The 115,343-nt window shown below is 66.4% G+C and carries 90 protein-coding genes, 2 tRNA genes, 1 other RNA gene, 3 pseudogenes and 1 other annotated feature (1 of these 97 running past the window's edge); of the genes and pseudogenes, 62 read left to right on the forward strand and 34 right to left on the reverse strand.

Annotated elements, in window-relative coordinates; genetic code table 11:
- The first annotated feature begins 259 nt into the window (after positions 1–259).
- Positions 260–622, forward strand: coding sequence for a DUF4870 family protein (locus tag A7W11_RS02475; RefSeq protein WP_066407405.1), 363 nt, complete (start codon positions 260–262; stop codon positions 620–622).
- A gap of 171 nt (positions 623–793) precedes the next feature.
- Here the strand turns inward: A7W11_RS02475 and A7W11_RS02480 are convergent, their stop codons facing one another.
- A complete protein-coding gene (locus A7W11_RS02480) occupies positions 794–1,072 on the reverse strand; it encodes an SWIB/MDM2 domain-containing protein (RefSeq protein ID WP_066123589.1) in 279 nt (92 codons plus the stop codon).
- A gap of 149 nt (positions 1,073–1,221) precedes the next feature.
- On the opposite strand from A7W11_RS02480, the gene A7W11_RS02485 reads away from it, so the two are divergent.
- Positions 1,222–2,415, forward strand: coding sequence for a M20 aminoacylase family protein (locus A7W11_RS02485; RefSeq protein WP_066407407.1), 1,194 nt, complete (start codon positions 1,222–1,224; stop codon positions 2,413–2,415).
- A 10-nt stretch (positions 2,416–2,425) separates the two neighbouring features.
- A complete protein-coding gene (gene pyrC / locus A7W11_RS02490; RefSeq protein ID WP_156522974.1) occupies positions 2,426–3,499 on the forward strand; it encodes a dihydroorotase in 1,074 nt (357 codons plus the stop codon).
- 233 nt (positions 3,500–3,732) lie between these two features.
- Here pyrC and A7W11_RS02495 read toward each other — a convergent pair whose 3' ends face one another.
- Both A7W11_RS02495 and A7W11_RS02500 read right to left on the reverse strand, forming a co-directional pair.
- The gene (locus A7W11_RS02495; protein ID WP_066407413.1) at positions 3,733–5,571 is read right to left on the reverse strand and encodes an ATP-binding cassette domain-containing protein; all 1,839 of its coding nucleotides are present in this window, start codon (positions 5,569–5,571) and stop codon (positions 3,733–3,735) included.
- Between the two features lie 169 nt (positions 5,572–5,740).
- Positions 5,741–7,138, reverse strand: a complete 1,398-nt coding sequence (locus A7W11_RS02500; protein WP_066407415.1) for a cytochrome-c peroxidase — start codon at positions 7,136–7,138, stop codon at positions 5,741–5,743.
- A gap of 267 nt (positions 7,139–7,405) precedes the next feature.
- On the opposite strand from A7W11_RS02500, the gene acpA reads away from it, so the two are divergent.
- The 17 genes from acpA (at position 7,406) to lpxC (ending at position 28,368) form a co-directional block, all read left to right on the forward strand.
- Positions 7,406–9,106, forward strand: coding sequence for an acid phosphatase (gene acpA, locus A7W11_RS02505; protein WP_066408524.1), 1,701 nt, complete (start codon positions 7,406–7,408; stop codon positions 9,104–9,106).
- A gap of 81 nt (positions 9,107–9,187) precedes the next feature.
- An RNA gene (gene rnpB / locus A7W11_RS02510) (RNase P RNA component class A) lies at positions 9,188–9,609 on the forward strand.
- Between the two features lie 304 nt (positions 9,610–9,913).
- Positions 9,914–10,342, forward strand: coding sequence for a division/cell wall cluster transcriptional repressor MraZ (gene mraZ, locus A7W11_RS02515; RefSeq protein ID WP_066407423.1), 429 nt, complete (start codon positions 9,914–9,916; stop codon positions 10,340–10,342).
- 8 nt (positions 10,343–10,350) lie between these two features.
- Positions 10,351–11,430: a 16S rRNA (cytosine(1402)-N(4))-methyltransferase RsmH gene (rsmH, locus tag A7W11_RS02520; protein WP_066407426.1), complete on the forward strand. Its 1,080-nt coding sequence runs from the start codon at positions 10,351–10,353 to the stop codon at positions 11,428–11,430.
- Positions 11,430–11,726, forward strand: a complete 297-nt coding sequence (gene ftsL / locus A7W11_RS02525; protein WP_066407429.1) for a cell division protein FtsL — start codon at positions 11,430–11,432, stop codon at positions 11,724–11,726. The genes rsmH and ftsL overlap by 1 nt, the downstream gene beginning before the upstream one ends.
- On the forward strand, positions 11,723–13,471 hold the full coding sequence (locus tag A7W11_RS02530) for a peptidoglycan D,D-transpeptidase FtsI family protein (protein WP_066407432.1): 1,749 nt from the start codon (positions 11,723–11,725) through the stop codon (positions 13,469–13,471). The genes ftsL and A7W11_RS02530 overlap by 4 nt, the downstream gene beginning before the upstream one ends.
- Positions 13,468–16,308 (forward strand): bifunctional UDP-N-acetylmuramoyl-L-alanyl-D-glutamate--2,6-diaminopimelate ligase MurE/UDP-N-acetylmuramoyl-tripeptide--D-alanyl-D-alanine ligase MurF, encoded by a 2,841-nt coding sequence (gene murF / locus A7W11_RS02535; protein WP_082887045.1) that lies wholly within the window; start codon positions 13,468–13,470, stop codon positions 16,306–16,308. The genes A7W11_RS02530 and murF overlap by 4 nt, the downstream gene beginning before the upstream one ends.
- Positions 16,298–17,467 carry a phospho-N-acetylmuramoyl-pentapeptide-transferase gene (gene mraY / locus A7W11_RS02540; protein WP_066407436.1) on the forward strand — a complete coding sequence of 390 codons (1,170 nt, stop codon included), beginning with the start codon at positions 16,298–16,300 and terminating at the stop codon, positions 17,465–17,467. Before murF ends, mraY begins: the two co-directional genes overlap by 11 nt.
- Positions 17,464–18,993 carry a UDP-N-acetylmuramoyl-L-alanine--D-glutamate ligase gene (gene murD / locus A7W11_RS02545; protein WP_066407438.1) on the forward strand — a complete coding sequence of 510 codons (1,530 nt, stop codon included), beginning with the start codon at positions 17,464–17,466 and terminating at the stop codon, positions 18,991–18,993. Before mraY ends, murD begins: the two co-directional genes overlap by 4 nt.
- Entirely contained in the window at positions 18,990–20,183 is a 1,194-nt protein-coding gene (gene ftsW / locus A7W11_RS02550; protein ID WP_066407441.1) for a putative lipid II flippase FtsW, read from the forward strand. Before murD ends, ftsW begins: the two co-directional genes overlap by 4 nt.
- Positions 20,180–21,259 carry an undecaprenyldiphospho-muramoylpentapeptide beta-N-acetylglucosaminyltransferase gene (gene murG, locus A7W11_RS02555; RefSeq protein ID WP_066407444.1) on the forward strand — a complete coding sequence of 360 codons (1,080 nt, stop codon included), beginning with the start codon at positions 20,180–20,182 and terminating at the stop codon, positions 21,257–21,259. The genes ftsW and murG overlap by 4 nt, the downstream gene beginning before the upstream one ends.
- Before the next feature lie 154 nt (positions 21,260–21,413).
- Positions 21,414–22,823 carry a UDP-N-acetylmuramate--L-alanine ligase gene (gene murC / locus A7W11_RS02560; RefSeq protein WP_066407447.1) on the forward strand — a complete coding sequence of 470 codons (1,410 nt, stop codon included), beginning with the start codon at positions 21,414–21,416 and terminating at the stop codon, positions 22,821–22,823.
- Positions 22,820–23,779: a D-alanine--D-alanine ligase gene (locus tag A7W11_RS02565; protein WP_066407450.1), complete on the forward strand. Its 960-nt coding sequence runs from the start codon at positions 22,820–22,822 to the stop codon at positions 23,777–23,779. Before murC ends, A7W11_RS02565 begins: the two co-directional genes overlap by 4 nt.
- Positions 23,780–23,790: 11 nt before the next feature.
- Entirely contained in the window at positions 23,791–24,603 is an 813-nt protein-coding gene (locus tag A7W11_RS02570) for a cell division protein FtsQ/DivIB (protein WP_066407453.1), read from the forward strand.
- A gap of 4 nt (positions 24,604–24,607) precedes the next feature.
- Positions 24,608–25,834, forward strand: coding sequence for a cell division protein FtsA (ftsA, locus tag A7W11_RS02575; protein ID WP_066123541.1), 1,227 nt, complete (start codon positions 24,608–24,610; stop codon positions 25,832–25,834).
- 174 nt (positions 25,835–26,008) lie between these two features.
- Positions 26,009–27,202, forward strand: a complete 1,194-nt coding sequence (gene ftsZ, locus A7W11_RS02580; protein WP_066407456.1) for a cell division protein FtsZ — start codon at positions 26,009–26,011, stop codon at positions 27,200–27,202.
- A gap of 242 nt (positions 27,203–27,444) precedes the next feature.
- Positions 27,445–28,368: a UDP-3-O-acyl-N-acetylglucosamine deacetylase gene (lpxC, locus tag A7W11_RS02585; protein WP_066407459.1), complete on the forward strand. Its 924-nt coding sequence runs from the start codon at positions 27,445–27,447 to the stop codon at positions 28,366–28,368.
- Positions 28,369–28,473: 105 nt separating this feature from the next.
- On the opposite strand, the gene A7W11_RS02590 is transcribed toward lpxC, so the two are convergent.
- Positions 28,474–28,965 carry a flagellar hook-length control protein FliK gene (locus A7W11_RS02590; protein ID WP_066407461.1) on the reverse strand — a complete coding sequence of 164 codons (492 nt, stop codon included), beginning with the start codon at positions 28,963–28,965 and terminating at the stop codon, positions 28,474–28,476.
- A gap of 42 nt (positions 28,966–29,007) precedes the next feature.
- On the opposite strand from A7W11_RS02590, the gene A7W11_RS02595 reads away from it, so the two are divergent.
- From A7W11_RS02595 to A7W11_RS02605, 3 genes are all read left to right on the forward strand, one after another.
- Positions 29,008–30,012, forward strand: coding sequence for a M23 family metallopeptidase (locus A7W11_RS02595; RefSeq protein ID WP_066408530.1), 1,005 nt, complete (start codon positions 29,008–29,010; stop codon positions 30,010–30,012).
- Positions 30,013–30,194: 182 nt separating this feature from the next.
- Entirely contained in the window at positions 30,195–32,942 is a 2,748-nt protein-coding gene (secA, locus tag A7W11_RS02600; RefSeq protein ID WP_066407463.1) for a preprotein translocase subunit SecA, read from the forward strand.
- Positions 32,943–32,959: 17 nt separating this feature from the next.
- A complete protein-coding gene (locus A7W11_RS02605) occupies positions 32,960–33,679 on the forward strand; it encodes a VOC family protein (RefSeq protein ID WP_066407465.1) in 720 nt (239 codons plus the stop codon).
- A gap of 1 nt (position 33,680) precedes the next feature.
- Here the strand turns inward: A7W11_RS02605 and A7W11_RS02610 are convergent, their stop codons facing one another.
- The gene (locus tag A7W11_RS02610; RefSeq protein WP_066407468.1) at positions 33,681–34,208 is read right to left on the reverse strand and encodes a cysteine dioxygenase family protein; all 528 of its coding nucleotides are present in this window, start codon (positions 34,206–34,208) and stop codon (positions 33,681–33,683) included.
- Between the two features lie 352 nt (positions 34,209–34,560).
- Between A7W11_RS02610 and A7W11_RS02615 the strand changes: the two genes are divergently transcribed.
- Both A7W11_RS02615 and A7W11_RS02620 read left to right on the forward strand, forming a co-directional pair.
- Positions 34,561–35,019 (forward strand): Lrp/AsnC family transcriptional regulator, encoded by a 459-nt coding sequence (locus tag A7W11_RS02615; RefSeq protein WP_066407470.1) that lies wholly within the window; start codon positions 34,561–34,563, stop codon positions 35,017–35,019.
- A gap of 159 nt (positions 35,020–35,178) precedes the next feature.
- Positions 35,179–35,799 carry a gamma-glutamylcyclotransferase gene (locus A7W11_RS02620; protein ID WP_066407473.1) on the forward strand — a complete coding sequence of 207 codons (621 nt, stop codon included), beginning with the start codon at positions 35,179–35,181 and terminating at the stop codon, positions 35,797–35,799.
- An 88-nt stretch (positions 35,800–35,887) separates the two neighbouring features.
- On the opposite strand, the gene mgtE is transcribed toward A7W11_RS02620, so the two are convergent.
- From mgtE to A7W11_RS02635, 3 genes are all read right to left on the reverse strand, one after another.
- Positions 35,888–37,357: a magnesium transporter gene (gene mgtE / locus A7W11_RS02625; protein WP_066407478.1), complete on the reverse strand. Its 1,470-nt coding sequence runs from the start codon at positions 37,355–37,357 to the stop codon at positions 35,888–35,890.
- 10 nt (positions 37,358–37,367) lie between these two features.
- Positions 37,368–37,778: an acyl-CoA thioesterase gene (locus A7W11_RS02630; RefSeq protein ID WP_066123511.1), complete on the reverse strand. Its 411-nt coding sequence runs from the start codon at positions 37,776–37,778 to the stop codon at positions 37,368–37,370.
- Positions 37,779–37,900: 122 nt separating this feature from the next.
- On the reverse strand, positions 37,901–38,950 hold the full coding sequence (locus tag A7W11_RS02635) for a YeiH family protein (RefSeq protein ID WP_066407489.1): 1,050 nt from the start codon (positions 38,948–38,950) through the stop codon (positions 37,901–37,903).
- A gap of 127 nt (positions 38,951–39,077) precedes the next feature.
- Here A7W11_RS02635 and A7W11_RS02640 point away from each other — a divergent pair, with 127 nt between their 5' ends.
- Positions 39,078–39,968: a LysR family transcriptional regulator gene (locus A7W11_RS02640; RefSeq protein ID WP_066407492.1), complete on the forward strand. Its 891-nt coding sequence runs from the start codon at positions 39,078–39,080 to the stop codon at positions 39,966–39,968.
- 96 nt (positions 39,969–40,064) lie between these two features.
- Here A7W11_RS02640 and A7W11_RS02645 read toward each other — a convergent pair whose 3' ends face one another.
- Positions 40,065–41,264: a M20 aminoacylase family protein gene (locus A7W11_RS02645; protein WP_066407495.1), complete on the reverse strand. Its 1,200-nt coding sequence runs from the start codon at positions 41,262–41,264 to the stop codon at positions 40,065–40,067.
- A gap of 75 nt (positions 41,265–41,339) precedes the next feature.
- Here A7W11_RS02645 and A7W11_RS02650 point away from each other — a divergent pair, with 75 nt between their 5' ends.
- The gene (locus A7W11_RS02650; RefSeq protein WP_066407503.1) at positions 41,340–43,034 is read left to right on the forward strand and encodes an AMP-binding protein; all 1,695 of its coding nucleotides are present in this window, start codon (positions 41,340–41,342) and stop codon (positions 43,032–43,034) included.
- A gap of 52 nt (positions 43,035–43,086) precedes the next feature.
- On the opposite strand, the gene A7W11_RS02655 is transcribed toward A7W11_RS02650, so the two are convergent.
- Positions 43,087–43,977: an inositol monophosphatase family protein gene (locus tag A7W11_RS02655; protein ID WP_066407507.1), complete on the reverse strand. Its 891-nt coding sequence runs from the start codon at positions 43,975–43,977 to the stop codon at positions 43,087–43,089.
- Positions 43,978–44,125: 148 nt separating this feature from the next.
- On the opposite strand from A7W11_RS02655, the gene mnmC reads away from it, so the two are divergent.
- From mnmC to A7W11_RS02690, 7 genes are all read left to right on the forward strand, one after another.
- Complete coding sequence (mnmC, locus tag A7W11_RS02660; protein ID WP_066407515.1) at positions 44,126–45,991, forward strand: bifunctional tRNA (5-methylaminomethyl-2-thiouridine)(34)-methyltransferase MnmC2/FAD-dependent 5-carboxymethylaminomethyl-2-thiouridine(34) oxidoreductase MnmC1; 1,866 nt, start codon at positions 44,126–44,128, stop codon at positions 45,989–45,991.
- Between the two features lie 214 nt (positions 45,992–46,205).
- Positions 46,206–48,431: a glycoside hydrolase family 31 protein gene (locus A7W11_RS02665; protein ID WP_066407519.1), complete on the forward strand. Its 2,226-nt coding sequence runs from the start codon at positions 46,206–46,208 to the stop codon at positions 48,429–48,431.
- 270 nt (positions 48,432–48,701) lie between these two features.
- Positions 48,702–49,790, forward strand: a complete 1,089-nt coding sequence (locus tag A7W11_RS02670; protein WP_066407522.1) for a methionine ABC transporter ATP-binding protein — start codon at positions 48,702–48,704, stop codon at positions 49,788–49,790.
- Positions 49,791–49,857: 67 nt separating this feature from the next.
- Entirely contained in the window at positions 49,858–50,511 is a 654-nt protein-coding gene (locus A7W11_RS02675) for a methionine ABC transporter permease (protein ID WP_066407525.1), read from the forward strand.
- Between the two features lie 38 nt (positions 50,512–50,549).
- Entirely contained in the window at positions 50,550–51,347 is a 798-nt protein-coding gene (locus A7W11_RS02680) for a MetQ/NlpA family ABC transporter substrate-binding protein (RefSeq protein ID WP_066407527.1), read from the forward strand.
- Positions 51,348–51,437: 90 nt separating this feature from the next.
- A tRNA-Lys gene (locus A7W11_RS02685) sits at positions 51,438–51,513 on the forward strand.
- Between the two features lie 74 nt (positions 51,514–51,587).
- Positions 51,588–52,064: a DUF1090 domain-containing protein gene (locus A7W11_RS02690; protein ID WP_082887046.1), complete on the forward strand. Its 477-nt coding sequence runs from the start codon at positions 51,588–51,590 to the stop codon at positions 52,062–52,064.
- A 21-nt stretch (positions 52,065–52,085) separates the two neighbouring features.
- Here A7W11_RS02690 and A7W11_RS02695 read toward each other — a convergent pair whose 3' ends face one another.
- Positions 52,086–52,391: a hypothetical protein gene (locus tag A7W11_RS02695; protein WP_066407537.1), complete on the reverse strand. Its 306-nt coding sequence runs from the start codon at positions 52,389–52,391 to the stop codon at positions 52,086–52,088.
- Between the two features lie 163 nt (positions 52,392–52,554).
- Between A7W11_RS02695 and A7W11_RS02700 the strand changes: the two genes are divergently transcribed.
- A complete protein-coding gene (locus tag A7W11_RS02700) occupies positions 52,555–52,821 on the forward strand; it encodes a DUF883 family protein (RefSeq protein WP_066407540.1) in 267 nt (88 codons plus the stop codon).
- 119 nt (positions 52,822–52,940) lie between these two features.
- On the opposite strand, the gene A7W11_RS02705 is transcribed toward A7W11_RS02700, so the two are convergent.
- The 9 genes from A7W11_RS02705 to A7W11_RS02745 form a co-directional block, all read right to left on the reverse strand.
- A complete protein-coding gene (locus A7W11_RS02705; RefSeq protein WP_066407542.1) occupies positions 52,941–55,181 on the reverse strand; it encodes a phosphocholine-specific phospholipase C in 2,241 nt (746 codons plus the stop codon).
- A gap of 445 nt (positions 55,182–55,626) precedes the next feature.
- Positions 55,627–56,421, reverse strand: coding sequence for a transporter substrate-binding domain-containing protein (locus A7W11_RS02710; RefSeq protein ID WP_066123472.1), 795 nt, complete (start codon positions 56,419–56,421; stop codon positions 55,627–55,629).
- A gap of 46 nt (positions 56,422–56,467) precedes the next feature.
- Positions 56,468–57,196 carry an amino acid ABC transporter ATP-binding protein gene (locus A7W11_RS02715; RefSeq protein ID WP_066407544.1) on the reverse strand — a complete coding sequence of 243 codons (729 nt, stop codon included), beginning with the start codon at positions 57,194–57,196 and terminating at the stop codon, positions 56,468–56,470.
- Positions 57,180–57,833 (reverse strand): amino acid ABC transporter permease, encoded by a 654-nt coding sequence (locus A7W11_RS02720; protein ID WP_066407548.1) that lies wholly within the window; start codon positions 57,831–57,833, stop codon positions 57,180–57,182. The genes A7W11_RS02715 and A7W11_RS02720 overlap by 17 nt, the downstream gene beginning before the upstream one ends.
- The gene (locus A7W11_RS02725) at positions 57,830–58,597 is read right to left on the reverse strand and encodes an amino acid ABC transporter permease (RefSeq protein ID WP_066123466.1); all 768 of its coding nucleotides are present in this window, start codon (positions 58,595–58,597) and stop codon (positions 57,830–57,832) included. The genes A7W11_RS02720 and A7W11_RS02725 overlap by 4 nt, the downstream gene beginning before the upstream one ends.
- Before the next feature lie 63 nt (positions 58,598–58,660).
- Positions 58,661–59,488 carry an NAD-dependent epimerase/dehydratase family protein gene (locus tag A7W11_RS02730; RefSeq protein WP_066407552.1) on the reverse strand — a complete coding sequence of 276 codons (828 nt, stop codon included), beginning with the start codon at positions 59,486–59,488 and terminating at the stop codon, positions 58,661–58,663.
- Between the two features lie 347 nt (positions 59,489–59,835).
- Complete coding sequence (locus tag A7W11_RS02735) at positions 59,836–60,519, reverse strand: class I SAM-dependent methyltransferase (protein WP_066407556.1); 684 nt, start codon at positions 60,517–60,519, stop codon at positions 59,836–59,838.
- 160 nt (positions 60,520–60,679) lie between these two features.
- The gene (locus A7W11_RS02740; RefSeq protein ID WP_156522975.1) at positions 60,680–60,949 is read right to left on the reverse strand and encodes a hypothetical protein; all 270 of its coding nucleotides are present in this window, start codon (positions 60,947–60,949) and stop codon (positions 60,680–60,682) included.
- 91 nt (positions 60,950–61,040) lie between these two features.
- Entirely contained in the window at positions 61,041–61,709 is a 669-nt protein-coding gene (locus A7W11_RS02745) for a hypothetical protein (protein WP_156522976.1), read from the reverse strand.
- Between the two features lie 285 nt (positions 61,710–61,994).
- On the opposite strand from A7W11_RS02745, the gene A7W11_RS02750 reads away from it, so the two are divergent.
- On the forward strand, positions 61,995–62,783 hold the full coding sequence (locus A7W11_RS02750) for a FecR family protein (RefSeq protein ID WP_082887047.1): 789 nt from the start codon (positions 61,995–61,997) through the stop codon (positions 62,781–62,783).
- Positions 62,784–62,796: 13 nt separating this feature from the next.
- Here the strand turns inward: A7W11_RS02750 and A7W11_RS02755 are convergent, their stop codons facing one another.
- Both A7W11_RS02755 and A7W11_RS02760 read right to left on the reverse strand, forming a co-directional pair.
- Entirely contained in the window at positions 62,797–63,231 is a 435-nt protein-coding gene (locus A7W11_RS02755) for a RidA family protein (RefSeq protein WP_066407568.1), read from the reverse strand.
- Positions 63,232–63,332: 101 nt separating this feature from the next.
- On the reverse strand, positions 63,333–63,782 hold the full coding sequence (locus A7W11_RS02760; protein ID WP_066407575.1) for a YkgJ family cysteine cluster protein: 450 nt from the start codon (positions 63,780–63,782) through the stop codon (positions 63,333–63,335).
- A gap of 163 nt (positions 63,783–63,945) precedes the next feature.
- Here A7W11_RS02760 and A7W11_RS02765 point away from each other — a divergent pair, with 163 nt between their 5' ends.
- The 3 genes from A7W11_RS02765 to A7W11_RS02775 all read left to right on the forward strand — a co-directional run bounded on the left by A7W11_RS02765 (position 63,946) and on the right by A7W11_RS02775 (position 67,255).
- Entirely contained in the window at positions 63,946–64,557 is a 612-nt protein-coding gene (locus A7W11_RS02765) for a DNA-3-methyladenine glycosylase I (protein ID WP_066407577.1), read from the forward strand.
- A 162-nt stretch (positions 64,558–64,719) separates the two neighbouring features.
- Entirely contained in the window at positions 64,720–67,032 is a 2,313-nt protein-coding gene (locus tag A7W11_RS02770) for an AsmA family protein (RefSeq protein ID WP_066407579.1), read from the forward strand.
- Between the two features lie 147 nt (positions 67,033–67,179).
- Positions 67,180–67,255 (forward strand) — tRNA-Lys (locus A7W11_RS02775).
- Positions 67,256–67,278: 23 nt separating this feature from the next.
- Here the strand turns inward: A7W11_RS02775 and A7W11_RS28960 are convergent.
- Positions 67,279–67,441: pseudogene (locus A7W11_RS28960) on the reverse strand (tyrosine-type recombinase/integrase); the annotation flags it as partial.
- Positions 67,442–67,494: 53 nt separating this feature from the next.
- On the opposite strand from A7W11_RS28960, the pseudogene A7W11_RS02785 reads away from it, so the two are divergent.
- Together A7W11_RS02785 and A7W11_RS27865 are read left to right on the forward strand one after the other, a co-directional pair.
- Positions 67,495–68,737 (forward strand): annotated as a pseudogene (locus A7W11_RS02785) (IS3 family transposase).
- Positions 67,782–67,899: a sequence feature (AL1L pseudoknot), on the forward strand. Its footprint overlaps the pseudogene before it by 118 nt.
- Before the next feature lie 200 nt (positions 68,738–68,937).
- Positions 68,938–70,089 carry a phospholipase D family protein gene (locus A7W11_RS27865; RefSeq protein ID WP_156522977.1) on the forward strand — a complete coding sequence of 384 codons (1,152 nt, stop codon included), beginning with the start codon at positions 68,938–68,940 and terminating at the stop codon, positions 70,087–70,089.
- Here A7W11_RS27865 and A7W11_RS27240 read toward each other — a convergent pair.
- Complete coding sequence (locus A7W11_RS27240; RefSeq protein ID WP_082887048.1) at positions 70,079–71,491, reverse strand: DNA adenine methylase; 1,413 nt, start codon at positions 71,489–71,491, stop codon at positions 70,079–70,081. The two genes, A7W11_RS27865 and A7W11_RS27240, sit on opposite strands and share 11 nt — an antisense overlap.
- Positions 71,492–71,531: 40 nt before the next feature.
- Between A7W11_RS27240 and A7W11_RS02795 the strand changes: the two genes are divergently transcribed.
- The gene (locus tag A7W11_RS02795) at positions 71,532–72,737 is read left to right on the forward strand and encodes a site-specific DNA-methyltransferase (RefSeq protein ID WP_218188566.1); all 1,206 of its coding nucleotides are present in this window, start codon (positions 71,532–71,534) and stop codon (positions 72,735–72,737) included.
- A 756-nt stretch (positions 72,738–73,493) separates the two neighbouring features.
- On the opposite strand, the pseudogene A7W11_RS02800 reads toward A7W11_RS02795, so the two are convergent.
- Positions 73,494–74,218, reverse strand: a pseudogene (locus A7W11_RS02800) (aldolase).
- An 819-nt stretch (positions 74,219–75,037) separates the two neighbouring features.
- On the opposite strand from A7W11_RS02800, the gene A7W11_RS02805 reads away from it, so the two are divergent.
- The 11 genes from A7W11_RS02805 to A7W11_RS02855 all read left to right on the forward strand — a co-directional run bounded on the left by A7W11_RS02805 (position 75,038) and on the right by A7W11_RS02855 (position 91,901).
- Positions 75,038–77,518 carry a hypothetical protein gene (locus A7W11_RS02805; RefSeq protein ID WP_066407582.1) on the forward strand — a complete coding sequence of 827 codons (2,481 nt, stop codon included), beginning with the start codon at positions 75,038–75,040 and terminating at the stop codon, positions 77,516–77,518.
- Positions 77,515–79,572 carry a glycosyltransferase gene (locus tag A7W11_RS02810; RefSeq protein ID WP_066407585.1) on the forward strand — a complete coding sequence of 686 codons (2,058 nt, stop codon included), beginning with the start codon at positions 77,515–77,517 and terminating at the stop codon, positions 79,570–79,572. Before A7W11_RS02805 ends, A7W11_RS02810 begins: the two co-directional genes overlap by 4 nt.
- A 49-nt stretch (positions 79,573–79,621) precedes the next feature.
- Complete coding sequence (locus tag A7W11_RS02815; RefSeq protein WP_066407594.1) at positions 79,622–80,779, forward strand: polysaccharide biosynthesis/export family protein; 1,158 nt, start codon at positions 79,622–79,624, stop codon at positions 80,777–80,779.
- 8 nt (positions 80,780–80,787) lie between these two features.
- A complete protein-coding gene (locus A7W11_RS02820) occupies positions 80,788–82,128 on the forward strand; it encodes an ABC transporter permease (protein ID WP_066407597.1) in 1,341 nt (446 codons plus the stop codon).
- A gap of 9 nt (positions 82,129–82,137) precedes the next feature.
- Positions 82,138–82,851 (forward strand): P-loop NTPase family protein, encoded by a 714-nt coding sequence (locus A7W11_RS02825; protein WP_066407599.1) that lies wholly within the window; start codon positions 82,138–82,140, stop codon positions 82,849–82,851.
- Positions 82,838–84,004: a sugar ABC transporter gene (locus tag A7W11_RS02830; protein WP_235816786.1), complete on the forward strand. Its 1,167-nt coding sequence runs from the start codon at positions 82,838–82,840 to the stop codon at positions 84,002–84,004. Before A7W11_RS02825 ends, A7W11_RS02830 begins: the two co-directional genes overlap by 14 nt.
- Positions 83,997–85,889: a tetratricopeptide repeat protein gene (locus tag A7W11_RS02835; protein WP_066407601.1), complete on the forward strand. Its 1,893-nt coding sequence runs from the start codon at positions 83,997–83,999 to the stop codon at positions 85,887–85,889. Before A7W11_RS02830 ends, A7W11_RS02835 begins: the two co-directional genes overlap by 8 nt.
- A 13-nt stretch (positions 85,890–85,902) precedes the next feature.
- On the forward strand, positions 85,903–87,147 hold the full coding sequence (locus tag A7W11_RS02840; protein ID WP_082887049.1) for a pectate lyase family protein: 1,245 nt from the start codon (positions 85,903–85,905) through the stop codon (positions 87,145–87,147).
- 608 nt (positions 87,148–87,755) lie between these two features.
- Complete coding sequence (locus tag A7W11_RS02845; protein ID WP_066407610.1) at positions 87,756–90,149, forward strand: catalase; 2,394 nt, start codon at positions 87,756–87,758, stop codon at positions 90,147–90,149.
- A 172-nt stretch (positions 90,150–90,321) separates the two neighbouring features.
- The gene (locus A7W11_RS02850; protein WP_066407616.1) at positions 90,322–90,579 is read left to right on the forward strand and encodes a helix-turn-helix domain-containing protein; all 258 of its coding nucleotides are present in this window, start codon (positions 90,322–90,324) and stop codon (positions 90,577–90,579) included.
- 26 nt (positions 90,580–90,605) lie between these two features.
- Entirely contained in the window at positions 90,606–91,901 is a 1,296-nt protein-coding gene (locus A7W11_RS02855; protein WP_066407625.1) for a type II toxin-antitoxin system HipA family toxin, read from the forward strand.
- 18 nt (positions 91,902–91,919) lie between these two features.
- Here A7W11_RS02855 and A7W11_RS02860 read toward each other — a convergent pair whose 3' ends face one another.
- Positions 91,920–93,182 (reverse strand): MFS transporter, encoded by a 1,263-nt coding sequence (locus A7W11_RS02860; RefSeq protein WP_066407627.1) that lies wholly within the window; start codon positions 93,180–93,182, stop codon positions 91,920–91,922.
- Positions 93,183–93,417: 235 nt separating this feature from the next.
- On the opposite strand from A7W11_RS02860, the gene A7W11_RS02865 reads away from it, so the two are divergent.
- A complete protein-coding gene (locus A7W11_RS02865; RefSeq protein ID WP_066407628.1) occupies positions 93,418–94,170 on the forward strand; it encodes an IclR family transcriptional regulator in 753 nt (250 codons plus the stop codon).
- Between the two features lie 48 nt (positions 94,171–94,218).
- Here the strand turns inward: A7W11_RS02865 and A7W11_RS02870 are convergent, their stop codons facing one another.
- The 5 genes from A7W11_RS02870 to A7W11_RS02890 are packed head-to-tail and all read right to left on the reverse strand — an operon-like array spanning position 94,219 to position 99,228.
- Complete coding sequence (locus tag A7W11_RS02870; RefSeq protein ID WP_066407630.1) at positions 94,219–95,721, reverse strand: class I adenylate-forming enzyme family protein; 1,503 nt, start codon at positions 95,719–95,721, stop codon at positions 94,219–94,221.
- Positions 95,722–95,732: 11 nt separating this feature from the next.
- Positions 95,733–96,467 carry a CoA-transferase subunit beta gene (locus A7W11_RS02875; RefSeq protein WP_066407631.1) on the reverse strand — a complete coding sequence of 245 codons (735 nt, stop codon included), beginning with the start codon at positions 96,465–96,467 and terminating at the stop codon, positions 95,733–95,735.
- A complete protein-coding gene (locus tag A7W11_RS02880) occupies positions 96,460–97,293 on the reverse strand; it encodes a CoA transferase subunit A (protein WP_066407633.1) in 834 nt (277 codons plus the stop codon). Before A7W11_RS02880 ends, A7W11_RS02875 begins: the two co-directional genes overlap by 8 nt.
- 46 nt (positions 97,294–97,339) lie before the next feature.
- On the reverse strand, positions 97,340–98,059 hold the full coding sequence (locus A7W11_RS02885; protein ID WP_066407639.1) for an enoyl-CoA hydratase/isomerase family protein: 720 nt from the start codon (positions 98,057–98,059) through the stop codon (positions 97,340–97,342).
- Positions 98,056–99,228: a CaiB/BaiF CoA transferase family protein gene (locus A7W11_RS02890; protein WP_066407649.1), complete on the reverse strand. Its 1,173-nt coding sequence runs from the start codon at positions 99,226–99,228 to the stop codon at positions 98,056–98,058. Before A7W11_RS02890 ends, A7W11_RS02885 begins: the two co-directional genes overlap by 4 nt.
- Positions 99,229–99,428: 200 nt before the next feature.
- Between A7W11_RS02890 and A7W11_RS02895 the strand changes: the two genes are divergently transcribed.
- From A7W11_RS02895 to A7W11_RS02920, 6 genes are all read left to right on the forward strand, one after another.
- Positions 99,429–100,391 (forward strand): Bug family tripartite tricarboxylate transporter substrate binding protein, encoded by a 963-nt coding sequence (locus tag A7W11_RS02895; RefSeq protein ID WP_066407652.1) that lies wholly within the window; start codon positions 99,429–99,431, stop codon positions 100,389–100,391.
- A 36-nt stretch (positions 100,392–100,427) separates the two neighbouring features.
- Positions 100,428–101,966, forward strand: a complete 1,539-nt coding sequence (locus A7W11_RS02900; RefSeq protein WP_066407655.1) for an FAD/NAD(P)-binding protein — start codon at positions 100,428–100,430, stop codon at positions 101,964–101,966.
- Between the two features lie 358 nt (positions 101,967–102,324).
- A complete protein-coding gene (pgaA, locus tag A7W11_RS02905) occupies positions 102,325–104,838 on the forward strand; it encodes a poly-beta-1,6 N-acetyl-D-glucosamine export porin PgaA (RefSeq protein ID WP_162270240.1) in 2,514 nt (837 codons plus the stop codon).
- Between the two features lie 15 nt (positions 104,839–104,853).
- The gene (gene pgaB / locus A7W11_RS02910) at positions 104,854–106,950 is read left to right on the forward strand and encodes a poly-beta-1,6-N-acetyl-D-glucosamine N-deacetylase PgaB (RefSeq protein ID WP_066407669.1); all 2,097 of its coding nucleotides are present in this window, start codon (positions 104,854–104,856) and stop codon (positions 106,948–106,950) included.
- Positions 106,947–108,215 carry a poly-beta-1,6-N-acetyl-D-glucosamine synthase gene (gene pgaC / locus A7W11_RS02915; protein WP_066407672.1) on the forward strand — a complete coding sequence of 423 codons (1,269 nt, stop codon included), beginning with the start codon at positions 106,947–106,949 and terminating at the stop codon, positions 108,213–108,215. The genes pgaB and pgaC overlap by 4 nt, the downstream gene beginning before the upstream one ends.
- Positions 108,208–108,708, forward strand: a complete 501-nt coding sequence (locus tag A7W11_RS02920; protein ID WP_066407676.1) for a hypothetical protein — start codon at positions 108,208–108,210, stop codon at positions 108,706–108,708. Before pgaC ends, A7W11_RS02920 begins: the two co-directional genes overlap by 8 nt.
- A gap of 24 nt (positions 108,709–108,732) precedes the next feature.
- On the opposite strand, the gene A7W11_RS02925 is transcribed toward A7W11_RS02920, so the two are convergent.
- A complete protein-coding gene (locus tag A7W11_RS02925; RefSeq protein WP_156522979.1) occupies positions 108,733–110,331 on the reverse strand; it encodes a hypothetical protein in 1,599 nt (532 codons plus the stop codon).
- Positions 110,332–110,544: 213 nt separating this feature from the next.
- On the opposite strand from A7W11_RS02925, the gene A7W11_RS02930 reads away from it, so the two are divergent.
- Positions 110,545–111,573, forward strand: coding sequence for an adenosine deaminase (locus A7W11_RS02930; protein WP_066407680.1), 1,029 nt, complete (start codon positions 110,545–110,547; stop codon positions 111,571–111,573).
- A gap of 202 nt (positions 111,574–111,775) precedes the next feature.
- On the opposite strand, the gene A7W11_RS02935 is transcribed toward A7W11_RS02930, so the two are convergent.
- Both A7W11_RS02935 and A7W11_RS02940 read right to left on the reverse strand, forming a co-directional pair.
- Positions 111,776–112,870, reverse strand: coding sequence for a porin (locus tag A7W11_RS02935; RefSeq protein WP_066407683.1), 1,095 nt, complete (start codon positions 112,868–112,870; stop codon positions 111,776–111,778).
- Positions 112,871–113,252: 382 nt separating this feature from the next.
- Positions 113,253–114,341, reverse strand: coding sequence for a porin (locus A7W11_RS02940; RefSeq protein ID WP_066407685.1), 1,089 nt, complete (start codon positions 114,339–114,341; stop codon positions 113,253–113,255).
- A gap of 631 nt (positions 114,342–114,972) precedes the next feature.
- On the opposite strand from A7W11_RS02940, the gene A7W11_RS02945 reads away from it, so the two are divergent.
- Positions 114,973–115,343: the 5' portion of a PaaI family thioesterase gene (locus A7W11_RS02945; protein WP_066407687.1), read on the forward strand. It continues 103 nt past the right edge of the window; the window shows 371 of its 474 coding nt (coding positions 1–371); its start codon is at positions 114,973–114,975; its stop codon lies off the right edge, out of view.

The following is a 115,343-nucleotide window of genomic DNA, read 5'->3' on the forward strand; positions in this document are numbered from 1 at the left end:
TTATCCCCAAAACCCCGTAGACACAACGTCTGCGGGGTTTTGCTTTGGACGCTCGAAAAAAGCGCAAGAGAACTGCTTTCATCCATCAAGGCAGAGGCGATCCCCGGGCAGGATGGCTGCCAGGAAGGCCTCCTTTCTCGTCTGTCAATCGGGGTCTTGCAGCATAGGCTGGCAAGCAGCATCGGCATGCAACAGAAGGGGTCGGAAGCGCTCTATTGTGCGGTAAGATTGCCCTAACTTATTCGATGGAGCAGCGATCGTGACCGATCCCCAGATCCCCTCGGCAACCTCGCCGGACCTGCGCACCCTGACGCACGTGGCCTATGGCCTGTTCGCGTTTTCGCTGCTGACGGCGGGGATCTTCGGCGTGGCGGCCATTGCCGCCATCGTGCTGATCTACGTCAAGCGTTCGGACGCGGCCGGTACCATGTATGCCGCGCATTTCGACTGGTTGTTGCGCACCTTCTGGTGGTCCGTACTGTGGCTGGCCATCAGCTTCGTAACCACCGTGATCTTCATCGGCTACATCGGTTTCCCGATCGTGTTCGTCTGGGCCGTGTACCGCCTGATCAAAGGCTGGCTGGCGCTGTTGGAAGGCCGCACGCCCAACGCCTACGCCTGAACGGCGAACACCCACACCCTAACGGCCGGTCTGCGTTTTACGCGAACCGGCCGTTAGTCACGCGCGTGGCGTGCGGGGCAGAGGGGAGAGAGAAGGGGGGAGGCGAACCCGCGCGCGTCGGCGGGAGTCGCGATCAAGGCAGGGACGTACGCCGTACGCCCTCGGCCTTGCTTACTTCAGGTGAGCGTTGACCAGCTTGGTCAGTTCGAACATCGTGACCTGGTCTTTGCCGAAGATGGGGCGCAGCTTGGCGTCGGCGTTGATGTTGCGCTTGTTGCTGGCATCTTGCAGGTTGTGTTGCTTGATGTAATCCCAGATCTTCTTGGTGACCTCGGTACGCGGCACGGCGGCGTCGCCAATGACCGCAGCCAGTTCGGGGCTGGGAGTCAGCGGCTTCATGAACGCGGCGTTGGGCTTGCGTGCAGTCGCGGTTTTGGAGGTGGTGGCCATGTTGCGGCTCTCCTTCTCTGGTGGTTGGAAAAAGTGTCCTTGCGGGCCGCAGCATAACGTGTCTCTCCTCTAAAGACAAAGCCATTTATCCTCTGTAGCAACTAAAATAGCCGGTGTCTTTCCTGCATTGCGGTATCCTGTAACTTCCCATGCATGCACGCTCACCCCTCGAGTCGATCCGGCTCTTCCACGACGAACTGACCGCGCTGCGGCGCGATCTGCATGCGCATCCCGAGCTCGGATTCGAAGAAGTGCGCACCTCGGGCATCGTGGCGGGCTCGCTCGAGGCGCTTGGCATCGAGGTGCACCGCGGCATCGGCAAGACCGGCGTGGTTGGCGTCATCCGCGGCAAGCGCTGCGACAGCGGTCGCATGATCGGCCTGCGCGCCGACATGGATGCGCTGCCCATGACGGAAGACAACAGCTTTGCCCACAAATCCAGCAAGCCCGGCCTGATGCATGGCTGTGGCCATGACGGTCACACCGCCGTGCTGATCGGCGCGGCGCGCTACCTGGCGCAGACCCGCAACTTCGACGGTACGGCCGTGCTGATCTTCCAGCCGGCCGAAGAAGGCCGGGGCGGCGCCAAGGCCATGCTCGACGACGGCCTGTTCGATACTTTTCCCTGTGACGCCATCTACGCGCTGCACAACTGGCCGGGCTTGCGCCCGGGCACCATCGGCATCAATCCCGGGCCGATGATGGCCGCGGCGGATCGTTTCGAGATCACCATCGAGGGCCGCGGCGGCCATGGCGCGCATCCGTATCAGACCATCGATCCGGTCACGGTGGCCGGACACCTGATCACGGCGCTGCAGACCATTGTCTCGCGCAATGTGAATCCGCTGGACTCGGCGGTGGTGTCCATCGGGTCGCTGCAAGCCGGCCACCCTGGCGCCATGAGCGTCATCCCGCGCGAAGCCAGGCTGGTGGGCACGGTTCGCTCGTTCCGCAAGTCCGTGCAGGAGATGATCGAGACGCGCATGCGCGAGCTGGCCACGTCCATCTCGGCCGCGTTCGGCGCCACCGCCCAGCTCCACTATGAACGCCTGTATCCGGCCACCTTGAACACGCCTCAGCACGCTCACCTGGTGGCGGACATCGCCACCGAGATGATTGGCAAGGAAAACGTGGTGCGCGACCTGACGCCGTCCATGGGTTCCGAGGATTTCTCTTTCATGCTGCAGGCCAAACCAGGCGCCTATTTCCGCCTGGGCCAAGGTGGCGCCGAATCCGGCTGCCTGCTGCACAACTCGAATTTCGATTTCAACGACGCCGTGATTCCGCTGGGTAGCGCCATGTTCTGCGCCCTGGCCGAACGCGGCATGCCCCTGGCCGATTGAGCCCTCCGTCATGTCCGTTTCCGCTGCTGTTTCTTCCCTGACGCTGGTCCGTCCCGACGACTGGCACCTGCACCTGCGCGATGGCGCAGCGCTCGAGGCCGTCGTGGCCGATACGGCGCGCCAGTTCGCGCGCGCCATCATCATGCCGAACCTGAAGCCGCCGGTCACCACGACCGCGCAGGCGCAGGCCTATCGCGAGCGTATCGACGCGGCGCTGCGCAAGGCGGGCATCGGCGCCGATGTCTTCAATCCGTTGATGACGCTGTACCTGACCGACAACACGCCCGCCGACGAGATCGTGCGCGCGCATGAGTCGGGCCAGGTCTACGCGGTGAAGCTGTATCCCGCCGGCGCCACGACCAATTCCGATGCGGGCGTGACCGATCTGCTGGGCAAGTGCGCGCCGGCGCTGCAAGCGTTGGAGCGCTGTGGCATGCCGTTGCTGGTGCATGGTGAAGTAACCGACCCGGGTATCGACGTGTTCGACCGCGAGGCCGTCTTCGTCGAGCGCGTCATGCAGCCGCTGCGCCGCGCGTTCCCCGGCTTGAAAGTGGTATTCGAGCACATCACCACCAAGGAAGGCGCGCATTATGTGCGCGATGCCGACGGCCCCATTGCAGCCACCATCACGCCGCAGCATCTGCTGTACAACCGCAACGCCATCTTCCAGGGCGGCGTGCGGCCGCACTGGTACTGCCTGCCCATTCTCAAGCGCGAGACGCATCGCCTGGCGTTGATCGAGGCCGCCACCAGTGGCAACCCGCGCTTCTTCCTGGGCACGGACAGCGCACCGCATGCCCGCCACCTCAAAGAGCATGCCTGTGGCTGCGCCGGATGCTATAGCGCGCTGCATGCCATGGAGCTGTACGCCACGGCGTTCGACATGGTCGGCGCCATCGACAAGCTGGAAGGCTTCGCCAGCTTCCACGGTCCCGATTTCTACGGCCTGCCGCGCAACACCGGCACGCTGACGCTGGAACGCGCCGAATACCAGATTCCCCAGGAACTGCCGTTCGGCGAGACCTCGCTGGTGCCGCTGGCGGCTGGCGAAACCTTGCCGTGGCGCATGGCGGTCGCTGGCTGAAGCCGCCGGGTTCAAGCGGCGGGCGGGTGCGCCGCTGTTCCATGAATCGCGCGTTCAGGTTTGGCTCCTGAAGGCAGTACCGGAGGCCGTCCGCTGGGGCGGCCTTTTTGCATTTCGTTCGTGCTTACAAGGACAGAAGACGGGCCTGCGTGTGCAGTCCCTCTTCACGAGTGCTCAGGGAGCCTGGCCAATGACTCCAGGGTGTCGAGGCGCCGGAGTTTTTTCAACGAGTCTCAGGCGCCCGTACGACGCGCCTCCAGGCTTTCCCAGCGCTCGAACTTCTCTTCCAGTTCGGATTCCAGGCGCGCCTGCTCTTCGCCCAGGCGCGCGGCCAGGGCCGGGTCTTCGTGATAGACCTTGCCGTCGGCCAGTTGGGCGGCGATGGCGGCCTGGCGGGCCTCGTTGGCGGCGATGGCGTCGGGCAGTCCGTCCAGTTCGCGCTCTTCCCAGCTGGACAGGCGCTTGGCGGCCTTGGCGGGCGCGGGCGCTGCCGCGGTGGCGGGTTTCTCGGCGCTGGCCGGTTGCACGGCGGCTTCCGGGGCCGATACGGGGGCCAGGACGGGAGCCGGCGCAGCGGGCCGCTGGGCCAGCCATTCATCGTAGCCGCCGACGTAGTCGCGCCATTTTCCGTTGCCCTCGCTGGCGATGGTCTGCGTGACCACGTTGTCGAGGAAGGCGCGATCGTGGCTGACCAGCAGCACCGTGCCGGTATAGTCCTGCAGCAGCTCTTCGAGCAGTTCGAGGGTTTCGATGTCCAGGTCGTTGGTGGGCTCGTCCAGCACCAGCACGTTGGCCGGGCGGGCGAACAGGCGGGCCAGCAGCAGACGCGCGCGCTCGCCGCCGGACAGGCTGCTGACCGGCGAGCCCGCGCGCGCGGGCGAGAACAGGAAGTCGCCCAGGTAGCTCATCACGTGCTTGCGCTGGCCGCCGATCTCGATCCATTCGCTGCCGGGGTTGATCACCTCGGCCAGCGTGGCGTTCTCGTCGAGCTGGCTGCGCATCTGGTCGAAGTAGGCCACCGAGACGTTGGTGCCCATCTTGACGGTGCCGGTGTCGGGCGCCAGTTCACCCAGGATGAGCTTGAGCAGCGTCGTCTTGCCGGCGCCGTTGGGGCCGATCAGGCCGATGCGGTCGCCGCGCAGCACGGTGGTGGAGTAGCCGTCGACTACGGTGCGGTCGGCGAACGACTTGCCGACGTTGTCCAGTTCGGCCACCAGCTTGCCCGAGCGTCCGCCTTCGGCCACGGCCAGGGTGACGTCGCCCACGCGTTCACGGCGTTCGCTGCGCTCGACGCGCAGGCGCTCCAGGCGGCGTACGCGCCCTTCGTTGCGGGTGCGGCGGGCTTCGACGCCTTTGCGGATCCAGACTTCTTCCTGCGCCAGCAGCTTGTCGAAGCGGGCGTTTTCGAGGCGTTCGGCTTCCAGGAACTGGGCCTTGCGGACCTGCCATTCGCTGAAGTTGCCGGGGAAACTGAGCAGTTTGCCGCGATCGAGTTCGACGATGCGGGTGGCGACAGCGTCGAGAAAGCGCCGGTCGTGGGTGATGAACAGCACGGCGAAGTTACCGTCGCGCAGCATGCCTTCCAGCCACGAGATGCCTTCGAAATCCAGGTGGTTGGTGGGCTCGTCCAGCATCAGCAGGTCGGGCTGGTCCGCCAGCGCGCGGACCAGGGCCAGGCGCTTGCGGGTGCCGCCGGACAGGCCCGAGGCCGGGGCGTCGGGATCCAGGCCCAGCTTTTCGATGAGGGCGCGCACGCGGGCAGGCCGCTGCCAATCTTCGGAGTCGAGGTCGATCTCGCCGAACACCGCGTCGTACAGGGTGCCGCTTTCATCCAGCTCGGGTTCCTGTGTGACGACGGCGACTTTAAGGCCGCTGGTGCGCGAGACGGTGCCGTCGTCGGGCTCGGCCTCGCCGGACAGGATGCGCAGCAGCGAGGACTTGCCGGCGCCGTTGCGGCCGATCAGGCCGATGCGTTCGCCCTGCTGGATGGACAGGTCGGTGTGGTCGAGCAACGCATGGTGGCCGAAGGCCAGTTGCAGGTCGGTGAGGGCGATGAGGGAAGAGGCGGCCATGTAGGGCGATCTGCTGCGGAAATCGGAAGAGATCCGTATTTTCGCAGGAAGGGCGGATTGATGCGCGGACGGTGTCCGCCGGCATGCGAGGGCGCCCAAAACAAATGCGCCAGGCCCGTTCCGGGTCTGGCGCATCGAGGTGATCACGGGGGCAGTGAGCGTTGTACTGTCAGTGCGCGACTGCGCTGGCCTGCTTGGCGGCGACGGCCGTCTTGTCGTCAGCGGCGGCCTGGGTGGGATCGCTCTCGGGCTTGTAGCCATCGGTCAGCGTGTTCAGGAAGGCGATCACGTCGTCGATCTCATCCGGGCTCAGCGCGGGCGCATCGCCGGGCTTGCCGCCGAAGGGCGGGTCCATGTTGAGGTTCTCGCGGTACTGCTTGGGCAGGTCGTTGTATTGATCGATGCTGCCGTCGGCGCGGCGCGGATAGATCTTCTCGGGCTGCACGTCGCGCAGCACGTAGAAGTTCAGCACTTCCTTCAACGAGTGGTAGACGCCGTTGTGGAAGAAGCTCTTGCGCGTGGCCACGTTGCGCAGCGAGGGCGAGCGGAACAGGCCGCAGTACTCGGGGTGATGCTTGTAGTCGGTGCGGTAGGGGCCGCACAGGCCCAGGTCGTAGTAGCTCTTGTCGTGCGTGGCGGGAATCGCGGGATTGCGCGGCACGCCCAGCGCGATCAGGCCGTAGTCGTTGAACACGGGCAGGGTCGCGGGCAGCGAGAAGCGGTGGCAACTGGCGCAATTGCCCTTGTCCTCGGCGATGAACAGGCGCAGGCCTTTCTCCTCCTGGGCGCTCAGTTTGGCGCGGCCCAGGCGGAACGCGTCGTACTTGCTGGTGTAGGGAAAGAACTCCTCGGGCGTCTGTTCGTAGAACTCGAAGATCTGCAGCACGGCGTTCATGGCCGTGGTGGTGTTGTCGAACACTTTGGCACCGTACAGGCCACGGATTTTGTCAGCGTAGGGCGCCTTGCTGATGCGTGCGATCAGATCGGCCGGATCTGTGTTGGCCATCTCGGCCGGATTGAACAGCGGGATGCGCGCCTGCTCGCTGCCGCGGTTGACGCGGCCATCCCAGGTCAGGCCGCCGGTGGGGCCGGCATCGAGGCTGTCATCGCCTTCTTCTTCCGAGTCATGGAAGTGCTCGACGAACATCGGCACTTGATGGATGTACGTCAAGGACGGCACGTTGCGCGTGCCAGCTTCGTTCAGCTTGCCACCGCCCAACTGCACTGAAAGGTCGTTGGAAGGCGAGAAGTGATTCTTCGGATCGTGGCATGACGCGCAAGCCTGCTTGCCCGACGCGGACAGGCGCGGGTCCAGGAACATTTCGCGGCCGATCGCACGGATGGCCAGCACGCGTTCGTGGTGCGCGGCACGCTCGGGCGATGTCTTCAGGTCACGCGGCGCAGGCTGGGCCTGCGTGGCTTCGGAGGCGGGCTGGGCGGCAAGCGCGTCGCCGTTGAACAGTGCGCTGGATGCGCTGATTGCACAGATCGCGAAGAGCGTGGCAGACAGGGGACGCGTGTTGCGGCGGCCAAAAAAAACGGCGCGCCGCGAAGAGAATCGGAGCATGGATCGGGCGAACGGATTTGTAGAAGAACGCTCGCAGGATAGAGCGCGGATGTGTCGGAGATTTAGCAACTTGCTGACGTGCAGGTGAATCACGGAAAACGCACGAAACCCCTATAAATAAGGGGTTTGTCAGATTCAGTGCGCCGTCAGTGCGTGGTCACGAACTTCACATGCGAGCGCTGCATCATGCGCGGCGATACGGCATTTGCCGGATGAAGCGAGAGGAAAAAAACCGTGAACAATCGATCAAAGCTGGTGTGGCCCGCGATGGCCATTGCCGTTGCCGGCGGCCTGTACGGCTGTAATGGCGATCACAACGACGACCAGGCCGACAACAGCGGCGACACCACGACCCCGCCGGTCGTGTCGCAGGAAGAGCTGGTCAATAAGGCGGTTGCCGACGTGCAGAACGTCGTCGTGATCTTTGCCGAGAACCGCAGCTTCGACAACCTGTACAGCGAGTTCCCCGGCCAGTTGGATCCCCTGTCCGGCGCGACCTATGAAAAGCAGAAAGACCGTGACGGCACCGTGCTGGCCACGCTGCCGCAGGTGTGGGGTGGCCTGACCACCGCCGCGTCGACGCAGTTCGTCGCCGGCCTGCCGACCGTCACGCAGGCCGACACCGACGGCATGGCCAACGCGCCGTTCTCGATCAACGAGGAATACAGCGTGGGCCTGAACGCGGTGACCCACGACTTGTGGCACCAGTTCTATCAGAACCAGATGCAGATCAACGGCGGCAAAAACGACATGTTCGCGGCCTGGGCCGACTCGGGCGGCATGGTCATGGGCCATTTCAGCGGCACGGAAGAAAAGACGTTGCCCCTGTGGGCCGTGGCGCAGAAGTACACGCTGGCCGACCGCTTTTTCCAGGGTGCGTTCGGCGGCTCGTTCCTGAACCACCAGTACCTGATCGCCTCGGCGCCGTTGAAGGTCGACGCCACGCTGGCGCGCTTCACGCCGCAGGTCGCGCAATTGACCGATGGCGACCAGGGCCACAACCTGGCGCTGGCCACCGGCCACGAAAGCGATTCGGCCCTGACCAATGCCGCCAGTGCCGTCCTGGCCACGCCGTACGCCGCGCTGACGCCCGATGGCTACGCCGTCAACACGATGCAGCCCCCGTACCAGCCCAGCGGCGTCGCGCCGCTGGCCGGCGCCACGGGCGACGACCTGCTGCTGGCCAACAATACGGTCAACAACGTGCCCACGCCGCAGACGGGCCCGAACATCGGTGATTACCTGACCACGGCCGGCATCGACTGGGCCTGGTACGCCGGCGGCTACGGCTACATCCAGGGCCGCACGCTGCCTCCGGCTGCCTACGCGGGCAACGACGGCAACGGCCTGAACGCCGCGACCGGTACGCCGAACGTGAACTACCAGTTCCATCACCAGCCCTTCAACTACTTCACGCGCTTCGATCCGACGACCGACGCCGGCCAGGCCGAGCGCGCCAAGCATTTGAAGGACGGCGGCCTGGAAGCCAGCCAGTTCATGGCCGACATCGATTCGGGCAAGCTGCCCGCCGTAACGTTCTACAAGCCGGAAGGCAACCTGAATGAACACTCGGGCTATGCCGACGTGCTGCGCGGCGACCAGAACATCGCCAACATCATCTCGCACCTGGAAAAGAGCCCGCAGTGGGGCCACATGCTGGTGGTGGTGACGTACGACGAAAACGGCGGCATCTGGGACCACGTCGCGCCGCCCAAGGGCGACCGCTTCGGCCCGGGCTCGCGCATTCCGGCCCTGGTCATCGGCCCGAACGTGAAGAAGGGTTTCGTCGACCACACCTACAACGACACCACGTCGATCCTGCGTTTCATCACCCGCCGCTGGAGCCTGCCGGTCCTGCCGGGCCTGAAGACGCGCAATGACGGCTACGCCTCCAACGGCGTGACCATCGGCGACCTGTCGGAAACGCTGATCACCGACACGACGGCTACCGCGACCGCCAGCAACTAAGCTGCCTGCCGCCATCGCGGGCCCCAGCCGTCGTCCAGACGGCGGGGCCCGTTGTTCTTTGTCGAGTAAAATGCCGCTCGCAGGACAGATCGGGCAATCGCGGGGCGTCTTCGGGCGTCTCGAGGAAGGTCCGGACTCCATAGGGCAGGATAGCGGCTAACGGCCGTCCGGATGCTGGCGGGGCTTGCCCCGCCTTGTTCATTCGAGGAATAGGGCCACAGAGACGAGTCTGCGGCGCGGGCGTGCTTCGGTACGCACAGGCACGGCCATCTCCGTGCCTCGTCCACCGGCAACGGCGGGCGGCGCGGCAGGGTGAAACGCGGCAACCTCTATCCGGAGCAACATCAAATAGGCATGCGTACGGTCTTCGGACCGGGAAGGGCGGCTCCGTTCGAGCATGCGGGTAGGTGGCTACAGCCGTCCAGCAATGGCCGGCGCAGAGGAATGATTGCCCGCCGGGGTCACCCGGCGTACAGAATCCGGCCTATAGATCTGTCCTGCTCTGAATGCAGGAGCCCACGCCTTGTGGCGAGGGTTGTTACCCATATGTAACCGGAAGTTCAAAAGTATGTTGGCGGGCCGTAACACGCTGTCCCAGCGCACTATTTCCGGCGCTTTCTGATGAAAGACATTGAGTTGTATCAACAACCCCCTGATTTTTCAGGGGGTTTTTTTATGGGGTCTTATGGCGGTTGCCCTAAGTCCTTGGTTTGATTGAAAAAATTGCAACCGCTCGCTTGACCGGGTTTGCCCATTACCGTAGAGTGGGAAAAAGTAGGATTTTGTGCAACTAAGTGGGGCGGATGGGTGTTCCAGGGAAGCAGCGCGCTGACGATGGATGCCAAGGGGCGGATCTCGATTCCGACCCGGCATCGTGACGCGCTCGCGGTTCAGGCTGACGGCTGCCTGACACTGACCCGGCACCCCGATGGCTGTCTGCTGATGTATCCGCGGCCCGAGTGGGAGAAGAAGCGCGAGCAGATCGCCGGCTTCCCCATGTCTGCCCGGGGTCTGCAGCGCTTGCTGTTGGGTAACGCCCAGGATGTGGAGATCGACGGCTCCGGCCGGGTCCTCGTCGCCCCCGAACTGCGCAACGCCGCCGGTATGACGCGAGATGTGATGCTGCTTGGCATGGGCACGCACTTCGAGCTGTGGGATGCCGCTTCCCTGGCCCGCCGTGAAGAGGCGGACCTGGCTCAGGGGATGCCGGACGTGTTGAACCAGTTTTCTTTCTGAAATTTTCTATGAACCTCGAGCATCGGCCCGTACTGCTGGCGCCGACGGTGGACGCGTTGGTGTTGCCGCGATTCGGCAACAAGCGCGCGGACCGGTCGGGCGCCGCGGACGACGCCGAACCGCAGCAGCGGGTGCAGCGCGGCATCTATGTCGATGGCACCTTCGGCCGCGGCGGTCACAGCCGCGAGCTGCTGTCCCGGCTCGGGCCCGAGGCGAGGCTGGTGGTGTTCGACAAGGACCCGCAAGCCATTGCCGTGGCGCATGAGCTGGCCGCGGCGGATAGCCGGGTGACGGTCGTCCATAACGGCTTCGTCACCGTGGCGCAGGAATTGGAAGCATTGGGCATCGGCCGGATCGATGGCCTGATGATGGATCTTGGTGTGTCGTCGCCTCAGATCGACGACGCCGAACGAGGTTTCTCGTTCATGCGGGAAGGCCCGCTGGACATGCGGATGGATACCACCCGCGGTCCGACGGCCGCGGAATGGCTGGCGCAAGCCAGCGTGGATGAAATGCGGGAGGTCATTGCGGATTATGGCGAAGAACGGTTTGCTTTTCAGGTTGCAAAGGCGATTGCTGCTCGCCGCGCAACACGGCCGCTGTGCACCACGCTCGAGCTTGCCGAGTGCGTCGCCAGCGCCGTCCGCACGCGCGAAAAGGGGCAGCATCCGGCCACACGCACCTTTCAGGCTCTACGGATTTACCTCAATCGGGAACTCGAGGAACTCGCTGGCGCCCTCGCGTCAGCTCTAGGTCTGCTCGCCCCTGGGGGGAGGTTGGCTGTGATCAGCTTTCATTCGCTCGAAGACCGCATGGTCAAGCAGTGCATCGCGGCGGCCGCCCGGCCTGCGGCGGCGTACTCGCGCCTGCCCCTGCGTGAAAGCGAACTTCCCCAACCCATTCTGAAGTCGCTGGGCCGCGTGCTGGCCGACGACGAGGAAGTCGCCGGCAACCCGCGTGCGCGCTCCGCCGTGCTGCGCGTGGCCGAGCGCACCGCCGAGCCGCTGCCCCCGGGCGGCGGCGATTTCGTTCCGCCGGTGCCTGGCGCGCAGGCGCGCCGTCCGGCCGGCAAGCGGAGGGCGAACTGATGGCCCGCTTGAGCCTGATCGTGGCCGCGTTGCTGATGCTCGCATCGGTGTCGCTGGTCACGGCCCGTTATCAGTCGCGCCAGCTCTTCATCGAGCTGGGCCGCGACCAGGCGCAGGCTCGCGATCTGGACACCGACTGGCGCCGCCTGCAGCTCGAGCGCGCCGAGCTGGCCCGCAATGCGCGGGTCGACCAGGCCGCCCGCGGCGACCTGAAGATGATCCCCATCGTGCCTGATCGCACGATCTACCTGAACCAGGCTCCCATCGCGCAGCCCACAGTCGGAGGTGCGCAATGAAGCGCATGCCTTTCTTCGACAATCCCGTGCTGCGCGGCCAGTTGCCCATGTGGCGCGCGCGCCTGGTGCTGATCCTGCTGTTCGGCGGTTTCGTCGTGCTGGCGGGCCGGGCATTGTTCCTGCAAGGGCTGTCCACCGAATTCCTGCAGCAGCAGGGCGAGCGCCGCTACGAGCGCACCCTGACGCTGTCGGCCACGCGCGGCAAGATCCTGGACCGCAATGGCGTGGTGCTGGCCTCCAGCGTGCCCGCACGCGCCATCTGGGCCATTCCCGAAGACGCCAAGCAGGCCGACAATGCCCAACTGGCGGCGTTGGCCAACCTGCTGGGCATGCCGCTGCCCGACCTGCGCCGCCGCCTGGCCGACGAAGACCGCAACTTCGTCTACCTGAAGCGCCAGGTGCCGATGGAAGTGGCCGACAAGATCAAGCAGTTGAGCCTGCCGGGCATCCATCAGCAGCCCGAGTCGCTGCGCTATTACCCCGAAGGCGAAGTGACGGCGCACGTGGTCGGCTTCAACAACGTCGAGGACAAGGGCCAGGAAGGCGTCGAGCTGGCTTTCAACGATCTGTTGTCCGGCCGTGCCGGCAGCCGCCGCGTCATCAAGGACCGCCTGGGCCGCGTGATCGAGGACGTGCAGGCGGTGACCATGCCCGTCGACGGCCGCGACCTGCGCCTGTCGATCGACACGCGCGTGCAGTACCTGCTCTATAAAGAACTGCAGGACGCCATGCAGAAGCATGAAGCGCGTGCGGCGACGGCGGTGGTGCTGGACGTGCAGACCGGCGAGATCCTGGCCATGGCCAGCTTGCCGACGTTCGATCCGAACCGCCGCGACACCTTCCAGATATCGCAGCTGCGCAACCAGGCGATCACCGACACCTTCGAGCCCGGCTCGATCATGAAGCCGTTCACCGCCGCGCTGGCGCTGGATCTGGGCCGCATCACGCCCAGCACCCTGTTCGAGACGGGCAACGGCCGCTTCCAGTACCAGGGCAGCACCATCACCGACGTCAGCCGCCACAACGGCACGCTGAACGTGGCCGGCATCCTGCTGCGCTCCAGCAACATCGGCATGACCATGATCTCGGAGCGCCTGGAAGCGCGCGAGATGTGGAACCGCTTCACGGAACTGGGCCTGGGTCAGGCGCCGCAACTGGGATTCCCGGGGGCCGCGCCGGGCCGCCTGCGTCCCTGGGAGCGCTGGCGCCTGATCGAAAAGGCCACGATGGCCTACGGCTACGGCCTGTCGGTGTCGCTGCTGCAGGTGGCGCGCGCCTATACCGTATTCGCCCGCGACGGCGACATGGTGTCGCTGACGCTGGTCAAGCGCGACAGCGATCCCACCAGCGTGCGCGTGTATCCGCCCAAGATCGCCCAGATGGTGCGCGGCATGCTGGAAGGGGCGGCGGGTCCCGATGGCGCCAAGGCGGCCATGGTGCAGGGCTACCGCGTGGCCGGCAAGAGCGGCACGGCGCGCAAGATCGTGGACGGCAAGTACAGCACGCAACGCTATCGCAGCTCGTTCGTGGGCTTCGCGCCGGTGTCCAATCCCAAGATCGTGGTGGCCGTGTCCATCGACGAGCCCAAGGTGGGCGGTTATTACGGCGGCGCCATTGCCGCGCCGGTGTTCTCGCGCGTGGTCAGCGGTTCGTTGCGCCTGATGGGCGTGCAGCCCGACGCGCCGTTCGAGTCGACCATCGTCGCGGGTAACCCGTCGGCCGGCGCTCCGGAAGTGGGTCGATGAACATGCGCGCCGCCACCCCGCCCAACATGCTGGCCGACTGCACGCAAGTGCTGGAATGGCTGCGCACGCACGCCGCGGCGGGCGCCGACATGCACCTGGATTCGCGCCAGTTGAAGACCGGCGACGTCTTCGTGGCCTGCGCTGGCCAGCGTTCCGACGGCCGCCTGTATGTGGATCAGGCGCTGGCGCAAGGCGCCGGCGCGGTGTTGTACGAGGCCGAGGGCGCACCGCAGGTGCCTGCCGGCGGTCCGGTGCTGGCGGTGCGCGGCCTGCGCGCGATGCTGGGCGAACTGGCCGACCAGTGGTACGGCCAGCCGTCGGCGGCGCTGACCGTGGTGGCCGTCACCGGCACCAACGGCAAGACGTCCACGGTGCAATGGCTCGCGGGCGCATTGACGCGCCTGCAGCGGCCGTGCGGCGCCATCGGCACGCTGGGGGCGCAATTGCCCGATGGCCGCGAGCTCGGCGGTGTGCTGACGACTCCTGACGTGCTCTCCGTGCATCGCACGCTGGCGGCCATGCGGGCCGCGGGTGCGGCCGCGGTGGCGCTGGAAGCCTCGTCGATCGGCCTGGAGCAGGGCCGTCTGGACGGTGTGCGCATCGCGGTGGCGGGGTATTCGAACCTGACGCGCGATCACCTTGATTACCACGGCACGATGGAACAGTACGAAGCGGCCAAGGCCCTGCTGTTCCGGCGTGCCGAATTGAATGGCGCCGTCATCAATGCCGGCGACGCGGCCGGACGGCGCATGCTGGCCAGCCTGCCCGCCGGCGTGGCGCTGTCGTACTCGCTGGGCGGCGAACCGGCCGACATCCAGGCCCGCGACCTGCGGGTCACGGCGCATGGCCAGGTGTTCACGCTGGTCTCGCGTGGCGCCGAGGCGCAGATCGTCTCGCGCCTGCTGGGCGTGCACAACATCGCCAACCTGCTGCTGGTGGCCGGCATGCTCCAGAAGCTGGGCTATGCGCTGTCCGACATCGCACGGGAACTGGCTGCCGCGCAGCCGGTGGACGGCCGCCTGCAGGCGGTGACGCCGCTGTCGCTGCGCAACGTGAATCCCGCGGCGCGCGGCCCGCTGGTCGTGGTCGATTACTCCCATACGCCGGACGCGCTGGAGCGCGCGCTGGCCGCGCTGCGGCCCGTGGCGCAGGCGCGCGGCGGACGCCTGGCGTGCGTGTTCGGCTGCGGCGGCGAGCGTGATCCGGGCAAGCGTCCCGAGATGGGCCGCATCGCGGCCGAGCATGCCGACCGCGTGCTGGTCACCAGCGACAATCCGCGCGGCGAGCCGCCGCAGGCGATCATCGAACAGATCCTGGCCGGCATGCCGCGCAGCGCGCGCGCCAGCGTGCAGGCCGATCGTGCCTTGGCCATCATGCACGAGATCTGGCGCAGCGCGCCCGAGGACGTCGTGCTGCTGGCGGGCAAGGGCCACGAGACCTACCAGGAAGTCGCCGGCGCCAAGCTGCCGTTCGACGACCGCGAGTGGGCGCGCCTGGCGCTGCTGCTGCCGCAGGTGCCCACGCTGTCCACCGACACGCGCCGTATCGGCGCCGACGAACTGTTCCTGGCGCTGTCCGGCGACAACTTCGATGGCCACGACTACCTGTCGCAGGCCCAGGCCGGCGGCGCCTGCGCCGCGGTGGTGGCGCATCGTGTCGAGGCTTGCAGCCTGCCGCAACTGGTGCTGGGCGATACCCGCCTGGCGCTGGGCCGCATCGGCGCCGCCTGGCGTGCGCGTTTTGCGCTGCCGCTGGTGGCCGTGACCGGCAGCAACGGCAAGACGACCACCAAGGAAATGATCTCCGCCATCCTGGCGGGCTGGCAGGGCGAGGCGCACCGCCTGGCCACGGCTGGCAATTTCAACAACGACATCGGCGTGCCGCTGACGTTGCTGCGGCTGCGGCCCGAGCACCGCGCCGCCGTACTCGAACTGGGCATGAACCATCCCGGCGAGATCGCCTATCTGGCGGCGCTGGCCGCGCCCAGCGTGGCGCTGGTCACCAACGCGCAGCGCGAGCACCAGGAATTCATGCACACGGTCGAGGCCGTGGCGCGCGAGAACGGCGCGGCCCTGGCGGCGCTGCCCGCCGATGGCGTGGCCGTGTATCCGGGCGACGAGCCCTACGCGCCCATCTGGGACGCGCTGGCCGGTCCGCGCCGCGTGCTGCGTTTCGGCCTGGAACCGGGCCTGGAAGTCTATGCCGAGCAGATCGAATCCGACGTCACCGGTACGCGTTGCCGCGTAGTGACGCCGGCGGGCTGCGCGCCGCTGGACTTGCCCGTGCCGGGCACGCACAACCTGCGCAACGCGCTGGCGGCCATTGCCTGCGGCCTGGCCGCGGGCGCGCCGCTGGACGTGGCCCTGCGGGCGCTGTCGGGTTTCAGCGCGGTGGCCGGACGCATGCAGCGCAAGCCCATGGCCGACGGCACGCTGCTGATCGACGATACGTACAACGCCAATCCCGATTCGGTGCGCGCGGCCATCGACGTGCTGGCGCAACTGCCCGGCCCGCGCGCACTGGCGCTGGGCGACATGGGCGAAGTGGGCGACAACGGCCCGGCGATGCACCAGGAAGTGGGCGCCTATGCGCGCGAGCGCGGCATCGAGCAACTGGTGACGCTGGGCGAGGCCAGCAAGCTGGCCGCGCAGGTATTCGGCTCGGGGGCGCAGGCCTGCGAGTCCGTGGAAGAAGTGGTGGCGGCGCTGCGCAAGGCGGCGCCCGCCAGTGTGTTGGTGAAGGGTTCGCGTTTCATGCGCATGGAGCGGGTAGTGCAGGGTTTTTCTTCCAATAACAACAACACGCCCTCAGGCGCAGGAGACCGGCATGCTGCTTGAGATCGCCCGTTGGCTGTCGGATGACGTCCGCGTCATCGGGGTATTCGAATACATCACCCTGCGCGCCCTGCTGGCTTGCGCCACCGCGCTGATCATCGGCCTGGTGGCCGGTCCGCGCGTGATCCGCAAGCTGACCGAACTGAAGATCGGCCAGGCCGTCCGTTCGTACGGTCCCCAGACCCATCTGGTCAAGACCGGCACGCCCACCATGGGCGGCGCGCTGATCCTGATCTCCATCGCCATCAGCACGCTGTTCTGGGCCGACTGGACCAACCGCTTCGTGTGGGTGGTGCTGCTGGTCACTTTCGGCTTCGGCTGGATCGGCTGGATGGACGACTACAAGAAGGTGGTGCACCGCGATCCCGAAGGCATGCCGGCACGCCAGAAGTTCTTCTGGCAGGCCACCATCGGCATGATCGCTGCCGTGTACCTGGCCTTCGCCGTGTCCGCGCCGGCCAATGCCGAGCTGTGGCCGTTGTTCAAGGCCTGGGTGTCCAGCGGCTTCATCATGCCGCTGCCGACCCGCGCCGACCTGATCGTGCCGTTCTTCAAAAGCGTGAGCTATCCGCTGGGCGTGCTGGGCTTCGTGGGCCTGACCTGGGCCGTGATCGTGGGCACCAGCAACGCGGTGAACCTGACCGACGGCCTGGACGGCCTGGCCATCATGCCGACCGTCATGGTGGGCGCGGCGCTGGGCATCTTCGCCTACGTGGTGGGCCGCGTCGATTATTCGAAGTATCTGCTGTTCCCCTACATTCCCGGCGCGTCCGAGCTGATGGTGCTGTGCGCGGCCATCGGCGGGGCCGGGCTGGCCTTCCTGTGGTTCAACGCCTACCCGGCGCAGGTGTTCATGGGTGACGTCGGCGCGCTGGCGCTGGGCGGCGCGCTGGGCACCATCGCCGTGATCGTGCGCCAGGAAATCGTGCTGTTCATCATGGGCGGCGTGTTCGTGGTCGAGACGCTGTCGGTCATGGTGCAGGTCACCTGGTTCAAGTACACCAAGCGCCGCTATGGCGAGGGCAGGCGCATCTTCCGGATGGCGCCGCTGCACCACCACTTCGAAGTGGGCGGCTGGAAAGAAACGCAGGTGGTGGTCCGCTTCTGGATCATCACCATGATGCTGGTGCTGATTGGTCTGTCCACCCTGAAACTGCGATGAGCGAGATCGACGCAACCTCCCCTGCCGCCCGTACCCTGATCCTCGGATTGGGCGAGACGGGTGCGGCTGCCGCGCGCTGGTGCGCCCGGCAGGGGGCGTCGCTGCGCGTGGCGGATACGCGGGCCGAACCCGCGGGTATCGAAGCGCTGAAGCAGTCGCTTGAACAGGCCGACGTGCAATACCGCCTGGGCTGCGGCAATGCGTTCGACGCTGATCTGCTGGACGGCGTTGACCAGGTCGTGCTCAGCCCCGGCCTGGCGCCGGGCCAGGCGCCTGCGCTGGACCTGCTGACCGAAGCCGCCGTGCGCGGCATCGACGTCATCGGCGAGATCGAACTGTTCGCGCGCGCCCTGGCCGGCCTGGCCGAGACGCGCGAGTATCGGCCGCGCGTGCTGGCCATCACCGGTACCAACGGCAAGACCACGGTGACCGCGATGACGCGCCAACTGGTCGAGGCCTGCGGCCTGACCGCGCGCGCCGCGGGCAACATCAGCCCCGCCGCGCTGACCGCGCTGATGGATGCGCTGGACAGCGACGACCTGCCGCAGGTGTGGGTGCTGGAACTGTCGAGCTTCCAGCTGGAAACCACGCGCACGCTGTCGGCCGACGCCGCGGTGGTGCTGAACGTGACGCAAGACCACCTGGATTGGCACGGCGGCATGGAGGCCTACGCTCAATCCAAGGCGCGCCTGTTGACGATGGCCCGTATCGCCATCGTCAACCGCGACGATCCGCTGACGGTGCGCATGGTCGAGACGCTGAAGGCCGAGCGCGTGCGCAGCTTCGGCCGCGACGTGCCCGAAATGGTGGGCGACATGGGCCTGGAGCAGGGCCATGGCGTGGCCTGGCTGGCCGCCAGCGAACCCAACGACTTCTACGAACCGGCTCCCACGACCACGCGCCGCAAGAAAGATGCGCCGCCGCCCGTCCGTCCGGCGGGCCGCCTGAGCCGTCTGATGCCGGTGGATGCGCTGCGCATCCGCGGCCTGCACAATGCGATGAATGCTCTGGCCGCCATGCAACTGGCGCGCACGCTGGATCTGGGCTGGGGTCCGATGTTGCGGGCGCTGCGCGACTACGCGGGCGAGCCGCACCGCGCGGCCTTCGTGCGCAGCATCGGCGGCGTGGACTACATCAATGACAGCAAGGGCACCAACGTGGGCGCCACCGTGGCTGCCCTGGAAGGCCTGGGCCAGCAGGCCGTGCTGATCGCCGGCGGCGTGGGCAAGGGCCAGGATTTCTCGCCGCTGGTGCCGGTGGTGTCGCGCCATGCGCGCGCGGTGGTGCTGATCGGCGCCGACGCCGACGCCATCGGCCAGGCGCTGGCATCCACCGGTGTGACGTTGCAGCGCGCCGATGGCATGCGCGCCGCCGTACGCGCCGCGGCCGACCTGGCGCAGCCCGGCGATGCCGTGCTGCTGTCGCCCGCGTGCGCCAGCTTCGACATGTTCCGCAACTATCCGCATCGCGGCGAGGTGTTCGCCGGCGAGGTCGCGGAACTGGCGATGGATCGGGGAGAGGTATGAGCCTATTTGCCGACCTGACCGCCAGCGTCAACGCCGTTCCGCCCGGCCGCACCCGCATGCGCAATTGCGACATGGCCCTGATCGTGGCCGCGTCGACGCTGCTGCTGCTGGGCCTGCTGATGGTCTATTCGGCATCCATCGGCCTGGCCGACGGTCCGCGCTATGCCTCGTACGGCCGCTACTACTTCATCCTGCGCCACGGCATTTTCATGGCCATCGGCGTAGTGGCCGCGCTGGTCGTGCTGACGATCCCGGTGCGGGTGTGGCAGCGCATGGCCGTGCCGCTGTTCATGGTGTCGATTCTGCTGCTGGCCGCCGTGCTGGTGCCGGGCATCGGGCGCGAGGTCAACGGCGCCCACCGCTGGATTCCGCTGGGTCCGATCAACTTCCAGCCCTCCGAACTGATGAAGCTCGCGGCGGTGGTGTATGCCGCCGACTACACGGTCCGCAAGCAGGAGCACATGCAGGCCTTCGCCCGTGGCTTCCTGCCGATGGCGGCCGCGCTGGGCGGCGTCGGCATGCTGCTGCTGCTCGAGCCCGACCTGGGCGCCTTCATGGTGATCGTGGCGATCGCCATCGGTATCCTGTTCCTGGGCGGCATCAACGGCAAGTACTTCAGCAGTCTGCTGGCCGTGCTGCTGGGCATGTTCCTGATGCTGATCTGGCTGTCGCCGTGGCGCCGCGCCCGTCTGTTCGCCTATCTGGATCCCTGGAACGAAGCCAACGCCTATGGCAGCGCCTATCAGTTGTCGCATTCGCTCATCGCCCTGGGGCGTGGCGAGTGGCTGGGCGTGGGCCTGGGCGCCAGCGTCGAGAAACTGCATTACCTGCCCGAAGCGCATACCGACTTCCTGATGGCGGTGGTGGGCGAGGAACTGGGTTTCGCCGGCGTGATGCTGGTGATCTGCCTGTTCGCGGTCGTGGTGCAACGCGGCTTCGACATCGGTCGCCAGGCCATCGCCATGGAACGTACCTTCGCGGGCCTGGTCGCCAACGGCGTCGCCATGTGGTTCGGCGTGCAGGCCTTCATCAACATGGGCGTGTGCCTGGGGCTGCTGCCCACCAAGGGCCTGACGCTGCCGCTGATGAGCTACGGCGGTTCGGGCATCGTGATGAACCTGTGCGCGCTGGGCCTGCTGGTGCGCGTGGACATCGAGAACCGGGTCATGATGCGCGGGGGCAGGGTATGAACGCCCCGGCAAAGACCATCCTGATCATGGCCGGGGGCACCGGCGGGCACATCATGCCCGGCCTGGCCGTGGCCGACGTGCTGCGCCAGCGCGGCTGGCGCGTGATGTGGCTGGGCAACCCCGAGAAAATGGAAGGCCGCCTGGTGCCGGCGCGCGGGTTCGACCTGGTGCCGCTGCGCTTCGCGGGCCTGCGTGGCCGTGGCGCGGGCGCGATGCTGCGTCTGCCGTTCCTCTTGGCCAGCGCACTGGGCCAGGCCTGGAGCCGCCTGTCCGCCGTGCGTCCCGACGTGGTGCTGGGCATGGGCGGCTACGTCGCCTTCCCGGGCGGCGTCGTGGCCGCGCTGCGCGGCATGCCGCTGGTGGTGCATGAACAGAATGCCGTGGCCGGCACCGCCAACCGCTGGCTGGCGCGTCTGGCGCGCCGCGTGCTCAGCGGCTTCCCTGGCGTGCTGCCGAATGGCGATGCGCTGGGCAATCCCGTGCGCGCCGACCTGTGCGCCTTGTCCGGACCCGCGCAGCGGTATGCCGGCCGCACCGGCCCGCTGCGTCTGCTGGTGGTGGGCGGCAGCCTGGGGGCGCAAGCCCTGAACGAAGCCCTGCCGCGCGCGCTGGCGATGCTGCCTGAAGGGCAGCGTCCGCAGGTGGTGCACCAGGCGGGCGAGCAACATATCCAGGCATTGGCGCAAGCCTATGCCGATGCCGGTGTGCGGGCCGATTGCCGCGCCTTCATCGAGGACATGGCGGGCGCCATGGGCGAGGCCGACCTGATGGTGTGCCGCGCGGGCGCCATGACGGTGTCCGAGGTGGCGGCAGCCGGCGTTGCGGCGCTGTTCGTGCCGTTTCCGCACGCCATCGACGACCACCAAACCGCGAATGCGCGCTTCCTGGCCGACGGCCAGGCCGCCTGGTTGCAGCCCCAGCCGGGCCTGACGCCCGAATGGCTGGCGCAGTGGCTGGGCCAGCGCACCCGCGAAGAACTCCAGGCCGTGGCCGAACGGGCGCGCACGCATGCGCGTCCGCAGGCCGCGGCCGATATCGCCGACATTTGCGAACAAGCAGCGAGGCAAAAAAAATGACCCCCACGCTCACTATGTTCGCTGCCCCCCGAGGGGGCGCCAGCCTCCTCCGGGCGGCCGAGCGGAGGCTATGGGTTGCCCCCAGGCTCACTGCGTTCGCTGCCCCCCGAGGGGGCATCAGCCTCCTCCGGGCGGCCGAGCGGAGGCTGAAATAATGAAACACCGCATTCAACACATCCATTTCGTAGGCGTAGGCGGCTCGGGCATGAGCGGCATCGCCGAAGTGCTGCTGAACCTGGGTTACCAGGTCAGCGGTTCCGACCTGAACGACTCCGCCGTCACGCGCCGCCTGGCCAGCCTGGGCATGCACGTGGCCATCGGCCATGACGCGGCCAACGTGGCCGACGCCGACGCCATCGTCACCTCCACCGCCGTGGCCGGCGACAACCCCGAAGTGATCGCGGCCCGCGCCGCGCGCATTCCGGTGGTGCCGCGCGCCGTGATGCTGGCCGAGCTGATGCGCCTGAAGCGCGGCATCGCCGTGGCCGGCACGCACGGCAAGACCACCACGACCAGCCTGGTGGCCAGCGTGCTGGCCGCAGGCGGCATGGATCCCACCTTCGTGATCGGCGGCCGCCTGAACTCGGCCGGCGCCAATGCGCAACTGGGGCAGGGCGAGTACATCGTGGTCGAGGCCGATGAGTCCGACGCGTCGTTCCTGAACCTGCTGCCGGTGATGGCGATCGTCACCAATATCGACGCCGACCACATGGACACCTATGGCCATGACGTCGCGCGCCTGAAGAGCGCCTTCATCGAATTCAGCCAGCGCCTGCCGTTCTACGGCAGCGCCGTGCTGTGCGTGGACGACGCCAACGTGCGCGAGATCATGCCGTTCGTGTCGCGTCCCATCACCACCTACGGCCTGAGTCCCGAGGCGCAGGTGCGCGCCCTGGACGTGCGGGCGGACGGCACGCGCATGCATTTCCGCGTGCAGCGCCAGGACCGCGACCAGGTCCAGTTGGCCGAACTGAACATCACGCTGAATCTGCCGGGCCTGCACAATGTGCGCAACGCCCTGGCCGCCATCGCGGTCGCCACCGAACTGGGCGTGTCCGATACCGCCATCGCCGAAGCCCTGGCCGCCTTCAAGGGCGTGGGACGCCGCTTCACGCAATGGGGCGAGATCGACGTGCCCACCGAGCATGGCGGCGGCACGTTCACACTGATCGACGACTACGGCCACCATCCCGTCGAGATGGCCGCCACGCTGGCCGCCGCGCGCGGCGCGTGGCCCGAGCGACGCATCGTGCTGGCCTTCCAGCCGCACCGCTATACCCGTACCCGCGACTGCTTCGAAGACTTTGTGCGCGTGCTGGGCACCGCCGATGGCGTGCTGCTGACCGAGGTGTACTCGGCCGGCGAGGCGCCGCTGGTGGCCGCCGACGGCCGCGCGCTGACCCGCGCGCTGCGCGTGGCCGGCAAGGTCGAACCCGTGTTCGTGGAAGACGTGAAGGAACTGCCGCAGGCCGTGAAGGCTTTCGTGCGCGACGGCGACGTGGTCATCGTGATGGGCGCCGGCACCATCAGCCGCGTGCCGGCTCAGTTGGGGGGCAAATCATGAGCATTGATCCCAAGTCCTTCGGCAAGGTCGGCGTGCTGTACGGCGGCCGCTCCGCGGAACGCGAAGTCTCGCTGATGTCCGGTACAGGCGTGCACGAGGCCCTGTTGTCGGCCGGCGTGGATGCTCACCTGTTCGACACCGGCGAATGCAGCCTGGCCGAACTGGCCCAGGCGGGCTTCGACCGCGTCTTCATCGCGCTGCACGGCCGTTACGGCGAAGATGGCACGATCCAGGGCGCGCTGGAGTTGCTGGAAATTCCGTACACGGGCAGCGGCCCGATGGCTTCCGCCCTGGCCATGGACAAGATCATGACCAAGCGCGTGTGGGAGCAGCATGGCCTGCCCACGCCGGCGTTCGAGGTGCTGGATGCCACCACCGACCTGCGCCTGGTGCCGGACCGCCTGCAACTGCCGCTGATCCTGAAGCCGCCGCACGAGGGGTCCTCGGTGGGTATCACCAAGGTCGTCGGGTATTCGGACATGAAGTCCGCCTATGCCGAGGCCGCGCGCCTGGACAGCACGGTGCTGGCAGAAGCCTTCATCACCGGCCGGGAAATGACGGTGGCGGTGCTGGGCAGCGGTTCGGAAGCGCGTGCGCTGCCCGTGATCGAGATCGCGGCGCCGGGCGGCAACTACGACTTCGAGCACAAGTACTACTCGGACGAAACCCAGTACTTCTGCCCCGCGGACGTGCCGGCCGAGCTTGCCCAGCGGATGGGCGAGCTGGCGGTGCAGGCCTATCGCGTGCTGGGCTGCGAAGGCTGGGGCCGCGCCGACTTCATGCTGGACCGCCAGGGCAAGCCCTGGCTGCTGGAAATGAACACATCTCCGGGCATGACCAGCCATTCGCTGGTGCCCATGGCCGCGCGGGCGGTAGGCATGAGCTATGCCGACCTGTGCGTGACGATTCTGGCCGGCGCCACCTGCAAGGTGCGCAGCCCGGCTCGCAAGAACTGACAGGAAGCTCTGTGTGGAACGACGCTCGCACCATCAACCTGATCGCCAACACGCTGGCCGTGCTGGCGGTTGCGGTCATGCTCGCCTGCGGCGTGGCATGGGTGGCGCAACGGCCCTACTTCACGCTGGCGGCCATCGAGCTCGAGCCCATGCCGGACAGCGAGCTGCATTACGTATCGCCGGGCTCGGTGCGGGCGTCGATCGCCGGCCGTTTCCGGGGCAACTTCTTCACGATGGATCTGGACGAGGCCCGCGAGGTGTTCGAGTCGGTGCCCTGGGTGCGGCATGCCACCATCCGGCGCATCTGGCCGAACACGCTGCGCGTGCGCATCGAGGAACAGCAGCCGCTGGCGCTGTGGAACGAGAACCAGATGATCAACACCTGGGGCGAGGCGTTCACGGCGAACACGGGCGAGCTGGACGACGACGCGGACCTGCCGCAGTTCTCCGGCCCGGAGGGCAGCCAGGAACTGGTGGTGCAGCGCTACGCCGAGCTGGCGCGCTGGTTCGCGCCGCTGGACCTGCGCGTGAAAGAGCTGGAACTGAGCCCGCGCTATGCGTGGCGCGCCAAGCTGTCCAACGACCTGCTGCTGGACCTGGGACGCGATCCGGCAGCCGACGCGCCGGACCCGCTGGGCCTGCCCGGCGCGCTGCCGTTCGCTGCCCGCATTCAACGATTCGTGCAGGCCTGGCCCGCCGTGGCCACGCGCCTGGAAGGCCGCACGGTGACGCAGGCGGACCTGCGCTATCCGAACGGCTTCGCGCTGGCGCTGGCGCCGCTGCCCGAATCGCAACCTCATACGAAACCACCCAAGAAACGATAACGCCATGACTCGTGACATCAAGGACCTCATCGTCGCGCTCGACATCGGCACCAGCAAGGTGGTCGCGGTCGTCGCCGAAATTCTGCCGGAAGGCCGATTCGAAGTGCTCGGCCTGGGCCAGCACGAATCGCGCGGCATGCGAAAGGGCGTGGTCGTCAACATCGAGACCACCGTCAACTCCATCCAGCGCGCGCTGGAGGAAGCCGAGCTGATGGCCGACTGCAAGATCCGCGACGTCTACACCGGCATCGCGGGCAGCCACATCCGCAGCTTCAACTCCAGCGGCATGGTGGCGGTCAAGGACAAGGAAGTCACCGCCACCGACGTGGCGCGCGTGATCGAGACGGCCAAGGCCGTCAACATCCCGACCGACCAGCAGGTGCTGCACGTGCTGACGCAGGAATTCATCGTCGACGGCCAGGAAGACATCCGCGAGCCCATCGGCATGAGCGGCCTGCGCCTGGAAGTGCGCGTGCACATCGTCACCGGCGCCGTCAGCGCCGCGCAGAACATCGTCAAGTGCGTGCGCCGCTGCGGCCTGGAAGTGCAGGACCTGATCCTGCAGCCGCTGGCCTCCAGCCTGGCCTGCCTGACCTCCGACGAGAAGGAACTGGGCGTGGTGCTGGTCGACATCGGCGGCGGCACGACCGACGTGGCGATCTTCACGGGCGGCGCGATCCGCCATACCGCGGTGATCCCGATTGCCGGCGACCAGATCACCAACGACATCGCGGCCATGCTGCGCACGCCGACGCCCGACGCCGAAGAGATCAAGCTGCGCTACGGCGTGGCCAAGCAGGTGCTGGCGCGCCCCGAAGAGGCCGTCGAAGTGCCCGGCCTGGGCGACCGAGGCCCGCGCCAGGTCAAGCGCCAGGCGCTGGGCGCCGTGATCGAGCCGCGGGTCGAGGAATTGTTCGGCCTGGTGCAGCAGGTGGTGCGTGATTCGGGCTACGAGGATCTGCTGGCGTCCGGCGTGGTGCTGACGGGCGGCACCGCCCAGATGCCCGGCATGATCGAGCTGGCCGAGGACGTCTTCCTGAAGCCGGTGCGCGTGGCCGTGCCCGAGTACGAAGGCAGCCTGGCCGACGTGATGCGCAACCCGCGCTTCTCCACCGTGATGGGCCTGCTGCAGGAGGCGCGCATGCAGCGCCTGCGCGGCCGCAAGGTGGCGGCGCAGACCGGCAACTTCAAGTCGCTGCTGCAGCGCATGAAGGAATGGTTCATGAATTAGGGAAACGGTAGGCCTTGCGGCCCACCGGAGGCCTGCCTACGAAGGCAGGCCCGAAGGAGGCGCTTCAAACCGGTAGCGGACAACCCGGTCGGCTTCTGCTTTGAGGCGATTCACAAAAAAAGGCAGTAATCGGGAATTTTGTGATTTGCAATTCTGACTTGTGAGGGAGTCATCATGATGAATTTCGAGATGCTTGAGACCAATACCAAAGGGACCGTGATAAAGGTCGTTGGTGTCGGAGGCGCCGGCGGCAATGCCGTGGCGCACATGATTCGCAGCGGCGTGAGCGGCGTGGATTTCATCTGCGCCAACACCGATGCGCAGGCACTGGCCGCGACCAACGCGCCCGTGCAGATCCGTCTGGGCCGCACCGGCCTGGGCGCCGGCGCCAAGCCCGAGCAGGGCCGCGCCGCCGCCGAGACGGCGCGCGAAGAGATCCGTTCGGCCCTGAACGGCGCTCACATGGTGTTCATCACTGCCGGCATGGGCGGCGGTACGGGGACGGGCGCCGGTCCCGTGGTCGCGGAAGTGGCCAAGGAACTGGGCATCCTGACGGTGGGCGTGGTCACCAAGCCCTTCACGTTCGAAGGCAACAAGCGCCTGAAGATGGCCGAGGACGGCATCAACGAACTGGGCAAGCACGTCCATTCGCTGATCGTCGTGCTGAACGAGAACCTGTACGAACTGATGGACGAGGACGCGACGCAGGAAGACTGCTTCAAGTCCGCCGACGACATCCTGCACAACGCTTGCGCGGGCATCGCCGAAATCATCAATGTCGAAGGCAACGTCAACGTCGACTTCGAAGACGTCAAGACGATCATGGGCGAGCAGGGGCAGGCCATGATGGGCACGGCGACCGCTTCGGGCGCCGACCGCGCCCGCGTGGCCGCCGAAAAGGCCATCGCTTGCCCGCTGCTGGAAGGCGTGGATCTGAACGGCGCGCGCGGCGTGCTGGTCAACATCACCGCCAGCCGCTCGCTGAAGATGCGCGAAACGCGCGAAATCATGGAAACGATCCGCAGCTACGCTTCGGACGACGCCACCGTGATCTTCGGCACCGCCTATGACGAAACGATGGGCGAATCGCTGCGCGTGACCGTGGTCGCCACGGGCCTGGGCCGCGCCGTCGCTCGTCCGCAACTGGTCCAGAGCACCGAAGAAGCCCTGCGCACCGGCACGGACAACCTGCCGCTGGCAGGCATGATGGCCGCGGCCGGCCAGCAAGGCGGCGACTACCGCAACCTGGACATGCCTTCGGTCATGCGCAACCCGCGCAGCCAGGCGTCGGCCCAGGTGCGCGCGCTGGAAAGCTCGGGCATGGATCACTTCGACATCCCGGCTTTCCTGCGCAAGCAGGCTGACTGATCCGGCTCCCCGCCGAGGCCCTTCCGGGCTAAAGTAGTACCTCCCTCAGCTCCGGTCCGCCTTCCCGAGGCGGGCCGGGCGCGGAGCTGCCAGAAAAATAAAACAGGGCCGCATCACTCGCTGAAACCATTTCGTCGTATTACAGACAAATGGCAGGGGTGGTTCTCCCGGGTTACAATGTTTGTCTCTTGCTGGCTACCCTGCTGCATTGCGGGAAGCGAGCCTAGTTGATCTCATAAGACATGTTCCGACAGCGCAGCATCCAGAATCTCGTTCGCACGACCGGTGTGGGCGTCCACTCGGGTCGCCGGGTCGAGCTCACCCTGCGTCCTGCCGAAGCCAATACCGGCATCGTGTTCCACCGCGTCGACCTGCCCCAGGTGGTCGACCTTCCGGCACGTGCGGATGCGGTCGGCGATACGCGCATGGCCTCGGTGCTGCAGCAAGGCAACGTGCGTGTCTCCACGGTCGAGCACCTGATGTCGGCGCTGGCCGGCCTGGGCATCGACAACCTGCATATCGACCTCACCGCCGAAGAAGTCCCGATCATGGACGGCAGCGCCGCCACGTTCGTGTACCTGCTGCGCTCGGCGGGCATCGTCGAACAGAACGCGCCCAAGCGCTTCATCCGGGTGTTGAAGCCCGTCGAGATCCGCGAAGGCGAGGGCCGCACCGAGAAGTGGGCCCGCCTGGAGCCGCACGAAGGCTACTCGCTGGCGTTCTCCATCGATTTCCGCCATCCCGCGATCGATTCCACGGCAAACTTCGCCGAAATCGACTTCGCCACGCATTCCTACGTGCGCGAGATCGCCCGTGCCCGTACCTTCGGCTTCGTCAACGAAGTCGAGGCGCTGCGCTCCATGGGTCTGGCCCGTGGCGGCAGCCTGGACAACGCCATCGTCATGGACGAATACCGCGTTCTCAACAGCGACGGCCTTCGCTACGACGACGAATTCGTCAAGCACAAGATCCTGGATGCCATCGGCGACCTGTACCTGCTGGGCAAGCCGCTGGTGGCGCGTTACGTGGCCTCCAAATCGGGCCACGGCCTGAACAACCAGCTGGCGCGCGCGCTGCTGGCCCAGCAAGACGCCTGGGAACTGGTCAGCTACGAATCGCAGGCCGACGCGCCGCAGGCGTTCCGCCACGAGTGGCAACTGGCCTGACGCCGGTCGGCGCGGGCTTGCATTGATCCTGGCGCGGTGTTCCGCGCCATTCCTTTCGTACGCGGCATGGCAAAAGGCCCGGTACTTCCGTCATGGGCCGCCGCGCTATTTTTCCTTATGATGCCGCAGCAGGCGGGCGATGGCGTCGGCCAGCGGCCCGGGGCGCACGGTCTGTCCCAGTTGTTCGAAAGCGTCCAGCGCGGACGACGCCAGCGGCTGTGCCAGCTTGGGCGGGCGGGGCGCTTTTGCACCAGGACGGGGCATGCCGGCTTGAACCTTCACGTTTATTTCGTTAAGGTTCCAGCCTTGTGCGGACAGTGTCTGCGCGATGCGCGGCGCCAGCTGACGCAGCTTGGCGGCATGCGCCGGGCCGGGAACGGCCAGGTACAGGCGCTGGCTTTCCAGCTTGGCGACCACGCACACCGCGCCCAGGCCGGGCGGCAGGATCGCCGCCACGGCATGCTGGATCTGTAGGTGCACGCGCGCCGTGGCCAGTACGCCAGCGCCGCGGGTGTCCGAACCCAGCCAGCCCAGGGCGGTTTCGCCAGAGCGGCGGCTGGGCCGGGAACGCGAAGGGGGTGAGGCAGGTCTGACCATGCCGGCTCGAATTACAGGATACAAACCTTGAAGATCGTGATTATGCACGCCCGGGGCGAACACAACGGGCATCTCATCCTGGAAGGCGTCCGTCTGGCCGCCATCCTGGGCGTGCTGCTGGTCGCCGCGGCGGTCTTCGGGGCTTCCCTGCAACGCTATCTGGCGCAGTCCACGGTCACCTCCAGCGGCATGCCCGACTATGCCGGCACGCCGCATCCCGAGCGCGAAGCGGCGTTCCTGCGCGACACCGTCAACATGCTGGCCGCCAAGGTCGGCACCCTGCAGGCCCGTCTGGCCAGCATCGACGGCATGGGCAAGCGCGTGGCCGAAGTGGCCGGCGTGGCGTATACCGATCCCGAACTGGCCCTGGCGTCCACGATTCCCGCCCACGCCCAGGCCTCCGAGGTCATGGACGAACTGTTCACCGACCGCCAGCCGCCCAATGTCGAATCGGCCGAGGCGCTGGGCCGCCAACTGGACGAACTGCAGGAGCGCATGACGCAGCAGTCCGACACGTTGCGCATGCTGGACGTGGCGCTTACCCGCCGCTCGGCCGACCAGGCCCGCCTGCCGACCACGTCGCCGGTCGTCGATTTTCCCTATCTCAGCTCCTCCTATGGCTGGCGCACCGATCCCTTCACCGGGCGCTACGCGATGCACGAGGGCCTGGATTTCGCCGCGCCCACCGGCACGCCCATCCTGGCCGCGGCCGGGGGGGTCGTGCTCGAAGCCGGTTTCCGGCAGGGCTACGGCAACATGGTCGAGATCGACCATGGCGATGGCCTCGTCACCCGTTACGCCCATGCCTCCAGCCTGACGGTGAAGCAGGGCGATCTGGTCGAACGCGGCCAGGAAGTGGCCCGCGTCGGTTCCACCGGCCGATCCACCGGCTCGCATCTGCACTTCGAGGTGCGGCTGGCCGGCCAACCCCTCGATCCGCGCCTGTTCCTGGGCGCACCCCGCACGGTCCCGCCGGCCGTCGCACAGGCCACCGCCTCCGGTTCGGCCTCGTCCACCGCCCCGCCTGCCACGCCCGTCGCGCGCTGAGGCGCGTACGGCCCACACGGCCGTTCCTGGGCTGGTTTGTTGCAGGTCATCAACACCCAGGTGCGTTACACTCGATCGTTTCCCGGCGGGGTCCGTCCCGCTCAACCGCACGCTCATACAAGACATGAGGCGTCGGCCAGTGCCCCTTGGCGCGGCCGCCGTCCGTGCCGACGACGACAAGCATGGTTTCTCTGCTCAAAAAACTCATAGGCAGCCGCAACGACCGGCTGCTCAAGCAGTACCGCAAGCTGGTCAACCAGATCAACGGCCTGGAGCCGAAGATCTCTGCTCTCTCCGACGAAGAACTCGCCGCCAAGACGCAGGAGTTCCGTAACCGCGTCCAGCAGGGTTCGTCGCTGGATGACCTGCTGCCCGAGGCCTTCGCCGTGGTGCGCGAGGCGGGCAAGCGCGTGTTCGGCATGCGCCACTTCGACGTCCAGCTGCTGGGCGGCATCGCGCTGCACAACGGCAAGATCGCCGAAATGCGCACGGGCGAAGGCAAGACGCTGATGGCCACGCTGCCCGTGTACCTGAACGCGCTGTCCGGCCGCGGCGTGCACGTGGTCACGGTCAACGACTACCTGGCCCGCCGCGACGCCGAAAGCATGGGCCGCCTGTACGGCTTCCTGGGCCTGACCACCGGGGTGGTCGTGCCGCAGCAGGCCAACGAAGAGAAGATCGCGGCCTACAAGGCCGACATCACCTACGGCACCAACAACGAGTTCGGTTTCGACTACCTGCGCGACAACATGGAGTACCGCGCGGAAGACCGCCGCCAGCGCGGCCTGTCGTACGCCATCGTCGACGAAGTCGACTCGATCCTGATCGACGAGGCCCGTACCCCGCTGATCATCTCGGGCCAGGCGGAAGACCATACCGAGCTGTACGTCCGCATGAACACGGTGCCGCCGCTGCTGACGCGCATGGCATCCGAGCCCAAGCCGCACGAGCCCGAACCGGAAGGCGACTACTGGGTCGACGAGAAGAGCCAGCAGGTGCACATGTCCGAAGCCGGGCACGTGCACGCCGAGGAAATCCTGTCGCGCGTGGGCCTGCTGCCCCCGGGCGAGTCGCTGTACGATCCGCGCCACATCGCGCTGATGCACCACATGATGGTGGCCCTGCGCGCCCACACGCTGTTCTTCCGCGACCAGCAGTACGTGGTGCAGGACGGCGAAGTCATCATCGTCGACGAATTCACCGGCCGCCTGATGGTGGGCCGCCGCTGGTCCGACGGCCTGCACCAGGCCGTGGAAGCCAAGGAAGGCGCGCGCATCCAGCACGAGAACCAGACGCTGGCGTCGATCACCTTCCAGAACTACTTCCGCATGTACGACAAGCTGTCGGGCATGACGGGTACGGCCGACACCGAAGCCTACGAATTCCAGGAAATCTACAGCCTGGAAACGATGCTGATCCCGACCAACCGTCCCATGATCCGCAAGGATCAGAACGACCAGGTCTTCAAGACGGCGCAAGAAAAATACAACGCCATCCTCGAAGACATCCGCGATTGCCATCAGCGCGGCCAGCCCGTGCTGGTGGGCACCACCAGCATCGAGAACTCGGAACTGCTGGCCGGCCTGCTGAACAAGGCGCGCCTGCCGCACGAAGTGCTGAACGCCAAGCAGCATGCCCGCGAAGCCGAGATCGTGGCCGAGGCCGGCAAGCCTGGCCACATCACCATCGCCACCAACATGGCGGGCCGCGGCACCGACATCGTGCTGGGCGGCAGCGTCGACAAGCAGGTGGCGCTGATCCGCGCCGATGAGTCGCTGTCCGAAGCCGAGCGCGAAGCCCGCATCGCCAAAGTGCGCGCCGACTGGAAGCCGCTGAACGAGCAGGTCAAGGCCGCTGGCGGCCTGCGCATCATCGGCACCGAACGCCACGAATCGCGCCGTATCGACAACCAGTTGCGTGGCCGTGCCGGCCGCCAGGGCGATCCGGGATCCTCGCGCTTCTACCTGTCGCTGGAAGACTCGCTGATGCGCATCTTCGCGGGTGACCGCGTGCGCGGCATCATGGAGCGCCTGAAGCTGCCCGAGGGCGAGCCCATCGAGGCGGGCATGGTGACGCGCTCCATCGAGACCGCGCAGCGCAAGGTCGAAGGCCGCAACTTCGACATCCGCAAGCAACTGCTCGAGTACGACGACGTCTCGAACGACCAGCGCAAGGTGCTGTACAGCCAGCGCAACGACGTGCTCGAAGCATCGACCATCGGCTCCACGGTCGAAAGCCTGATCGACGGCGCGGCGACCGAACTGTTCCGCGCCTTCATCCCGGCCGAATCGGTCGAGGAGCAATGGGACGTGGCCGGCCTGCAGCAGGCGCTGGCAGGCGACTGGAATCTCGAGCTGCCGCTGCTGGACATGGTCGAGCAGGAACCCAACCTGACCGACGAGGAATTGCTGGAGCGCGTGATCGAAGCCGCACGCGCCGCATATGCCGGCAAGGTTGCGCTGGTGGGCCCCGAATCCTGGGGCCAGTTCGAACGTTCGATCATGCTGCAGTCGATCGACACGCATTGGCGTGAACACCTCTCGTCGCTGGATTACCTGCGCCAGGGCATCCATCTGCGCGGCTATGCGCAGAAGAACCCCAAGCAGGAATACAAGCGCGAGGCCTTCGAGCTGTTCTCGGGCATGCTCGACCGTATCCGGACCGACGTCGTCCGCGTGCTGATGACCGTGCGGGTGCAGTCGCCCGAACAGGTCGAGCAGGCGGCCGAAGCCGAGCCGTCGCACATGCAGAACGTGCAGTACCACCACTCCGACTACGACGAGGCGCTGGCCAACGCCAACGCTGCTGCGCCCGCTGCTGCGCTCGCTGCTGCGCCCGCACGCAACGTCGTGCCGAAGGTGGGACGCAACGATCCGTGCCCTTGCGGCAGCGGCAAGAAGTACAAGCAGTGCCACGGTCAACTGACCTGATAGACGGAGACGCCGCCATGCTGCACGCCGTGGGACGAACCGAGTTCGATCATGCCGTCATCATGGTGCGTGATCGCCTGCAGGAACTGGCGCCGCACTACGAGCGCCAAGGTTTCCTGCTCAGCGAGACCTCGGTGCACAACCTGGGATCCTGCAACCGGCTGATCGCGCTGGAGGGCACCTACGTCGAGCTGCTGGGCTGGCCCCCCGGCGCGCCGCCCGCCCGCAAGGAAATCGCCGACTCGCCGTTCGGGCTCGAAGCCCTGGTGTTCCGCACCTACGATGCCGAGGCCACGTATCAGCGGTTGCTGGCGGCGGGCCTCGCCGTCAATCCGGTCCAGGAGCTCACGCGGCCGGCCCAGCTCGATGGCGAAATCGTGCAGGCGCGGTTCCATACCGTGCGGTTCGCGCAGCAGCCGATTCCCGGCATCCGCATGTATTTCTGCCGGCATCTCACGCCCGAGTGCGTATGGGTGCCATCCCTGATGGACCACCCCAACGGCGCGCAGGCCATCCATCGCATCGATGCCCGCGCGGCGCAGGCCGAACAAGTGGCCAGGCAACTGGCCCGTGTGGTGGACGTGCCGACGGAGCCGGTCGCCGGGGGCTGGGATCTGCAACTGGGCAATCTCAAGCTGCACGTGGCGCAGGACGATGCCGCTCTCACGCCGGCGTTGTCCACGCTGACGCTGGCCAACCGCAGCGGCGCGCACTACACGCTGGATACCGGGCTGTAAGTCAGGCGGTTTGCACCAGGTGGTTCACGCCGCTGGCGATGTCCGCCTCGGCCACGCCATAGATATGCAGGGATATCGCGACCGCGTCGCTGGCGTTGCCCAGGCGATGGATCTGTTGCAGGCCGGGTGAGGCCGTGACGATATCGCCTGCGTGGCGTACCGCCTGGCCGCAGGCCTCGGCCTGCTGGCTGGCGGGATCCCAACGGTAATGCGTTTCCGACAGTTCGCCTTGCAGCACGCGATAGGTGCACCAGGTCTTGTGGCCGTGCACGGGGCTGAATTGCCCGGGGCGCCAGATCAGATACACGATGGTGAAGCTGCCGTGCAGGTCGGCATAGGCCACATGGCGCGTGTAGCGTTCCGGACAGCCCTGGCGCAACGCGTCGGGCAGGCCGGCCAGCGCGTCTTCGCCGGCGTCCGCCACGCTGGCGTTCAGCTCGTGCAGCAGCGACTGCGCAGCTTTGCGCTGGGCGGACTCGACCGAGGCGCACAGGGCTTGCAACGGGGCGGGAGTGGCGGACAAGGGCATGGAAGAAGTCGAAAGCAGTGGTGGCGCAACGCCGCCGGATGCCTCTCATGCTATGCCCCCAAGGCGGGAATGGCTTTGCGTAATCCGGGGCGATGCGGCCCGGGATTGGAAAAAATTTCCTCTTCCGGCCTTCTGCGGCGTTTTTGGCCCGCGGAACGTGTTTGAATCACGCCAATTACGTGCCGGCAGGCGCGGATTGACCCGGCATGGCGCGGCAGCGGTCGGCCAAAGTGCGGTGGACGCGGATTCATGGAAAGGGCAAGATGACGCCCGCACGGACCGCAGTCATGCGGCAGGGCCGTCGCCGCCATTCCGCCAGCGCATACCGGGCGTTGCCTTTCAAGGAAAAACTGTGGACCAGACGGATCTAAAAATACTCAGGCTGCTGCAGAAGGACGCCACCTGCTCGGTCGCGGACATCGCCGAGCAGGTGAATCTCTCCGTCACGCCGTGCTGGCGCCGTATCCAGAAGCTGAAGGACGACGGTGTCATCGCCCAGCATACGGTGCTGCTCGCACCCAAGGCGCTGGGGCTGAACCTGACCGTGTTCGTCACGATCAAGACCAGCCAGCACAACGCCAAATGGACGCAGAGCCTGGTCGGCGCCGTGACCTCCCTGCCCAACGTGGTCGAATTCCACCGCATGGCGGGAGACATCGACTATCTGCTCAAGGTCGTGGTCGAGGACATGGCGGCCTACGACCGTTTCTACCGGCGCCTGATCGAGACGGTGGATCTGCTGGACGTCAGCGCCAGCTTTTCGATGGAAGTCATCAAGAGCACCACCGAGTTGCCGCTGAACATCGCCTGAGCAGGCCTGCCATCAGGAAAATTTTTTCCGATTGACCGGGTCTGCCGCGCTTCCCTTGCGTCGGGTCCGCGCCACAGGGGCTTATCCCGCAATCTTTTTCCCCGCCGACAGGCGTAGCATTACCGACATTGTTTTCTGGTACGGGGTCCAGGCAGGATCATGTCGTCGGAAGTGGCAGCCGCATGCAGCGGCACAGTGTGCGCGTCGTCGTCGGTCGAGGCGCTGCTGGCGGATTGGAACGGTATCGACGACATCTGGGTGTTCGGCTACGGGTCGCTGATCTGGCGACCCGGTTTCGCCTGGTTGGAACGGCGCCTGGCCACTGTGCGCGGCTATCACCGTTCCCTGTGCCTCTGGTCGCATGACCATCGCGGCTCGCCTGATGCGCCGGGCCTGGTGTTCGGCCTGGATCGAGGCGGTTGCTGCCGGGGCGTGGCTTTCCGGGTGCCCGCGGCCGACGTCGTGCCTATCTTTCATGCACTGTGGCAGCGCGAAATGCCCAACGGCGCCTACGTGCCGCGCTGGCTGGCCTGTTCGACCGAGGCCGGCCCGGTGCGCGGGCTGGTGTTCCTGCTCAATCGGGGATGCAGCCACTATGCCGGCGAGATCAGCGAAGATCACCTGATGGCCTCGGTGCGCCGCGCCGTGGGCCAGTCGGGCGCCTGCCTGGATTACGTCATCGAGACCGATCGGGCGCTGCGGGCGTGCGGCATCGACGATGGCCGCCTCGGAGAGCTGGTGCGCAAGCTCGGGGGCGCGTGGCAGCCTGCGGCCGCCTGAATCACCGCCTTCAAGAACGCAGGGCCCGCAAACCGCGGGCCCTGGCTCTTTTCGGGGGCGTGACCGGAGCGGCACGCGCGGCGTCGGTCTACAGCAGGAATATCGTCGCCAGCCCCAGGAAGATGAAGAACCCCAGCGAGTCGGTGGCGAAGGTGAGCAGCACCGAGGAGCCGATGGCGGGGTCGCGGCCGAAGCGCGCGCGCAGCATCGGCACCAGCACGCCGATGCCCGCGCCCACCAGCATGTTGCAGATCATGGCCGCCATCATCACGAAGGCCACCGCGAACGAGCGCGAGATGATCCAGGCGAACAGCGCGGCCATCAGGCTGCCGCACAGGCCGACCATCAGGGTGATGGTCATTTCGCGCTTGACCAGCGGCCACAGGTTGCGGCCGGTGATGCGGCCCATGGCCAGGGCGCGGATGATCATCGTCATGGTCTGGTTGCCCGAGTTGCCGCCGATGCCGGCGACGATGGACATCAGGAAGGCCAGCACCACGATGTGGCTGACGGTGTCCTCGAACTGCGAGGCCACGAACGAGGCCGTGGCGGCCGTACAGATGTTGAACATCAGCCAGGGCGCGCGGTTGCGCAGCGCGCTGAACATGGGGGCGAAGATGTCTTCTTCCTGCAGACCGGCGCGCGACAGGGCCTGCTCCTGCGAGTCTTCGCGCATCACGTCCACGACGTCGGCGATGGTGACGCGGCCGATGAGGCGGCCCTGGTCGTCGATCACGGGCGCCGACACCAGGTCGTAGCGTTCGAAGGCGCCGGCCGCGTCGGCGTCGGAGTCCAGCGGGTTCAGCGTGAGGAAATCGGTGTTCATCACGCCATGCACTTCGGAGTCGGGGTCGGTGACCAGCAGCACCGAGATCGGCAGCACGCCCTGCAGCTTGTCCTGGCGGTCGACCACGAAGATCTGGTCGGTATGGTCGGGCAGCTCGTGCAGGCGGCGCAGGTAGCGCAGCACGACCTCGAGGGTGACGTCTTCGCGCACCCGGACCATTTCGAAGTCCATGATGGCGCCGACGCTGTCCTCGGGGTAGCCCATGGCTTCGAGCAGTTGCGCGCGCTCTTCCTCGGTCAGGCCCTTCTGCACCTCGGCCACCACGTCGGGCGGCAGGTCGGGCGCCAGGTCGGCCAGCTCGTCGGCATCCATGTTGCCGGTGGCCTTGACCAGGTCTTGCCGGTCCATCGCCTCGATCAGCGATTCCCGGACCCAGTCCTCGACCTCGAGCAGCACGTCCGCGTCGTGCTCGGAACTGACCAGGTTCCACACCAGTTGGCGTTCTTCCTTGGGCAGCGATTCCAGGATGAACGCGATGTCCGCCGGATGCAGGTCATCGACCAGCGCCTTCAGTTCGGCGGTGTGCTGGCGATGCACGAGATCTTCGACCAGCGTGGCCTTGGCGTCGCCTTGCTCCTGGCGGTGCACCAGGTGCTCGACCAGCATCTGGCGGCGCAGGCATTCCTGTACCGCGGCCAGGGCGTGCTGGGCGTCTTCGGGGTCGAGCCGGCGAGGGGCGGCGGCCGGTTTCTGCGCGACGGTTTCGGTCATGCGGGTTGCTTCAGATCGTGGGCAGGGGGCGGCTGCGGCGGGCTTCGTCGGTGGCGACGTAGGTGAGGGTGGCTTCGGTCACCTTGACGACTTCGGCGTCCAGGCGCTGGCGCTCGGCATAGACCTCGACCGATACGGTGATGGAGGTGGAACCGGTTTTTACGATGGAAGCGTAGAAACTGAGCAGATCGCCGACGAAGACGGGCTGCTTGAACTGGAAGGCGTTGACGGCCACGGTGGCGACCCGGCCGGCGGCGCGGCGCGCCGCGGGGATGGACCCGGCGATGTCGACCTGGGCCATGATCCAGCCGCCGAAGACGTCGCCATGGATGTTGGCGTCGGCCGGCATGGGCATGACGCGCAGGACGGGGTCGCGGCCTTCCGGCAGCCGGATCAGGGAGTGTTTTGCGGGGGACGTCATGCGGCCGGCTCCGGAGCGGGAACCGGTCGATTATGCAGGAAAAACGTGAACACGGTGCGGTAGTGCACACCGTGTTTTCTACAGGATATGTCGGCTTGCCGTCAGCGTCGAACGGGCGCCGTTCAGGCCGCCATCTTGACAATGGCGTAGCCGCCGAACAGCAGCCAGGCATACAGCACCGCGCCCAGCGCCAGCACGCGGGGGCCGGCCTTGCGGATCTGCGCGAAGCGGGTCTCGATGCCCAGCGCCGTCATGGCCATGGTCAGGGCGAAGATGTCCAGCTTGCGGATCGCGGTGACGGCATCGGGCGGCAACACGTTCAGCGAGTTGACGATGGCCAGCGCCAGGAAGCCGATGGCGAACCAGGGTATCGGCAGCTTGCCCTTGCCGCGGCTTTCGCCGTCGGCCTCGCCGCTGGAGCGGCTGCGCAGCCACAGGCCCAGCGCCAGCAGCACGGGCACCAGCAATGCCACGCGGGTCATCTTCACGATGGTGGCGACTTCGGTGGTGGCCGGATCGATGTTGCTGGCGGCGCCCACGACCTGCGCGACCTCGTGCACGGTGCCGCCGATGTAGATGCCCAGCGCCTGGGTGTCGAACGGCAGCCAGCCGGCGTGATAGAACACCGGGTACAGGAACATGGACAGGGTGCCGAACAGCACCACGGTGGCCACGGCCACGGCGCTTTTGTGCGGGGCGGCGCGCAGGGTGGGCTCGAAGGCCAGCACGGCGGCGGCGCCGCAGATGGCGCTGCCGGCCGAGGTCAGCAGGGCGGTGTCGCGGTCCAGGCCCAGCAGGCGCTGGCCCACGAAGGCCCCGATCGCCAGCGTACCCAGCACCACGGCCACCGACACGGCCAGGCCCGGCAGGCCGACGGCCACGATCTGCTGGATGCTGATGTTCAGGCCGTAGAACGCCACGGCGATGCGCAGCAGGCGCCGCGCAGTGAAGTTCACCCCGGCGCCCCATTCGGCGGGCATGGTGCCGCGCAGGAAGTTGCCGTACAACATGCCGCAGACGATGCCGACGACCAGGGGCGAGAAGCCCAGGCTGCGGATGGCGGGCAGGTCGGCCAGTTGCACGACGGCGCCGGCCATCAGGGCCACGAACAGCACACCGTTGAGTTTGTCGCGCCAGGGGGTGGGCGTGGGAAGGGGGAGCGAGGCGTCCATGAACTGGTTTTGCTTATATTCAAATTACTTATGGAAATATTAAAGTCCGCGCTATTATCTGAAAAATGGTTATTCCGGATAGCTAATATCTGAAATCCGGATATCGTCGTTTTCTGTCATTTTTGCCATGACCCCAGACCAGTTACTTACCTTCGCCTGCGTGGCCGACACCGGCAACATCAGCCGCGCCGCCGGCCTGCTGCATCTGTCGCAGCCGGCCGTCTCGGGCCAGTTGCGCGCCTTGCAGGACTGGTTCGGCGAGCCGCTATACCGCCGCCAGGGCCACGGCATCGCGCTGACGGCCGCCGGCGAGCGCCTGGCCGAGCAGGCCCGGCTGTTGCGGCAGATCTATCTGCGGGCCCAGGCCGAGCGCGATGCCTGGCGGGGCCTGGATGCCGGGGTCTTGCGGCTGGGGGCCAGCACCACGCCCGCCAGCTATCTGTTGCCCGGACTGGTGGCGCGTTTTCACCAGCGCTTTCCCGCGGTGGGCCTGCATCTGTCCGATGGCAACACCCGGCAGATCGTCGAGCGCCTGCCCGAACTGGATCTGGCGTTCATCGAGGGCGACGTGCCGGCGGGTTTGTCGGAAGGCACTGCCGTGCACGCGTGGCGCGAGGACGAGGTGGTGGCCGTGGTGCGCGCGGATCACGCCTTGGCAAAGCAGGCCGCTGCCACGCTGCCCGACCTGGCCGCCTGGCCGCTGGTGATGCGCGAGCCGGGCTCCGGGGTGCGTCAGTTGGTGGAGCGGGCCTTCGCGGCCGCGGATCTCAATCCCGAGGCCGCGCTGGAACTGGCCGGCGTCGAAGGCGTGAAGCAGGCCGTGCGCGCCGGCCTGGGCGTGGGCTTCGTGTCGGTGATGTCGATGCGCCACGAAGACGGTTCGCTGGCCGTGGTGCGCGTGGCACCGCGTGCGCTCACGCGCCGTCTGAGCATCCTGGTGCCGCACGCGGATACTGCCGGGCGCGCGGCCCGCCAGTTCCTGGACAGTTGCCTGGCGCTCGAAGAAAGGGACGCTTAGGAAGCACCTCTGTGTGGCGTGTTCGTCGTCCAGGTGGACGAGGGCGCCGCAGCGTTATGGCCGCTCATGGCAGCGCCGGCCGCGCCATGCCGCTTCTCAGCGCGGGCGCGCCAGCCAGCGCGTGGCCAGCCGCACCCAATACGTGGCGCCCAGCGGCAGCACTTCATCGTTGAAGTCGTAGCTGCCGTTGTGCAGCATGCACGGTCCCAGGCCGTGGCCGATGGTGCGGTGCGAGCCATCGCCGTTGCCGATCCACACGTAACAGCCCGGCAGTTCCTGCAGCATGAAGGCGAAGTCTTCGGCGCCCATGGTGGGCGTGACGTGGTCGTTGACGTTCTCGGCGCCGACGATGTCGCGGATGACTTCGGCGCAGAACGCCGATTCCGCCGGATGGTTGATGGTCGGCGGATAGTTGCGGTCGAACTCGAACTCCATCGTGCAGTCGAGCGCGGCGCAGGTGTGCTGCGCGATCTCGCGCATGCGGCGTTCGATCAGGTCCAGCGTTTCGAGCGTGAAGGTGCGCACCGTGCCACGCATTTCGGCCACGTCGGGCACCACGTTGTCCGCGCTGCCCGTGTGGATCTGCGTGATGCTGAGCACGGCGGCATCCTGCGGATCGCGGTTGCGCGTGATGATGGTCTGCAGCGATTGCGCCAGTTGCACCGCCGTCATCACGGGGTCGACGCCCAGGTGCGGCATGCCGCCATGCGCGCCCTTGCCGTGGATGACGATGCGGAACTCGTTGGACGAGGCCATGATGGGGCCGGACGTCAGGCCGAAGTGGCCGGCCGGCACCCCGGGCCAGTTGTGCATGCCGAACACGGCTTCCATCGGGAAGCGCTGGAACAGGCCGTCGTCGATCATGCGCTTGGCGCCGCCGCCGCCTTCTTCGGCGGGCTGGAAAATCACGTATACGGTGCCCGCGAAATCGCGGTACTGGGACAGGTATCGCGCCGCGCCCATCAGCATGGCGGTATGGCCGTCGTGGCCGCACGCGTGCATCTTGCCCGCGTGCCGGCTGGCGTGTTCGAAGGTGTTGACCTCTTGCATGGGCAGCGCGTCCATGTCGGCGCGCAGGCCCACCGTGCCCTCGCCGGGCAGGTTGCCACGGATGATGCCCACCACGCCGGTGCCGCCCAGGCCGCGGTCGATTTCGATACCCCATTCCTGCAATTTGGCCGCCACCAGGTCGGCCGTGCGGAACTCTTCGAAGGACAGTTCGGGGTGGGCGTGGATGTCGCGGCGCAACACGGCGAGATCCTGCTGCCAGGTGACGATGGGATCGAGCAGGTTCATGATGGACTCATGGGATAGAAGGCCGACACAAGGGTATCATCAATCAAAATCCTACAAGAACGGAGGCAAAACATCATGTTGTCACGTCCCTGGCTCGCCCATTATCCGGAAGGGGTTTCCGCGGAAGTTTCCCTGAAGGGCTACACCTCGCTCACCGATCTGCTGGACCAGGCTTGCCGGCGTCACGCCGACCGCATCGCCTGCACCTCGATGGGCAGCGACATCCGTTACGCAGAGATCGACACGCACGCGCGCGCGCTGGCCGCCTGGCTGCAATCGCTGGGGCTGGGGCGCGGCGCGCGCATCGCGTTGATGATGCCCAACGTGCCGGCTTATCTGGTCGCCATGCTGGGCGCGTTGCGGGCCGGCATGGTGGTGGTCAACGTCAACCCGCTGTACAAGCCCGATGAACTGGGCCATCAACTGCGCGACAGCGGCGCCGAAGTCATCGTGATCTTCGAGAACTTCGCGCACACGCTGCAGAACGTGCGCGACCGCGGCGCGCTGCGCCACGTGGTCATCGCCGCGCCCGGCGATCTGCTGGGCGGCCTGAAGGCGCCGCTGATCAACTTCGCGGCGCGCTACGTCAAGCGCCTGATTCCCGCATGGCACATCGACGGGGCAGTGCGTTTGCCGCAGGTGCTGGTGGATGGCGGGCGCGAAACCTACACGCCCGTCACGCTCGGCATGAGCGACCTGGCGGTGCTGCAATACACGGGCGGCACCACCGGCACCCCCAAGGGCGCGATGCTGTCGCACGGCAACCTGGTCAGCAATGTGCTGCAGGTGCAGGAAGTGGCGCGTCCCGCGCTGGGCGACCTGTCCGGCCCGCCGCTCACCATCATCAGCGCGCTGCCGCTGTACCACGTGTTCGCGATGATGCTGTGCGGGCTGTACGGCATGCATGCCGGCATGCGCAACTTGCTGATCATCAACCCGCGCGACCAGCCCGCGCTGATCCAGGCCTGGCGCAAGGTGCCGGTCAATGTGTTCCCTGGGGTCAACACCCTGTTCAACGCGCTGGCCAACAACCCGGAGTTCGCCAAGCTCGATTTTTCGGGCCTGCGCCTGACGCTGGGCGGCGGCATGGCCGTGCAGCCTTCGGTGGCCGAGCGCTGGCTGAAGCTGACGGGACGTCCGTTGATCGAGGGCTACGGCCTGTCCGAGACCTCGCCCGTGGCGACCGTCAACCGCACCGATGCCACCGAATACACCGGCTCGATCGGCTTGCCGCTGCCGTCCACCGACGTGGCCATCCTGGACGAGGCGGGCGCGGAACTGCCGCTGGGCGAGCGTGGCGAGGTCTGCATCCGCGGGCCGCAGGTCATGCTGGGCTATTGGCAGAAGCCCGAGGAAACGCGCGCGGTGATGACGCAGGACGGCTATTTCCGCACGGGCGACATCGGCATCATGGACAGCGCGGGCTACACCCGCATCGTCGACCGCAAGAAGGACATGATCTCGGTGTCGGGCTTCAAGGTCTATCCGAACGAGGTCGAGGCCGTGCTGTCGTCGCACCCCGGCGTGCTGGAGTGCGCGGTGGTCGGCATTCCGGACGGGCACTCGGGCGAATCCGTGAAGGCCTTCGTGGTGCGGCGCGATGCCTCGCTGACCGAGGAGGCGCTGCTGCAGTGGTGCCAGGACAAGCTGACGGGCTACAAGCGTCCGCGCCATGTCGAGTTCCGCAACGAACTGCCCAAGACCAACGTGGGCAAGATCCTGCGGCGCGAACTGCGGCCCGAAGAGCCGAAGCAGGCGGCCGCGGCGTAATGCGCGCGCATGCTGATCGCTCCGGTTCGGGGAGCGATCAGCGTGAACCGGTTCAGGCCGAGGCCGTCGACGTGGCGTCCAGGTGCGGCGTCACCATGTCTTGCAGCGCCTGGTGCACTTTGGGATTGCCCGCCACCAGGCGGCCGCCCACGGGCCACGGGTCGCGCAGGTGCATGTCGGTGCAGACGCCGCCGGCTTCGCGCAGGATGACGGTGCCCGCGGCCACGTCCCACGGAGCCAGGCCCATTTCCCAGTAGCCATCGTAGCGGCCGCAGGCCGTCCAGGCCAGGTCGAGCGCGGCCGCGCCCATGCGGCGTACGCCGCGCGTCTGGTTGATGGCGTCGTGCAGCATGGGCATGTACTGCCCGGCGAACGAGAAGTCGCGGAACGGAAAACCGGTGGCCACCACCGCGTCGTCCAGCGTGGCGGTGCGCGAACACGAAATGCGGCGGCCGTTCAGCCACGAGCCGATGCCGTACACCGCGGTGAAGAGCTCTTCGCGGCAGGGGTCGTAGACCACGCCGATGACGGGCGTGTCCTGCGTGATGCCCTGGTCGCCCGGCAGCTTGAGCTTGGTGCCCGGATGCGCGACCAGCGCGATCGACACGGCATAGTGCGGGATGCCGTGCAGGAAGTTGGTGGTACCGTCCAGCGGATCGATGTACCAGGTGGCCGGGCCGGAAACCGCGCCGCCGGTTTCTTCGGCGACGATGCCGAAGCCGGGCGTGCGGGCCTGCAGCACCGCCAGGATGGCTTCCTCGGCTTCCCGGTCGGCTTGCGAGACCAGGTCGTTGCGCGCCTTGCGATCGATGACCAGGTCGTCCCGATGGTGGGCGTAGGATTGCAGGAGGGCGGCGCCTGCGTGCGCCGCGCTGACGGCAGCGTCGATGGCGGCGCCCAGGTCGATGGGCGTGGCGGCGGGGTGGGTGTCGGCGGTCTGCATGGTTTCGAGTGTAAGCCCGTGTCCGGCGCGACGTGCCGGATCCGGGATAAATGCGCGCGGGGTCGTGGCGTCGCGCCAACGGCCGCCGCGCCGTCATCATTCAGTCTTCTGTTAATTTGGCGGCCCGTTGCCGTTTCCACGCCCGTCCATGTCCACCTTTCCGATTCCTCTGCAACCCGCCGCGTTCGCGCTGGACCAGGACGGCAGGCTCTACAGCGCGCAGTACGGTGATGTCTATCACTCGCCCATCGAGGACGCGCTGGGGCAGGCGCACGAGGTGTTCCTGCGCGGCAACGGCCTGCCCGATCGCTGGCGGGGACGCAGCCGCTTCACGGTGTGCGAAACCGGTTTCGGCATGGGGCTCAATTTCCTGGCGCTGTGGCAGGCCTGGCGCGACGATCCGCAACGGCCGGCCAGGCTGCACATGGTGTCCATCGAAGGGCATCCCTTCGAGCGCGAGGTGCTGCGGCAGGTCTTGCGCAGCCGTGCCCCGGCGGCCTTGCAGTCGCAGGCCGGGCAACTGGCTGACCAATGGCCCGCGCTGCTGCCCGGCCTGCACCGGCTGGAGTTCGAGGGTGGGGCGGTCACGCTGACCTTGGGGTTCGGTCCCGCCGCGGTGATGGCGCCGCGCCTGGCGGCCCGCGTCGATGCGTACTTCCTGGACGGTTTCGCGCCGGACCGCAATCCCGAGATGTGGACGCCCGAGCTGTTCGCCAGCCTGGCGCGCCTGGCCGCGCCCGACGCCACGCTGGCCTCGTGGGCCAGCGCCGGGCACGTGCGGCGCGCACTGGCGGATGCCGGGTTTGCCGTGCGGCGCGAGCCCGGATACGGCGGCAAATGGCATCGCATCGAAGGCCGGCGCCTGCCGCAGGCGGGCGCCGGGCCGACGCTGCCGGACGATGATGGCGCGCCGGTGCTGGTGATCGGCGCGGGCCTGGCGGGAGCCGGCGTGGCGCATGCGCTGGCGCTGCGCGGCAGGCAGGTGACGGTGATCGATCCGACCGGCGCGGGGAGCGGGCATGCCGGGCATCCGGCGGCCGCGCTGACGCCGGTGGTGGCCCGCGACGACAACCCGCGTGCGCGGCTGTCGCGTGCGGGCAGCCAGCGCGCGCTGCGGCGCTGGGCAATCTTCGGCGAGGCGGTGGCGCTGCGCTGCGGCACGCTGCAACTGGAGCGGGACGAGGGCCGCGCTGCCGCGTTGGCGCAGACGATCGCCGGCCTGGGCTTTCCCGAGGACTGGGTGCGCACCGTGGACGCGGCCGAGGCGGCGCGCCTGGCGGGACTGCCGGTTGCGCGGGGAGGGGTTTTCTTTGGCGACGGCATGCTGGTGCGGCCATGGCCGCTGATCGAGGCGCTGCTGGCCATGCCCGGCGTCGGCCGCGTGGCGGGACAGGTGGATGCCCTGACGCGTTCGGCGGACGGCTGGCAGGCCAGGGCGGCGGACGGCCGCCTGCTGGGTGAGGCGCCGCAGGTGGTGCTGGCCAATGCCGCCGGCACGCCGGCGCTGCTGCAGGCCGGTGGCCTGCTGGAAGCACTGCCTCGCATGGCGCAGATGCACGCCCTTGCCGGCGAGGTGACTTTGCTGCCCGCGTGGGCGCTGGGCGGCGGGCCGCGCTGCGTGGTGGGCGGCGAGGGGTATCTGTTGCCGGCCATTGACGGCTGGTGCGTGGCGGGCAGCACCTATGTGCACGGCGCCGCCGAATCCCAGGTGGGCGAGGCGGGCCAGCGCGTCAACCTGGCCAAGGCGGCGGGGCTGCTGGCCGAAGGGCAGGCGATGCTACAGCCGCTTGTGCCGGGTGCCTTGCCGGGCTGGGCGGGCTGGCGCGCGGTCTTGCCGGGCCGGCTGCCGGCCGTGGGGGCGGTCCCGCGGGCGCCCGGCCTGTGGGTGGCCACGGGTTACGCCTCGCGGGGATTGAGCTGGTCCGCGCTGGCCGGCGACCTGATCGCCGCGCAACTGTGCGGCGAGCCGCTGCCCCTGGAAAACGACCTGATCCGCCAGATGACGCCGCGCTGAAATCGCCCGCAAGCCCAATGCTGGCGCGGGTTTTCGCCCGCCGGCATGCCTGAGTGAGTGGTCGCTGCGCCGTGCGCGGCGCGCCTGTTGGAGGCCGTGTTTTGGCGCTCCTGGCAGGCCGAAAGGGGCCCGAGTTTATTTCAAACGACAAATCCGTCAAAATAGCGTCTTTTGATGCATTTTTGGCTTAAACCGCTAAGCCGGGGGATGCTCTGTGCCGCCGAAGTTCGACTTTGCCCATACCAATCCGCTCGATACGGTCGAGCTGCTGACGTCTCGTCCCAGCCGTATCGATTTCGACGTGGGCGATGGTCTGCACCTGGTGGTCGAGGCTCATGCGCCGGGGGTGTTTCGCCTGCGTTGCGGCGAGCCCGGCCTGCTTACCGATGAAAAGACCAGCGCCCGCGCGCGCGCCGTGGCCGAAATGCTGCTGGCGCGGCAAGAGGCCGTCAGCGAGGCCACGATCGCGCCGCGCGACAGCGCCGACGGCTGGCGCATCGCGCTGGGCGACGTCGCCATCGAGGTGCTGACCGATCCGGTCCGTATCGTGCTCTACCGCGGCGAACAGCCCGTGCTGTCGTCCAACGTCTCCGAACACGCGCCCGCATTCGGCCACAACGCGCTGGACGAACACGACCATGCCGTCTGGACGGTCGGTTTCGCGCTGGAAGGCGCCGAGGGCGTCTACGGCCTGGGTGAAACTCCCGGAGACCTGAACCGCCGCGGCGAAGAAGTCGTGTCCGACGACCCCGAGCACCGAGCCTTGCCGCTGGCCTGGAGTCCGCGCGGCTGGGGCATCTACGCCAACACCATGCGCCGCGTGCAGCATGCGCCGGGTGTGGCGCCGGCCGATGGCGCCTACGTGCTGACCATCGACGATTCCGTGCTCGATCTCTTCCTGTTCGCAGGAGAACCCGGCGAGATCCTGAATCAATACACCGCGCTGACCGGCCGTGCCGGCCAGCCCGTGCTGTGGGCCATGGGCGCCTGGCTGCAACAGGCCGCCGGCGAAATGCCCACGCAGACCGTGGCGCTGGTCGAGCAGATGCGCCAGCACCAGATCCCCCTGGATGCCGTGTCGCTGGCGCAGCCGGCGGCCTGGAGTTTCCAGTCGGACAAGCCCGCGCTCGAATGGGACGCGCGCCGCTTCCCCGACGCCCGCCAGATGCTGGCCCTGTTCCACAAGCACAACGTGCACGTCAGCGGCACCGGTTTTCCCGGCGTACTGAAGGCCAGCCCGCTGTTCGAGGAACTGGAAGACCGCGGCTGGCTGCTGGGCCGCGATGACGGCAGCGCGCAAGTGTTCGACGGCGTGCCCGCCACGGGCGGCCAGCCGTTCGGCCTGCTCGATCTCACTTACCGCGACGCTTACAACCTGTGGGTCGAGCGCCATCGCCAACTGGTCGACGATGGCCTGGACGCGCCGGCCTGCGACGCGCAACTGGCCATTCCCGATGGCGTCAGCGCCCGTAATGGCGAAAGCGGTCCGGCCCTGCGCAGCATGTATCCCCTGCTGGCCCGCCGCGCGCTGTTCGACGCCGTGGCCGGCCACAAGGTGCCGCCCGAAGGCGTGGTGCCCAGCACCGACCTGTTCCCGGCCGCGCAGCGCCTGCCGTGGCAGGCGGGTCCGCGCGTCACCAACGACTGGGCCGGCCTGGAACACAGCCTGCGCACCGCGTTGTCCATTGGCGCCTGCGGCGTGCCGGTGCAGACCCACAACCTGGGCAACATCGACGCTCCGCTGGACGCGATGAATGCCGAGCTGTACGTGCGCTGGCTGGCGGCTTCGGTGTTCTCGGCCAACTTCACCTTCCAGGGGGTTGCCGGCCTGATGCCGTGGGCCTTCGGCGAAGAGACGCTGGGCCACGTGCGCACCTGGATGAACTGGCGCTATCGCCTGATCCCCTACGTGCTGGGCGCGGTCGAAGACTCTGTGCGCACCGGCCTGCCGGTGCAGCGGTCGATGGCGCTGTCGTTCCCCAACGACACCGATGCCCACGCCTGGGATACGCAATACCTGCTGGGGCCGGCCCTGCTGGTGGCGCCCATCACCCAGCCCGGCCGCGAGGCACGCGTGTACCTGCCCAAGGGCGAGGCGTGGTGGGACCTGGCCACCGGCCACCGCTACGAAGGCGGCACCACCTGGACCATGACCTGCGCCCCGGACCAGTTCCCGGTGTTCGGCCGCGAAGGCCACATGCTCTGTCTGGGCCCGATGGCCCAGCACGCGGGCGAGTTCAACTCGGCCCGCATCCTCGACGAGGTCTGGATGTTCGGCATGCCGGTGCACAATCCGGTGGTCATGCGCAACAAGATCCGCGTCATGCAGATGCAGGGTTCCAGCTACATCAAGGGCCTGGAGGGGTTGCGTATCCTTCCCTCCGAAGGGCTCGAGGTCAAGCGCCGCGGCGCCGAGGTACGTATCTCCCGCGCACGTTGATCGTTTCCTGGCCGGCTTCGGCGTCATTGCCCAGGCCGGCCGGTTCCACCCGGCGGCCGTTGTCCACGTGGCCGCCGTGTCTCGTATCCCGCCAGGAAGTGCCCACGCCTGTGGTTTGCCGCCGCTTCAGCGGGTTGTTGCCGTGGAATCGGCCCGGCGGCAACACGCAGCAGGCGGCCAGTACGCCTTGTCTTTATATTTCCAAAAGTTATTAAAGACAGAATAAACAGTCGTTCTCAACAGAAGGACGGCGTTAGAAAATTCTCCGCCATGATTCATATCGAAAATCTATATAAGACGTACGCCACGCCGCACGGCCGGTTCGAGGCGCTGAAGGGCATCGACCTGCGGATCGAGCAGGGCGAGGTCTTCGGCATCATCGGCCCCAGCGGGGCGGGCAAGAGTACGCTGGTCCAGTGCATCAACCTGCTGGAACGTCCCGACCGCGGCAGCATCACGCTGGGCGGCCAGGTGCTGACCGGCCTGTCCGAAGCGCAACTGCGCGACCAGCGCCGCCGCATCGGCATGGTGTTCCAGGGCTTCAATCTGCTGTCGCGCCGCACGGTGTACGCCAACGTGGCCCTGCCGCTGGAAATCGCCGGCGTGCCGTCATCACAGATTCCGGCCAAGGTCGAGCGCCTGCTGGCGCTGGTGGGCCTGGAGCATCTGCGCGACCGTTATCCCAGCCAGATCAGCGGCGGGCAGAAGCAGCGCGTGGGCATCGCGCGCGCGCTGGCCAACGATCCGGACGTGCTGCTGAGCGACGAGGCCACCTCGGCGCTCGACCCGGAAACCACGCACAACATCCTGGCGCTGCTGCGCGACATCAACCGCAAGACCGGCGTCACCGTCGTGATGATCACGCACCAGATGGAAGTGGTGCGCGAGATCTGCGACCGCGTGGCGGTGCTGTCCGACGGTCACGTCATCGAAGTGGGCCGTACCCAGGACGTGTTCGCCTCGCCGCGCCACGACGTCACCCGCGGCATGGTCTCGGCCGCCACGGCGTCCGAGCTGACCGATGCCACGCTGGCCGCGTCGCGCCAGCGCATCGCCGACCGCGCCGCCGCGCGTCCCGGCCAGGCCGTGCGCCTGTTGCGCCTGCAACTGACCGGCAGCGGCGCCGATACCCTGCTGTCCGACCTGACGCGCGCCTACGGGCTGGCGCTGGGCCTGGTGCAGGCCCGCGTCGAGGACATCCAGGGCGTCGCGGTGGGCACGCTGTTTGTGTTTGCCGAAGGGGAACCCGAATCCATGCAACGCGCGCTGGCCGATCTGGCCCGCCGCAATATCCAAGTAGAAGAAGTCGCCACCGAGTCCGATGTGTCGGGCCTGCGGGGCAAGGAGGTGGCAGCATGAGCCCGCAGAGCCGCCTTAAGGGCGAATTCCCCCTCGGGGGGACGGCGCGAAGCGCAAAGGGGGCAGCATGAGCCCGCAACTGATCGACCTGCTCATCACGTCCCTGCTCGAAACGCTGCTGATGGTGGGCGTATCCGGCGGTATCGCCGTACTGGTGGGCGTGCCCCTGGGCGTCACGCTGATCGTCACCGCGCGCGGCGCCATGCTGCAGAACCTGGGCGTGAACGCCGTGCTGGGCCTTGTCGTGAACGCCACGCGCTCGGTGCCGTTCGTCATCCTGATGGTGGCGATCATCCCGTTCACGCGCTGGGTGGCGCAGACTTCCATCGGCACCACCGCGGCCATCGTGCCCCTGTCGGTGGCCGCCATTCCGTTCATGGCGCGTATCGCCGAGAACGCCATGCGCGAGGTCGATCCCGGCCTGATCACCGCCGCGCGCGCCATGGGCGCCTCGCCCCTGCAGATCATCCGCAAGGTGCTGCTGCCCGAGGCGCTGCCCGGCCTGGTGGCCGGCACCATCGTCACCCTGGTCAGCCTGATCGGCTACTCGGCCATGGCCGGCGCCATCGGCGGCGGCGGCCTGGGCGACCTGGGTATCCGCTATGGCTACCAGCGCTTCCTGCCCGAAGTGATGCTGGCCGTGGTGGTGGTTTTGATTGTCCTGGTCCAGGCCGTGCAGAGCCTGGGCGATTGGGTGGTGCGGCGCATGTCGCACCGTTGAAAGCTGCTCCTTTCTTTTCTGTCCGGAATTTTTCCATCATGCGCATTTCGTTCATCAAGTCCCTGGCCGCCGTGGCCCTGGGTGTCGCCGCCTTCGCGCAACCCGCGCTGGCGCAGGACAAGCCGATCAAGGTCGGCGTCACCGCGGGCCCGCACGCCCAGATCTTCGAAGTGGTCAAGCAAGAGGCCGCCAAGCAGGGCCTGAACGTGCAGATCATCGAGTTCAGCGACTACGTGCAGCCCAACATGGCGCTGGCCTCGGGCGACCTGGACATGAACAGCTACCAGCACCAGCCCTACCTGGACAACGCCAACGCCGACCGAGGCTTCAAGCTGGTCAGCATCGGCAAGACGGTGATCTATCCGATCGGCATCTACAGCAAGAAGATCAAGAGCCTGGACGCGCTGCCGCAGGGCGCCAAGTTCGGCCTGCCCAATGATCCGACCAACGGCGGCCGTGCGTTGCTGCTGCTGCAGGCCCAGGGCCTGATCAAGGTGAGCCCGGCCGCTGGCCTGAAGGCCACCCCGATCGACGTGATCGAGAATCCCAAGAAGCTGCGCTTCATCGAACTGGACGCCGCCCAACTGGCCCGTTCGCTGGCGGATACCGATGCCTCGGCCATCAACACCAACTTTGCCCTGGAAGGCGGCCTGGATCCCACCAAGGACGCGATCGCCACGGAATCGCCGGATTCGCCGTACGCCAACGTGCTGGTGGTGCAGGAGAAGAACAAGGACCGCGCCGACCTGCAGAAGCTGGTCAGCATCTATCACAGCCAGCCCGTGAAGGATTTCATCCAGAGCAAGTTCAAGGGCGCGGTGATCGCGGCCTGGTAAGAGACAGGCCCGCGGGATACAGGCTGGCGCAGAGTTACCCGAGTCTGGTTGACGAATGCCATTCTGGTGTGCCATAATCGTCGGCTTGCTGGGTCGATAGCTCAGTCGGTAGAGCAGCGGACTTTTAATCCGTTGGTCGCGAGTTCGAGTCTCGCTCGACCCACCAGTGAATGCAAGAAAAACGCCGCGACGCAAGTCGTGGCGTTTTTTTTTGGCCTGCCGGGAAGGCGCGCGGCGAGCATGACCATGCCGCTGCCATCGCTGTCCGTGTCCTGTCTGCAGGCTCGTGGTCGTTATGATGTCCCCACGAACGACACGAAACGGAGGCGGTACATGACGACTTTCCACAAGGCCGGCGTGCTGGCCTGCCTGTTGAGCCTTTCTCTGCCCGCATGGTCGCAACCCAGCGGATGCGAGGCGAAACGCCAGGAGATCGAGGCTCAGATCGCCGCCGCCAAGGCCAAGGGAAACAAGGCGCGCGTCGCCGGCCTGGAAACCGCGCTGGCCAACAACAAGGCCCATTGCACGGATGCCTCGTTGCGCCGCGATGCGCAACGCGAGGTCGATCAGGCGCGCGAGAAGCTGGCCGAGCGTGAACGGGAATTGCAGAAGGCCAGGGACGAAGGCCGCGACGCGGACAAGCTCGCCGACCGGCAACGCAAGGTCGACGAGGCGCGCGCCGATCTGGCGCGCGCGCAGGCCGACGCGGGGCAATAGCCGCTTCGCCGTCCTGCTGCGTCAGGAGGCCTTGCCCGGCGCTCGGATCAGTCCCAGCATGCTGATCGTCAGGTCGCGGACGCTGTCCAGCGCGCTGGCGGTTTCCTGCGCCAGGGCCTGCTTGGCCTGCGCGGCGGGATCGTTGCCGGCCTTGGTCTGGCCGATGTCGGCACGCAGCTTCTGGCTGAACGCATCGAACAGCACCGCAATGTTCTCGGGGCTGCGGTCGCCCTTGCTCGGGGTCGACGCGATGGCCAGCGTGATGGCGACGGCCACGAGGGCGGCTTCCGATTTGGCCGCGCCGCTGGATGCGCTGAGGGTGCTCATTTCTTGCTCCTTCCCCGGAATCGGGGGTGATAAACCCCGCCAGTGTACGAGGCCGGCGCTCGCGCGTTCACGCCTGGTCACGTCGAGAACAATCCGTATCAGCGCGATTCCGCGTGGCAGGTAACATCCAAGGTCTGTCTTCAACCCCTACAGGAGTCGAATCATGGCCATCGAAAGAGCAAGCGACAAGGCGAAGGATCTCGTCGAAGAAGGCGCTGACGCCGCGGAAACCGCCATCGACAGCGTGGCGCGCTCGGCTCGCCGCGGCACCCGCGCCGCCCGCGACACGATCGAGGACGTGGTGGACGACAACGGCGACGCCGTCGAGAACGCCGTGCTGTGTGCCAAGGACTTCATCCGCCAGAATCCCTTCACCGCCGTCGCTGCGGTGGCGGCCGTGGCGTACCTGTGGGGCCGCATTCGCGGTTGATGTCCCGCATCGTCCGGCAAGGACGAGTGCATGAATGGAATTGCCCCTGGAAATTTCCAGGGGCAATTTTCTTTTCGGACCCTAGAAAAGGGTCGCGCGGCGCGCTCTCTACGGCGAAATCAGGCCGATGCGCCCTGGTCACCCATCGCCGGGTCGCTCACAGAGTGCTCGCCCGTTTCGACACGGCCGGCGAAGCGGCGCACGAACTGGGCGTCGCTGCTGCACTTGACCTGGAAGTCGTACCAGCGGCCGCTGTCGGCCAGCTCCCAGTGCAGGGATTCCTGCGCGCCGGCGGCCACGGTGACGGTCCACGGACCGTCTTCACGATAGGCCAGGGACGACACCGTGAACGTGCAGGCCTTGTCGCCGCCGTTCATCAGTTCGGCATAGACGTTGCCGTTGGCGATGTCGTAGCAGACGCGGATCTCGGGTTGGGCGCCGCTGTCGGCGATGCGCGCGGTGTCGCCCGTGAACTGGCGGTGATAGCCGTTGGGGCCCAGCACCCACAGGTCGTAGCGGCCGAGGTTGTCCAGGCCGGCGTTCCAGGTGTCGTCCAGCGTCTTGCCGGCTTCCACGGTGTAGCGGCGCGGGATGCGGTCCAGGTGGTGGCGGTCGTAGACGTGGAACACGGCGGCCTGCGTGCCGGTGTTCGAGAACAGCAGTTGGACCTGGCCGTTGCCGTCGGCGCGGGCGCTGGTGTGCAGCTCGTAGGGCAGCGCGCGCGACGGGCGCGTGCCGCTGGCCTGGATGGGCATCTGCATGTCGCTGGGCAGCGGCATGGCGGGCAGGTCTTCCTGCGCATCGCGCAACTGGTCGGCATTGGCGCGCGTCATGCGTCCGGCCAGCGTCGGCAGCACTTCTTCGTTGGGCGTGGCGAAGTTGAAGGCGCTGGTCAGGTCGCCGCAGACGGCGCGGCGGAACGGGCTGATGTGCGGAGCCTTCACATCGAAGCGGGCTTCCAGGAAGCGCAGCACCGAGGTGTGGTCGAACACTTGCGAGTTGACCCAGCCGCCGCGGCTCCAGGGCGAGATCACGTACATGGGCACGCGCGGGCCGGGGCCGAAGACGCGGCCGTCGGCGTCGGGCTGGCCCGAGCTGCCGGCGGGCGAGACCTGCGTGTAGTACTCGTAGGCCATGTCCGCGTCGGCCAGCGTGGTCTTGCCGGCCAGCGTGCTGTCGGCGTTGCGCGACGGGGCCGACGGCGAGGGCACGTGGTCGAAGAAACCGTCGTTCTCGTCGAAGTTGACCAGCAGGACGGTCTTGCTCCAGACCTCGGGGTTGGCCGTGAGCGCGTCCAGGATTTCCTGCAGGAACCAGCCGCCTTGCACGGGGCTGGACGGGCCGGGATGCTCGCAATAGATCGAGGGCGCGTTCACCCACGACACCTGCGGCAGATTGCCTTGCAGCACGTCGCGGCGGAAGGTGTCCAGGTACGTGTCGGGCGTGGTGCCCGGCAGCGTGTTGGCGATGCCCTTGTACAGCGGGTTGCCGGGGTTGTCGGTGGCGGCGTCGTACGCCTTGTACGGCAGCGTCTGGCCACTGTCGGCATAGGCCGAGTTCGGTGAGCCGCCGCTGGACACGGGAAAGCCCGAGTCGATGTTGGCCTGGCGGAACTGGCGGAACGCGCCCAGCATGTTGTCGCCCCATTCGTCGGGCATGTTCTGGTAGCAGATCCAGTTGACGCCGGCGTCTTCCAGTTCCTCGGCGTAGGTCTTCCAGGTGTAGCCGCGCGCCGCATCGGTGCCGCTGATCCAGTCCCACTCGTTGTTCACGTAGGCCACGTTCTGCGCCGTCGGGCCGTTGGTGCCGGTCAGGTGGAACGAACGATTGGCGTCGGTGCCCGTGTGCATCGAGCAGTGATAGGCGTCACAGAGGGTGAAGGCGTTGGCCAGGGCGAACTGGAAGGGCACTTCCTGTTCCTTGTAATAGCCCATGGCCTGGTCCTGCTTGAAGCGCGGCCATTGCGTCATCTGGCCGTTGTTCCAGGCGTCCTGGCTGTCGACCCAGGTGTGGTTCGTGCCGGCCACGCGCTGCGCGTTGTTGGCCGTGCTGTCCAGGTGATAGGGCGTGAGCAGTTCGCCGCTGGTGCGCGCCTGCTGCCACACCTTGCGGCCGTTGGGCATCGGAATGGTGAAGCGGTCGCCGAACCCGCGCACACCTTTCAGGGTGCCGAAGTAGTGGTCGAACGAGCGGTTCTCCTGCATCAGGATCACGACGTGCTCGACGTCCTTGATGGTGCCGGTCTTGTTGTTGGCCGGGATGGCCAGCGCACGGCGGATGCTGGGAGGGAAGGTGGCGAGCACGGCGGCGGCAAGGCCGGCGCCCGCGGTGGTGTGCAGAAATTGGCGGCGGGAAGTCATGATGTCTGTACGGATTCGTGGAGGCCGTTACGGCGCGCAGCGCAGTTCGGGTTCGGCGGGCGTGGGCTGCTCGGTGCCGGGATCGGCGGGCGTGGACGGCTCGTCGTCGCCGTCGCTGCCACCACAGGCAGTCAGGAGGGCGGCCATGGCGAGGGCCGCGGCAAGGACGCGCACAGAGTTCGATATGGGCATGGGATAGGCTTGCTCGGAAAGAATACGTCGGGCCGGATGCGACAGGGCAGCAGGCCGAGCAAGGCTAAGAAGAGCAGATGACAGCGGGGTGAAAGCTGGGTGGATTTAGCGCAACGAAATGCAATAGTTTCGATACGTAACGCAATAATCGTGTCATGCCGGGGGGCGGCATTTTGCAGGGACGCGCAGCCCAAAGCAGAAGGGGCCGCGTTTCGGCGGCCCCTTCGTCATGCGGCGTGAACACGCCTGGCGATCACTTGCCGGTCAGCTTCGGCGGCAGGTCGCGGCCGTGATATTTCTTGTAGATGTCGTTCAGCGTGCCGTTCTGCAGGTTGGCCTTCACCCATTGGTCGGTCCATTCCTTCAGCTTGGGTTCGCCCTTGCTCAGCGCGATGCCCAGGTCGAAGTTGGTCTGTTCGAACTTCAGTTCGAACTTCTTGCCGGGCGCGCGCTTCTGCATCTCGGCCAGGTTGGACGGCGTGCTCGAGAACAGGTTGATCTGGCCCGTGACCATCGACGTGATCAGCGTGGCGTCGTCCTCGTAGCGCACCATTTCCACGCCCTTGGCGTTCTGGGTGGTCAGCGAGTCGTTGACGGTGGCGCGGGTCACCCCGATGCGCTTGCCCGCCAGGTCTTCGTAGCCTTTCACTTTCACGTCCGCCACGCCGCCCACGATGATGGAGATCACCGCGTACGGCACCGAGAAGTCGATCACCTGCTGGCGTTCCGGCGTGATGGACAGGTCGGCGATGACCACGTCGGCGCGCTTGGCCTGCAGCGTGGGCACACGCGCCGCGTTGGTTACCGGCACGATCTCAAGCTGCACGCCCAGATCCTTGGCGAACAGCTTGGCGGTGTCCACGTCCGAGCCGGCGGGCTGCAGGTTGGCGTCGGTATAGCTGAACAGCGGCGTGCCCATCGCAATGGCCACGCGGATCTTGCCGGCCTTCTTGATGTCGTCGAGCTGGTCCGCCATGGCGGTGTGGGCCAGGCCGCTCATCAGCAGGGCGGCGGTGCAGGCGCGCACCAGCAGTCGGGTGGGGGTCATGGTTGTCTCCGTGTACTTGTCGTTGGGGAAAAGAGCGCGGCCGCCTTCAGAGGCCGTTGTCGAGAAAGGCGCGCAGTTCGGGCGTGCGCGGCGCGTCGAGCATCTCGCCCGGCCCGACCTCCCACACCTTGCCCTGGTGCATGTAGATGATCTGGTCGGCCACGCGGCGGGCGAAGGCCATTTCGTGCGTGACCAGCAGCATGGTCATGCCGTCCGAGGCCAGATCCTCCATCACGCGCAGCACTTCGCCCGTCAGTTGCGGGTCCAGCGCGGAGGTGACTTCGTCGAACAGCATCACCTTGGGCGACATGGCCAGCGAGCGCGCGATGGCCACCCGCTGCTGCTGGCCGCCCGACAACTGTTCCGGATAGCTGGCGGCCTTGTCGCCCAGGCCCACCTGGGCCAGCACCTTGCGCGCGATCTCGTCGGCGTCGCCGCGCTTCATGCCCTTGACGTGGCGCAGCGCCAGCGTGATGTTCTCGCGCACGGTCAGGTGCGGGAACAGGTTGTAGCTCTGGAACACGATGCCGACTTCGCGGCGCAACTGGTGCAGGTCGATGTCCGGGTCTTCGACGCGGATGCCGCATACCTCTATCGAGCCTTCATCGATGGTCTCCAGCCGGTCGATGCAGCGCAGCGCGGTGCTCTTGCCCGAGCCGCTGGCGCCGATGATGGCGACCATCTTGCCCTTCTCGACCTCGAACGACACGCCCTTCAACACGGGGTTGTCGCCGAAGCGCTTATGGATCGCGTTGACCTTAACGATTGCCGACATTGAGCCTGTCCTCCAGGGCGGCGCTCCAGCGCGACAGCGGGTAGCACAGCAGGAAATAGAACACCCCGACCAGCGTGAAAATCAGGAAGGGCTGGAAAATGGAGTTGTTGATGATCTGGCCCGCGCGGGTCAGCTCGACGAAACCGATCACCGACGCCAGCGAGGTCATCTTGATGACCTGCACCAGAAAGCCGATGGTCGGCGGCAGCGACAGGCGCACGGCCTGCGGAATGATGACCAGCCGTAGCGTCTGCCAGCGCGTGAGCGACAGGCACTCGGCGGCCTCCCATTGCGGGCGCGGCATGGCCTCGACGCAGCCGCGCCAGATGTCGGCCAGGTAGGCGCTGGTGTAGATCATCAGCGCCAGCGCGGCCGCCACCAGCGCGGGCAGGGCCAGGCCATAGAACGACAGGCCGAAATACACGATGAACAGCAGGATCAGCAGCGGAATGCCCTGTATCAGTTCGATGAATACCTGCGCCGGCACCCGCAGCCAGCGGCGCGGCGAGATGCGCGCCAGCATCAGCAGGAAGCCGCCGGCGCCGCCCAGCGCGAAGGCCAGGGCGGACAGCACCAGCGTCCAGCCGATCGACTGCACGAGATACCAGAGATAGGTCCAGGTGAAACCGCCGGTCATGTCGCGCTCCCGCCGGTCGAGGCGCGGGCCACCGGCGGGCGGCCCGCCAAGGCGTTGCGCCGGGCCGCCTTGGCCGATTGCGCGGCGGCGCGGCGCACCGTGCGGCGCCGCTTGAACGCGTACTCGCCCACGGCCCAGGCCAGCGCCTTGATCAGCAGCGACATCGCCACGTACAGCGCCGCCACCACCAGATACGTCTCCAGCGAGCGGAAGGTGTCTGACTGCACCGTGTTGGCCACGGCCGTCAGTTCCTCGGCGGAGATCTGCGAGGCCATCGCGGAGGCCTGCATCATCAGCAGGAACTGCGTGGTCAGGGCCGGATAGACCTTCTCGATGGAGGGTTGCAGCATGACATGCCAGGCAATGCGCCACTTGGACAGCCCCAGGCATTCGGCGGCTTCGATCTGGCCGCGCGGCACGGCTTCCAGGCCTGCGCGGATGATCTCGGCGGCATAGGCGGCGATGTTGATGCTCATCGCCAGCACGGCCGCGGCGAAGGTCGGCATGTGCACGCCCAGGCTGGCCAGGCCGAAATAGAACAGGAAGATCTGCACCAGGAACGGCGTGTTGCGCACCGCCTCGATGTAGGCGGTGCAGGCGCGCGACAGCCAGCGGCGCGGGCTGCGCTTGGCGAAGGCCACCAGCGTGCCGGCGGACACGCCCAGCAGCACGGCCAGCGCGGTCATCTTCAGCGTCAGCCACGCGCCGTTCAGGAATACCGGCCAGTATGGCGCCAGCGGGGCGAAGTTCAGGGAAAAGGACATGACGGGCTCTTGGTGAGCAGCCGTGGCGGCGCGCCACGGCCCGGATGGCAACGGCGTGCCGGCTTATTGCGGGTCGAACGGGCCGGTGACCGTGAACTTGCCGCCCTGCAGCGTCACGGCGGGATCGTCCGGCGCGGGAGCGGGTTGCGCGTCGATCTTGGCGCGGAAGACCTCGGAGGTGTCCTGCGGCGCATAGCCCAGCCTGGCCGCATGGCGGTTGTCCCACCACACCTTCTTGTTGGCCGACATGCCGTAGACCACGGTGTGGCCGACGTCCGGCGTGAACAGGCAGCCGTGCAGCAGCGCGTCGAAATCGTCCAGGCTGATCCAGCTTGCCATCATGCGGCGATCGACGGGTTCGGGAAACAGCGAGCCGATGCGGATGCTGACGGTTTCGATGCCGTAGCGGTCGAAGTACAGCTGGGCCATGTCCTCGCCGAACGACTTGGACACGCCGTAATAGCCGTCGGGGCGGCGCAGGGCCTGTGTATCGATCACCTCGTCCTGGCGATAGAAGCCCGTGACGTGATTGGAGCTGGCGAACACGATGCGCTGGACGCCGTGGCGGCGCGCGGCTTCGTACAGGTTGAAGACGCCCTTGATGTTGGCTTCGAGGATTTCCTCGAACGGGCGTTCGATCGAGACGCCCCCGAGATGCACGATTGCATCGCAATCCTGGACCAGCGCGTCGAACGCGGCGCGGTCGGAGATGTCGCAGGGCAGGGCTTCCTCGTGCGGGCCGAGCGGCTCGGTTTGCGCCGACAGCGCGGCGGGCAGGTCGGACAGCCGCACGTGGCGGGCATAGGCGGCCAGGCGTGGCCTGATCGCGCGGCCCACGCCGCCGGCGGCGCCGGTCAGCAGCAGGCGGTTGAACCTCGGGATACTGCTCATGGCATTGTCTCCAGTCGCGCGCGCTGCTTTTTACCGCACTCAGGGGTAATGAGTACGGGCGCGGGCTGCTTTTTTCTTGTACGTCATCGTACAAGCCTGTGAATTCTATGCCTGCCTGATTGCCCCGTGCGAGTCGGTATATTCCCGAATAAGGGGAATTCGATGTTTCGTGCCCGGGCTGCCCGGCCACGGGCGGGCTTGTCCGATGAGGCTGGGCTCACACGTCGGCGCGGGCAGCGAGATCAGCTCGCGCCCCTTCAAGCCCTCCTTGGGGCTGCAGGCCGACCGCGGCACGTCAAGCCGCAATAAGCGCGCTGCCGCATGACGCCGCCCTGGCATGAACAGGATCAGCCCGCCGCCTGCAGCCTGCGCCAGCGCGTGGCGCGGGCCACCACGCGCTTCGTGTCGGATTTGCGCAGAAAGACGAACTTGTGCCGCGAGCCGTCGTCGATGCGGTGATGCGGACTGTCCACCCCCTCGATGGGCGGCGTGAACTCTTCCAGCAACCGGTAGCCTGCCACGCGCTCCGCGCGGAATGGCAGGCGATCCGGGCGGTCGTTGTAGCCCAGCACCAGCACGCCGCCCGGCGCCAGGACCGCGTGGCAGGCCCGCATCATGCGGTCGAAATCGTTCGCGCGGTTCAAGCCATAGCCGATCAGGCCATTGGCGACGATCACGTCGAAACTGCCAGGGGCGTAATGGCGAGCCAATTGTGTGGCGCAACCGACCACGTGCCGGCCGGGCTGTCCATACACGGCATGCTCGGGCTTGATGTCGATGGAATGAAACCCCGGCCCCAGCGCGCGGTGGTAGTGCCAGTTGTAGCGGTCCAGGCCGATGAACAGGCAGCGCCCGCCGGTTCGGCCCGCCGCCAGATGGCGCGCCAGGAATCCGAAGATCTGGTTTTCCAGGAAGGCGCGATTGGGCGCTTCCAGGCGGAACTCCACCTTGCAGCGCTCGGCCAAGCGGGGAGAGAGACGGAACAGCCAGCGTTTTGCCTTGCCGGCCAGTCTGGCGGAAAGTCGGTCCATGATTTCGCGGGGTTCTTTCTCGTTGGACTGAGGCAGGCGCGCTTTCGATGAAAGCGGCCCGAAAGATTCAGTCCAATGTAAGAAAATGGCTCCCGCGATGCTGTCACCTGATGCCCCAATGGGTTACGGCATCTGTCCGTACCCCCGGATGATGACGGGCTCAGTTCTTGGGCCCGGACTTCTTTTTCAGGAAAGCCGGCGTGTCGTCCCGGGGTTTGAACAGGCGTGGAGAATCATCCGTGCCTGGGTTGGGGTTGCCGTCGAACTGCGTCGCCTTCTCCTCGGGGCTGTCCATCGGCGGCCGGGGCTCGCCGGGCCCGATGGACCGGTCGTCCTGGGCATCAGGCTGGCCGGGATTCTCCTTGTCCGGAGCCTGGTGCGTTCTTGCCGAGGCATCTTGGGTGGGTGGCTGTCGTTGCGGATCTGTCATGAGGGCCTCCTGAAAGGCGGTAAGCGTGCGCCTGCCATGCAGCATGGGGCATGCCCGGCAGGCGCTTGTCCGCGGTCCGGCCGCTGAACCGTCAGTAAGTCGTGCAGCGCGTTTCCTTGCCCTTCTGCTTGCAGGTGGTGTGCTTGGGGGCGGCGGCGCTGGCCGCCGCGCGTTCGGTGGCCAACTGCGCGGCTTCCGCGGCACGGGCCGCCCGATACTGGGCATTGACGATCTCCTGCTGCTGCAGCAGGGCGGTGCGTTCCTGCGCATAGTCCGCGACCAGCTGCTGCTGGCCCTGGTTGAACTGTCCGAAGGTGAGCTTGCCTGCCCACAGCGTCGACACCAGGCTGCGCAGCCGCTGGCCGTAGTTGACGTAGGCGGCATGCGTGACCGGCCTGTCCAGCGCTTCGATCGCGGCTTGCTGCACATGGCAATCCGCCAGCAGGGTGTCCATCACTTCCAGGGCCTGCTTCTGCCTGGCGGTGGGCCGGGCCGTGTCGCCGAGTTGCCGCAGGCTGGGCTCTTGCGGCGGCACGGGGATTTTCGTGCGCAACGCTTCTGTCTTGGGATCGGCATAGGGAAGGGCGCAGGCCGCTTGCGCATTGCTGATCTGCTGCCGCTTCTGCTCGTACAGCGCCTGACGGGCGGCGGCCTCCGCCGCTGCGGCGGCTTCCCGTTCCGCCACATAGCGCTCGTAGGCGGCGCAGCCGGATAGCGACAAACACAGCGACAGGCTGGCCATGGTAAGGATCGGTCTCATGCTTTTTGCCTTTCTTGTCTGGAAACCTGCGAGGGGCCGGTATCGGGTCGATGTCGCGGGGCGTGTGCCCCGTGCAGAGCCACTCTATTCAGGTGCCCGTCGGGTAGCCATAACGGATCCATTACGGCCGGCGGGCAGGCATTTCCATGCGTTACAAATCCGCGAAGACGCGGTCAAAGCCCAGGCGATCCGCTTCGCTGCCGGGTCAGGTCGAGGCATCGGTCGCCCGGACGTCGTACCATTCGGGCAGCCCACCGTCCCTTTTTGTTCAGATACGCCCGATCCATGTCGTCCGCTTCCGACCCCAACGCCTTGTACCGAACCGCCACCGCCTGGGTGGCCCGCCGCAAATCCAGGGTTTGGAGCGAGTCGGACCAGCGTGAGTTGGACGCCTGGCTGCAGGCCGATCCCAGCCATGCGCAGGCCTATCGGCGCATGCAGGCCGCGCAGGGGGGACTGGGCGATGCGCCCGTTGCCCAGACCGGTGCCGGCCTGCCTGGCGGGCAGGGCAAGCCCGCGCAGCGCAAAGCCAGCGCTTGGGGCTGGAAATGGTGGCTGGCTTCCGCCGTGGGCCTGGCGCTGGCCGTGGCCTTGACCGTCAGTTTCGTGCTGCGTGAAAGCACGCCCCAGTTCCGGGAACGCGTGAAGGTCGAGGGCGGCCAGGCGCGCGACTGGAAACTGCCCGGCGGATCGGTGGTCGTGCTCGACAACGGCACCGAGGCCGCCGCCGCGTATTTCTCGCGCCGCCGAGAAGTGACCATGTCGAATGGCCAGGCGCTGTACCGCGTGGCCTACATGGCGCGCACGTCGTTCATCGTGCACGTGGGCGCCGAGGACATCCTCGTGGACGGCGGCCGGGTACCGGTGCCCGACGTGGTGTTCGACGTGACGTCGACGCCGCAATCGCTGCGAGTGCGCGTGGCCGCGGGCAAGGTCAAGGTCCGTTCCGTGGCGGCCGGCGCGCGCGAGGAGCTCGAGGTCGAGGGGGGGCACACGATCACCATCGACCGGACCAGGCGCAGCTACGAGATCGTGAAGGCCGCGCCCGATGCCGTGGGCGATTGGGCGCGATAGCAGCGCAGCCGTTCTACGCGCGGCACAGGGCGGTCGCCTCGATCTCGACCAGCATGCCGTCCAGCGCCAGACGGGGCACGGGAATCAACGTGCAGGCCGGCGCCGGCCGCATGCCCCAGCGGGCGCGCAGAGCCGCGCTCCATACCTGCAGGCGGGCCTCGTTGTGGTCCACCACCAGCACCGTCAGCTTGGCCACGTCCGCCAGCGCGGCATCCGCCGCGCCCAGCGCAACCACCACATTGTCCAGGGCCTGCCTGACCTGCTCGCCGAAGTCGGGGGCGAGCTGGCCCTTGTCGTTCTCGCCGCCCTGGCCGGACACGTAGACCAGTCTCGACGGCATGGCCGTGGCCACGACGTGGCTGTAAGCGTTGGGGGCGGGATCGTACAGCCCGGTCGGATTGATGAAGCGCAGATGCGGCGCGCCGCCGGGCAAGCTGTGGGAATTCATGGTGCGACTCCGGATAAGGGGCCGCCAGTATCGAAGTTGAAGTCCGCTTGAGGTCAAGCGCTTCCTGGTTCGGGCGTTTGCAGGCGCGGCGCTGCGTGGACCTAGGCGACCTTCGGCTGGTTCGGATGCGCGGGGCCGTCGGGGTCGTTCTCGGCTGGTGGGCGCGGGGGCAGCGCGGCCAGCCCCAGCGACAGGCGCAGCCGCTGGCAGTCGGGGTTGACGCTGCCGTCGGGTTCCCAGGTCTCGAATTCACGGCAGGGCGACGGGCGCAGCGGATAGATGTCGCAGTGGATACCGGGCTTGCCCAGTTCGCCGCGCAAGGCCACGCAGCGGCCGTTGCCCATCTCGGTGCCGCGCATGCAGGCGCGCAAGGGGCCGATCTGCACGGCCATGTCTTCGGGGACGGTGCCGCCGGTTTCGCCGGCCATCTCGCCGCTGTAGAACGACACCCGGAAATGGGCGCAGCATGCGCCGCAGTCCAGGCAGGGATTGGCGGGGATCGGCGTGGCGCCGGACGCATCGTATGCGAACGGAAGGGACGTGCTGGACATGGGGGAGCGGGCAGGACCGGCCAAGGAAGAATCCCGGCTGCTGCCGGGTCGATTCATAGTAGCAGGAAGGTCACGCGGCGGGTGGGCGGGCCGTGCTGCGCTGCGGTAGCATCGTTGTCTTTTCGCAGCCTGGCGGCGCGGAGTTTCTCGAGGAGGAATGAGGATGGGAGTGCGTACCGATTTCGCCGATGGGCTGGCGCGTTGCAGCTGGCTGGATAGCTCGCCGGGCTACATGGCCTATCACGACAAGGAATGGGGCATGCCGGTCGACCAGGATCAGGCGCTGTTCGAGCAACTGTGCCTGGAGGGCTTTCAGTCGGGCCTGAGCTGGCGCACCATCCTCAACAAGCGCGAGGGCTTTCGCGCCGGCTTCGACCATTTCGAGATCGACCGCGTCGCGCGCTTCGATGCGGCGCGGGTCGAGACCCTGGTGCAGGACGCCGGCATCGTGCGGCACCGGGGCAAGATCGAGTCGGTCATCAACAACGCAAGGCGGGCCCAGGCATTGCGCGACGAAGCCGGTTCGCTGGCGGCGTTCTTCTGGCGCTACGAGGCGCCGGCCAAGCCCGAGGGCGCGCCGCTGGTCGTGCAGGCGTCCAGCGCGGAATCGACGGCCTTGTCCAAGGCCTTGAAGAAGCGCGGATGGTCGTTCGTCGGCCCCACCACCGTATACGCCTTCATGCAGTCGGTGGGCATGGTCAACGACCACGATCCGGGCTGCCATCACCACGGGCCGTGCGAGCATGCGCGCCGCGTGTTCAAGCGGCCCGCCTGATCTGCTCTTAGGCCGCCGCGCCACGCTTGGACACGAGAGCGTGCCCGGTTCTTGCGTTTTGTATCCATTGCGCGCAATGGGGTTCCGCCTGGCCTCCGGCGGCGTTACGCTGGCATGAAAGCAGGGCCGGATGATCGCCATCGGGTCAAAGGACGGGGCCGCATGACACGCAGAAAGAAAGTTCTCCTGGGCGTCCTGGCGACCCTCGCCGTGGTGGTGGTCGCATTCGTCATCATCGTGGCGACGCTGGACTGGAACCGGTTCAAACCCACCATCAACGCCAAGGTGTCCGATGCCATCGGCCGCCCGTTCGCCATCAACGGCGATCTGTCGGTCGCCTGGCGCCGCGAGCCCGATGAAACCGGTTGGCGCCGCTGGGTGCCTTGGCCGCGCGTCACCGCCAATGACCTGACCGTCGGCAATACCGAATGGGCGCGCAAGCCCGTCATGGCCAACCTGCAGCGGGTCGAGTTCAGTCTCTCGCCCGTGCCGTTGATCGCGCGTCAGGTGGTGATACGGCACGTGCAACTGACCGGCCCGACCGCCGACCTGCAACGCCTGGAGGATGGCCGCGCCAACTGGGTGTTCACGATGCCCGAGACGGGCGAACCGTCCCCCTGGTCGATCGACGTGGATCAGATCGGATTCGACAAGGGCGTCATCGGGTACGCCGATGCCAAGCTGAAGGCCGACGTCACGGTGCAGATCGATCCATTGGGCAAGCCGATTCCGTTTGCCGAACTGGCGGGCAAGGAGCCTCAAGGGAAAGGCGAGCCGGGCAAGGGTGATGCGTCCAAGGCGGAGGCTGGCAAGGCAGAGCAGGCCAAGGCAGACTCCTCCAAATCCGAGGGCCAGAAAACCGCCCAGGCCAAGTCCGATCAACAGGCGTCGGGCAAGACGGCTGGCGATGATCAGGACAAGGATGAAACCGCCGACGGCACGCCCGACGACGCCAACGCCCAGTCGCTGGACCAGGCCCAGCGCGCCGGCGAGGTCCCGCGCCGTCCCCCGCGCGACTACGTCTTCGCCTGGCAGGCCGAGGGCAAGTACAAGGATCTGCCCGTGAAGGGCGAGGGCAAGGTGGGCGGCCTGCTGGCGCTGCGCAATGCCGACGAGCCGTTCCCGGTGCAGGCTGACGTCTCGGTGGGCCGGACCCGCGCCTCGGCCGTGGGCACGCTGACCGACCCGTTGCACCTGGGCGCGCTGAACCTGCAGATGTCGCTGTCGGGTTCTTCCATGGCGAATCTGTATCCATTGGTGGGCATTACGTTGCCCGACACGCCGCCCTATGCCACCAAAGGCCGCCTGATCGCCAGCTTGCAGAATCCCGCGGGTCCGGTGTTCGAATACCGGCACTTCGACGGCACCGTCGGCAAGAGCGACCTGAGTGGCACCTTGCGTTTCACCATGCAGGCGCCGCGTCCGAAGTTGGTGGGCAGGTTGCGGTCCGACCAATTGCGCATGGACGACCTGGGCCCGCTGATCGGCGTCAAGCCCGACACCGGGGGCGCCAAGGCGGCCGAGGCCAAGACCGAGAAGGTCGCGGACAAGCCTGCCTCGGGCAAAGTGCTGCCCACCCAGGAATTCCGTACCGAGCGCTGGCGCGTCATGGACGCCGACGTGCATTTCTCCGGCAAGCGCATCATCCACGGCAGCAAGCTGCCTTTGTCCGACCTGTATACCCACGTGGTGATGGACGAGGGCCGGCTGCTGATGGATCCGATCCGTTTCGGCATCGCTGGCGGCGGCATCGGCGGCACCGTGCAGCTGGATGGTTCGCAGGCGCCGATGCAGGGCCGCGTGAAGCTGCGCGCACGCAGCCTGAAGCTCAAGCAACTGTTCCCCTCGGTCGAGTCCATGCAGACGGCGCTGGGCCAGATGAACGGCGAGGTGGCGCTGGCCGGGCGCGGCAATTCCGTGGCGGCGCTATTGGCGACCGGCGACGGCGAGGTGCGCATGCTGGTCAACGACGGCGTCATCAGCCGCAGCCTGATGGAGATCGCCGGGCTGAACGTGGGCAACTACGTGGTGAGCAAGCTGTTCGGCGACGACGAGGTGCACATCAACTGCACCGCGGCAGACATGGGGATCCAGGATGGGTTGATGAAGACGCGGGCGTTCGTCATCGATACCGACAACGCGGTGGTGACCATCGACGGCACGGTGAACTTCAAGAACGAAGGCCTGGATCTGGACATCTCGCCCGAGAGCAAGGGATTCCGGATTTTTTCGTTGCGGTCGCCGTTGTATGTGCGCGGGACGTTCGGCAATCCCCAGGCGGGGGTGCATACCGGGCCGTTGCTGGCGCGCGGCGCGGGGATGGTGGCGCTGGGCGTGGTGTTGACGCCAGCCGCGGGGTTGCTGGCGCTGGTGGCGCCCAGTGCGGAAGAGCCGGACAGCCAGTGCGCGGCGTTGCTGCAGGAGGCCCGCAAGCCGACGAAGGCGCCGGCACATGTGCCGGCTCGCAGGCGGTGAGGCACTGGTCGGGGAAGAGAGGCGTGGCTTTGCGCCCTTATGGGATCTGTGGCACAAAGATGACGATTTGTTTGGACAGATCCCAAAAAGCATGTATACTCTCGCTTCTTGACTGATCGCACGCATTTAACGGTGTGACGCAGCAATGGGTTGTTAGCTCAGTTGGTAGAGCAGCGGACTCTTAATCCGTAGGTCGAGTGTTCGAGCCACTCACAACCCACCAGAATTCACTTGTATATCAAGTACCTACGCCGCTCTAGCCAGCGGCGTTTTTACTTTCGCATCCGAGTTTGACCAAAACTTGACCGTGTTCGCGTGGGCCGCCATGTGACTCGGCGCGAGATGGGCGTACTTCTGCGCCATCTCGATGGTTTCCCACCCCCCACTCCTTCAGTACCAGCAACGGTGTACTGAATCGCCTCGGGTTTTGCGGAGGCTTCCTCTCTTGAGAGAATGTGAGCCATGAGCAAGAACAACGCGAACAAGTTTTCCCCGGAAGTGCGCGAGCGCGCAGTGCGCTTGGTGCAGGATTCTCGCAGCTAGTATCCATCGCTGTGGGTAGCGGCCGAGTCGATCGCGCCCAAGATTGGCTGCTTGGCGCAGACTCTGCTGACCTGGGTCAAGCGGCATGAAGTCGATAGCGGGCAGCGCGAAGGCGTTACCACCAGCGAGCGCGAGCGGATCAAGGAGCTGGAGCGGGGGGAGAGCCGCGAACTGCGGCGGGCCAACGACATTCTGCGTACAGCCAGCGCTTTTTTTCGCGCAGGCGGAGCTCGACCGCAAGCTGAAGTCGTAAACACCCACATCGATCGGCACCGGGAGGTCTACGGGGTCGAGCCGATCTGCAAGGTGTTGCAGGTTGCCCCGTCGGCCTATCGGCGCCACGCCGCGCGGCTACGCGATCCGTCCCGGCGCAGCGATCATGCCCGGCGTGACGAACATCTGAAGCCGCATGTCCATCGGGTCTGGCAGGAGAACCATCGCGTGTACGGTGCTGACAAGGTCTGGCGGCAACTGAACCGCGAAGGCATGGCGGTTGTCCGCTGCACGGTCGAGCGCTTGATACGCGCCGGGGTCTGCAAGGCGTGCGGCGTGGCAAGCGGCTGTGCACCACCGTCGCCGACGATGCTGCCGTGCGGCCGCTGGATCGCGTCAACCGGCAGTTCCGGGCGGATCGGCCGAATCCGCTCTGGGTCTCGGACTTCACCTACGTCTCGACCTGGCAGGGCTGCTGTACGTGGCCTTCGTCATCGACGTCTACGCCCGGCGCATCGTCGGCTGGCGCGTGAGCAAGTCCATGACGACGGACTTCGCGCTCGATGCGCTGGAGCAGGCGTTATATGACCGTCAGCCCGGCAATGACGGTTCTCTGACCCATCACTCCGACAGGGGATCGCAATACGTCAGAATCCGCTATAGCGAACGGCTGGCCGAGGCCGGCATCAAGCCCTCGGTCGGTAGCCGTGGCGACAGCTACGACAAAGCCTTGGCCGAGACGATCAACGGTCTGTACAAAGCCGAACTGATCCACCGTCGTGCGCCCTGGAAAAGCCGCGAATCCGTCGAACTGGCCACCCTGGAGTGGGTCGCCTGGTCCAACCATAAACGCCTGCACTCATCGATCGGCTATATTCCGCCAGCGGAGGCTGAGGAAAATTACTACAACCAACTCGGCAAACACGCCGACGAGGTCGTTTTACTTTAACCAAACCGCCTCCGCGATTCTCGGGGCGATTCATACTCCACAGGCCGACGACCAAGCTGAGGGCTAAGGGCTGGTGCACTGGCCTGGGCTGAGGTCTGTGCGACCGACTCGCTAATCGCTGTCACGTGTAAAAATTAATCTCCTTTTTTCAATGAAATTGTGGTGAGATGCCGCATTTCCAAGACAAATCGGAGTCTTAATTGTCGTTTCGCATCCAAGACCCAACGGACCCAGACAGCGAGTATTTCATTGATGCGCTAATTGACGCATGCGAAGGGGCTCATGCCGGTGGTGGTGCATTTGCGTTCCTATCTGCAGGTGGCGTCCGCTTGTTTCTCAAGGACTCGACCTTCGGAGAATTCTTGGGCCGTGGCCGTTTTGAACTAATCGTCGGTGTTGATGCCATCACAGACGGCAAGGCCGTCGATGAACTAACCGAAGTCGCAACTAGTCTTCCAGGCTTGGGGGCGCGCGTCTTGGTGCCGACGTATCCAAGGTCAATTTTCCATCCCAAGTTCGCCTGGTTCGACCGGGGCAACGGTGGCTGGCTACTGACTGGTTCTGGCAATCTAACGGCTGGTGGATTGCGTTGGAATATCGAAGCGTTCTCGGTTCAGGAGCTTGATGCAGATCAAATGGCCGCAACGCGAGCTCTCTGGGACGCGTTTCTCCAACGAACGGCTGACTGTCAATTTGACCCGGCCGACCCTAGGGTCGTAGCTCTCCTTGAGCGCAATACGTTGCGTCGGAAAGCCATGTACGAAGCAGGCATCGAACATCCAGGTGAGGTTGAAGAGGATGTCATTGATGATGGACAGGCTGGCGAGGGTGAGAAGGTAGTCGGTGGTGGCCAGCAGCCGCAGCCGAGCGACGAAGTTCCTCCTATCGAGGATGAAACTCTTGTCTTGATTGCGGAGATTCCGAATGGAGGTGACCGTTGGGAGCAGGCCAATTTCAGTAAAAAGATGTTTATTGATTTCTTCGGTGCCTCGACAACTCAACGACGGAAGGCATACTTTTTCCACGTTCGCCCTGATGGGACATTGGGAGAACAAGAAGTACGGCAGGCGGTTGTGGTCAAAAGCCGGAACTTTCGGTTCGAGTTAGATGCCGCAAAGGGACTCGAATATCCCGTCGGCGGACGCCCCATCGGTATATTCGCACGAATTGCGGTGAGAACTTTCCTCTATATGCTGCTACTACCCGGATTCGAAGGGTATGAACAGATAACGCAACTGCTGGATTCGCGCGGGGAGGGGGTTCCAAGAAAAATGCGACGTATAACCTTTGGCGCTGCCGAAGTAAAGGCCGCATGGCCTACCTCTCCAATATGGCGCCGACTTACCATTTGAGGCGGCAAATGAGCAACACCTCCGACTCGTCGGGCTTGCCAAAGTTGAGGCTGGTGTGGTTTAGCTTACTATGAGCCACCCCTGTGACGCTTTCCAGCTCAACGCTCTTGTAATACTGCCGAGCCATTTCGACCAATGTGTCAATTTGCATTAGCCGCGGGTGCGCACCTGTCTCGAACGGAGAGTACGAAACCACCAAGTTGGCTGAGCTTTGAGAGGTTAAGCGAAATAGCTGGAGAAAAGCCTCTTGCGACTGGCTCTTTATGCAAAACGGAGACTGGTGCCGCTGCTCTCGGTAAAGACCACGGCTTAGCTCGCTGCTGGCTGTTCCGGGATTACGAGCAATCGCCGGATTGTCGCGTAAGGCCAAAGTTTCCAGTACGTGATAAAAACGGCTGTAATGGTCCCGTGTATACGGTGGGTCCGCGTACACAACAGAATAACTTCCTGCAAGTTCCTTGAGCACATCGCGATAGTCGGCCCGTACCGCCTTGTGTGTGGAGCCAGGGACGGCCGCCCGGGCGTACCGGTCAAGCCACCCCATGTAGACTCGTCGGACGTCCTGGCGCCTGTCCCTCTCAATCTTCGCGAGCAGATGGCGTTTTATGACCCCTTCTTTATTTCGAGGTCGAATCGGCTGTGCGAACTGCTTGCCGACAGTGTTCACTACATCGCTAGCGGTGCTGAGAAGCGCAGCCATGAGTATGTCCCTAAATTCGCTAGGGAATTCAGCTGCCGTAGCTGCAAGGAAATCGAGTTCAAGTGCTTGCGCATACGAAAAGTAAGCTCCCCCGAAGTAACGGAATCCTGTCATCAGCGACGAGCCATAAAGGTTGTCGTTCGACAGGCGACGAACGACCTCTTCAAGGGCGGCACTCAGTGCTTTATCGGCGCTCGGCGCACGTCCACGCTCGGCTGCGAGAACTGAGCCACCCTCGAGAATTGCGCAGATTGGCTCGCCATTACCACCAGCGGCGTCTGTCAGCGCCTGATGTTCGAAAGCCAGAAGTGGTTCAGCAGCAAACCGCAACCTTTCAAGTAACGGCGCGCCTGTGGATGCCTCACGCTCGAAAGCAGTGACGATGTCTATAGTTGACGCTGGCTTGCAAAGCAGGGCGTTGCAAAGGACCCGCGAGTACTCCTGGATGTCAGCTGCAATGACGGTGCGATGGGACGCTAAAGCGAGAGCGGTTGTACCTGAGCCCGCGAAAAGGTCTAGCACGGGACCTCGACTAGCATCGACGCTATCGAGCGCGTCAGCTATCGAGGGTGCGAGGCGCAGCTTGCTGCCCAAGTAGTGGATTGGCCGGAACAGTCCGCTGAGTGCGGACGTGCTTAATTGGTCCGTTGCGGTCACGTGGGCCAAGTCGAGTGGAAGGGGCAGAGCGTCGCCAGAAGCCACAGTCTAGGTTACCATCGCAAAACCGTTGATGATAGCGCACATGATGGACGAACTGAACTTACACACAGAAATGGCACGAGAGGCGGCACGGCCGGCTTTAGAGGTCAGCAGCGTCAGGCCCGTGTTTGCTCGCTTGGGTCCAGTCAAGAAGCTATCTTACGGACCATCGAATACAGGAAATTTTTTGGTGCATGGTGAGAACGTCTCCGTCATGAAGAGCATGAACGCTTGGCTTAGCGGCCGGGTGAAGTGTGCCTATCTCGACCCACCTTATCGGACCGGTGAGCGCTTTACGCACTATGACGATGATGCCACGCACGAGGAGTGGCTTCGCGATGTGACGGCTCGCGTCCGCCATGTGTGGGAATTGTTGGCCGAGGATGGGAGCGTCTGGATTTCCATCGATGACCGAGAGGTTCATTATCTGAAAGTCGCGCTCGACCGAGTCGTTGGCCGTGAAAATTTCATAACGACTATCATCTGGCAGCAGCGTACGACTCGAGAAAACCGAAAGGTATTCTCAAACAACCATGAATACTTGTTGGTCTACGCGAAGAATCCGCGCAGATTCAGCCGGACCCGTAATGGCTTGGCGTTGACGGACGATATTCGGGGGCGTTACGTGAATCACGATAATGACCCAAGAGGGTTGTGGCAGTCGGTTTCAGCGAACGTGCAGGCAGGGCACGCTGTCGCGTCCCAGTTCTATACTATTACTGCGCCAAACGGCCGAAAGCATGTACCACCCAATGGCCGCTGCTGGGTGTACAACCAGTGCCGGATGGAATTGGAGATCGCGCAAGGTAACGTCTGGTTCGGAAAAGATGGAAATGGGGTGCCGCGGCTCAAAAAGTTCCTGAGTAGCGGGGGCAGAGGCGTAACGCCTGAAACCCTATGGTTCGCAGACGACGTTGGCACCAATGACCATGCTAAAAAGCATATTCATGCTATGTTCCCTGGGGACCCGCCTTTCGACACTCCGAAGCCCGAAGCCTTAATTTTGAGGGTCCTGCATATTGGGAGTGACCCTGGCGATTTAGTTTTTGACCCGTACTTGGGTTCTGGAACGACGAGTGCCGTAGCAATGAAGATTGGCCGACGTTTCGTTGGTATCGAATCCGGTGAGCACGCCGCGAGCATCGCGGCTGCGCGGATGAAGATGGTTATCGACGGCGAGTGTGGTGGAATTTCGAAAGACGTTGACTGGCAAGGCGGAGGCGGTTTCGACTTTTTGCGATACAGGTAATGGCGGGCCGACTTAATTTGCCACCCGTTTGGAATAGCCACCGGCTATGCGGCGTCTGACAGCCAAATCGCATTCAATGCGGCGACGGAGCACTCCAGTTGAGGTACTTGAGCAGGACCGTTTAGCTGGTACGCAACTCATCAATGCCGTAATACTGACGGGCAACGCCGCGGACTGTTAGGTTGGAGTAGTAGGGCCGGAGGTGAATCGGCTCGGTTTGTGATTGACGACGCAACCTCATTGTAACGGTAGCATCGCTGACCTCCGACAACCGAAAAATTCTTCTTGAGTTTCGAATTTCAACATTTCGCGCTGCTCCTATGTAGGATGGCGGGGGGAGTGTTTAACCAAAGCTTGACCAAGGAAAGCAGAAATCGACCGAAAAAGACTCAAAGCGCAGTTGCCCACTGGATGGCTGCCGCTGAAATTCATTGATAGACTGCACTTTCGCCTTTATTTGGGTGCGAGACTCTTAATCCGTAGGTCGAGTGTTCGAGCCAATCACAACCCACCAGAATTCTCTAGTATCAAGCGCTTAGCCCACCGGCAACGTTGGGCTTTTTGCGTTCTGGGAATTTCGACCGCACTTCGGTGCTCTGACGGACTCTGGCAGCGCTCTTCGAACACTGTTGCACAATAATTTCCGCCTCCATTTGCTGGTAATTCGGCGAAACGTGAGCAGGCGTGCGAGGCGGACCAGCGGCGTCCGTGCGCGCGGCGCGCCAGGCACCGCTTCAGCGGAAACGTCAGTAGCGTTTATCTGGCCGGCAACATCCGGCGCAACGCGGCGAAGAACAGGTCGGACTGCATCCGTTCTCCCTTGATCTGTGCTGCCGTGCGCCGCGCCAGCGCCATGTCCGCGATGGGCCGCAGCGCACTGCCGGCGGAAGCCGCCAGGACCTGCTGCCGCGCCGCGCGTTCCAGGAAATAGAGGTCGTCGTAGGCATGAGCCAACGACTCGCCGGCAACGATCACACCGTGGTTGCCCAGGAAGGCGACGTCCTTGTCCCGCATGGGGCGATGCGCTCGCCTTCACTGTGGTCCAGGGCCAGCCCATTGTAGGTACGGTCGACCGCGATGCGGTCCATGAAGCGCAGGGCATTCTGGCTCAGCAGGGGATCGATGGCGCCAGCCTCGGTCAGCGTCAGGCAACTGGCGTAGGGCATGTGGGTGTGCAGCACGACCTTGTGGCCGGCTATCCGGTGCACCGCTGCATGAATGAACAGGGCGGAGGGTTCGACGTCGTGCCGGCCTTCCAGCACGGCGCCGTCCGCGTCCACCAGCAGGATGTCGTCGGCCTGGATCTCGCTCCAGTGCAGGCCGCGCGGATTGAGCAGGAACCGGCTGTCGTCCACCGCCACGCTGAAGTGATTGCAGACGCCCTCCGAAAAATCGTGGAAGGCGGCGGCGCGCAGCGCCAGCGCCAGGTCGTCGCGCAGTGCATGCGTGGTGGGGTCCAGGGGCTTTGAGGGCGTTTTCATATCGAGGTGTCCTGGCTTGCGTGAAAGTGCGCTCGCCGCAGGGCAGGGCGCGGGAAGGTGATCGACACCCACGTGGCGGATGGACCGGCGCCCGATCCGCGCAGCGGCATGTCCGGGGCCCGATATCTGTCAAAAAATTGGGGTGCCGTATTGCCGGCTCTTCATGACGGCCCGGTTAACCGTGGAGAATTGACACGATTTAAAACCTATAAAAATAAGTTTATGCCCACTACTTTTTTGATGTTTGTGTAATGAGTGTAATTCTTTGCCCCCCACGCTCCCCGTGCCACTGGTAAACCCTGATTCATCTTCACAGCAATAAAAATCTTTAGAAAGAATATTGCCTGTCTTTGCGCCTAGGATTCGTTCGCCGAGGTCCTGGCAGCCCAACGGTTGGATGGCGTTGCGCCGTCCAAAAATTTTTTGGGCGACATGCTGGAGGCCGGGCGGATTCCCGCACATGAAATTGTTTCTGGTTGTATGCGGCGATCCTCCTCTCGCGCCTGCGGGCACGACGACAAAGCAGTGAGGTACCAGTGGTGAAGCACAACGCAGTTTCCGGCCCGAAGCAAACGGGCCTATCCGTAGCCGGGGCGCTTTGCGAGCGTCTCGATGCCATCGGTCTGGACGTCGACCAACGACGTATAGCGCGCCTGAAACAGGTGACGATTGGACGGGCCATCTCGAGCCCGATGTACGCAAGCCGAAGCTAGCCGGCCCCCGAAGACTCGGGCGCCTGGCGGCGCTCGGACACTGTCCGATCTCCGTTACTGAACTCTCCGGGTTCAGCCCGTCAATCCACCTTATCTAGGACTCTGAATGGCTGATTTCACGATCGCTCCGATTGGCACTTGCCGCATCCATAACCCGCTGCGCGAAGCGGTTTCGCGCTTCCCGATCAAGCTGGAGCTCGGGCGCAACTATGGATTCGTCCACACCAGCTCCGAGGCCCTGCAGCAGGTGCGTTTCATGTACGACCAGTGCGAGATTCCCGCCGACGTACAGCGCCTGGTGTTCCGCCCCTCGAATGGCGGCAAGGCCCGCAACGCCGCGCACAAGCCGGCGAGCCTCTACGTGGTCGAAGTTTCGTCGCGCAAGCTGCTGACCATCGACGGCTACCCCATCCAATCCAATTACCTGATGCGCCACTTCAGCGAGTTCTTCGCCGACCGCGCGCGCGCCAGGACGTTCTGGTCGATGTCCACCGCCGACAAACTGGCAGAGCGTCGCGCGCTGCTGAATCAGGATCCGGTGTTCAAGAGCCTGTCCGCGCAAGACCAGGACCTGTTGGCGCGCATCGTCAAGCGCGATCTCTCGGATGACGAGATCGCCAACGAAATGCGGCAGCTCGTCGAACTGCTGGGCAAGGACAAGGTGGTGTTCGTCACGCACGTCAACGCCCTGGCCGAGGACAATGCGCCCATCGAGTCCCGCCAGCACCTGATCGCCACCGTGGCCGATGCCGCGCAGCGCCTGGGCGTGCCGTGCTACGACCCGACGCCGCTGATGAGCAGGATCGGCCAGGCCGAGGCCATGGAAGAGGGCGGACTCGACCTGACGCATTACACGGCGCTGTTCTCGGATCGGCTGGGCGCCGAGTGGTTCAAGACTTACGTGCGTCCGAAGATCAGCACCTCGGTGCCGCAGCCCGTGGCCGCCAAACTGTCCGGCGACGAAACCGCCGAGAGCATCGAGAGGATCTGGGAGGCGGGCGAGCTGCGCGATGCCTCGCAGCGTGCGCGCGCCGTCCTGCGCCGCCATCCGGGCCTGCCCGAGCACGTCGTGCTGCTGGCGCGCATGCAGTCGGAACTGGGCGCCTACGAAGAAGCGATCGCGATGCTGGAAGGCGCCGGCGGCGTCGTGGCGTCCGGCAGCAAGGCCGAGCAGATCCTGATGCGCAGCCAGTTCAAGCTGGGCCGCTATGACGTGGCCTACTCGCTGTCGGCCGGCCTGCTGGGCGACGAGAAAGAGACGCCGGAAATCGTGCGCGTGGCGGCCATCTCCGCCGCGCAGCTCGGCTACGCCGACGAGGCCCTTGGCAACTGGAAGCAGCTGTTCCGCATTCCGTCCACCGATCCGGCCTGGGCGCACGAAGCCGCCGACACGGTGCTGGCCATGCTGCAGGCCAGCGGCGACATGCAGGCGGTGCTGCGCTGGGTGGACGAGGTGCGCGCCTCGTTGCCGTCGCATGGCCGCAGTTTCGCCGTGCTGTGGCGTGACCGCCTGATCGCGGGCGACCGCGGCGCGCTGCGCGCCCTGGCCGCAGAATCCCCCATGCTGGCCGATGCCGAGGCGCTGGAGCTGGTGCAGGAAGCCTCGTGGCGCGGTTGCCTGGTCGCGGCCGCGGCGCTGGCCGTGTCGTGCAACCTGCTCAAGAGCGAGCAGGAAGAGATCCGCGGATGGCTGCAGGCGCAGTCGGCGGCCTGGGCCGAGGAAGGCGCCCGTGCGATGGAGGAGAACCGCTTGCGCGATGCCGCCGAGCGTATCTGCGCGCACCGCAAGCTCGATCCGGATGCGCTGGCCGGGGCCCGCGCGCAGCGGGCCTTCGAGCGCGCGATGCGGGTGGCCGTGCGCGCCGCGCTGGTGGCGGGCAACCACAAGGAAGTCATCGAACTGACGGACATCGCCCTGGACGCGCAGGTCGATTTCCCCGACCTGGACGCCATGCGTGGCCGCGCCGCGGACGCGCTGGGCGATACCAAGACCGCGATGCGTCACCTGGGGCGCGCCGTCTCCGACGATGCCGCCCAGTTCAGCACCCGCCTGTACTTTGCCCGCGTGGCCTTCAACGGCGGCTGGTTCGGCGAAGCCATCGATGCCTACACCGCGGTGCGCGACCACGCATCGGCCGACCAGAGCGCACGGGAAGAAGCCGAGCGCCAACTGGGCCGCCTGGGCGCCCGGTCGATCCGCGCGGCACGCCAGTTCCTGTCCGAAGGCAACTACGACGCCGCATGGCAACTGCTCGATCGCATCGAGCAATCGTGGCCGCAGATGCAGGAAGTCGCGCACGAGAAGCGCCGCGTTCTTGCCGTGCTGTATGCCGAAGTCCGCGCCCTGGACCCGGCCAGCACCAGCGAGCGCCTTGCCGTGGGCGAGAAGATCCTGCAGCTCGCGCCGACCGATCTCATCGGCCTGCGCACCGCGGCCGTCGGCGCGATGCGGCTGCATCTGTTCGAGAAGGCCCTGCCCTACTGGCAACAGTTGCGCCAACAGTCGGACAACCCAGAACAGTTCGACCACTACATCCATCGTTGCCAGGTCTGGATCGAGAAGGCCAATCGCAGGAGAGCGGCATGACGACGCATCTACAGGATACGGCGCACGAAGTGGATGAGGCCTCCAACCTCGAATGGGTCCAGGCCCAACTGGAGGAGATCGTCGCCGCATCGGGCCGGGTGCTGCTTGCGCAGGAGAACCTGCCGCGCGCCCAGGCGCTGGCCGCGGATCACCTGCAGGACCCGAAGGTGCGCTTTCTCTTGCTGCGCCTGAAGGAGACGGCTGGCCAGAACGAGGGCATGGCCGAGCAGTGGTCGGAACTGTTGCGCCAGTGCCCGGGCGACCTGCAGATCGTGCGCTACTGCGCGACCCGGCTGGTCAAGGACCGCAACCTGGACGATGCGCTGGCGCTGATCGACCGGCACATTCCGAAGACGACGCGCAAGCCGGACAGGCTGTTCGCGCGCGCCAAGCTGCTGGGCGACATCCGTGCGTATGAGCAGTCCGATGCGCTGTTCCGCCGCCTGATCGCGCGCCATGACGACCGCAACGTGCGCATCGAGTTCGCCAAGCGCCTGCGCAAGCGCGGCCTGCTGCTGGATGCGCACGAGGCGATCGCACCGGTGGCCGATCAACTGGCGCCGGGCAGCAAGGCGGCCGACCTGGCCGCCGCGCTGGCCGAGGACCATGCGTTTTTCCGCAGCTTCGAGTCGGAAGAGGAGCTGGCCGGCAAGGACATCAAGATCGTCTCGATGAAGCATGCGATCCTGCATTTCAAGGATCGCGAGATCGACGAAAAGGCGCCCGAGAATCCCGTCTCGATCGCGTTGGTCACCGGCAGCCTGGGGCCCGGCGGCGCCGAGCGCCAACTGACGCGCCTGGCCGGTGAGCTGCATCGCATGGCGTCGTCCGCCGACCAGCGGCCGTCCTTCATGCACGTGCGCCCCGAGAAGGTCGAGGTGCTGGTCAAGCAGCACACCGACACTTCGGGCGCCAAGAAGCAGGGCCTGGATTTCTTCCTGCCCATCCTGACCAAGGCGCAGATCCCGGTCACCGAGATCAATGGCCTGCCGGCGATCTCGGCCTCGCACCAGCCAGCCGAAGATCCTCATCTGGCCCGCCTGCTGGAGCAGTTGCCGCCACCGGTGCACTATGGCGTGACGCGCCTGACGCCGATGCTGCGCGAGAATGCGTTCGACGTGGTGAGCCTCTGGCAGGACGGCACGTGCCTGTTCGGCGCGCTGGCCGCGCTGCTGGCCGGCGTGCCCACGATTCACCTGGTGTTCCGCGGCCTGCCGCCGAACATCCGCAAGGACCGTTTCCGCGAAGAGTACCCGGTGCTGTACCAGGCGCTGGCGCAGGTGCCGGGCGTGCACTTCGTCAGCAACAGCCACACGGCCGCGGTGGAATACGCGAAGTGGCTCGACATCCCGATCGAGCGCTTCCACATTCTCTACAACGGGGTGCCCGAGCTGAACACCGAGCCTTCCGAAGAGGATGAGCGAAAGTGGGAGGCCTTCAATGCCAGCACGGCCGACGCCACGGAAACCATTGGCGGCGTCTTCCGCCTGGAGCCCGACAAGCGGCCGCAGCTCTGGATCAAGCTCGCCGCGCAGTATCTGAAACGGCGTCCCCTGGCGCGCTTCTTCATCGTGGGCGATGGGCGGTTGCAGGACAACATGACGGCGCTGGCGCAGGAGCTGGGCGTGATGGACCGCTTCCTGTTCGTGGGCCTGTCCAAGCACGTGGGCTATTGGTACTCGCAGATGGACGTCAAGGTGCTGCTGTCCCGCTTCGAGGGCCTGCCGAACGTGCTGATCGAGGCGCAGCAGCTGGGCGTGCCGGTGGTCTCGACCCCGGCGGGCGGCGCGGGCGAATGCTTCGTGAAGAACGTGACGGGCCATCTGCTGGACAGCCTGGAGCATCCGGATCTGACCGAAGCGTGCGACAAGGTCGAGTCCATCGTGGACATGGCGCGCGGCAACGACGTGTTGAAACAGCACAGCCGCCAGCGGGCCCGAGACCTGTTCTCGCTCAACGCCATGCTCGACAAGTTCCTGAGCCTGTGCGTGACCGTGCTGGGGGGCTCCGAGCAGGAAGAGGAGTTCATCGGCCTGCGGCCCATGCGCGCTTGATGGGGGCCTGAAGTTCGGGCGATCCACGATCCTGGAAAAAATGGATTCTATGCAAAAGAACGTTACGGCCTTCGGCCAGCAACGCAAGGCGGCACTGCTTCTGGCAGTGCTCGCCACGCTTACCGTGACGGGGTGTACGTTGCCCCGCTCCGGTCCCATGATGGGCGACCTGACGGGCGCGCACGACGACAAGGATGTCGTGCTGATGTCGGTGTCGCCCGAACTCGTTCAGGCGAGCCGCATGCCGGCGGTCGAGAATTTTCCGGCGCACTACCGCGACCTGACGCAGGCGGGCTTCGATCGCCTGGTGCCCGGCGACGGCATCAACGTCAAGGTCTGGGAGCGCGATGGCCTGGGGGTCTTCGCCGCCGACGCCACCGGTGTCAGCGACCTGGGCATCCACGAGATCGACCCCAAGGGCATGCTCTACCTGCCCATCCTGGGCCGCTTCAAGGCCGCGGACCTGACGTTGGCGCAACTGCATGACGCCCTGGTGGCGCGCCTGAGCAAGCTGGTGGTCGCGTCGGACGTGACGGTGACGCGCGCCGGCGAACGCGGGCAGATGGTGACGGTGCAGGGCAACCTGACCAAGCCCGGCATGTATCCCATCACGCAGACGTCGCAACGGCTGAGCAGTGCGCTGGCGATGGCCGCGCCGGTGCAGACCAATCCCGAGCAGCTCGTGATCTCGCTGCGCCGCGACAACAAGGTGGCGTCGGTGCGCCTGGCCGATATCTACAACAACCAGGACAACGACGTCCTGCTGCGCGCGGGGGACGTCATCACCGCGCACGAGGCGAAGGAGTACCTGACGGTGCTGGGCGCCGCCGGCAACCAGGGGCGCGTGTCCATCAGCAAGCGCAACTACACGGTGCTGGATGCCCTGGCGGACGCCAAGGGCCTGGACGACGCCACGGCGGATCCCCGTTCGGTATTCCTGTTCACGCCCGCCAAGGCCGGCGTGAACGGCAAGCCGGACACCGTGCCGGTCGTCTACCAGTTCGACCTGACGCGTCCCGAGCAGGTGGCGATGGCCCGCCAGTTCGCGGTGCGCGAAGGGGAAGCGATCTACATTTCCGATGCGACGTTCACCCAGGTGCAGAAGGTTCTGTCCGCATTCCGCTTCAGCATGAGCGCGGGCTTCAGCGCCACTCGGGCCATCGACAGCGGCTCTGGCGGCGGCAGCCAGGTCATAAACCAACAATAGCGTGCCGGATGAGCAATGAGGATCGCATCAAGGGATGGCGCAACCGCCGTCAGGATCGTAACTACACCGTAGGGGCAGGCGTCGATGCATGGCGCCTGGACCCCACGGCGCTGTTCGATCCGAACTCGACGCCCGACGTCCTGTTCAAGCCGCTGGTCGCGCGCCTGCAGGGTGAGCCGCACGATTCCGTGGCGGCCCGCCGGGCCGTGTACGAGGTCATCCATGCCGAGCTGGAGGCGGCGGTCGCCAGCCATGGCGCGGATGAGGGGGTGGCCGATTTCTCGCGCCGGCGCCTGCGTCTCATCATGCGGCTGCTGGAGAACGACATCCGCGCGGGCGTCGACGTCTACCAGCCCGGCTATATCCCGGCCAAGCTGGTGGAGGAAGACCAGCGGCTGAACGCCGCCCACCTGCGCCGCGTGGAGCGTCGCCGCGCCGAGGCCGCGCAGGAGGCGCGCCGCCACGCCTCGCGCAACGACATCGCGCTGGAAGTGGAGCTGCCGCCGGACGAGGCGCACGATCTCGCGATCCTGCGCGACCGCATGCGTTTCCTGCATGCGGGGCATCCCGAGCACCGCGCCGACGAGGGCAGCGGCGGGCTGCGCACGCTGTTTGCGCTGTTCATCTATCAGTTGCACGTGATGCACGGGGAGAGCCGGCTCGCGCTGGTGTGGGCGCTGGTCGGGCCCGTGGTGCTGCTGACGCTGATCTCGTCGCTGTACTTCATCATGGGCACGCACTTCATCCTGGGGATGGACGTGCCGACGTTTTCGCTGCTGGGCGCGACGACCTGGATCATGTTCCGCCAGATCATCTTCCGCAGCAGTACGGCATACGTGTCGGCGCGCGGCCTGCTGAACCTGCCGGGCGTGACGCCGCTGATGTGCGCGGGGGTGCAGGCGTTCCTGTACGGCTCGGTGTACCTGGTGGTGTTCGGCGTGCTGATCACCGCCGGCCATGCGCTGGGCCTGATCACGCTGCCCACGAACGTGGCGGGTTTCGTCCTGTTCGTCGCGTTGATGGCGGGCTGCGGCACGGCGATGGGCATCCTGGTCGGCGCGATCGCGACGAGTTGGCGGTTCTTCCTGCGGGTGACCCCGGTGATCGAGCGCTTCCTGCAGATATTCTCCAGCGTTTTCCTGGTGTCGGAGCAACTGCCGGAGCAATTGCGTCCCTGGGTGCTGTGGTCGCCGTTCGCGCACGGTATGCAGTTGCTGCGCTCGGCCTATTTCGAGAGCTATACCTCGCAGGACGCGAGCCTGAGCTACTTCCTGACGTCGCTGGTGTTCCTGGCGGTCGTTGGCCTGGCGGCGGAACGCCTTTCCCGCAGCAATGTCCAGCCGATGTGAGCGACAGCCATGATCCATCTCAATCGCGTGACCGACGAACCCTTCACTTTCGGCAGCCGCCAGCAGTTGCTGGCGGACGTGACGCTGGACATTCCCGTGGGCCGGTACGCGCTGCTGTCCCCCACGCCGGAGCTGCACAGGCAGGTCGTCGATGTGCTGTGCGGCCTGCGTCCGCCGCGCCAGGGGTTCGTGCAGCACGGCGGCGCCATCTCGTGGGCGATCGGGCGTCAGGGGTTCGTGCGCGGCAAGGCCAATGGCCTGAACATGATCCAGTTGGTCTGCGATCGTTACGAGCTCGATGCGCAGGCCACGACCGAGCTCGTGGCGGATCTCATCAGCGAGCCGCAAAGCCTGTCCAAGCCCATGGAGCACTGGCCGCTTTACGTGCGGCAGGAGTTCTCGTTCGCGCTGGCGCTGGCGCCCGCGTTCGACATCTATGTGATCGAAGGGGCCTTGCCTTTCGAGCCCTGCCGCTTCACCCGTCTGTGGCAGGCGCTGTTCGAGGAGCGCCTGGTTGGACGGACGCTTGTTTTTTCCAGTTACCGCCAGAACCAGCTGGCGGACTATTGCTACAGAGGCCTAATTTATGAGCGAAGCGCTCTCAGAATCGAAGAAGACCTCGACCGGTGCATCAGCCAGTTCCCGCCCCGACGGTCCAGGGCTGAATCCGGCGGCGCGGGCGAAGAGCAATTCGGAGGGGGCCTCGACGATGTCGGCTTCTGACAACGAGTCCGAGATCCATCGCCGCCGCCGCGAGCGCGAGGCCGCACTGCGCGCCCGCCGCCGCCGCCGGTGGATGAGCGCCTTCATCGTCGTGGCGCCCGTGGTGTGCGCGCTGGTGTATGCGATGAACATCGCCACGCCCCGGTACGAGGCGGAATCCCGCTTCTTCGTGCAGTCGGGGTCCAACCAGCAGGCCGGGGGCGTGGGGGCGGCCAGCCTGCTGACCACCGGTAATGGCGGCGGCATGCTGGGCGGCTTCGTGGACGGCTGGGCGGTCAAGGACTTCCTGATGTCGCGCGACAGCATGCGCCAGCTCGACCAGAAGGTGGGGCTGCGCCAGTATCTGGTCAATCCCGGCCTGGACCCCGCCAACCATCTTTCCACGGATGCCAGCGAGGATGCGCTGTACCGCGCCTACCAGTCCTCGGTGCAGGTGTCGTTCAATGCGCTGGAGCAGATCGACGTGCTGCGCGTCAGCGCGTTCTCGTCGGAAGACGCCGAGCTGCTGTCGAAAGCCTTGATAAATCTGGCGGAAGACTTCGTCAGCCGCCTGAACGAGAAGGGCGTGGCCGACAAGTTGAAGGTCAGCCAGGATTCGCTCACGCGCGCGGAGCGCAAGGCGATGGAGGCCCGCGATGCGCTGACGCAGTGGCGCACGACGCACGGCAACATCGATCCCACGGCCACCGTGTCGATGCTTCTGAACCTGTCGAGCACGCTCGAAAGCGAGCTCAACAGCGCGCAGATCAACTACGACAAGATCCGTGCCCTGGGCAATCCGAACCATCCCATGCTGCAGCCGGCGCGCTTGCAGATCACCGCATTGAAGAAGCGGCTGGCCGAGGTGCGGCAACGCCTGAGCGGGCAGGGCAACACGGAAGCGAAACTGCTGAAATCGTATGAGGCGCTGCGCAACGCGCAGGCCTTCGCGGATTCCAACCTGACCCTGGCCCAGCAGTCGTACCAGCAGGCCCTGGCGGATACGCTGCGGCTGCAGCGCTACCTGTCCATCATCGCGCAGCCGGTGCCCACCGACACCCCCAGCAGCCCGCGCATGATGATCCTGCTGCTGGAAGCGCTGGCCCTGGGGTTTGCGCTGCTGTTCGTGGTGCGCGTGGCCATGTCCATGCTGAAGGGGTTGCGCCATGGTTGACGCCGCCGTCGCTGCGCCCGATGCCGCGACCCGCCTGCGCGAGACCATCGACGGCATTCGTGGCGCGCAAGATCCCGCGCGCGCAATGTCGGCCTTGAGCGCCGATCTGGTGAAGGCCGCGGACGGCTGGCGCGAGGTGCGGCGGCGGCTGGTCACGCCCTTCGTCAAAGAGGGCAACCTGCCGCCCGCCATCGCCGCGCTGGAAGTGCTGGCGGCGGCCTATCCGGCGCATTCCGAAGACCATCGCATGCTCGCCAGTCTGTTCGGCCGCATGCAGCAATGGGATCGCGCCGTCCGGCACGCGGATGTCGCGGCGGCGAACGAGCCGGATGCGGTCGTCCTGCACGCCGCGCGTATCCAGTTGCGCCTGCAGGCCGGCCACGTGGCCGATGCCGCGGTCATCGCCAGGCAGACGTCCGGCCTGGCCGCCGGTGAACCGGGCGAGGCCGGCGTGTGGCTGATGGCGTTCCTGCGCAACGGAGACGGCGCCGAGGCCGCGCGCATCGCGGCCCTCCTGGATCCCCGGGCGCTGCCCAACGAGCGGGTGGCGGCCATGGCGGTGCGCGCGCTGTACGAAGACCATCAGCCGGAAGCGGCGATCCGCTTCGGCACCGCCGCGTTGGACGCGGGGCACGACAGCCCGGCGCTGCGGACCTCGCTGGGGCAGTCGTATCTGCGGCGCGGCACGGAGGACGACCGCAAGGTGCAGGCGCTGGCGCATTTCGAGCACGCGCTGAAGGTGTCGCCCTCGGACGTCAGGCTGCTGTCGCTGTACGGCGAAACACTGCTGCGCGCCGGGCGCTACCGGGACGCCGTGGCGCCGCTGGCGCGCACGGTCGAACTGGCGCCCGAGCTGGAGCATCCGCGCGGGTTGTACGCGCGGGCGCTGCGTTATTCGGCGCAGTTCGAGGCGGCCGCGGAGCAATCGTTGAAGCTGCTGGAGGGCGCACCCGAGAACGTGATGTGGCAGCGCTCCGCCATCGGCGCGCTGTCCCAGGCGGGCCGCACGACCGAGGCCGAAGCCCTGTACCGGCAGTACGTGGCGAACCGGGGAAAATCCTTGCCGGACACCTTCCAGGAAGCCGTGGCCCGGCTGGAGGCGCGTCTGGACAGCGCCCCGATCCCCAAGGCGCGCTTCGACTGGGCGTGGTCGATGCGTGGCGATCAGCACGCCGATCGCGCGCAGTGGGAACGTTCCGCCCGCTGGGGCCATCTGATGGATCATCTGTTGTTCGATTGGCTCGAGTGCCGAGATGAACAGGCCGAAGAGGCCATGCAGGTGCTGGGCGATCTGGAGATCGGCGAACGTTTCTTCGCGCCGTTGCTGGCGGCGGGCCGCGGCGTCGTGGTGGCCACGGCGCACGTCGGGCCGATGTATGCCTCGCTGATGGCCCTGGAGTTGCTGGGGATACCCTCGCGCTGGCTGGCGACGGCGCCCAGCATCGCCCAGAGCAGTTATTCCTCGGCGTTGATCTCCACCGCGGACCAGACCGAGGCGCAGGTCGCCAAGGCCTGCATGCGGGCCCTGGGTTCCGGCTTCGTGCTGGGCCTGGCCGTCGATGGCGCCGCGAATCCGGCCGCGCCGCGCGCGACGTTCGAAGGGCAGGAAGTGACGTATTCGAGTTTTGCGTCGCGCATGGCGCATCGCCTGGGCGTGCCTTCGGTCTTCTACGCGCCGCGTTGGGAGAACGGCCTGGTCACGTTCACGCTGGAAATGCTGCCGGCGGCGAAGCCCGGCGAAGACGTCGAAGCGTATGCGCTGCGATGGCAGCAGGCGTATTTCGAACGGCTGCGGGAGCATCTGGCCGGGCCCGCGGAAAACCTGCGATTGAGCGGCGGTATCTGGCGCCATGTGACGCCACCCGACCGGTCCGCACGGCAGTAAGGAGAGATGAGCGATGCACGCAACCAGAACCCGGCACGATAGGCGAAGCCCCGCATCCCCCGGCAGGCGGCTTGCCGTTGGACTGCTGGCGGCTGCGGCGCTGTATGGCGGTGCGGCGTCCGCGCGCCCGTCGTGCGCCATCCCGGATGCGCAATGTCCGATCGTGTCGTCGCTGCTGCAGCAGCGCGAGGGATACGGACAGAAGGCCACCGGCGGCCTGGGCGGCAGGTTCATCGAGGTCACGTCCGACAAGGATTCCGGGCCGGGCACCTTGCGCCAGGCCGTCCTGGACGCCAAGAAGGGGCCTGCCTGGATCCGCTTCGCCTCGGACATGCGCATCGTGCTGGATTCGCAGATCCGCGTGCCCTCGAACGTCACGATCGATGGGCGCGGCAAGCGCGTGACCCTGATCGACGACGGGCTGGGCGTGTACCGCGCCACCAACGTCATCCTGACGAACCTGTCCATCGACGGCCGGTTGACCCGCTTCACGCAGGCGGTGAACGTGGCCAACGACAGCCGGGACGTGTGGGTCAACCACATGGACCTGTCTCGGTTCTCGGACCGGCTGCTCAACGTGAAGAACGGCTCGACCGACGTGACGGTCTCGTGGAACAAGTTCCATGATTCCAACAAGGTCATGCTGCTGAACAACATCACGTCGAAGGACATGTTCAAGAACCGCGACCGCGACCGGATTGCGCGGGTCACGCTGCATCACAACTACTTCCTGAACACGGTGCAGCGCAATCCCCGGGCGCAGTTCGGCACCTTCCATTTGTTCAACAATCTGCTGGAAAACTGGGACTTCTATGGCATGAGCTTCAGCCTGGAGGCGCGCGCGCTGGTCGAAGGCAACATCTATAGCAACGTCGCCAAGCGCGAGTGCGTGGAGCCCGAGAAGACGCCGACGGTGGAAGGGGTCTACGTGAACTACTGCCGATACATTCCGGATGCGCCCGCGCGCAGTGCCCTGGGTAACGGCGAGTCGGACCGCCGCAACTACGAGAAGACCAAGGCCAAGTACGGCTACGAGAACGAGCACAAGGCCTTCCTGCGGGTGAAGGACAACCTGTTCCTGGGCGATGCGAAGCCGGTGCTGCAGGATTATCGCCCCGAAGAAGCGCCGAGTCCTCCCTACTGCTACCGCTACGAGAAGCCGACCGCCGGCGTGGCGGAGAAGATCCGCAAGTACGCCGGGAATACGCCGGGCGATGCGCCGGCCATCGAGGCGCGCAGCGGACAGGGGTGTTCCTGACGAGGACGGCAGGGCGGACCTCCCCTGCCTGAGCGATCCTTCACCGGACGAAGGGCTTCAGGCCCCTGGTCTTTCTTCCTGCGGCGATGGCGATGTCCGCAGGATGGCAACTATTACAACCCCGCGCGCCCATCGTTCGCGCTGCCCCTTCCTCACAGGGAGACTTTTACGCACGCCCCGGCGCGGCCGGGCGCACGGGGCCCGGTCCTGCCGCGAGGGCAGGACCGAACTCGAGCACGCGCGCGGGTTCCGCGCCCCATCGGCCTGGTGCCCGGCAGAGGGGCTTACCAAGGGGCCAGGGACATGACGATGGCCACGATGAGAACGATGGCCAGCAGGGTCAGGATTTGTTGTTTGCGCATGGACAGCCTTTTCTGAGGGTTGAGACGGGTGTGTCCGGCATGGCGGTATGGGCACGGTGCTTGCTTACTGGCCCGACTTGGCTGCCGTGTCCCGCGAGGCGCCGCGGCGGCCAGAACCATGAGACGACTTTCCGGCGAAGCAAGCGGCGTGCCCGCGCCGCCGCATCGGCCATGCCCGCCAGGTATGCGCGCGCTGACCAACCGGAATGCCGTCCGCCACGCACCCATCCCTCAAGGAGCCTCTTTATGGCAACCCGAAAGCGCCAACCCGCAAAAGGATCGCAGCAAGCCGCCGTCGATACCGCCTACCTCAATTCGGACAGCGGGCCGGCCATGCCGCCTTCGCCGCAGGCCACCCATCCCGCGCTGAAGAAGACGCGCGAGGTGGGCGAGATGGTCGACGCGCTGCCCGCCAATGAAAACAAGGCCGCCGAGTACGGCGCCGGGTCGGGCTGTCCGTTCACGGGCAAGACCGTGGCGCCCAAGGACCCGGCGGCGGTGGGCAGCACGTTGTCGGAGAAGAATGTGTCGGACAAGACAGGCGGCGCCGCCGAGCCCGGCGTGAATGCCGCCAGCGGCGAGTTGCCGCGCGTGCGCGCCGACAGCGAAGGCCAGGCCATGACGACCAACCAGGGCGTGCCGATGGGCGACAACCAGGCGTCGCTGAAGGCCGGCCTGCGCGGTCCCGCGCTGCTGAAGGATTTCATCCTGCGCGAGAAGATCACGCATTTCGACCACGAGCGCATCCCCGAGCGCATCGTGCATGCGCGCGGCTCGGCCGCCCACGGTTATTTCGAGTGCTACAAGCCGTTGACGGACCTGACCTGCGCCGCGCCCTTCGCCGAGGCGGGCAAGCGCACGCCGGTGTTCGTGCGCTTCTCGACGGTGGCGGGCGAGCGCGGCTCGAAGGACACGGCCCGCGATGTGCGCGGCTTCGCGGTGAAGTTCTACTCGGACCAGGGCAACTGGGACCTGGTGGGCAACAATATTCCCGTGTTCTTCATCCAGGACGCGATGAAGTTCCCGGACCTGGTGCATGCGGTCAAGCCCGAGCCGCACCACGGCATGCCGCAGGCCGCGTCGGCGCACGACACGTTCTGGGACTTCATCTCGCTGATGCCGGAGTCGGTCCACATGATTATGTGGGTCATGTCCGATCGCGGCATTCCGCGCAGCTACCGCATGATGCAGGGCTTCGGCGTGCATACCTTCCGCTTCGTCACGGCCGACGGCAAGTCCAGCTTCGTGAAGTTCCACTGGAATCCCAAGCTGGGCACGCATTCGCACGTGTGGGAAGAGGCCGTGAAGATCTCGGGCGCCGATCCCGACTACCATCGCCGCGACCTGTGGGAGGCCATCGAGGCGGGCGAGTATCCCGAGTGGGAGCTGTGCGTGCAGGTGTTCGACGAGGCCCAGGCCGAGACATTCAGCTTCGATGTCCTGGATCCGACCAAGATCATCCCCGAGGAACTGGTGCCGCTGATGCCCGTGGGCCGGCTGGTGCTGGACCGCAACCCGGACAACTTCTTCGCCGAGACCGAGCAGGTGGCGTTCTGCGCCGCGCACGTGATTCCGGGTATCGACTTCACCAACGATCCGCTGCTGGCGGGGCGCATCCATTCCTACGTCGATACGCAGATCTCACGGCTTGGCGGTCCGAATTTCCACGAGCTGCCGATCAACGCGCCGGTGGCGCCGGTGCACAACAACCAGCGCGACGGCATGCACCGCCAGGCCATTCATCGCGGACGGGTGGCGTACGAGCCCAATTCGCTGGCGGGCGGTTGCCCCTTCCAGGCGGGCACGGCGGGTTTCGTGCCGTTCCCGGAACCCGTCGAAGGCAACGAACTGCGTGGCAAGCCGGAGAAGTTCGCCGAGCACTACAACCAGGCCACGATGTTCTACGAGAGCCAGGCGCCGCATGAGCAGCAGCACATCATCGATGCCATCTCGTTCGAACTGAGCAAGGTGACCGTGCCGGGCATCCGCCGCCGCATGGTGTCGATGCTGCGCAATGTGTCGGACGAGCTGGCGCATGGCGTGGCCGGCAACCTGGGCATGGCCGAGCTGCCCGAGCCCATGCCGCGCGCCACCGGGCAGGCGTTCAAGCCCGAAGTGACGCGCTCCGAGTTCCTGTCGCTGCTGGCGCGTCCGGGCGAAGGCGGCATCCGCACGCGCAAGATCGCCATCCTGGTGGCCGAGGGCGTGGATGCGCAGGCGGTGCGGCAGACCGCACAGGCCCTGATCGACGAAGGGGCGGTGGTGCGGCTGGTGGGCCAGCGCATCGGCCTGCTGCCGGGCGGTGGGAAGGAGGCGCTGGACGTGGATGCGTCGTTCAAGAACAGTCCGTCGGCCCTGTTCGATGCGGCGGTGATCCCCGATGGCGAAAGCGCGGTCGACACGCTGTGCGGCGATGGCCTGGCGCTGGAGTTCGTGCGCGACCAGTATCGCCACGGCAAGCCCATGCTGGCCCTGGGCGAGGGTTTGCGCCTGCTGGAACAGGCGGGCATTCCGCCGGACGAGCCCGATGACGGACTGGTGATCGCCGAAGACGCCGGGCAGGACGGCATCGAGGCCTTCGTGAAGGCGATCGAACAGCACCGACATCCCATCCGCGAGAGCGATCCGCCCGTGGTGTAAGGCATTTCGGGCCAAGCCAGCAAGAGGACCGGCGCCAATCGAGGCGCCCGTCCTCTTTTTTCGCCCTGCGGAAACAGAAAAATTCCTGTTCGGTAATTTCTCTTGACTGATGGCCGTATGCGATGCTCTTATATTCCCGATCGGTAATTCTTTGCGCGACTAAGGCGGGTATATGGACAAAAAAAACCCGACCGGTAAAACGGTCTTCGAACCCGCTATCGTGCGGGATGTGGGCGATATCGGCCGCATCATCCAGGCCACGCGCAAGTCGCAGCAAATGACACAGCGTGATATCGCAGGACTCGCCGGGCTGGGTAACCGCTTCGTCGTCGAGTTGGAACAGGGCAAGCCCTCCATTCAAGCGCAGAAGATGCTTGAAGTGCTGGGATTGCTGGGATTGGAAGTGGTGATCCGTGAAAAGGGACGTTGATGGAGCCGGCTCGGGTTGATCGCCAGATGGACGCAGACAAAGATGCGGAACGGCTGGCCGTGTTTTGGGATGAACGGCGGGTAGGCACCCTGTTTCATACCGATCCGCTGTCGTTTGCCTACGATCCTGCCTGGTTGACGAGCGCCGGCGCATCCGTGTTGCACCAGGCGTTGCCCCTGCAAGCGGGCATCCAGGATGCGCCCGGCGTCTATGTCTTCTTCGAGAACCTCTTGCCTGAAGGAGATCAGCGCCGGCTGGCCAGCATGCGGTACAAGGTCTCTTCGGTGTTCGGCTTGTTGAGGGTGGCGGGAGGTGATACCGCGGGGGCTGTCGTACTGTTGCCCGAAGGTACGCTGCCATCGGCGCCGGTCTATCAGCGGCTGACGTGGGAAGAGGTCGACGCCCTGTTGCACGCCGATGCCAGAAACGTAAAGCTGCGTGAACGCATCCAGGCGGATGCCCAGCGTTTTCCTGCTCCCCGTGTCTCCATTTCGGGCGCTCAACTGAAAATGCTGTTATCCCTGGACGAGCAGGGAAAACCCATGCGTCCGATGGGCTCGACGCCATCAACGCACATCCTGAAGCCGGATATCGTCAGATCGGATATCAATGTCTTTGCTTCCGCAGCCAACGAAACGCTGGTCATGATGGCTGCACGATTGTGCGATCTGCCAGTCGCAGCCGTGGCCTATCAATCTGTCGTGAAAGCGTGCCTGGTGGAACGAAACGATCGCACCTTACGCGCCGACGGCACGCTCGAACGTCATTGGCAGGCCGATTTCTGCCAGATGCTGGGCATGCCTTCCGATGTGAAGTACGAAGCGGACGGAGGGCCTTCATTCGCGGACTGTTTCGCGCTCGTCAAGCGTGAGTCCGTTCGACCCGGTGTCGATCAGCGCCTGCTGCTGCGTTGGCTGTTCTTCAATCTGTACGTGGGCAACAACGATTCGCACGCCAAGAACCTCTCGATGCTCGCTACGCCCGGCGGTCTTCGGCTGGCGCCGTTCTACGACCTGATGAGCACGCGCGTGTACCCAGGGCTGGGAGAGGCATTCGCCTTTGCCATCGATGGACAGACGCAGCCAGGGCAGATCGGCGCATCGCATCTGCAGTCGCTGGCCGGTACGCTGGGAATCACGCCCAGATACCTCATGACGATTGCGCGTGACATGGCGGTTCGCGTTGAAACCGCCATTCCCGCCGCGGCGCAGGCCCTTGCCGATCAGCTATCGCATTCCGAAATGGCGCTGGTTGACCGGTTGGTGAAGAAGGTCAGCCGCCTCGTGCGGCAGATGCGCAAGCGTTTGGCGCCCCGCGGCTGAGCCGCCGGCACGGACGCCTCACGCGCCTGCCGCCGCGCGCGGCCCCCGCGGTCCGCTGGGCCCCGAGAACCGCTGCGACGCGAAGATCTGCACGATGCCCGCCGTCATGCCCAGCGCCGCCGCCACCTGCCAGGCCAGCGTGTAGTCGTGCATGACCTGGTAGACCAGTCCGCCGCCCATCGCGCCCAGGAAGCTGCCCAACTGGTGGCTGCAGAATGCCACGCCGGCCAGCATGGCCTGCCAGCGCAGGCCGAAGGTCTCGGCGATCCAGCCCGACACCAGCGGCACCACGCCCAGCCACAGAAAACCCATGATGCCCGCGAACACCAGCGTGGACGAGGGCGTGGGCAGGGTGTGGAAATACCAGACGATGGTGATCGAGCGCATCACGTAGATGCCGCCCAGCAGCGTCTGCTTGTTCCAGCGGCCGCCGGCCCAACCGAAGAACAGGCTGCCCAGGGCGTTGAAGGCGCCGATCACGGCCAGGGCCTGCGCCGACAGCATGGGGTCCATGCCGCACAGATCGAGGTAGGTGGCCAGGTGGGTCTGCAGGAAGATCAGCTGCATGCCGCATACGAAGTACGCCGTGGCCATGATGACGAAGGGCATGTTGCGCGCCGCCTGGCGCAGCACGTCGCGCGCGGTCGCTTCCTTGCCATCGGGCATGGCGGGGGCGGGCGGGCGCGGCAGTGCGTCGACGCGGCCCGCCAGCCAGGCCGCCGGCAGCATCGCCAGGGCCAGGATGATGAAGGTGAGGCCGCCCATGCGCCAGCCGGCGTCCTGCGCGACGTACTGGCCCAGCGGCGCGGCCAGCATCGCGCCCAGCGACCCGCACGATGACACCAGGCCCAGCACCAGGCTGCGCAGCGCCGGCGGCACGGGGCGCACCGACGCGGCCATGGCCACCGCGCTGCCCGTGCAGGCCATCGCGATGCCCACCGCGAAGCCCGCGCCCAGGATCACGCCCAGCAGCCCCTGGGCCGTGGTGAACAGCGCCATGCCGATCAGGTACAGCACGGAACCCGCCATCATCATCGGCCGGAAGCCGATGCGCGTGACCAGCGCGCCCGCAAAGGGCTGCATGATGCCCCACGTGAGGTTCTGGATGGAGATGGCGATGGTGAAGTCGCTGACGGAAATGCCCAGGTCGCGGGTCAGCGGAGGGATGAAGATGCCCAGGCTCTGGCGCAATCCCATCGACAGGCTGAGCATGAGGGATGCGCCCACCAGGATGGGCAGGGCAGGCCGCAGCGCGGCCCACTTCGATGAGGCGGATGACATCGGGACGACGACGTAGGTTGCGAGGCCGGCGCGACCGAAGGCGTCGGGCAGGCGTGTAGTGTGGGCACCGAGGCGCGATACTGTCAATCCCGGAATATGGGTTTGCCATCCAAGAATATGAAGGGGCCCTTTCGCACATTCACAGGCCGGGGGAATCCTAGCTGGCTGCGGTGGCTGGGCAGGCATGGACGCGCTCGGTACAATGCCATGATTTCCCATTATTTAGGATGCTTTCATGGACAAGACGCTGCTGAAGGGCCTGACCGTCCTCGAGGCCGTGACGGATGTCGAGCATCCCACGCGCACCATCGACGAGCTGGCCGCGCGCGTCGGGCTTACCCGCAGCAACACGCACCGCACGCTGCAGACCCTGATGCACGCCGGCTACATCGTGCGCGACGACGAGGGGCTGTATCGCGGCGGCGTGCGCCTGTTCGAACTGGCGGCGCGCCAGTTGGGCCACCTGGACCTGCGGCGCGTGGCCGCGCCCAGCATGCGCAAGCTTGCCGAGCAGACGGGCGAGACGGTGCACCTGTCGGTACTGGACGGCATCGAGGTGGTCTACATCGACAAGATCGACAGCCCGCAGCCGATCCGCGCGTACTCGATGATCGGCGGGCGCGCGCCGGCCTACGCGGTGGCCACCGGCAAGGTGCTGCTGGCCTATCAGTCCGATGGCTACATCGACAAGTACGCGGCCGAGCTGCCGCGCTATACGTCGGCCACGTTGACGTCCATGCCGGTGCTGAAGGACGAGCTGCGCAAGATCGTGCGGGTGGGCTATGCGATGAACCGCGGCGAATGGCGTGACGGCGTGGGCGGCATCGCCGTGGCCATCTTCAATGCGCTGGACGATGTGGTCGGCGCCGTGGGCATTTCAGGTCCGCTGGACCGCCTGTCGCTGGCCCGCGTGAAAGAGGCCGGGCAGCAGGTCAAGGCCTGTGCACGCGAGATCTCTTCGGCGCTGGGGCACCAGGAACCGGCGTGAAGCCAGAGTGCTATCGAGAAGGGGCATCGATGATGCCCCTTCGTGTTTTCAGGCAGAGGCCGCCGCCGGCGCGGCTGTCTCGGCCACCCAGCGCGCCACGGCCTTGCGGTCGACCTTGCCCACGGTGTTCTCGGGCAGTCCGGGGCTGAGGTACACCGCCTGCGGCACATAGATGCGGCCCAGCCGCGCGCGCACCGTGTCTTGCAGGGCCTGGGCATCGGGCGCCCGGCCGTCCTGGCGCGGCACGATCACCGCCACCGGCACTTCGCCCAGGTCCGTGTCCGCCAGGCCCACCACGCAGCAGGCCGCCACGCCGGGTGCCTGGCACAGCACATCCTCGATCAGCTTGGGCGACAGGTTCTCGCCGCCGCGGATGATCACTTCCTTGATGCGTCCCGTGATGCTGAGATAGCCGTCGGCATCGAAGCGGCCCAGGTCGCCGGTGCGCAACCAGCCATCGCGCACAGGGTCGTCGCCGTCATGGCCCAGGTAACCCAGCATCAGCGCGTCGCCGCCGATGCAGATCTCGCCTTCGGCGTCGGCCGGCACGGGTTGGCCCTGCGCATCCAGCAAGGCGATGCGCTGGCCTTCCAGCACCGTGCCCACCGTGCCGATGCGGCGGGCGCCGGGCGGGTTCATGGTCGAGGTGCAGGTCGCCTCCGACAGGCCGTAAGACACCACCAGCTGGCATCCCAGGAAGGCCTCGATGTCGCGGTGCAATGCCGTCGTGATGGGCGCCGAGCCGCAGCGCGCCATGCGCAGGCCCGCCAATATGCCCGGCGGGAAGTCCTGTTGCAGCATGCGCGCATACATAGTGGGCACGCCGGTGACCAGCGTGGGCGCGAAGCGCGTCATCAGTGCGGGCATTTCGTCGGCACGGAATCGGCCGGCCAGCGCCACGGTGGCCCCGCAGGCCAAGGGCGCGAACACCTGGTTGTTGATGGCGTTGGTATGGTGCAGCGGCATGATGTGCAGCAGCCGGTCGTGCGGCCCCAGGCCGGTATGGGCGATGATGCCCTGGCTGTTGAGCCACACGCCTCGGTGCGATTGCAGCACGCCCTTGGGCTTGCCGGTGCTGCCCGAGGTGAACAGCAGCAGGGCCGGGCTGTCGGGGGCGGGGTCGGGCGCCCAGTACGGTTCGGCGCCCTCCAGTGAACCATAGGCCAGCCTTTGCGAAGCGGGCAGGCCGCTGTCGTCCGCCAGCGCCTGGTTGTCCGCGTCGTACACCAGCCAGCGCAGGCCCACGGCTTGCACGCGGCGGCGCGTTTCGTCTCCGGCCAGGCGCGGCTCCAGCGGGCAGGGGCAGGCGCCCGCCACGAGGGTGGCCAGCAGCGCCAGCACCTGTTCAGGGCCGCGTTCGATGGCAAGCGCCACGTAGTCGCCGGGTTGCACGCCGGCGCGGCGCAGGCCGCCCGCCAAGGCCCGCACGGCGCGGTCCAGTTGCGGGTACGTCCAGGTGGCGTCCTGCGTGATCAGGGCGGGCTGCTCGCGCAGCGCCGGGTCTTGCCAGGCCGTGCGCCAGGCCTGCGGCAAGGATGGCATGTCGCTCATCGGAGGATCTCCTAGCGCAGCACGACGGCGGCGTCGCGTTCGAAGGCGCCGTCCGGATCCAGCCTGGCCAGCGCCGCGCGCTCCGCTGCGGTGGGCAGGGGCGTGGGTTGCGCGCCTTCGGCGTCGAAGGCGAAGCCGGTGCGTTCGCGCACTTCTTCCAGGCTCGCGTCGGGATGCCAGGACTGCAGCGCCAGCCGGCCTTCGCGCTTGATGAAGATGGCGATGGGCGTGACCACGCCGTGGAAGCCGCCCCACGAGGTGCGGAAATCCAGTTTCTCGACGAAGGTGCGGCGCGAATGTTCGGTGCGCCAGGTGCAGGCGCGCTTCGCGGTGGGCAGCATCACGGCGCCGCCGCCGCCGCCCGGCAGGCGCACCTTGGGCTTGTTCCAGTCGCCGATGCACGAGTTGTTGGCCGAGCCTTCGCCGTCGATCTGCGCGGCGCCCAGGAAGGTGAGGTCCATGCGGCCGCGCGTGCACAGGTCGTAGAAGTCTTCGTTGGAGAAGATCGAGGCCGTGTGCCGGGCCAGTTGCGGATCGGAACTGGAGATGGGGATATGCGCCGGGCGCGGGTCGACGCCGCCCGCCACGTTGATGTAGATGAAATCGTAGTCGTAGGCTTGCTTGGCCAGCAGGCAGGCCAGCATCGGCGGCGTGGAGTTCACGCCGCTGAAGGTGATCTCGTCGGGGCGGATGAAGCGTGCCAGGCCCATGACGACGTGGGCGAACGGCGAGAAGGTCTCAGACATGCGCGGCTTCCTTCGTTTCCGGGGCCTCGGCCATGTGGGCGTCGAGCGAGCGGGCGGTATCCATGTAGCGTTCCACCGCCGGATAGTCGATGTCGTAGAACGGGGTGCACGAACCGGGCCAGGCGCTGCCGGGCAGCACCGTGAAGGCCTGGACCATGAAGTAGGGCAGCAGGGTGGCCTCGGGCTGGGCCTCGAACACTTCGGTCTCGACCAGGCGTTCGGCCACCACCAGCACGCTGCCGGCCGCGCGCGACATGATGCGGTCCCAGTGCGAGGTGCCGAAGACGCGGGCGTTGCCCAGGCGGTCGACCTCGGAGACCTGCAGCACGGCGAAGTCGGGGCGGATGGCCGGCACCAGATACGTGCTGTCGCCGCTGCCGTACGGATCCTCCATCAAGGTCCAGTTGTTCAGGCCCGGCAGGTCGCTGCCGTGCAGGCCGCCGCAGGGCAGGAAGGGCACGCCGAAGGCGGCGGCGCGCAGGCCCGCCGTGAGCGTGGCGCAGGCATGTTCCTCCAGCGCCATCTCTTGTTTCTCGACGGCCTTGCGGTACCACGGGGCCAGGCCGAAGTTGCCTTCCATGGCGACGATGCCGGCGCGCGCGCGGCGCACGGCGCCCGCGCGGCACAGGATGTCGATGTCGTAGCCCGGCGATTGCTTGATGATTTCCAGGTCGCGGCGGCCCTGGCGGATCAGTTCGCGCACGAAGGCGAAGGGGCCGCGATGCAGGAAGCTGCCGCCCAGCGCCACCGAGGCGCCGTCGGTGATGTGCCGGGCCAGGTCGGCCAGTGCGACCTGTTTGTCCGGTCGATTGAAGCCTGATGTCATGTCTGTCTCCACGGGCGGCGCATAGGGCCGCCTTTATCTACGCTATTTAGGCATTCAGATAGGCCTGGATGCGTTGCTTGAGGCCCGGCGCGGCGGCCGAGCGGACCAGGCTGGCCAGGTCGGCGTCCGCCGTCTGCGGACCCAGCACCTGGTACAGCTGGCGGCGCGTGTCGGGGCTGAGTTCGCGCGCGCTGGCCCGGGCCTGGTCCTGGCGGGCGGGCCAGTCTTGCGGCGCGGCCAGTTCGGTGACGAAGCCCATGTCCCGCGCGGCTTCGGCGCCGAAGGTGCGCGTGTGCGTGAGCACGTCGCGCGCGGCCTGCGTGCCGACCATGGCGGCGAAGCGCCGCGTGCCCAGCACCAGGCCGAACTTCAGGCCGGGCATGCGGAACGTGGCGTCGGGCGCGCTTATGCGCAGCATGCAGGCGCCGAACAGGTCCACGCCCGCGCCGAAGTTCTTGCCGTGCGCCAGCGCCAGGGTCAGGGCGGGGGACCCGGCCACTTTCTGCAGCAGGGTTTCCAGGCGCACGAAGCGCAGCAGCAGGTCGCCCTCGCTTTGCTCGGCATAGCCGCCGAAGTCGAAACCCGCGCTGAAGTTGCGGCCCTCGCCCTTGAAGACGATGAGATCGCTGCCGCGCGCATGGGCGGCGTCGACCGCCGAGATCAAGCCCTCGACCAGTTCCGCCGACAGGGCGTTCATCTTGTCGGGACGGTTGAGCGTGATGACGGTGGTGTGCTCGTCGACGGCAATGTCCACCAAGGCGCTCATGCCGACTCCTTGGCGCGCGGTGCGCCAGCCAGCGCCCCCAGGATTTCGTCGTTGTGCTCGCCCAGCGCGGGCGGACGCAGGCGGATGGGCGTGGTGGCGCCGTCGATGCGCACGGGGGCGCCGAAGCTGCGGGTGCGCACGCCGTTGGGCAGGTCGATGTCCTGCACCCATTCCATGTGCTCGACCTGCGGGTCTTTCAGCACGTCGGAATAGTTGTTGATGGGCGCGCACGGCACGCCGCGGGCGCGGAAGCGTTCGAGCCAGGTGGCCGCGTCTTCCTGCACGAAATGCGTTTCGAGCAGTTCGCGCAGCGCGTCCTGGTTGCGTGCGCGCAGGCCCGTGTTGGCGTAGTTCGCGTCCTCGTACAGTTCGGGACGCCCCACCACGTCGCACACCGATTTCCACAGCGCATTGTTGCCGGCCGCCATGCCGAAGTAGCCGTCACGGCAACGGAACGCCTGGTACGGCGCGTTGCGTGGATGGGCCGAGCCCAGTTTGACGGGATCCTTGCCGCTGCCGAAGTACTCGGAGGTCTGCAGGGCGGCGATGCCCAGCGTGACGCCCAGCATGGGCACGTCCAGGTGCGTGCCCTGGCCGGTGGCGGCCGCCACGCGCAGCGCCGCGCTGATCGAATAGGCCGCGTACAGGCCCGCGGTGAAGTCGGCGACGGGCACGCCGCACTTGACCGGTGCGCCGCCCTGTTCGCCGGTGACGCTCATGATGCCGCTCATGGCCTGGATGGTGAGGTCGAAGCCGCCTTCCTGGGCGCGCGGGCCGCTTTGGCCGTAGGCCGAAATGGAGCAATACACCAGGCGCGGATTGCGCGCGGCCAGTTGTTCGTAGCCCAGGCCCAGGCGCGTCATGACGCCGGGGCGGTTGTTCTCCAGCAGCACGTCGGCGCTGTCGATGAGCTGCCGCGCACGCTCGGCGTCGGCGGGGTCTTTCAGGTTCAGGGCGACCGAGCGCTTGTTGCGGTTGAGCGAAGCGAAGTTCTCGCTGTAGCCGTCGGACAGGGGCGGCCACGCGCGCAGCGTGTCGCCGCCCTCGGGGTGTTCGACCTTGATGACGTCGGCGCCCATGTCCGCCAGCAGCATGCCGCAGAACGGGCCCGCCGCCACGTTGCATATCTCGATGACCCGCAGGCCGGCCAGTGCCTCGCTGTGTTTCATATCGTCTCGACTGGAGTGATGGGGCTTCCTGATTCTTGTGAGAAAGGTCTCAAGAAGCCCGAATAGGGACAAACATCGCTTGACCAGAATATCACCGTATGGAATTCTTGTTAAGCCAAATATGGGATGGCAGTCCTAATTTCTAGGACTTATAAGCAAATAGCCGCACACCTGCAGCGGCACCACGGAGACAACCCAAAATGCGCAAGTCCTTCCTGTCGATCGCCGCGGCCATCCTGGCCGCGGCGTCGTTGAACGTCCAGGCCGCCAGTTGGCCCGACAAGCCCATCCGCATGATCGTGCCGTACCCGCCAGGGGGAGCCACCGACGTGGCCGCTCGCCTGTATGCCCAGCAGATGGGCGACTACCTGAAACAGCCCGTCGTGGTCGAGAACAAGGCCGGCGCCGGCGGAGAGGTGGGGGCCGAGGCCGTGGCGCGCGCCGAAGCCGATGGCTACACCGTGCTGATGGGGGCGCTGGGCAGCCTGGCGATCAACGCCTCGTTGCTGGAGAAGCAGAACTACAGCTTCGCCAAGGATTTCAAGGGTGTCTCCGTGGCCATCACCATGCCGGTGGCCCTGGCCGTCAGCACCAAGATCCCGGCCAAGACCGTGCCCGAACTGATCGCGCTGGCGAAGCAGCGTCCGGGCAAACTCACCATCGGGTCGGCCGGCACCGGCAGTTCGCAGCACATGGCGGGCGAACTGTTCAAGCAGATGACGGGCACCGACATCCTGCACGTGCCGTATCGCGGCAGCGGTCCGGCGGTGACGGACCTGCTGGGCGGCCAGATCGACATGGTGATCGAGACCCTGCCCGCGCTGCTGCCTCATGTGGCCGGCGGCAAGATCCGCATTCTGGCCGTGAGTTCGGCGCAGCGCGCGCCGACGCTGCCCGACGTGCCGACCTTCGCCGAGCAGGGCCTGCCCGGCTACAAGGTGGCCACCACCTATGCGCTGCTGGCGCCGACCGGCTCGCCCGCCGCCGCCATCGACAAGATGTCGGCGGCCATGCAGAAGGCCGGCGCATCGGAACAGGTGAAAGAGGGCGCCGCCAAGCTGGGCGCCACCGCCACGCCGACCACGCCCGCGCAGACCGACAAGGTCGTCGCCACCGAGATCGAAACCTGGGGCGACGTGGTGCGGCGCTCGGCCAAGCGCTGAAACCGCCCTTTGCCCAGCCCATCGGGGAGTGTCAGCATGCAGCATGATCCCAGCCGCCTGGCGATCGTCGGCGGCGGTTCGGTCGCCGTGTCCTTTCTCTATCAATTCCTGGCGGCATGGCCCGAGGGCCGTGCGCTGGAGGTGGCGATCTTCGAGCCACGCCAAGAGGTCGGTCCGGGCAGTGCCTATCAGGCGGACCTGGCCAGCAACCTGTTGAACATTCCGGTCAATCGCATGTCGGCGGTGGCGACCGAGCCCGACAGCTTCATGGATTGGCTGCGGGCCCGCGACCCTGCCTGGCTGCAGGCGCATGGGGTGCAGGCCATCGAGCCCTCGGCGTTCCTGCCCAGGCCGGTGTTCGGCAGCTATCTGCGCGATCTTTATGGCCAGGCATTGGCCTGCGCGCAGCGCAAGGGCGTGGCCGTGCGGCGTGTGGCCCAGGCCGCGGTGGGCGTGTGGCCGCTGGCCTCGGGGCAGGCGGCCGTGCTGGGCGCGGGCGGCGAGCGCGTGGTGGCCTCGCGGGTGGTGCTGTGCAATGGCAATCTGCCATCGGTGGCGTTTCCCGACCTGGCGCCGCTGCCAGGCTACTTCAACAGTCCATATCCGGTGGCGGACCTGTGCGGCCGCATCGGGCGCGACGATACGGTGTGCATCGTCGGCACCAGCCTGAGCGCCATCGATGCCATCGCGGCGTTGCGGGCACAGGGGCATCGCGGCCAGGTGCACTGCGTGTCGCGCAACGGCCGCTTGCCGGCGGTGCGCAGCCCGCACAACACCAAGGTGTCGCTGCCGGCCCTGCCCGAGCCGGAGCCGGACGGCCGCGTCACGCTGGACGGACTGCTCGACAGCTTGCGCCGCGCCTTGCGGGCCGCGGGCGGCGCTGAGGATCACGAGGACATCCTGGGCCTGGCCGGCCCGGCGGGGGCGGCGCTGGACGCGGAGATCGCGCGCTCGCAGGCGGGGCCGCGGCCCTGGCAATCCGTGGCCGCCGCCACCAACGACCGCATCGAGCATATCTGGCACGCCCTGGACGATGCCGAGCGCCGCCGCTTTCATCGCGACTGGCGCACGCTGTGGATGGCGCGCCGCGCCACTTTCCCGATGCGCAACGCCCTGACCTTGCAGCAATCGCTGCATGAAGGACGGTTGCACGTACATGGCGGCTTCCGTTCGGCACGGTATGACGCGGCCAGCGGCGCCTTCATGGTGGAATCCGGCGAGGGCCAGGTCCTGTCCGCGCCCTGGCTGGTCAATGCCACCAGCTTCTCGATGGACGTCGAGGCATCCGCCGACCCGCTGGTGCGCCAGCTGTGTGGCCAGGGCCAGGCGCGCGCGCATGCGCTGGGCGGCTTCGACCTGGATTTCGCCACGGGCTGCCTGCTGGATCGCGATGGCCGGCGCGTGCCGCAGGTGTCGGTGCTGGGCAGCCTGGCCGCTGGCACTTATTTCTGGACGACGTCGATGGAGGTGAATGCGCGCCTGGCGCAGGGGCAGGCGGTGCGGTTGGCCAGCGAATGCGCCCTGGATGCCGTGCCGGCATCCGTGCTGCCCAATAGCGGCTTTCTCGCTTCATAGATGTAAGAAACAACCGTTTTCATCGTCTTGCGGCCCGATTTTTCAATTGCATGAATCCTCTCTGGCAGCCGGCGCGGAACGGGTGTTAGTGAACGCTCCCTTTTTTCCGCCTGGCGCGTAACACCCCCACACACCTTGTCGGCTTCGCTGCCCTCCTTCGCAGAAGGGCGCTGCTACCTTGTTTCCGTACAAACAAGCAAATGCCTGCGTGCGCGGCATCCAGAAGAGTGTGCACTTGCAGGCCTTTCGATGTCGAAAGGCCTGGCGGAAACTTTTGTCCTGACCACACCAGGACTGCGGCGCGTGGGCTCGGACTATGCAGTTGCCGACCTCCAGATCCAAGAGCACATGCCGATTCGTGACTTTTTCCTTGGCCGGCCTGACGGCCCTGATGCTCGCCAGCGCCTCGGCACCCGTGGCGGCACAGACCGGCGCGTATTCGAGCGCGGCGCATGACGCCCTGATCCGGGGGCAGGCCACCCGGCATCCCGAAGCCGCGGCGGTCATCTTGCAGCAGTGGCTGGCCCGGCACGATCGTGCGGGGCCGCACGGCGCCGACCGTCAGCGGGTGCTGGCCGACTATGTGACGCTGCTGGCGCGCGCCGGCAGCGAGCGCGAGGCGCTGGATGCCGCGCGCGTCGAAGGTTACGACGGCCTGCCGGCCTATGCGCTGCAACCCTTGTTCGTGGCCGCGCGCGACGTGCGTGCGCTGCAGGACGAATACCGCATCGTGACGCTGCTGCGGCGGCGCGAGCCGCGCGCGCCCCTCACTGGCCTGCGCCTGGCCCAATACACGTTCGACATCGACAGGCTCGACGACGCGCGCCTGCGGGCGACGGCCGTGATGAACGATACGTCGGCCTCGCGCGAGATCCGCTCCTCGGCCGCCGAACTGATCGGCACCATCGAAGAGGCGGCGGGCAACCTACCGCAGGCCAGCCAGGCCTACGGCCGTGCGTTGGAACTGAATCCGGAGTCGCGCAGCGCGCGCCGGGCCGATGTCTATCTGTTGGTCGCTCAGGCCGCCGCGCCGGCGGCGCTGGAAGAGGCGCTGGACGCCAACCGCCGCGCCGAGGCAGCGCGCAAGCCCGTGCTGTTCAGTCCCGCCGAAATCGCCGGGCTGCGCCAGCAGGCCATCGGCCAGGAGATCACCTGGGCGATCGAACTGCGCGACATCATCGGCGGCCAGCAGCGCTACGACGCCCTGGACGAAGCCTTGGCCAAGTCCAACGTGCTGCTGGACGAGATCGGCCAGGACGATGACCAGGAAATGCAGGCCGTGCGCACCCGGCTGCGCGTGGACCAGTTGATCGCCCTGAGTGCGCGCGGCTATTACCAGGCGTGCGTCAGCCAGTACGAGTCGTTGGCCGCCGAGGGCGTGGATGTCCCGTACTACGGCCTGGCGCCGGCCGCCGATGCGTATGCCCATCTGCGCCGTTCCGATCGGGCGGTGCCGCTGTACGAGCGGACCATCGCGCTGGCGGGCGACCGTCTGCAGATGCCCAGCGATACGCATGTCGGCCTGTTCTACGCCTATATCGATACGGCGCGCTTCAAGCAGGCGGATGCGCTGCTGGCCCGGATGGAGGCGGCCACGCCGCCCACCGTGCGCCTGGCGCCGGCTCCCGATACGCTGAATGAACAATACGCCGAGGTGCGCGACCTGCGGGCGCGGTACTACCTGTACACGGACCAGCCGGCGCGCGCCGAGGCGCTGTACGCACGGCTGCGCCGCGAGGCGCCGTTCAACGAGGCCTTTGCCGAAGGCCAGGCGCGCACGGCCTCGGCGCGCGAGCATCCGCGGCAGGCCCTGGAACTGGCGCAGGCGGCTGCCGTCAATCATCCCGAATCGGCTGCCGTGCGCAGCGCGGTCGGGCAGGGCCTGATCGAGAACGGCAAGGTGCGCGAAGGCCGCGAGGCGATCGAGCAACTGCACCAGGATCACGCCGAAGCCAACCAGGCGCAGAACGCCGCGCGCGATCTCGCCGCCATGCAGGCGCCGACGCTGAGCATCGAGTCGCGCTACGGCAAGGGCAATGGCAACAGCGCGCTGTCCGACGAAGACTATCTGGTCGATGCGCGCCTGCAATCCGGCCTGATCGACGACCAATGGCGCGTGTTCGTGCGCCAGGCCTGGGCCTATGGCAGCGCCAACGGCGTCAAGGCGCATCGTGGCCGCACCAGCCTGGGCGCGCGCTGGGAGCGCGAGGGCTGGTCGCTGGAAGGCGAGGCGCATCGGGACGACGGCGGCGCGCGCAATGGCGGCCTGGCCGTGTCGGGAAGCTATCGCCTGAACGACAACCTCGAACTGGGCCTGTCCTACGACAGCAATGCCCTGGACGTGCCCTGGCGTGCCTATGACGCGGGCATCGCCGCCAACCAGGCCGCTGCTTCGGTGGGCTACATCGTCGACGAGTCGCGCCGTTTCGATTTCAGCTATCAGCGCATGGATTACACCGACGGCAACCTCAACCAGAACGCGTCCGTCGGCTGGACCGAGCGCTGGTACAGCGACCCGTCGCAGCAGTTCCAGACCACGCTGAGCGTCGGCCGGTCTTCCAACCGTCTGCAGGACGTGCCCTACTACAGCCCGGACTCGGACGTGTCGGCCGAACTGGAGGCGCGCTACCAATGGCTGACCTGGAAACGCGACGACCGCACCTTCGTGCAGCGCGTCTACGCCAACGTCGGCACCTACAAGCAGTCGGGCTATGGATCGAGCCCGATATATGGCCTGCGCTACGAGCACGAGTGGCGGTTCCGTCCCGGCTGGTCGGTGCGCTATGGCATCGGAGCCGCCTGGCATCCCTACGACGGGGAACGGGAACGCCGCACCGTCGGCTACCTGAATCTGACCATTCCCTTTCACTGACAGGAGCGCTCGGCGATGAAGGTGCTACGCCTCTTGGGGCTGCTGCTGTGCGTGAGCATGCTCTCCGTATCGGGTCCCGCATTGTCGCAATCGTTATTTCCCGCCGACCACGACGACGGGAAGACCTTCCGCGTGCTGACCTTCCACGACGTGCGCAAGAACGTGCGCGCAAGCTTCGAGAAATCGCCCGACGCCACCGCGGTCGACGAAACCACGTTGCTGGACGCCTTCACATGGCTGGGCAGCGCGGGGTATCGTCCCGTGAGCCTGTCGCAGATCATCGCGGCGCGCAACGGCGGCGCGCCGCTGCCGCCCAAGGCCGTGCTGCTGACGTTCGACGATGGCTACGAAAGCGCCTATACGATCGTCTTTCCGCTGCTCAAGCGATTCGGATATCCGGCGGTGATGGGATTGGTCAGCGGCTGGCTGGACGCGCCGGGTGGCGAAGGCGAGTACGGCGGCCGCGAGGCATTGAAGCTGCCCGACGCGCGTTTCCTGACCTGGGCGCAGGCCGCCGAGATGGCGCGATCCGGCCTGGTGGAACTGGCAGGCCATACCGATGCCATGCACCGGGGCATCCCCGCCAATCCGCAGGGCAACCTGCTGCCGGCGGCCACGGCGCACCGCTACGATCGCGCCACCGGCCGGTACGAATCGGACGCCGCCTATCGCGCGCGCATCGTGGCCGACCTGCGCCGCAACAAGGCCGGGATCGAGCGGCACACGGGCGCCCGGGTGCGTGCCCTCGTGTGGCCTTACGGCTCGTACAACGAGGTGGCCATCGCCGCCGCGCGCGAGGCCGGCATGCCCATCACGCTGACGCTGGACGACGGTCCGAACACGCCGGACGTGCCGCTGGACCGCATCCGCCGCGGCCTGGTCAACTACGAAGACCAGGGGCCCGAACTGCTGCGCGACCTGCGTTCGCAGATTCCCTCGATCGCGGCCACGCGTGACGTGAACCGCATCATGCACGTCGATCTCGATTACGTGTACGACCCCGATCCGCGGCAGCAGGAGCGCAACCTGTCGCGGCTGCTGGACCGCGTGCAGAAGATCCGCCCCAGCAGCGTGTTCCTGCAAGCGTTCGCGGACCCCGATGGCGACGGCGTGGCCGATGCGCTGTATTTCCCCAGCCGCCGCATGCCGATGCGGGCCGACCTGTTCAACCGGGTCGCCTGGCAGTTGCGCACGCGGACGGGCGTCAGTGTCTATGCCTGGATGCCGGTGTCGTCCTTCCATCTGCCCGATTCCGATCCGGCCGCCAACCGCCTGGTGCAGCAGATGCCGGGCGCGCCGCAGGGCGCCTCGCACACCTACCGCCGCCTGTCGGTCTTCGATCCCGTGGCACGCCAGGCCATCCGCGACATCTACGACGACCTGGGCCGGCATGCATCCTTCGCCGGCGTGCTGTACCACGACGACGCCATGTTCAACGACTTCGAGGACGCCAGCCCCGCGGCGCTGGCGGTCTATCGCGGCTGGGGGCTGCCCGCCGACGTGGCGGCCATCCGCGCCTCGCCCGAACGGATGGCCCGCTGGACGCAGTTGAAGACCCGCGCGCTGATCGACTTCACGCAGGACCTGACTGGTGTCCTCAAGCGTTGGCAGCCGGTGCTGATGACGGCGCGCAACATGTACGCGCAACCGCTGTTGAACCCGCCGTCCGAAGCCTATTTCGCGCAGAACTATGCCAGCTTCCTGCAGGCCTACGACTACACCGCGCTGGAGGCAATGCCCTTCATGGAGCAGGCGAAGGACCCCGACGCCTGGTTGCGCGACCTGGCGCGGCGCGTGGCGGCCATTCCCGGCGCCAATGCCCGCACGTTGTTCGAATTGCAGTCGCGCGACTGGCGTACCCAGACGGCGATCCCGGATGACGTGATGGATCGGCATTTCGCGATTCTGCATGAGGAAGGCATCCGCAACCTGGGCTACTACCCCGACGATTTCCTGGACAACCAGCCTGCGCTGGACATCATCAAGCCGCACCTGTCGATCCAGCGCCTGCTGGGTCGCCAATTCTTCCGCGATCCCGTGGAACGCACCGATTCGCCGCGCCGGAGCAACGTGGTCATTCCGCCTGCCGAGCAGGAGAACCCGAGGCCATGACCACGCAAAGCTGGGATCTCGCTTCGAGCTTCGTGCTCGCCTATGTCTTCTATTACCCGTTCTGCATGGCGTGGCTGTGGATCACGGGCGGGCTGGCGCACTACATCCAGTTCGAGCGCAATCAGCGCGACGACATCGATCCGCTGACGCTGCTGGCCTCGCATCCCAAGGTCAGCATCCTGGTGCCCTGCTACAACGAGGACGAGAACGTCGACGAGGTGATGGAAGCCTTGATGACGCTGAACTATCCGGACTATGAAGTGATCGCCGTCAACGACGGCAGTACGGACGCCACCGGCGACAAGCTCAGCGCGCTGGCGCTGCGTTTTCCCAGGCTGCGCGTGGTGCACCAGGATTACAACCAGGGCAAGGCCGTCGCGCTGACCACCGCGTCGATGCTGGCGCAGGGCGAATACCTGCTGGGCATCGACGGCGATTCGCTGCTGGACGAGAACGCCATCTCGTGGATGCTGCGTCACTTTCTGCGTGACGGGAAGATCGCCGCCATGACCGGCAACCCGCGCATCCGCAGCCGCACCACGCTGCTGGGCCGCATGCAGGTGGGCGAGTTCTCGTCGACCATCGGCCTGATCAAGCGCACGCAGCAACTCTACGGCCGTCTGTTCACCGTGTCGGGCGTCATTGTCATGTTCCGCCGCCATGCCTTGGTCGACGTGGACTTCTGGAGCAGCGAGATGCTGACGGAAGACATCGACATCAGCTGGAAGCTGCAACTGGCGGGCTGGCGTATCGGCTACGAGCCGCACGCGCTGACGTGGATCCTGACGCCCGAGACCGTGCGTGGCCTGTGGCGGCAGCGTCTGCGCTGGGCCATGGGCGGCGTGCAGACGCTGGTCAAGTACACGGGGCAGGTGGCGCGCTGGCGCATGCGCCGCATGTGGCCGATCTATGCCGAGTACTTCCTGAGCGTGCTCTGGGCCTACCTGATGATCGGCGTGCTGATCGCGGGCGTGTTCGGGGCCCTCTTCGACATGCCCGCGGTATGGCGGGTGGGTCTGTTGCCGGAATGGCGCGGCCTGCTGCTGGCGCTGGCCTGCATGATGCAACTGCTGACCAGCATGGTGGTGGACAGCAAGTACGACCGAGGCCTGCTGCGCTACTACTTCTGGACTTTCTGGTATCCGGTGGGGTTCTGGTTCCTCACCATGATCGCATCCGCGATCGCTGTCCCCGCGGTGGTATTGCGCCGCCGCGGCAAACGAGCCGTCTGGGTCAGCCCTGACCGAGGAGTGAGAGATGTCTGAAGATCCCATCATCGACCAAACCGACCTGCCGCTGTCGACATGGATGCGCATCGCGGGGCCCATCGTGGGGGCGGCGCGCTACCTGTGGTTGAAGGTGTTGCGGCCCCTGATGCTGGTCGGCGTCTGGGGGGCATTCCTGATCTATCTGTATTGGGACTTCTTCATGGCGCTGTCCGGATCCGCAGCCGACCTGCGCTTCCTGGTGCTGACCGGCGTCGCCATCACGGCGTTGTTGGGCGCCATGCTGCTGATCGCGCGCGCGGTGCGCAACCGGGAGGATGACGAGAACCAGCAAAGCGACACGGCGGCCATGGCCCAGCCGGTGCGGGTGCAGGAGATGGCGGCGGTGGCCAAGGTGCCGGTGCGGCAGCTGTCGCTATGGCAGCGCGCCCGCAGCGTGGTGGCGCTGCATGACGACAAAGGCCATTTCCGCGCGGCCGTGCTCAAGCCCCTGGGCGAGCCTGTGCGCCGCACGCCCCGTCCGCGCCAATGATCGGGCGGACGCGTGCGGCGGGCATCATTCGGACGCGGCCGGTCCGCCGGAAGGCTTGCCCAGCAGGGCTGACGGCCGGGATTGGAGCAGCACCAGATTGCTGATGGTGGAAAGGGTGGCCTGCAATTGCGAGCCGTCGGGCCGCTGGCGGGTCTCGTCGTACTGCTGCGCGGCCTCGACCATCGCCAGCAGGTTCCATTCGCGCGCCTCGTGGTGCGGCGTGGTCGTGTCCTGTTCCAGCTGGCCGCGCACGTACTTCATCACGCGGCGCGATTCGTCGGCCGTCTGGTTCAGCGTGGCCTTCACCATCTTGCCGTCGTGGAACGACAGGTTGGTATCGCTGGAGGCCTTGTCGTTGATCTGGGTGTACAGGTAGTTCTGGCTGAGCGGGTCGGTGGTCAGCATCAGCGAAAGCTCGGGCGACAACGCATCGTGGAAGCTGGCGGTCAGTTGCGATTGCTGCGACTGCCTGATGCCGAACGAGCGTCCGGTGCCGCTGGTGTCCGTCTGCTGAGATGCCTGGTACGAGAAGCCGTCGGTTTCTTCGGCGCGCAGCGGATTGACCGCGCGCGCCTGGTCGGCGACGGAAGCGGTGAAGTCGGCCAGGCCGGTCAGCATCGAGCGGCTGCTGTCATTCAGGATGCTGCCCAGGCGCGAGGTGGGGGCGGACTTGCCGGTGGCGGAGCCGTAGTCGCTGTGCAGGTCGGCAAAGGCGCTCTTGAACATGGCGGTCAGCGCCGCGCCGCCGCGGCCGCGATTGGACGCGTCGTCGAACTGTTCCAGGTAGCTCTGGACGGCGCGCTCGCGCTGCGCCGGGTTGCCCAGCATGGCGGACTTGGACAGGTCGACGCTGATCTGCACCGTACCTTCCGGGCCCTCGGCGTGTACGCTGCGCGATACACCGTCCGCATGGAAGGCCAGCGACTGGTTCTGGTTGCTGGCCGTCTTGACGTTGGCATGCAGGTCGATCGAGGCGATGGCCGTGCTGTCGTACTGCGTCAGGGCGGCCAGGTCCAGCTTGGGCGGTTGGGCGGTCAGGCCGTCCAGCGCGGCCTGGAAACCCTTGGCCAGTTTGGCCAGCGCGGCCTTTTCGGTGTCGCTGAGGGTGCCGCCGGTGACTTCCACCTGCACCGACAGGGCATCGTCCTGGCTGCCGATGGCCAGGCGGACCGTGGCGCCGCCCGTGGTCTTGATGTCCATGGCGACGTAGTTGCCGGTCTGGGGCAGGGCCAGGGTCGTATCAACCGCGTCCAGCGACAGGCTGGACGAGCCCGCCGTCCATACCGACTGCGTGAACTGGCCGCCCTCCATCGCGCGCTCCAGCAGCGCCGCTCCCAATCCGTCCAGACGTCCGGCCGCGGTGCCGCTGCCGAAGTTGGCGGCCATGCGCTGGGTGACGGCGTCGTTGGCGCTGTACGCCCAGATACGGGTGACTCCGGGCAGCGTGCCGTCGGGCAGGTAGACCGAGGCGCCGTTGCCGCTTTGACCCAGCGCGACATGGCTGGACGAGGCGGGCGCGACCGCTGCGGCGGTGCTGGCCTGCTGCGCGCGCGCGGCGACGGCGGCTTGCACGGGCGGGACGGGCACCAGGTCGGGACGGCTGACAGAGGAGACGGTGGTCATGGCGGCGAGGGTGGACGAGCGGGCGTATGCCGGGAGTTCTCTGGTCTACGGCAGGCGGCGGGCAGGTCTTTAACCGCCCGATGGCAACTGGCAGGGCACAGGCCGTTGCCAGCATCCCTGCGCTATGCTTGCCCGCATGCGCCGGCGCAGTCCGCCGCCGGTTGTTCATGCCGCCGATCCGATCGGTCACGGCGTTCTTTCAGGAGATTTCCCATGCCCGACATCGCGGCGCTGGCCTGCGCACTGCCCAAGGCCGAACTGCACCTGCACATTGAGGGCACGCTGGAACCCGAGCTGGCCTTCGAACTGGCCCGGCGCCACGGCGTGGCGCTGCCCTGGCCCGACGTGCAGGCGCTGCGGGCCGCCTATGACTTCTCCGACCTGCAGTCCTTCCTCGACCTGTATTACGCGGGCGCGGACGTGCTGCGCACGCGGCAGGACTTCCACGACCTGACATGGGCCTACCTGTTGCGCGCGCGGGCCGACCATCTGCGCCACGTCGAGATTTTCTTCGATCCGCAGACCCACACCGCGCGGGGCGTGCCGATGGCCGACGTCATCGACGGCATCCACGGCGCGCTGTTGCGCGGCCGCGACGAACTCGACATCAGCTTCCGCCTGATCCTGTCGTTCCTGCGCCACCTGCCGGAAAGCGAGGCGCTGGACACCCTGGCGCAGGCGCGGCCTTTCCTGGACCGCATCGACGGCGTGGGCCTCGATTCCAGCGAGCGCGGCCATCCGCCTTCGAAGTTCCGCCAGGTGTTCGCCCGTTGCCGCGCGCTGGGTCTGCCCGCGGTGGTCCATGCGGGCGAAGAGGGGCCGCCGGCGTATATCGAAGAAGCGCTGGATCTGCTGCATGCGCAGCGCATCGACCACGGCGTGCGCGCCATCGAAAGCGAGGAGCTGCTGGACCGCCTGGCGCGCCAGCAGGTGCCGATGACGGTCTGTCCGCTGTCCAACGTCAAGCTGAAGGTCTATCCCGACCTGCGCAAGCATCCCTTGCGCGACATGCTGGCGCGCGGCTTGAAAGTCACGATCAATTCCGACGATCCGGCCTATTTCGGCGGCTACGTCAATGCCAACTTCACGGCCTGCGTGCAGGCGCTGGGGCTGACCCAGGCAGAAGTGGTGACGTTGGCACGCAACAGCATCGAGGCCAGTTGGCTGGATGCGGCGCGGCGCGAGGCCTTGCTGGCGGAGATCGACGACACCGTGCGCCGCTGGCGCGGCGCGGCGGCCTGAGGCTCATCGGCCTGGTGTTTTTTACGGTTCCATAATGCGAGTGGGCCTCCCTTGCGGGAGGCCCTACCCTTCTTGGCGCACGGCGTGCCGGTCAGGCTAGACGGGGGGATCGCTGCTTGTCACTCGCGGCCTACGGAGATAAACCGCATGTGTCCGGGTCGCCCGTCCGGCGTGCCTCGGGGGTCTGCTCACCCCCTGCGCTTTAGAACCGGTGACGCATGCCGACGGCGACCGCGGTGTCCTTCAGGTTGTCCTGGAAGGCGTAGTTGTCGGCATAGGCGGCGTAGGCGTACAGATTGGTGCGCTTGCTCAGGTCGTACGTGTAGCCCAGGCTGAAGATGTTGGTGGTCTTGTCGTCACCCGTCAGCAGATCGTTCTTGGCGTCGGCGCGTTGCCACGACGTGAAGATCTTGCTGGCGCCCAGCGGCAGGGTGGCGCCCAGCATCGTCGAGTCGGCGCGGAAGCCGTCGGCCACGCGGTAGGTGCCCAGTTGCTGGTTGCCCGTGGGCGTGGTGCCCAGGTTCAGGCCAGTGAACCAGCCGTCGAACGTCTGGCTCCAGGCGGCCACGACCTTGACCACTTCGAAGTCGTAAGAGCCGCCCAGAATGTATTGCTGGACTTCGTTGTCGCGGTCGGCGCTGGCCGACGACGGGTTCAGGCGGTCGTAGGTGGCGATCAGGTCGATCGGGCCGTTGGTGTAACGCGCGCCCAGGGTGATGACGCGGTTGTTGCTGTTCGTGGCGAAGTTGCCGGCGCCGTCTGCGTTGAACGAGTAGCCGGCGCCCAGGCGCAGGCCGCCGATGCTCGGCGTCTGGTACATCACCATGTTGTCCAGGCGGGTCGAGTTGGCGGCGCCGAAGGTGGCGCCCACGCCGGCGATGGTGAAGCTGGTGCCGAACGGATCCATCGAGTCGAAGAAGCGCGACGCGAAGTTCTTCTGGCGGCCGAATTCCAGCGTGCCCCAGCTGTCGCTGGCCAGGCCGACCGTGGCCTGGCGACCGAACAGGCGGCCGCCTTGGCTCGACGTGCCGGTTTCATTGTTGAAACCGGCTTCCAGCGTGAAGATCGCCTTCAGGCCGTCGCCCAGGTCTTCCGTGCCGCGCATGCCGAAACGCGAGCCGCCGCTGACGCCGTTGGCCGCGCCGATGTGGCTTTGCTTGAAGCCGTTGGCGCCTTTGACTTGTTCGTAGTTGATGCCGGCATCGATCAACCCGTACAGGGTGACCGAGGTTTCTGCGGCGTGCGCCGCGCCGGTGAAGCCCACCGCCAGAGCGGCAACGAGAAGCGTCTTTTTCATGCGGGACTCCCGAGTTGTTTGTTGTGGCCCCGGCTGCTTCGCGCGCGTGAGCGCGTCATGCCGATTGGGCAGGAAAGGAGTCTAGGGGGTCGGAGCGCGGGGAAAAAGAGGGCTGGCTTGGAAAGACTTTTCCAAATGGCCGAACACTGTCGGGCGCTTGTCAGGAAGGCGCGCGCCACGCGTGGCGCGCGGCAGGTTTCCGGCGCCCAAAAACGAGTGGGCCTCCCTTGCGGGAGGCCCGACCCTTCATTGCACGCGGTACACCCGCCCGGGCTTGAACGGGGGGATCGCTGCTTGTCACTCACGGCCCACGGAGATAGGCCGTGTGGTGTCCGGGCAGCCCGGTCAGGTGTACCTAGGGGGTCTGCTCACCCCCTTGTGCTTAGAAACGGTGACGCAGGCCGACCGAGAAGGCCGTGCTACGCAGGTCTTCCTGGAACGCGTAGTTGTCGGCGTACGAAGCGTAGGCGTACAGGTTCGTACGCTTGCTCAGGTCATACGTCGCGCCCAGGGCGAAGATGTTGGTGGTTTCTTCGCCGCCGGTCAGCAGGTCGTTCTTGGGATCGACGCGCTGCCACGAGCCCATCAGCTTGGTGGCGCCGAACGGCACGGTGGCGCCGACCATCATCGAGTTGGCGCGGAAGTCTTCAGCGTAGGCCATCGAGGGCAGGCCTTCGTCGTTGCCGGTGGTGCCCGGGTTGGCGGCGGTGAACCAGCCGTTGCGGGTCTGGCCCCAGGCGGCGGCCAGCTTGACCACTTCGAAGTCGTACGAAGCACCGATGATGTACGAACGGACCTTGGTCACGTCGTCGTCATTGGCGGTCGAGGGCTTCAGTTGGTCGAACGTACCGAACACATTCAGGGGGCCGTTCACGTAGCGCACGCCGGCCGTGATGGCGCGGGTGTTGTCGTTCGTGGCGAAGTTGCCCGAACCGCTGGTGTTGAACGAGTAGCCCACAGCAGCCTGGAAGCCAGAGAAGCTGGGGGTCGAGTACATGACCATGTTGTCATAGCGGGTCGACTGGCCCGAGCTGAAGGCGGCGCCCGAGCTCGACAGACCGTAGTCGGTGCCGAACGGCGAAACGGCTTCCAGGTACTTGGAAGCAACGTTCTTCTGACGGCCGAATTCCAGCGTGCCCCAGGCGTTGTTCGACAGACCAACGGTGGCTTGGCGGCCGAACAGGCGGCTGCTCTGGCCCGATTGACCGGTTTCGTTGTTGAAACCCGATTCCAGGGTGAAGATCGCCTTCAGGCCGTCGCCCAGATCTTCCGAACCACGCAGGCCCCAACGCGAGCCGCTGCTCACGCCGTTGGTGGCGCCGATGTGGCTTTGCTTGAAGCCGCCGCTACCCTTGACTTGTTCGTAGCCCAGGCCAGCGTCGATCAGGCCATACAGCGTAACCGAGGTCTCGGCTTGAGCGACACCCGTGAAACCAATCGCCAGAGCGGCGACAAGCAGCGTTTTTTTCATGAAGGACTCCTGAGTTGTTTTGGCTCTGTTCGCTTGCGCCACGCACCGGCGAGGCATGCCAATCGAGCTGAGGGGAGTCTAGGGTTTACACGGGGGGAGGGAAAAGGTTGGTTATATGAAAAGACTTTTCCATATACGTACCTAATCGGCGCGTAGGGGTATTTTTGGAACTTTTTGCCAGACGATGAGCACTTACGCGCGCGCACGCGTCAAGGAATAACGCGTGTGCGCGCTCGAGGGCGCGCGCGCTGGCGCACACGCACACACACGCGCGCACGTAGCATGTGTTCGTGGCTTTGTCGTGGCAGTGCCTGGCTGTTGCGTGGTCGCCGCAGGCCGACTCCCATGTGTGGCGTGGAAGCCGCACCCATTCGCCGCCGACCACTTCCCGCTTCGTATGCGAACGTGCCGAGGCATGCGCTGCAAGTGGCGCAGATCGCCCTTGAAAGGGTGATCGAACACTAGCCGCCGCTAGAGTATGTCTTGTCATCCGATGTCCACAATCCGGGCCGATGCGGATAGGGCAAACCCGTACGGTCATGGGCAAGCGGATCACCTGGCAAAATAAATGATGCTAAAAATCTAATTGCGGCGGCATCACCGCCTTGTACATGAGAGGAGAAGGAAAGCGATGAGTCTGGTGGAAGAAACCGGCGGCGGGCTGGACGGGTTGGGCCAGTTGCGCGCCTTGATGCATTCCGGCCGCAAGCCCGGAATCATGGTGTCGCTGGATCTCGATTTCATCGAGGTCGAGGCCGGGCGGGCGGTTTTCGCGGGAGTGCCCGGGGACCACGCCTACAATCCGATCGGCACCGTGCATGGCGGCTATGCCGCGACCTTGCTGGACTCGGCCTGCGGCTGCGCCGTGCATTCCCGCTTGTCGGCCGGGCAGGGCTACACCACGCTCGAACTGAAGGTGGCTTATCACCGCCCCATCACGCGCGATACGGGGCTGGTGCGCGCCGAGGGGCGCGTGCAGACGCAGGGCCGCCGGGTGGCGTT

Origin of the sequence: Bordetella ansorpii (assembly GCF_900078315.1) — a bacterium.
Lineage (GTDB): Bacteria > Pseudomonadota > Gammaproteobacteria > Burkholderiales > Burkholderiaceae_B > Bordetella > Bordetella ansorpii.

Bases quoted from the DNA above. Each gene is read 5' to 3' on its own strand.
- A7W11_RS02480 (WP_066123589.1), bottom strand. From the start codon at position 1,072: ATGGCCACCACCTCCAAAACCGCGACTGCACGCAAGCCCAACGCCGCG.
- A7W11_RS02485 (WP_066407407.1), top strand. From the start codon at position 1,222: ATGCATGCACGCTCACCCCTCGAGTCGATCCGGCTCTTCCACGACGAA.
- pyrC (WP_156522974.1), top strand. From the start codon at position 2,426: ATGTCCGTTTCCGCTGCTGTTTCTTCCCTGACGCTGGTCCGTCCCGAC.
- A7W11_RS02495 (WP_066407413.1), bottom strand. From the start codon at position 5,571: ATGGCCGCCTCTTCCCTCATCGCCCTCACCGACCTGCAACTGGCCTTC.
- A7W11_RS02500 (WP_066407415.1), bottom strand. From the start codon at position 7,138: ATGCTCCGATTCTCTTCGCGGCGCGCCGTTTTTTTTGGCCGCCGCAAC.
- acpA (WP_066408524.1), top strand. From the start codon at position 7,406: ATGGCCATTGCCGTTGCCGGCGGCCTGTACGGCTGTAATGGCGATCAC.
- rsmH (WP_066407426.1), top strand. From the start codon at position 10,351: ATGAACCTCGAGCATCGGCCCGTACTGCTGGCGCCGACGGTGGACGCG.
- ftsL (WP_066407429.1), top strand. From the start codon at position 11,430: ATGGCCCGCTTGAGCCTGATCGTGGCCGCGTTGCTGATGCTCGCATCG.
- A7W11_RS02530 (WP_066407432.1), top strand. From the start codon at position 11,723: ATGAAGCGCATGCCTTTCTTCGACAATCCCGTGCTGCGCGGCCAGTTG.
- murF (WP_082887045.1), top strand. From the start codon at position 13,468: ATGAACATGCGCGCCGCCACCCCGCCCAACATGCTGGCCGACTGCACG.
- mraY (WP_066407436.1), top strand. From the start codon at position 16,298: ATGCTGCTTGAGATCGCCCGTTGGCTGTCGGATGACGTCCGCGTCATC.
- murD (WP_066407438.1), top strand. From the start codon at position 17,464: ATGAGCGAGATCGACGCAACCTCCCCTGCCGCCCGTACCCTGATCCTC.
- ftsW (WP_066407441.1), top strand. From the start codon at position 18,990: ATGAGCCTATTTGCCGACCTGACCGCCAGCGTCAACGCCGTTCCGCCC.
- murG (WP_066407444.1), top strand. From the start codon at position 20,180: ATGAACGCCCCGGCAAAGACCATCCTGATCATGGCCGGGGGCACCGGC.
- murC (WP_066407447.1), top strand. From the start codon at position 21,414: ATGAAACACCGCATTCAACACATCCATTTCGTAGGCGTAGGCGGCTCG.
- A7W11_RS02565 (WP_066407450.1), top strand. From the start codon at position 22,820: ATGAGCATTGATCCCAAGTCCTTCGGCAAGGTCGGCGTGCTGTACGGC.
- ftsA (WP_066123541.1), top strand. From the start codon at position 24,608: ATGACTCGTGACATCAAGGACCTCATCGTCGCGCTCGACATCGGCACC.
- ftsZ (WP_066407456.1), top strand. From the start codon at position 26,009: ATGATGAATTTCGAGATGCTTGAGACCAATACCAAAGGGACCGTGATA.
- lpxC (WP_066407459.1), top strand. From the start codon at position 27,445: ATGTTCCGACAGCGCAGCATCCAGAATCTCGTTCGCACGACCGGTGTG.
- A7W11_RS02590 (WP_066407461.1), bottom strand. From the start codon at position 28,965: ATGGTCAGACCTGCCTCACCCCCTTCGCGTTCCCGGCCCAGCCGCCGC.
- A7W11_RS02595 (WP_066408530.1), top strand. From the start codon at position 29,008: ATGCACGCCCGGGGCGAACACAACGGGCATCTCATCCTGGAAGGCGTC.
- secA (WP_066407463.1), top strand. From the start codon at position 30,195: ATGGTTTCTCTGCTCAAAAAACTCATAGGCAGCCGCAACGACCGGCTG.
- A7W11_RS02605 (WP_066407465.1), top strand. From the start codon at position 32,960: ATGCTGCACGCCGTGGGACGAACCGAGTTCGATCATGCCGTCATCATG.
- A7W11_RS02610 (WP_066407468.1), bottom strand. From the start codon at position 34,208: ATGCCCTTGTCCGCCACTCCCGCCCCGTTGCAAGCCCTGTGCGCCTCG.
- A7W11_RS02620 (WP_066407473.1), top strand. From the start codon at position 35,179: ATGTCGTCGGAAGTGGCAGCCGCATGCAGCGGCACAGTGTGCGCGTCG.
- mgtE (WP_066407478.1), bottom strand. From the start codon at position 37,357: ATGACCGAAACCGTCGCGCAGAAACCGGCCGCCGCCCCTCGCCGGCTC.
- A7W11_RS02630 (WP_066123511.1), bottom strand. From the start codon at position 37,778: ATGACGTCCCCCGCAAAACACTCCCTGATCCGGCTGCCGGAAGGCCGC.
- A7W11_RS02635 (WP_066407489.1), bottom strand. From the start codon at position 38,950: ATGGACGCCTCGCTCCCCCTTCCCACGCCCACCCCCTGGCGCGACAAA.
- A7W11_RS02640 (WP_066407492.1), top strand. From the start codon at position 39,078: ATGACCCCAGACCAGTTACTTACCTTCGCCTGCGTGGCCGACACCGGC.
- A7W11_RS02645 (WP_066407495.1), bottom strand. From the start codon at position 41,264: ATGAACCTGCTCGATCCCATCGTCACCTGGCAGCAGGATCTCGCCGTG.
- A7W11_RS02650 (WP_066407503.1), top strand. From the start codon at position 41,340: ATGTTGTCACGTCCCTGGCTCGCCCATTATCCGGAAGGGGTTTCCGCG.
- A7W11_RS02655 (WP_066407507.1), bottom strand. From the start codon at position 43,977: ATGCAGACCGCCGACACCCACCCCGCCGCCACGCCCATCGACCTGGGC.
- mnmC (WP_066407515.1), top strand. From the start codon at position 44,126: ATGTCCACCTTTCCGATTCCTCTGCAACCCGCCGCGTTCGCGCTGGAC.
- A7W11_RS02670 (WP_066407522.1), top strand. From the start codon at position 48,702: ATGATTCATATCGAAAATCTATATAAGACGTACGCCACGCCGCACGGC.
- A7W11_RS02675 (WP_066407525.1), top strand. From the start codon at position 49,858: ATGAGCCCGCAACTGATCGACCTGCTCATCACGTCCCTGCTCGAAACG.
- A7W11_RS02680 (WP_066407527.1), top strand. From the start codon at position 50,550: ATGCGCATTTCGTTCATCAAGTCCCTGGCCGCCGTGGCCCTGGGTGTC.
- A7W11_RS02690 (WP_082887046.1), top strand. From the start codon at position 51,588: ATGACCATGCCGCTGCCATCGCTGTCCGTGTCCTGTCTGCAGGCTCGT.
- A7W11_RS02695 (WP_066407537.1), bottom strand. From the start codon at position 52,391: ATGAGCACCCTCAGCGCATCCAGCGGCGCGGCCAAATCGGAAGCCGCC.
- A7W11_RS02700 (WP_066407540.1), top strand. From the start codon at position 52,555: ATGGCCATCGAAAGAGCAAGCGACAAGGCGAAGGATCTCGTCGAAGAA.
- A7W11_RS02705 (WP_066407542.1), bottom strand. From the start codon at position 55,181: ATGACTTCCCGCCGCCAATTTCTGCACACCACCGCGGGCGCCGGCCTT.
- A7W11_RS02710 (WP_066123472.1), bottom strand. From the start codon at position 56,421: ATGACCCCCACCCGACTGCTGGTGCGCGCCTGCACCGCCGCCCTGCTG.
- A7W11_RS02715 (WP_066407544.1), bottom strand. From the start codon at position 57,196: ATGTCGGCAATCGTTAAGGTCAACGCGATCCATAAGCGCTTCGGCGAC.
- A7W11_RS02720 (WP_066407548.1), bottom strand. From the start codon at position 57,833: ATGACCGGCGGTTTCACCTGGACCTATCTCTGGTATCTCGTGCAGTCG.
- A7W11_RS02725 (WP_066123466.1), bottom strand. From the start codon at position 58,597: ATGTCCTTTTCCCTGAACTTCGCCCCGCTGGCGCCATACTGGCCGGTA.
- A7W11_RS02730 (WP_066407552.1), bottom strand. From the start codon at position 59,488: ATGAGCAGTATCCCGAGGTTCAACCGCCTGCTGCTGACCGGCGCCGCC.
- A7W11_RS02735 (WP_066407556.1), bottom strand. From the start codon at position 60,519: ATGGACCGACTTTCCGCCAGACTGGCCGGCAAGGCAAAACGCTGGCTG.
- A7W11_RS02740 (WP_156522975.1), bottom strand. From the start codon at position 60,949: ATGACAGATCCGCAACGACAGCCACCCACCCAAGATGCCTCGGCAAGA.
- A7W11_RS02745 (WP_156522976.1), bottom strand. From the start codon at position 61,709: ATGAGACCGATCCTTACCATGGCCAGCCTGTCGCTGTGTTTGTCGCTA.
- A7W11_RS02750 (WP_082887047.1), top strand. From the start codon at position 61,995: ATGTCGTCCGCTTCCGACCCCAACGCCTTGTACCGAACCGCCACCGCC.
- A7W11_RS02755 (WP_066407568.1), bottom strand. From the start codon at position 63,231: ATGAATTCCCACAGCTTGCCCGGCGGCGCGCCGCATCTGCGCTTCATC.
- A7W11_RS02760 (WP_066407575.1), bottom strand. From the start codon at position 63,782: ATGTCCAGCACGTCCCTTCCGTTCGCATACGATGCGTCCGGCGCCACG.
- A7W11_RS02765 (WP_066407577.1), top strand. From the start codon at position 63,946: ATGGGAGTGCGTACCGATTTCGCCGATGGGCTGGCGCGTTGCAGCTGG.
- A7W11_RS02770 (WP_066407579.1), top strand. From the start codon at position 64,720: ATGACACGCAGAAAGAAAGTTCTCCTGGGCGTCCTGGCGACCCTCGCC.
- A7W11_RS02795 (WP_218188566.1), top strand. From the start codon at position 71,532: ATGATGGACGAACTGAACTTACACACAGAAATGGCACGAGAGGCGGCA.
- A7W11_RS02805 (WP_066407582.1), top strand. From the start codon at position 75,038: ATGGCTGATTTCACGATCGCTCCGATTGGCACTTGCCGCATCCATAAC.
- A7W11_RS02810 (WP_066407585.1), top strand. From the start codon at position 77,515: ATGACGACGCATCTACAGGATACGGCGCACGAAGTGGATGAGGCCTCC.
- A7W11_RS02815 (WP_066407594.1), top strand. From the start codon at position 79,622: ATGCAAAAGAACGTTACGGCCTTCGGCCAGCAACGCAAGGCGGCACTG.
- A7W11_RS02820 (WP_066407597.1), top strand. From the start codon at position 80,788: ATGAGCAATGAGGATCGCATCAAGGGATGGCGCAACCGCCGTCAGGAT.
- A7W11_RS02825 (WP_066407599.1), top strand. From the start codon at position 82,138: ATGATCCATCTCAATCGCGTGACCGACGAACCCTTCACTTTCGGCAGC.
- A7W11_RS02830 (WP_235816786.1), top strand. From the start codon at position 82,838: ATGTCGGCTTCTGACAACGAGTCCGAGATCCATCGCCGCCGCCGCGAG.
- A7W11_RS02835 (WP_066407601.1), top strand. From the start codon at position 83,997: ATGGTTGACGCCGCCGTCGCTGCGCCCGATGCCGCGACCCGCCTGCGC.
- A7W11_RS02840 (WP_082887049.1), top strand. From the start codon at position 85,903: ATGCACGCAACCAGAACCCGGCACGATAGGCGAAGCCCCGCATCCCCC.
- A7W11_RS02845 (WP_066407610.1), top strand. From the start codon at position 87,756: ATGGCAACCCGAAAGCGCCAACCCGCAAAAGGATCGCAGCAAGCCGCC.
- A7W11_RS02850 (WP_066407616.1), top strand. From the start codon at position 90,322: ATGGACAAAAAAAACCCGACCGGTAAAACGGTCTTCGAACCCGCTATC.
- A7W11_RS02855 (WP_066407625.1), top strand. From the start codon at position 90,606: ATGGACGCAGACAAAGATGCGGAACGGCTGGCCGTGTTTTGGGATGAA.
- A7W11_RS02860 (WP_066407627.1), bottom strand. From the start codon at position 93,182: ATGTCATCCGCCTCATCGAAGTGGGCCGCGCTGCGGCCTGCCCTGCCC.
- A7W11_RS02865 (WP_066407628.1), top strand. From the start codon at position 93,418: ATGGACAAGACGCTGCTGAAGGGCCTGACCGTCCTCGAGGCCGTGACG.
- A7W11_RS02870 (WP_066407630.1), bottom strand. From the start codon at position 95,721: ATGAGCGACATGCCATCCTTGCCGCAGGCCTGGCGCACGGCCTGGCAA.
- A7W11_RS02875 (WP_066407631.1), bottom strand. From the start codon at position 96,467: ATGTCTGAGACCTTCTCGCCGTTCGCCCACGTCGTCATGGGCCTGGCA.
- A7W11_RS02880 (WP_066407633.1), bottom strand. From the start codon at position 97,293: ATGACATCAGGCTTCAATCGACCGGACAAACAGGTCGCACTGGCCGAC.
- A7W11_RS02885 (WP_066407639.1), bottom strand. From the start codon at position 98,059: ATGAGCGCCTTGGTGGACATTGCCGTCGACGAGCACACCACCGTCATC.
- A7W11_RS02890 (WP_066407649.1), bottom strand. From the start codon at position 99,228: ATGAAACACAGCGAGGCACTGGCCGGCCTGCGGGTCATCGAGATATGC.
- A7W11_RS02895 (WP_066407652.1), top strand. From the start codon at position 99,429: ATGCGCAAGTCCTTCCTGTCGATCGCCGCGGCCATCCTGGCCGCGGCG.
- A7W11_RS02900 (WP_066407655.1), top strand. From the start codon at position 100,428: ATGCAGCATGATCCCAGCCGCCTGGCGATCGTCGGCGGCGGTTCGGTC.
- pgaB (WP_066407669.1), top strand. From the start codon at position 104,854: ATGAAGGTGCTACGCCTCTTGGGGCTGCTGCTGTGCGTGAGCATGCTC.
- pgaC (WP_066407672.1), top strand. From the start codon at position 106,947: ATGACCACGCAAAGCTGGGATCTCGCTTCGAGCTTCGTGCTCGCCTAT.
- A7W11_RS02920 (WP_066407676.1), top strand. From the start codon at position 108,208: ATGTCTGAAGATCCCATCATCGACCAAACCGACCTGCCGCTGTCGACA.
- A7W11_RS02925 (WP_156522979.1), bottom strand. From the start codon at position 110,331: ATGACCACCGTCTCCTCTGTCAGCCGTCCCGACCTGGTGCCCGTCCCG.
- A7W11_RS02930 (WP_066407680.1), top strand. From the start codon at position 110,545: ATGCCCGACATCGCGGCGCTGGCCTGCGCACTGCCCAAGGCCGAACTG.
- A7W11_RS02935 (WP_066407683.1), bottom strand. From the start codon at position 112,870: ATGAAAAAGACGCTTCTCGTTGCCGCTCTGGCGGTGGGCTTCACCGGC.
- A7W11_RS02940 (WP_066407685.1), bottom strand. From the start codon at position 114,341: ATGAAAAAAACGCTGCTTGTCGCCGCTCTGGCGATTGGTTTCACGGGT.